Here is a 114433-nt window from a genome sequence, read left to right on the forward strand (position 1 = left end):
GGCCCGTTCGCTCAACTGCGTCGAGGGCCCGACCCCCGACCCGTGCGGCAAGTGCGACTCGTGCCGCGCCCTGGCGCCCGAGGGGCCAGGCAGCATCGACGTCACCGAGCTCGACGCGGCCAGCCACGGTGGCGTCGACGACGCCCGCGAGCTGCGTGACCGCGCCTTCTACGCCCCGGCCGAGTCGCGGTACCGGGTGTTCATCATCGACGAGGCCCACATGGTCACGACGCAGGGTTTCAACGCCCTGCTCAAGATCGTGGAGGAGCCGCCGGAACACCTGATCTTCATCTTCGCCACCACCGAACCGGACAAGGTGCTGCCCACCATCCGGTCCCGGACCCACCACTACCCCTTTCGGCTGATCCCGCCGAGCGCGATGCGCGACCTGCTGGAGCGCAACGTCGCCGGCGAGGGCATCCACGTCGACCCGGCCGTGTACCCGCTCGTGATCCGCGCGGGCGGCGGTTCCGCGCGCGACACGCAGTCGGTGCTGGACCAGCTGCTGGCCGGCGCGGGCCCGGACGGCGTGACCTACGACCGCGCGATCTCGCTGCTCGGCGTCACCGACTCGGCCCTGATCGACGACATGATCGACGGCCTGGCCGCGGACGATTCGGCCGCGGTGTTCGGCACGGTCGAGCGGCTGGTCGAGGCGGGACACGAACCGCGCCGGTTCGCGAGCGACCTGCTGGACCGGCTGCGTGACCTGGTGCTGCTGCGCTCGGTGCCGGACGCGGCCGCGCGCAACCTGGTGTCGGCACCCGCGGACGAGCTGGACCGCATGACGGCGCAGGCCGAGCGCGCGGGCCTGGCGACGCTGACCAGGTACGCCGAGATCGTGCACAACGGCCTGCTGGAGATGCGGGGCGCGACGGCGCCGCGGCTGCTGCTGGAGTTGTTGTGCGCGCGGATGCTGCTGCCGGCGGCGTCCGACAGCGAGGCCGCCGTGCTGCAGCGGCTCGAACGGCTGGAGCGCCGGGTCACCGTCAGCGGCGGCGGCAGCCTGTCCGCGGACGGCCAGGTGCCGTCGGCCGAACCCGCGCCCGCACGGTTCCAGCGGCCCTCCCAGCGCGCCGCCGCTCCGGAGGCCGGGCCGCCCGCCGCGGCCGACCAGGGCAGGTCGGCGCCGTCGCGACCGGCCGCCGAGGCCGCTTCGCGCCCCGCCCCGGAGGCGCCCGCACGCCGCGCCCCGGAACCGGCAGCCGCTCCCGAGCAGGCCCCGGCGGCTTCCGCCCCCGCGCGGCCCGCCGCGGATTCCGTCTCGCGTCCGGCTCCGGACGCGCCGGTGCACCGGCCGACAGAGCCGGCGCCCGCTCCCACGGCCCCCGCCGACGCGGCGCCGGGCGGCATCGACGCGGCCGCGATCCGCCGGGTGTGGCCGGACCTGCTGGCCGCGATCCGCAAGACGAGCCGCAGCACCGAGGCGATGATGATCAACGCGACGGTGCAGAGCGTCGAGGGTTCGCTGGTCGTGCTGGCGCACAGCGCGGAGCCCCTCGCGCGGCGCCTGTCGGAGCCGCGGAACGCGGACTTCATCGCGGGCGCGCTGCACGAGGTCCTCGGCGGCACGTGGCAGGTGCGCTGCGTGCACGGCGGGGGTGGCGGAGGGGGCTCCGCGCGCCGCGACGGTCCCCGCCCGAACCCGACGCCCACCCCGGCCCAGCGGGAGGCGCCGCCGCAGCCCCAGCGGACCTTCCAGCGCCCGGCACCCGCGCCCGCGACGGCCCCGGAGCCACCGCCGCGCGCCCAGGCGCCCGCCGAGCCGGCCGACGACATCCCCCTCCCGCCCGAGCCGGAGGACGACGAAGCGATGCTGGCCGAGGCCGGCGGCCCCATCCCGGAGGGCGCCCCGGCCTCCCCGAGCGCCGACGCGGAAGAACTGGCCCGCAAACTGCTGGCCGAACACCTGGGCGCCCAGCCGATCGATTAGCGCTCAGCCCAGGAAAGACAGGATCCCGGACGCGATGGCCGCCGCGTACCGCTGCCGTCCCCCGGCGCTGGACATCATCGAAGAGTCACCGGCGTTGCGCATGTTCCCGCACTCGACGAGCACCGCGGGCCGGTCCGAAAGGTTCAACCCCGCCAGGTCGTCCCGCGGCGCCAACCCGTCCGACCCCAGGTAGTTGGACACCGGAAAGCCCGCCGACGACAGTCCCGCGCGCACGGAACGAGCCAACGCCACCGACGGCGCCCCCTGCGCGGCGTTCAGCGCCGGGCTCGAATACGCGATGTGGAACCCGCGCGCACCCGAGGCGTTCGACCCGTCCGCGTGGATCGACACCACCGCCGCGGCCGCGGCGCGGTTCCCGATCGCCGCTCGCTCGTCCACACACGGTCCGACCCCAGAATCATCCGGACGCGTGTAGACCACCTGCACACCCGCAGCACGCAACAACGCGCCCACCCGCTGCGCGACGTCCCAGTTGAACGCGTGCTCCGGATACCCGCCGTTCGACGCCGTCCCCGTCGTGTTGCACGGCTTCGTCTGCCCGCGCCCGGCCGGGACCGGTTCGTCGATCACGCCCGGCGCCGCTGAATTGCCGCCGTTGTGCCCCGGATCCAGCACCACCGTCACCGGCTTCCGCGCGACCGACGGTTCCGGCGCAGCGGGCGCCGGCGACGGCACCGGCGCCAGGCTCGCCGCTCGCGACGGCGAGGGCGGAGACGGCGCGGGCGACGGCGGCGCGGGTGGCGACGAGCACCCCGCCACCAGCAGCACACCGGCCAGAACGACGACACCACGACTGCGCACGGCGAACACGGTGCCACACCCGCCCGAGCTACGCTGGGACCCACAGGACAGGACTACGAAACGGGGATCATGGTGCAACCCGGCGGTGGAATGCCCGACATGCAGGCCATCCTGCAGCAGGCGCAGCAGATGCAGCAGCAGCTCGTCGCCGCGCAGGAGGAGCTCGCCCGCACCGAGGTGACCGGCACGTCCGGCGGTGGTCTGGTCACCGCGACCGTCACCGGCGGCATGGAGCTCAAGGACCTCAAGATCGACCCGAAGGTGGTCGACCCCGATGACACCGAGACGCTGGCCGACCTGGTGGTGGCCGCGGTGCGGGACGCGATGAGCAGCGCCCAGAAGCTCACCGAGGAGAAGCTCGGCCCGGTGGCGGGCGCCCTCGGCGGTGGTGGCGGCGGCATGCCCGACCTCGGCGGACTCGGTCTGCCCGGCCTGAAGTAGCGGGCCCCGTTGTACGAAGGGGTAGTCCAGGACCTGATCGACGAGCTGGGGCACCTGCCCGGCATCGGCCCGAAGAGCGCGCAGCGGATCGCGTTCCACCTGCTCGCCGCCGACCCGGCCGACATCGCCCGGCTGCAGGACGTCCTCGGCAAGGTCCGGGAGGGCGTGCAGTTCTGCGAGATCTGCGGCAACGTCTCCGAACAGCAGCAGTGCCGCATCTGCCGGGACGCCCGGCGCGACACGTCGCTGATCTGCGTGGTCGAGGAACCGAAGGACGTGCTCGCGGTCGAGCGCACCCGGGAGTTCAAGGGCCGCTACCACGTGCTGGGCGGCGCGCTCGACCCGCTGTCCGGCATCGGTCCGGACCAGTTGCGCATCCGGGAGCTGCTGGCGCGGCTCGGCGCGGAACAGGTCACCGAGGTGATCATCGCGACCGACCCGAACACCGAGGGCGAGGCGACCGCCACCTACCTGGTGCGGATGCTGCGCGACTTCCCCGGCCTGACCGTGACGCGCCTGGCGTCCGGTCTGCCGATGGGCGGTGACCTCGAGTTCGCCGACGAGCTCACCCTCGGCCGCGCCCTGTCCGGCCGCCGCGCCCTGTGACACTGGCCGGCGACGTACTGGCCGGCCCGCCCCGGTGCGGGCGGGTCCGGCTGGTCGCCGTCGACGGCCCGTCCGGCGCGGGCAAGTCCACCTTCGCCGCGCGGCTCGTCGAAGCGTTCGTCCGGCTCGGCACCAGCACCGCGCTCGTCTCCACCGACCACTACGCCACCTGGGCCGACCCGGTCGCGTGGTGGCCGCGGCTCGTCGCGGAGGTGCTCGACCCCCTCGCCGCCGGACGCCCCGCCTCCTACCGCCCCCTGGACTGGACCACCGGCGAGCCGCGGCCTGGAGCCCTCCGGACCGTCGAGCCGGCCGACGTCCTCGTGCTGGAAGGGGTTTCCGCCGGCCGGTCGTCCGTCCGCCCGCGACTGTCCGCGTTGTGCTGGGTCGAGGGTCCTGGCCCCGCCGAGCGGCTCGAACGGGCAGTGTTGCGTGACGGTCCGGGCACTCGTCGCCACTTCGAAGCGTGGCAGGATTTCGAGCGCGGATGGTTCGAAGTTGACCGTACTCGCGAGTACGTGCACCCGAACGGCCTAATACTTTCGTCTGAACTCACGCAACGTGAGCGCGAAAAGTAACTTTGTCGACCGAATGCGTGGTCGCGTCCAGCTTTACGTAGCGCGATCGTAACCTCGCGCACTTAACGAAGCGCGCACATCCGGTTAGTGTCACCGATCACGTACCGGACTTCACAAGGAGTGCCACCATGCTCCCAACGCGGGCAGTTGGGTTGCGCCGCATCGCCCTGATCGGGCTTGCCGGCGCCCTCGCGGTCACGACGGCCGCTTGCGCTTCCGAGCGCGGCTCGGGCGGCAGCGCCAGCGACACCTTCATCTTCGGCGCCGCAGGCGCCCCCAAGAACTTCGATCCGATCTTTAACGACGACGGCGAGAGTTTCCGCCCCGCCCGCCAGATGTTCGACACGCTCGTCACCTACAAGCCGGGCACCACCGAGCTGCAAGGCGCGCTGGCCACCGCGTGGACGCCGAGCGACGGCAACAAGACCTGGACGTTCACGCTGCGGCAGGGCGTCAAGTTCCACGACGGCACCCCCTTCAACGCCGCGGCGGTCTGTTTCAACTTCGACCGCTGGTACAACATGAAGGGCGCCGCCGCCCAGAGCCAGATGATCTACTACGGCGACGTCTTCGAGGGCTTCGCGAAGAACGAGGGCGACATCAGCGGCGAGCCGGTCTACAAGTCGTGCGAGGCGAAGGACGACCACACCGCGGTCCTCAACCTGAACAAGGCCAAGGGCGCCTTCCCGGACGCGTTCGGCCTGACCTCGCTGTCCATGTCGAGCCCGGACGCGTTGAAGAAGTGGGACGCCGACACCGTGACGCAGAGCGGTGAGGCGTTCAGCTACCCGCCCTACGCCACGGACCACCCGACGGGCACCGGACCGTACAAGTTCGACAGCTTCGACAAGGCCAACAACACGATCACCCTGGTCCGCAACGAGGACTACTGGGGCGAGAAGGCCAAGACCGCCAAGCTGATCTTCAAGATCATCCCGGACGAGAACGCCCGCAAGCAGGAGCTCGCCGCCGGCACCATCGACGGCTACGACTTCCCGAGCCCGGCGGACTACAACTCGCTCAAGGACGCCGGCAACCAGGTCCTGATCCGGCCCGCGTTCAACATCCTGTACCTGGGCATCAACCAGAAGAACAACCCGAAGCTGCAGGACGTGCGGGTCCGCCAGGCGATCGAGTACGCGATCAACAAGGACCAGCTGGTCAAGAACCGGCTGCCGCAGGGCGCCTACGCGCAGGACCAGTTCCTGCCGAACAACGTGCCGGGCTACACCAACGCGGTGGCGAAGTACAGCTACAACCCGGACACCGCCAAGCAGCTGCTGGCCCAGGCGGGCGCGTCGGACCTGACGCTGAACTTCTACGTGCCGACCGAGGTCACCCGGCCCTACATGCCGAACCCGGTGGACATCGCCGCCGCGATCACCGACGACCTCAAGGCGGTCGGCATCAAGGTCAACGTGGTCCAGGAGCCGTGGAACGGCGGGTACAAGGACTCCGTGCAGAAGGCGGGCAAGCAGGACCTGCACCTGCTGGGCTGGACCGGTGACTACGCCGACGCGGGCAACTTCATCGGCACGTTCTTCGGGCGCCCGAAGGCCGAATTCGGCTTCGACAACCCGCAGATCTTCAACGCACTGTCCACTGCGGACGCGCAGACGACCCCGGACGCCAAGAAGGCGGCCTACGAGAACGCCAGTGTGCTGATCTCGCAGTACGTCCCGGCGGTTCCGTTGTCGTCGTCGCCCCCGGGGATCGTGGTGCGGTCGGACGTGCAGGGCCTGATCCCGACGCCGCTGACCGACGAGCGCTTCTACACGGTCACCAAGGGCAGCAAGGGCTGAGTTCCGCTCCGACGGCGGGAAAGCGCGCCTGAACAGCGCGCTTTCCCGCCGTGGTGCGACCTCGAGGCGATCACATGCTCCGATTCACAGTCCGTCGGCTGCTGCAAGCGGTTCCGACGCTCCTCGTACTCTCCATCCTGGTCTTCGCCTGGCTCCGCCTGCTGCCCGGTGGCCCCGCCACCGCGCTGCTCGGCGACAAGGCGACGCCGGAGAAGATCGCGTCCCTGAACGCGGTGCTGGGCCTGGATCGACCGATCTTCGTCCAGTACTTCAAGTTCCTCGGCCGCGTCCTCACCGGTGACTTCGGTGCCTCCCTGATCAGCGGTGACGCCGTGCTGTCCGAGATCGGCCGCGCCTTGCCCGCGACCATCGAGCTGTCCATCGCCGCACTGGTGCTCGCGGTCGGCTTCGGGATCCCGATGGGATACCTCGCCGCCCACTACCGCGGCCGGTTCCTGGACAACGCCACCGTGCTCACCACGCTGGTCGGTGTGGCGGTGCCGGTGTTCTTCTTCGGTGTGCTGCTCAAGTACGTGTTCGCGCAGAAGCTCGGCCTCCTGCCCCCGTCCGGGCGCCAGGACGTGACCATCGACGCCACGCACATCACCGGGTTCTTCACGCTGGACGGCCTGCTCACCGGCGAGCTGGACGCCACGTGGGACGCGATCAAGCACCTGATCCTGCCCGCGATCGCGCTGGCCAGCATCCCGTTCGCGGTGATCGTGCGGATCACCCGCGCGTCCGTGCTGGACGTGCAGCAGGAGGACTTCGTGCGCACCGCCGAGTCCAAGGGCCTGACCACGGCGACGATCCGGCAGCGGCACGTGCTGCGCAACGCGCTCTTGCCGGTGTCGACGACGATCGGCCTGCAGACCGGCCTGCTGCTCGCCGGGGCCGTGCTCACCGAGAAGGTGTTCAACTGGAACGGCCTGGGTTCCCTGCTGGCGCAGGGCATCGAGCGCCGCGACTACCCGCGGCTGCAGGCGCTGCTGTTGCTGGCCGCCGCGGTGTACGTGCTGGTGAACCTGCTGGTCGACATCTCGTACGCGATCATCGATCCGAGGGTGCGAGTGCGATGACCTCCATCTTGCGGCGCAAGGCCGAACGCATCGACGACCTGGCGGAAACCGGCGGCACCAGCCTCGCCGCCGACGCGGTCAGGCGGATGCTGCGCAACCCGGTGGCGATCACCGGCGCGGTCATCACCGTGCTGTTCGTGCTGCTGGCGATCCTGGCCCCGTTCCTGGCGCCGAAGGACCCCTACATCCCCTACGACGAGCTGCGGCGGAACCTGCGGCCGGACTTCATCCCCGGCCCGATGGACGGGTTCGTGCTCGGCAGCGACCACCGCGGGTACGACTTCTTCTCCCGTCTGCTGGTCGGCGCCCAGCAGACGCTGATCGTCGGTGTGGTCGCCACCCTGATCGGGCTGACGGTCGGCATGCTGATCGGCGGGCTGGCCGGCGCGCTCGGCGGCTGGGTGGACACGCTGCTGATGCGGTTCACCGACATCCTGCTGGCGATCCCTTCGCTGCTGCTGGCGATCTCGGTCGCGGCGCTGTTCTCGCAAGGGACGCAGTGGACGGTCATCATCGCGGTCGCGGTGGTGAGCGTGCCGGTCTTCGCCCGGTTGCTGCGGGGCGCGATGTTGTCGCAGAGAGCGAGCGACCACGTGCTCGCCGCCACCGCACTGGGTGTCCGGCGCAGCACGATCGTGTTCCGGCACATGCTGCCGAACTCACTCGGTCCGGTGGTGGTGCAGGCCACCCTGACCCTGGCGACGTCGATCATCGACGTGGCGGCCCTGTCGTTCCTCGGTCTGGGCGACAACGACCCCAGCCGCGCCGAGTGGGGGCTGATGCTGGCACAGGCCCAGAACCTGCTGGACGTCAAACCGAGCCTGGCGTTCTACCCGGCCATCGCGATCATCGTGGTGGCGCTGGGGTTCACGCTGCTCGGCGAGTCGCTGCGCGAGGCGCTCGACCCGAAGAACAGGCGGTAGCGCGTTGAGTCTTCTGCAAGTACACGACCTGTCGGTCGTCTTCCACCGCAAGGGGACCCGGCCGTTCACGGCGGTCGACGGGGTCAGCTTCGACGTCGAGCCGGGCCGCACGGTCGGCCTGGTCGGCGAGTCCGGCAGCGGCAAGTCGGTCACGGCGCTCGCGATCATGGGCCTGCTGCCCAAGCGCGGCGCGAAGGTGACCGGCGAGGTGATGTTCGAGGACACCGACCTGCTGCGGCTGTCCGACCGGCAGCTGCGCGACCGGCGCGGCCGCGACCTCGGCATGGTGTTCCAGGACCCGCTGTCGTCGCTGAACCCGGTGATCCCGATCGGGCTGCAGATCACCGAGGTGCTGGAACGGCACCGGAAGATGGAACGCAAACAGGCCCGGGTCGAGGCCGCGGACCTGCTCGACCGCGTGGGCATCCCGGACCCGAACCGGCGGCTCTCGGAGTACCCGCACCAGCTCTCCGGCGGCATGCGGCAGCGCGCGCTCATCGCGATCGCGCTGGCCTGCCGTCCGCGGCTGCTGATCGCGGACGAGCCGACCACCGCGCTGGACGTGACGATCCAGGCGCAGATCCTGGCGCTGCTGTCCGAGCTGGTGCGCGACACCGGCACCGCGCTGATCATGATCACGCACGACCTCGGCGTGGTCGCGGGCCTGTGCGACGAGGTCAACGTCATGTACGGCGGGCGGATCGTGGAGCGAGCGGAGCGGCATGCGCTGTTCGCGTCGGCGCGGCACCCGTACACGCACGGGCTGCTCGCCTCGATCCCGCGGCTGGACGCGCCGCGTGGTGAGAAGCTGGTGCCGATCAAGGGCTCGGTGACCGACAACATCCCCTGGTCGCAGGGGTGCGCGTTCGCGCCGCGCTGTCCGAACGCGCTGGACATCTGCCGCGAGGTCACGCCGGAACTCGAACCCGGCACCGAGGGGATGCTGCGGTGCCACAACCCGGTGAGCCGTCCGGTCGCCGCGGGCGAGGGGGTGCGCTGATGTCGGAACCGCTGGTGAGCGTGGAAGGCCTGCAGGTGCACTTCCCGATCAAGCGCGGCGTCGTGCTGGACCGCACGGTCGGGCACGTCTACGCCGTGGACGGGGTCGACCTGGAGATCCAGCGCGGCGAGACCTACGGCCTGGTCGGCGAGTCCGGCTGCGGCAAGACCACGCTGGGGCGGAGCATCCTGCGGCTGGTCGAGCCGACCGGCGGCCGCGCCGTCTTCGACGGCACCGACCTGTCGACGCTCAAGGGCGAGTCGCTGCGGAAGATGCGGCGCCGGATGCAGATGGTGTTCCAGGACCCGCTGTCCAGCCTCGACCCGCGGCAGTCCGTCGAGTCGATCCTGATCGAGGGCATGCGGGCGCACGGGCTGGACAAGGGCAGGGACAGCACGCGCAAGCGTTTGCGTGAGTTGCTGGCCGCGGTCGGCCTGGCCGAGAGCTCGCTGCGGAAGTACCCGCACGAGTTCTCCGGCGGGCAGCGGCAGCGCATCGGCATCGCCCGCGCGCTGGCCGTCGAGCCGGACCTGATCGTGGCCGACGAGCCGGTGTCCGCGCTGGACGTGTCCGTGCAGGCGCAGGTGATCAACCTGCTCGAGGAGCTGCAGGACTCGCTCGGCCTGACCTACCTGGTGATCGCCCACGACCTCGCGGTCGTCCGGCACATCTCCGACCGCATCGGCGTGATGTACCTGGGCTCGCTGGTCGAGGAGACCGACGCGCAGACGCTGTACGACGAGCCGCTGCACCCGTACACGAAGGCGCTGCTGTCGGCGATCCCGGTGCCGGACCCGGTGGTCGAAGACAGCCGGGAGCAGATCCTGCTCGCCGGTGACCTGCCCTCGCCGGCCAACCCGCCGTCGGGTTGCCGGTTCCACACCCGCTGCCCCTGGCGGCAGGAGACGAAGTGCGACACGGAGCGGCCCGCGCTGCGCGAACTGGGCGCGGGACACCGGGTGGCGTGCCACTGGGCGGAGGACATCCAGGCCGGCCGGATCACGCCCCACGAGGTGAAACCGGAACTGGTCACCGCACAGGCGTCGGACTCGGTTTTCCCGCAGGCGGCTTCGGTGGCCGAAATGCTCGAGCCCTGAAACGGGTACCCTGACGGCAATTCCGCCGGGGTATCCGACAGGGGGCTCGACAGTGCACATCGACCAGTGGCTGGAGGCCATTCCGCCGCTACTCGTGTACCTCGCGGTGGGACTGGTGATCGGGTGCGAGAGCCTCGGCATCCCGCTACCGGGTGAGATCGTGCTGGTCAGCGCGGCTCTCCTGGCGTCGCACCACGACGGGCTGAACCCGTGGCTGATCGGCATCGTCGGCAGCGCCGGTGCCATCGCCGGGGACAGCATCGGCTACCTGATCGGGCGAAAGGGCGGGCAGCGCCTGTTCGACTGGGCGGGGCGGAAGTTCCCCAAGCACTTCGGTCCCGACCACGTCCGCACGGCTGAGCGGTTGTTCCGGAAACGGGGGATGTGGGCGGTTTTCTTCGGGCGTTTTGTCGCAATTCTGCGGATTCTGTGCGGCCCGCTCGCCGGGTCCCTGCGCATGCACTACCCGCGGTTCCTGACCGCCAACGCGCTCGGCGGCATCGTCTGGGCGGGCGGCACGACGGCGCTGGTGTACTCGCTCGGCGTGGTCGCGGAGAAGTGGCTGTCCCGCTTCTCCTACATCGCGTTGGGAGTCGCGATCGTGGTGGGCGTGGTCGTCAGCCTGGTCGTCAAGAAGCGGATGGGCCGCCGTCACGGGGAGACGAGCTCGGTGGAGAGCGCCTCCGCCGAGCGCTGACGCTTCGGCAGGGAGCCGAACAGCACCCCGGCGACCACGACCACCCCGGCCAGCACCTCGACCAGCGCCGGGGTCTCGTCGAGCACCAGGAACGCCGCCGTCATGCCGACCACCGGCACGAGCAGCGAGAACGGCGCGACCACGTTGGCCGGGTTGCGGCGCATCAGGACGGTCCAGATGCTCGACCCGAGTACCGTACCGATGAGCACGACGTAGCCGAACCCGGCCAGCCCCGCCAGGCCCTCGGACGTGCCCAGGGTGGACAGCGACCGCCACTGCGCGGACGGCCCCTCGAAGATCGTGGAGAGCACGAACATCGGGATCGGCGGGACGACCGACATCCACAGCGTGAAGTGGACCGGGTTCGGCCGGCTCTCGTGCTGGAGCGCCTTGCGCGAGAAGATGTTCCCCAGGGCCCAGCACAGCGCGCCGAGCAGGGTGAGGACGACCGGCAGCAGCACCGCGTTCTCCGCGCGGTGCCAGGCGATCACACCCATCCCGGCCACCGCCGCGAGGATGCCGGCCAGCTGTCGCGGTGACAGCGGTTCGCGCAGGAAGATGCCGCACAGCACGACGGTGAACGGCGCGGACGACTGCAGCACCAGCGAAGCCAGGCCGGTCGGCATGCCGTGGGTGAGCGCGAGGAACAGGAACGCGAACTGGCCGGTGCCGAAGCCGAGACCGAAGCCGAGCAGCCAGCGCAGCGGCACCTTCGGCCGCGGGATGAACAGGATCGCCGGGATCGCGATCACCAGGAACCGCAGTGATCCGGCGAACAGCGGCGGGAAGTGGTCGAGCATCGGGTGCATCGCGATGAAGTTGAGGCCCCACAGGACGACGACGAACAGGGCGAGGAGACGGTCGCGAATCGGCACGCCTTCGAGCGTGCCTGCCGCAACTTTGAAGGACAATCGAGATTATTTGCACCTACTGTGTAGCGTTGCTACATGGATGTCGGACGTCTGCGGGTTCTGCGGGAGTTCGCCGACCGCGGCAGCGTGACGGCCGCGGCACGCGCCCTGCACCTGACGCCGTCGGCGGTGTCCCAGCAGCTCAGGGCGTTGCAGGCGGAGGTCGGGCTGGTGCTCACCGAACCCGCCGGGCGGGGTCTGCGGCTCACCGACGCGGGCCGGGCGCTGGTGGTGCGGGCGGACGAGGTGCTCGCGGCGCTGGACCGCGCCGAGTCCGAGCTGGACGCGTTCCGCAGCGCGCCGCGCGGCCGGGTGCGGGTCGCGATCTTCCCGTCGGCCGCGTTGATGCTGCTGCCCGGGCTGCTGCACCGGATCGCCGGGTGCGAGGGCCTGGAGGTCGAGATCCGCGACGTCGACATGACGCCGGCCGAGGTGCCGGAGCTGGTCGCGGACTTCGACATCGTGGTCACCCACCGGGACGAGCACGCCGAGCCGTTCCCGTCCGCCCGGCTGGACGTGGTGCACTTGCTGCGCGAGCCGCTGGACGTCGCGCTCCCGCCCGGGCACCGGCTCGCCCGGCGGCGGCGCGTGGACCTCACCGAGCTGGCCGGGGAGCAGTGGATCTCGGTGGACGTCGGCTTCCCGGTCGACGACGTGCTGCGGTCGCTGGCCGTGCGGACCGGGGTGCGGCCGCAGGTCAAGCAGCGCATCAACGACTTCCGCGTCATCGAGGCGCTGGTGGCCGCCGGGCACGGCATCGCGCTGCTGCCGCGTTACCTGGCCGGGTTGGGCCCGCGCCGGCTGGTGCGCCGGCCACTGGCCGGGATCCGCGCCGCCCGGCACATCGAGGCCGTCCTGCGCACGGGCGCCGGAACCCGCCTCGCCGTGGCGACGGTGCTGGACCTGCTGCACGCCGAGGCCGCGGCGGTGACGAAACAGCCCTGGACGAGCAAGGCCGAATTCGATCGGTAGCCGGAGCCGGCACGCAGCCGCTGGTCGTACCCGGACCGGCCAGGCGGCCCGAGCGGTGTGTCGGGCGTCACTGTCACAACCGGCGCTCCAGCGGTGCCTTGTGGTCGAGCAACCACCCGACCACGAGGGAGCAAGACATGGAAGCCCGCTTCAACCTGATGGCCAACGAGATCGGCGGCAAGCTCGCCCGGCGCTTCGCCGGCATCCACACGTTGCTGCACCACTCGTCGCTGCCCGCGTCCACGCAGGAACTGGTCGCGCTGCGCGCCAGCCAGATCAACGGGTGCGGCCCGTGCGTCGACATGCACACCAAGGAGGCCGCCGCCGCCGGGGAGACCGCGGTGCGGCTCAACCTGGTCGCGGTCTGGCGCGAGGCCACCGTGTTCACCGAGGCCGAACGGGCCGCGCTGGCACTGGCCGAGGAGGGCACCCGGCTGGCCGACGCCCACGAGGGCGTGTCCGACGAGACCTGGGCGCAGGTGCGCAAGCACTTCGACGACGAGCAGATCAGCGTGCTCGTCGCCCTGGTCGGCCTGATCAACGCGGCCAACCGGATGAACGTCATCACCAAGACCCCGGCCGGCGACTACCAGGCCGGGATGATCGCGAGCATGACGAACTGACCGGTGCGAGAAAGGCCGGCCGCCCCCGAAGGAGCGGCCGGCCTTTCCGCGTCAGCGGTGTGCCCGGTTCACCGCGGACACGACGGCCCGCAGCGAGGCCGTGACGATGGACGGGTCGATGCCGATGCCCCAGTACACCTTGTCGCCGACGGCGCATTCGATGTAGGAGGCGGCCTTCGCGTCATCACCCGGGGTGAGGGTGTGTTCGCTGTAGTCCAGCAGCCGCAGGTCGTAGCCGACGGTGGACAGGGCGTCGAAGAAGGCGGCGATCGGGCCGTTGCCCGAGCCGGTGATCTCCTGTTCCTCGCCGTCCACCCGCACGGTGGCGCGCAGCTGGTAGTCGCCGTTGGCGGTGACGTGCTGGCTGATCAGCTGCAGCGGGGTCTGCGGCTCCAGGTACTCGCGGGCGAAGGCGTCCCACATCGTGCGCGGGTCCACCTCGCCGCCCTCCGAGTCGGTGTAGCGCTGGATGACCTGCGAGAACTCGATCTGCAGCCGGCGCGGCAGGTCCAGCTGGTGCTCGGTCTTCATGATGTAGGCCACGCCGCCCTTGCCGGACTGGGAGTTGACCCGGATGACGGCCTCGTAGCTGCGGCCGACGTCCTTGGGGTCGATGGGCAGGTAGGGCACCTCCCACGGGAACTCCTCCACCGGCACCCCGGCCTTCTCCGCGGCCCGGTGCAGGGCGTCGAAGCCCTTGTTGATGGCGTCCTGGTGGCTGCCGGAGAACGCGGTGAACACCAGGTCACCGCCCCACGGGGTGCGCTCGTGCACCGGCAGCTGGTTGCAGTACTCGACGGTGCGCTTGATCTCGTCGATGTCGGAGAAGTCGATCTGCGGGTCGATGCCCTGGCTGAACATGTTCATGCCCAGCGCCACCAGGTCGACGTTGCCGGTGCGCTCCCCGTTGCCGAACAGGCACCCCTCGATCCGGTCCGCGCCGGCCTGGTAACCCAGCTCCGCGGCGGCGATGCCGGTGCCGCGGTCGTTGTGCGGGTGCAGCGACAGGATGACCGCGTCCCGGCGGTCCAGGTTGCGGCCCATCCACTCGATCGAGTCGGCGTAGACGTTGGGCGTGGCCATCTCCACCGTGGCCGGCAGGTTCAGGATCACCGGCCGCTCCGGCGTGGGCTGCCAGATGTCGGTGACCGCGTTGCACACCTCGGCCGCGTACGACAGCTCGGTGCCGGTGTAGGACTCCGGCGAGTACTGGAACCGGAAGTCGGTGTCGGAGTACTTCTGCGCGTACTCCACCACCAGGTCCGCGGCCTGCAGCGCGATCTTCTTGATGCCCTCCCGCTCCTCGCGGAACACCACCCGGCGCTGCAGGATCGACGTCGAGTTGTAGATGTGCACGATCGCCTGCGGCGCGCCCTCCAGCGACTGGAACGTGCGCTCGATCAACTCCGGGCGGCACTGCGTCAGTACCTGGATCCGCACGTCCTCCGGGATCGCGCCGTCCTCGATGATCTCCCGCACGAAGTCGAAATCGGTCTGGCTCGCCGCCGGGAACCCGACCTCGATCTCCTTGTAGCCCATGCGCACCAGCAGTTCGAAGAACTTCCGCTTGCGCGCGGGCGACATCGGGTCGATCAACGCCTGGTTGCCGTCCCGCAGGTCCACCGCGCACCACAACGGCGCGCGCTCGATGCGCTTGTCGGGCCAGGCGCGGTCCGGGAGCTGGATGTCCTCCACCAGCCGGTACCACGGCTGGTAGCGGTGGTACGGCATCGAACTACCGCGCTGCGGGTTCCACGCGGGCTGATCGGCGGGCGCCGGACGCGACGGCGTGCGTACGCGGCTCGAGGTGGGTTCGGGCGTGGTCATGCTGGGAAACTCTCCTGCCGGGTGGTCGGGCGACCGGCGGCGTGACGAAGCCCCGCGACGGGGGGCCGGTCGGAATCAGGCCCCGTCGCGGCAGCGAAGCAGGAGAGCACGCGCCACGGATTCACTCTAGCCCGGTCGCGATGATGTTGAAAAGTGACCCCGTCGACACCCGCCCGGTTACTGGCAGGTAGCCAAGCGTCGCCGCGCGTGGGAAACTCGGCGCATGGCCGAGCACGCCGAAGAGGGCAAGAGCGACGTCGTCGAGGGTGACGAGAAGCCGCGAGCCAAGCGCGAGGTGAACTGGGTCCGGGTCAAGGACCAGGTGGTCGGGTTGATCGCCGGCATCGTCCGCTGGGTCGGCCTGATCTTCGCGCTCATCCTGGTGCTGCACGTCATCTTCGTGGTCGGCGGAGCCAACCCGGACAACGGGATCGTCTCGTTCGTGAGCGACTGGTCCGACGGCCTGGCGCTCGGGTTCAAGGACCTGTTCGAGCCCGCCGACGAGAAGCTGCGGGTGCTGGTGAACTACGGCATCGCGGCGATCTTCTGGCTCGTCGTCTCCGCGATCGTCACGCGCATCATCAGGCGCATCGGCGGCGCCACCGGCTGACGGCGCCCAGCGCCCCGTGCTCACGAAGTGAACGCCGGCGCGCCCCACTCGCCCGTGTAGGCGATCTCCCCCAGCGGCAGACGACTGCGGGGCGCCTGTTCGCGCGCCACCAGCTTCTCCACGCCCAGCACGGCCGGGTCCGCGGCGTGTCCCACCGCGATCGCGACGCGGGGCACCGCCTCGTCCGGCACGGCGAACCGCTCCCGGACCGCGGCCGCGTCGAAGCCGGCCATCTGGTGCGCGACCAGACCTTCGGCCACCGCCTGCAGCACCAGGTTCTGCGCCGCCAGCCCGAGGCCGTACTCGGCGTACGGGATCTCGCCCTTCTCGTTGCGCGTCACCATGATCGCGACCATCAGCGCGCCCGCCCGGTGCGCCCACGCCTGGTTCCGCTCGGTGAGCGTGCCGAGGATCTGCCGGAACGTGACATCGCCCCGGCGCCCGACGAGGAACCGCGCCGGCTGGGTGTTGCCGAACGACGCCGCCCACCGGGCCGCCTCCAGCAGCGCCCGCAGCTGCTCCCAGCTCACGTCCCGCGTGTCGTCCAGCGCGCGGGGGCTCCACCGCTGCGCGATCGGCCCGGCTAGCGGCACGCTGGAATCGGCCATCTTGTCCATCAGATCGCATACTTCCAGACCGTCAGCGCGAAGGCACCGAACCACGCGCTCGCCACCGACACCCCGGCGCACACCCACCACACGGTGTGCGTCCGCCGCTTGGCCAGTGCGATCGCCACCGGGACCAGCAGCGTGAACGCCGGCAGCAACAACCGCGGCTTGGCGTGCATTAACGCGGTCGACCCCAGCGCCATCACCACGATCCCGGCCGCGTAGGCGGCCAGCACACCCTCGCGCCGTTGCCGGACCAGCACCGCCAGCCCGGCGAGCGCGCCGATGATCACCGCGACCGTCAGCACGCTCATCGCCGAGTCGTCGCTGGTCACCGTGCCGACCACGAACCGCAGCGTCGCCACCCCGCCGTCGAACCGGGTCCGCCACCCCTCCCACTCCAGATCGGACCACGTGCTCAGCTGCGCCTCGAACCCCGACGCGGGCCGCACCCGCGTGCCCGTCCACCACAGGTAGCCCAGCAACCCGCTCGGCGCCAGGGCCAGCGCCACCCACGGGCGGCCGCCGTCTTCGCGACGCACCAGCGCCGGCACCGCCGCCACCGCGACCGCCACGATCAGCGCCAGCGCCGACGACCGCGCCAGCCCCGCCAGCGCGCAGCAGACCCCGGCCAGCTCCCACCGCCGCTCCAGCACCCCGGCCAGCGCCCACGCGGCGAGGGCGCAGAACAGCGCCTCCGTGTAGGCCATCGACAGGACGACGCTCATCGGCGTCGCCGCGAACAGGGCCACCAGGATGTAGCCCGCCCGTCGCGACCCGCCGCGCACGATCCGCCCGAGCCGCGCCAGCCCGTACGCGGCGACCAGCCCCGCGGCCAGCGAGATGACCACGGCCGCCCCTTCGGGACCGAGCGCGGGCGACACCAGCCGCACCAGGAACGGGTACAAGGGGAAGAACGCCCGCGGCGTGAACGGGTTCGGGTGGCCGAACGCGTCGGTGATCGGGCCGAGTTCGTAACCCCGGTCGGCGATCTCGAGGTACCACTGGCCGTCCCAGGCGGTGATCCGCGCGGCGAGGCTCGTGTCGTGCAGCGCGGCGAAGACCGTGAGCACCACAACACCGAGAGCCCGGACACCCAGGTAGACCACCGCGGGCAGCACGAGTGCCCTTCGTCTCAGCAGCCGGTCCTCGAGGTTTAGCGGCAGGCCAGGGCCCGCTTGCGCCGGGTGCCGGGCGGTCTGGCTCGTCGCCTCCACAACCTCGCCTCTGGGTCAGTTTGAAAAGCCGGGCGGAAAAGGTTAGTCATTTTCCCACGAGCTTGCCCAGAGGCAGTGGCCGGAGCCACATAACGGGGTGGCCGGGGCCGCAACCCCCGGTAGGCTGCTCCGAAAGGTGCGAAATAGGAGGTCGGCAGACAAGTGGCGCTCGTAGTCCAGAAATACGGCGGTTCGTCGCTGGAGAGCGCTGATCGCATCAAGCGCGTGGCCGAACGGATCGCGGCCACCAAGAAGGCGGGCAACGACGTGGTCGTCGTCTGCTCCGCCATGGGTGACACCACCGACGAGTTGCTCGACCTGGCCCAGCAGGTCAACCCGGTGCCGCCCGAACGAGAGATGGACATGCTGCTCACCGCTGGCGAGCGCATTTCCAACGCGCTTGTCGCGATGGCGATTTCGGCACACGGTTTCGAAGCGTGGTCGTTCACCGGGTCCCAGGCGGGTGTCGTCACCACGGGCGTGCACGGCAACGCGCGCATCATCGACGTCACGCCCAGCCGGGTCACCGAGGCGCTCGACCAGGGTTACATCGCGCTGGTCGCCGGGTTCCAGGGCGTCTCGCAGGACACCAAGGACATCACGACACTCGGCCGCGGCGGTTCGGACACCACCGCGGTGGCGCTGGCCGCGGCGCTCAACGCGGACGCGTGCGAGATCTACTCCGATGTGGACGGCGTGTACACCGCCGACCCGCGGATCGTGCCCAACGCGCGCAAGCTCGACACCATCCCGTACGAGGAGATGCTCGAACTCGCCGCGAGCGGTTCGAAGATCCTCCACCTGCGCTCGGTCGAGTACGCCCGCCGCTACGGCGTGCCGATCCGGGTCCGTTCGTCCTACAGCGACAAGCCGGGCACCACCGTGGCCGGTTCGATTGAGGAGATCCCCGTGGAACAAGCGTTGATCACCGGTGTGGCGCACGACCGGTCGGAGGCCAAGGTCACCGTCACCGGGGTGCCGGACCACGCCGGCGCCGCGGGCCGGATCTTCCGGGTGATCGCCGACGCCGAGATCGACATCGACATGGTGCTGCAGAACGTCTCCAACACCGCGGGCCGCACCGACATCACCTTCACGCTGTCCAAGGCCAACGGCCCCAAGGCGGTCGCCGAGCTGGAGAAGCTGAAGGGCGAGCTGGAGTTCGACTCCGTGCTCTACGACGACCAGGTCGGCAAGGTGTCGCTGGTGGGCGCGGGCATGCGCTCGCACCCGGGCGTCACCGCGACGTTCTGCGAGGCGCTGGCCAAGGTCGGCGTCAACATCGAAATCATCAACACCTCGGAGATCCGGATCTCGGTCCTGATCCGGGACGCGCAGCTGGACGACGCGGTGCGCGCGATCCACGAGGCCTTCGAACTGGGCGGCGACGAGGAAGCCGTGGTCTACGCAGGGAGTGGTCGCTGACATGGCACCCACATTGGCTCTGGTTGGTGCGACCGGCGCCGTCGGCACGGTCATGATCGACATCATCAACGGGCGCGAGAGCGTGCCGTGGGGCGAGATCCGGCTGATCGCGTCGCCGCGGTCGGCGGGCAAGAAGATCACCGTGCGCGGCGAGGAGCTGACGGTGATCGCGTTGTCCCCGGAGGCCTTCGACGGCGTCGACGTCGCGATGTTCGACGTGCCGGACGAGGTGTCCGCCGAGTGGGCGCCCATCGCGGCCGAGCGCGGCGCGATCGCGGTCGACAACTCCGGCGCGTTCCGGATGAACGACGAGGTGCCGCTCGTGGTGCCCGAGGTCAACGCCGACAAGGTGCGCGAGCGGCCGCGCGGCATCATCGCGAACCCGAACTGCACGACGCTGTCGATGATGGCGGCCCTGGGCGCGCTGCACCGGGAGTTCGGCCTGACCGAGCTGGTGGTCGCCTCCTACCAGGCGGCCTCGGGTGCCGGCCAGCCCGGCATCGACCGGCTGCAGGCCGAGCTGGCCGCGGTGTCCGGCAAGGGCCTCGGCGCGAAGGCCGGTGACGTGCGGGCCGAGCTGGAGTCGTCCGGGCTGTCGCTTTCGGACACTCCGTTCGCCGGTACCCCGTTGGCGTTGAACGTCGTTCCGGCCGCCGGTTCCTACAAGGGCGACGGCTGGTTCTCCGAAGAGCTGAAGGTCCGCAACGAGTCGCGGAAGATCCTCGGCATCCCGGACCTCAAGGTGTCCGCGACGTGCGTCCGCGTCCCGGTCGTCACCACGCACTCGCTGGCGGTGCACGCGACGTTCGCGCGCGAGGTGACGGTCGAGGCCGCGCACAAGGTGTTCGAGGCCCAGCCCACGATCGTGCTGGTCGACGACCCGGAGAACGGACGGTTCCCGAGCCCCGCGGAGGTCGTCGGTGGCGACCCGACCTACGTCGGCCGGGTGCGGCAGGCGCTGGACTTCCCGAACACGCTCGACTTCTTCGTGTGCGGCGACAACCTGCGCAAGGGCGCGGCGCTGAACACCTACGAGATCGCCGAGCAGCTGGCTCCCGAGTTCGGCTGACGGCCACGCAGAGTTGCCCCGGCCTCCCGGAAATCACCCTATAGGGAGGCGGCTTCTCCCTGGCCTGACGTGAATGCGCTTCTAGGGTGGGCGCAGTCCAATGGCAGGGAGAAGTCGGGGAGCTCGCGTTGGCAAGGCATGTCCTGGCCGCGTTGGTGTGCGCGGCGGCGTTGCTCGGGATGAGCGCGTCGTTGCTCGTCGCGAGCGCGGACGACACCGACGGCCCGCTCACGGTGCGCGTCGTCCGGGGTGCGGCGGGGGTCGGCGGCATCCTCGTCGTGGCCACCGACCCGAGCGGTGCCAGCGTCAGCGGCGTCACCGGCCCGGACGGGTCCGTCCGGCTGGTCACGACCCCGCTGTCCGGCGGGAAGTACCGGGTGGACGCCTCGATCCCGGCGTCGATGCCCGACCTCAAGCCCGCCGCCGAGGAGGCGGAGCGCGCGAGCCTGACCGAGTTCGTCGACGTCGGCGGCGGCCAGGCGGTGACCCTGACGATGGGTGTCGGCGCCCTCGACGGGCCGGTCCAGCTGGGCGACCGGACCTGGTTCGACACCGACGGCGACGGCGTCCAGGACGGCGACGAGCCGCCCCTGCCCGGGGTCCGGGTGCAGCTCCTGGGCTGCGACGGCGGCGGCGCGCCGCTCGCCGAGAAGACCACCGACGGCGCCGGCCGCTACCTGTTCGGCCCGGCGGAGGGCCTGCAGCCCAACAGCTGCTACACGCTGCACTTCGACTTCAGCGGCGTCAACACCGCGCCGCTGCCCGGATCCCCGCCCGCGGATGGTCTGAAGTGGACCGTTCCGCACGCGGGCGACCAGTCGCTCGACTCCGATGTGGACCCCGACAAGGGGACCGTGCGGGTCGCGATCGGCCCGCCCGGTTCGGTGGACCACACCGTCGACGCGGGCGTGGTCGGCGGGCTCAACCGCGTGGGCGACCTGGTGTGGGCCGACGTCAACCGCAACGGCCTGCAGGACCCGGGCGAACCCGGAGTCGCAGATGTGGGCGTGCGGCTGCAGAAGGCCGACGGCACGCCGGTCGCGGGGACCAGCACCGGCCCGCACGGCCAGTACGCGTTCTCGCACCTGCCGGACGGGGGCTACCAGGTCTGCTTCGACACCGCGAAGCTCCCGCCCCAGTACGGCGACTACCAGCTGACCAGGCAGCGGGCCGGGAACCCGGGTCAGGACTCGGCGCCGGACCCGGCGACCGGCTGCACGGCGGTGGTCGACCTCGGGTTGAACCGCACCCAGGACCTGACGCTGGACGCGGGCCTCGCGCCGCCGGTGAACCGCATCGCGGCGCTGGTGTGGCAGGACGAGGACGGCGACGGACAGCTCGGCGCGGTCGAACCCGGGATCGCCGGGGTGCCGGTCAAGCTGCGCAGCGCGGACGGCACCCAGTTCGCGATGACCACCACCGGCCCGGACGGCCGGTACGCCTTCGAGGACCTGCCGTCCGGCTCGTTCGAGGTGTGCTTCGACCTGGCGAACCTACCGCCGTCGGCGGCGGACTTCACGCCCGTGCCGAAGGGTGCGGCGTCCGGTGCCGACCCGGCGACCGGCTGCACGTCCGCGGTCACGCTCGGCCTCGGCAAGCGCGAGGAGAATTCGCTCAACGCCGGGCTCGCCGCCCCGGTCAACCGCATCGGCGACCGGGTGTGGACGGACACCAACCGCAACGGGATCGCCGACGCCGGCGAGTCCGGGCCGGCCGGGGTGCCGGTCAAGCTGCTCCGGGCGGACGGCACCGAGGAGAGCACCACGACAACCGGTGCCGACGGGCGGTACTGGTTCAGCGGGATGCCGGACGGCGACTACCGGGTGTGCGTGGACCGTGCCGCACTCCCGGCGCCGGTGGCCGGCTACCAGTTCACCAGGCCGCGGGCCGGCGAGTCCACAAAGGACTCCGATGTGGACCTGGCGGGCGGCTGCGCTCCGCTGGTGCCGGTCGGAGTCGGGCACCGCGACGCGGGAGGTGTCGACATCGGACTCCTCCCGGCCCGCAACCGGGTCGGCGATCTGCTGTGGATCGACCGCAACGGCAACGGAACGCCCGACGCGGACGAGCCGCGCGCGGCGGGGATCGCCGTGACGATGACGGATTCGGCCGGCCGCGCCGTCGCGACGACGCGCACCGGCGCCGACGGCTCCTACCTGCTCGACGACCTGCCCGACGGCACTTACCGGGTCTGCTTCGACCTGGCCGGGCTGCCCGCGGAGTACCGGGACTTCCGCATCGCCGGAACGGACGGTGACCCCGGCTGCTCGGGCCCGGTGACCGTCGGGCCGAAGCCGCGCGAGGACCTCTCGGTGCGCATCGGACTGGTCAGCGCCAGTCCGGCGGTGGCCCCGGCCGCGCAGGAGACCTCCAGCGGTGGCGGGTTCCCGGTCGGCTGGGTGCTGTTCGGCGTGGTCGCCGCGATCGGGCTGGTCGTCGGCGTGCGGTGGTGGAAGGTCGCCGGGCAGGAGCAATGACCCGGTAGTTTGGGCGATGTGAGAATCGCGCGGGTGCTGGGCGTCGTCGGGATCGCGGTCGTGCTGGCCGGGTGTTCGGAGGCCGCCGAGACGGCGGACCGGGCCAGTGCCTGCGCGAAGGCGCTCGGGCTGGCGAACCTGAACCCGAACGCCACGGCCCAGGAGGTGGCGAGCCAGGCCGAGCAGAAGGCGGGCGAGCTGCGCGACCTCGGCAACCGGGTCGCGGACCAGACGCTCAAGGAGAACCTCTTCGCCATCGCCGACTCCTACGTGGCGCTCGAGCAACGCAAGGCGCAGGGACTCAGCGACGTCAACGACTGGATCCAGACCAACGCGGCGAACGTCGACCGCCTGCGTCAGGCGTGCACGTAGCCGGACGCGTCAGGAACCCGCTGAGGATGCCCGGTGCCGAGCGGTGCTCGGGTGTCCCCGCGACTCCTAGGATCGCCGGGGATCTGCCTGTTCCCCGCGGCGAAGCGCATCGTGGACGTCGTCAGGCAGTTCAGGAGGGAAATCGATGACAGCGAACACTCTGGCGGGCGGGACCTTCACGATGGCGGAGGGACTGACGGTCGGCCGCATGGGGTACGGCGCGATGCAGCTGGCCGGTCCCGGCGTGTTCGGCCCGCCCGCGGACCGGGACGCGGCCGTCGCCGTGCTGCGCGAGGCGGTCGAGCTCGGCGTCAACCACATCGACACCGCCGACTTCTACGGCCCGCACGTCACCAACGAGATCATCCGCGAGGCCCTGCACCCCTACGACGGGCTCGTGGTGGTGACCAAGGTCGGCGCGATCCGCGACGCCGAAGGGGCGTGGGTGCACGCCCGCGAGCCGGAGCAGCTGCGCGCCCAGGTGCACGACAACCTGCGCAACCTCGGCGTGGACGCGCTCGACGTGGTCAACCTGCGCGTCGGCGGCGGGGACGACGGGCATTCGGCGGTGCCCGGCTCGATCGCCGAGCCGTTCACCGCACTGGTGGAGCTGCAGCAGCAGGGGCTGATCAAACACCTCGGGATCAGCACGGTGAACGCCGAGCAGGTCGCCGAGGCGCAGTCGATCGCGCCGATCGTGTGCGTGCAGAACGCCTACAACGTGGCGCACCGCGAGGACGACGAGCTGGTCGACTCGCTGGCCGCGCAGGGCATCGCGTACGTGCCGTACTTCCCGCTCGGCGGGTTCTCGCCGCTGCAGTCGGAGGCGCTCGACGCGGTGGCCGCGCGACTCGGCTCGACCCCGATGGCCGTCGCGCTGGCGTGGCTGCTGCACCGCTCGCCGAACATCCTGCTGATCCCCGGCACATCGTCGATCGAGCACCTGAGGGACAACGTGGCCGCCGCGACGCTCGACCTGCCGGCCGACGCGCTCGCCGAGCTGGACGCGATCGGCTAGCCCGCGACGAGTGCCGCCGTGCTCGACTTGCCTGCCGGGGGTGGGGACGCGTTCGGTTAGTCCGGGGCGAGGGGGTTGCCCGGTGGGGCGTTGCCGGGGCAGGCGGCGCGGTGTGGGCGAGCGCCGCCGTGCTCGACTTGCCCGCCGGGGCCTGGACGCGTCCGGCTAATCCCGTGGTGAGGAGTTGCCGGGCGCTGCGGCGGCAGGCGGCCCGCAGCAGGCGGCTGGACGCGATCGGCTAGTCCACCACCAGGCGCAACCCCCGGCGGGCGCGGTCGCGGTCGATGACCGTGATCTCGTGCCAGCCGCGGGGCCGCCCGTCGACCAGCAGGGCGCGCACCCGGGGCAGGCGGCGCAGGTGACGGCAGAACGCCCTCGCCCGCAGCACGCGCCCCCGCGCTCGCTGCCCCGCCAGGGCCTCCTCCGGCGTGCAGTCCACCCACAGCAGGTGCCGCCGCCGTCCGGTGAGCAGCCCGGTCAGCACCAGCCACGCCCGCGTCGCCGCGCCGGTCGCCGGGTCGTGCACCACCACCGGGCCCGGCGTGCGGACCGCGGCCAGCACCACCCGCAACCGGTGCAGGACGTGCACCGCCGGCCGGTACCGGCGGTACGGCGTCCCCGGCGGCAGCGCGGCGGCCAGCCGGTCGCGCATCCGGTCCGAGTCGAGCACCTCGACCGGCCGGCTCGCGCGCGTGCCGCGCAACAGCGTGCTCTTGCCCGAGCCGGGCAGCCCGGCGATCACCAGCAGCGCGCGCGGTTCGATCGTCATCTCCAGGGTGGTGCCGGCGGTCCTCATACCGGGCCAACGCGCGATCAGGCCGCCCGCGTTCCACACTTACCGGTCAAACCGGGCGTTCACGGCGACGCCACGGCAGGCACCGCGGCCCCGCGCCGTCGCAGGCCGAACGCCACCGCCGCGAACCCGAGCCCGAACAGGCCCGCCGCCGCGAAGCCCCAACCGGCGCTGCCGTGGTCGATCACGAACCCGACCACCGGGCTGCCCGCCGCCATCCCGAGCCGGGTGGCCGCGTCGAGCAGGCCCATCGCCTCGCCGCGCACGCGCGGCGGCGCGAGACCCGTGACCTCCTCCGCGGTCGACGCGAGCGTCGGCGCGCACGCCAGGTTCGTCGGCACCAGCGCGAGCGCCAGCAGCCACCACGGCAGCCCGCTCGCGAACGCGACGGGGATCACCAGCGCGGTCAGCAACACCATGAGCCGGGCCTGCGACAGCGACTTCCGCACCGCACCGTGCACGACCCCGCCGGCCACCGACGCCACGCACATCACCGCGATCACCAGGCCCGTCCAGCCCACCTCGCCGGTGGACCGCAGCGCGGCCAGCGTCGCCAGCTCCGTCCCCATCAGGCAGAACAGCGCGCCCGCGGCCACCAGCAGGGCACCGGCGAGCCGCGGCGTGAGCCACTCCCGCAGCGGCGGACGCGCCGCCGTGACCGTCTCGGTGTCGTGCCGGATCGGCGGGTTGAACCAGCACAGCGCGATCGTGCCGAGGGCGAACCAGGCGCCGATCCCGCTCAGCGCCAGCGTCGAGGACACCTGGGTGGACAGCGCGATCCCGGCGCTCGGCCCGACCATGAACGAGGTCTCGAGCAGGATCGAGTCGAGCGAGTAGGCCGACCGGCGGGACTCCGGCGGCACCAGCGCGGTGAGCACCTGCCGGGCGATCGAGCTCGCCGGGAGCACGAGCATCCCCGCCGGCAGGGCCGCCGCCAGCAGCGCCGCGTACGGCAGGTGCGGGGTGGCCAGCCAGAACACCGCCGAGGTGGTGCCGCACACCGCGGTGACCGGGCGCAGGCCGTAACGGTCGATCATCCGGCCGACCAGCGGGGCGCCGAGCGCGCTGCCCAGCATCGTCGCCGTGCCGACCAGCCCGGCCTGGCCGTAGCCGCGGCCGAGGTCGCTGACCACGTGCAGCGTCAGCGTGATCCCGGTGGCGGTCATCGGCAGCCGCGTGAAGAAGAACAGCAGCATCGCCGTCCGCACCCCGGGCAGGGCGAGGACGCGCAGATACGGCTGGAAGGACATGCGCCCACTTTGGCACGCCCGTGCAACTCCTTTTCCGCCGCGGGCGTGGTGTGCGTGTGGGGGACGCCATGTGGGTGCCCGGGTTGACGAACGGTGCGGCTTGGCCGGCGGAATTACTCCGATGAGGCGGGCGTCGCGGCGCGAGCGGGTGACGCGGCCACGCACGGCGATGCGCGACCGCGCCGGATTGTGGGCTTCCGCCGATGAAACATCCAGCGGATTGACCGATTGTGGGGTTTGGGCCGGAACCCGATCCGGCACGTAAGGGTGGGACACCGTCCCGATGGGGTGGTCGAGTGGTGGGTGATCGACACCGTTGGTACTCCTGGGCTTCGAGAGGTCGCCAAGGCCAGGAGGTAGGGAATGAGAGGCAAGTTCGCCCGGATCATCGCCGGCGTCGTGGCCGGCAGTGTTCTGGCGTTCGCCGGGGCCGCCGTCGCCGCCGCCGACGGGAAGGGCACGTCCAGCACGGAGGCCGCCGGTGAGCAGCTGGTGCAACTGCGGCAGGACCTGGTCGACTCGGCCTATTCGGCCGACGTCCCCGGCACCCAGCGGGCGCTCGGACAGATGAGCCCGTTGCTCGGGGACCTCGCCGTGGGCGAGAAGTACACGGTCCAGTCGGACACGCGCGAAACGGCCGCGTCGGCCAAGAACGACGCCGAGACGGCCAGCCGCATCATCGCCGACCCGTCCCAGGCGCCGGCGGTGAAGCAGGCGCCCGCGGCGTCACCGCTGCAGAACCCGCCGCCGCCGCTGGACATCGTGGCCGACCTGCTGAAGACCCTGATCCAGAAGCTCACCGATCTGCTCAACGCCCTGGTCGGGAATCCGCCCGCGCTGACGGTGCCCGCTTCCTGAGGCTGTCCCCCAGCCGGGATCCGATGTGGACTGTTCCACCTCGGGTCCCGGCTGTTTTGCGCCCGGTCTCGGGCTCCACCAGGCGCCCGCAGCGGAAGATGCTCCACACGGATGAGTTTGGCGTCCCCGGCGAGTGAACCGGACACCCTCCGCAACCTCAGATCGGCACAATCTTGATCAACCGAGGGATGCACAACCGAGAACCGTTCACCAATTGCGGTCCATCGTCCCGCCGCCGACGCCGGCACGTGAAACCACCCGGAGCCGACCGACTGGTGGGAGATCAACACGGCAGGTACGCATGAGCCTGACAGGTCCACCGAGGCCAGGAGGTAGGGAATGTTAGGCAAATTCGCCCGGGGCATCGCGGTTGTGGTGGTGGGCGGCGTGCTGGCGTTGGCCGGCACGGGGGTGGCGTCCGCGGACGGGAAGGGGACGTCCAGCACGGAGGCCGCGGGGGAGCAGGTCCTCCAGCTGCGCGACCAGCTGGCCAGGGCCGCCTACGCCGGTGACGTGGCGGCCACCCAGCGTTCGCTCGGCGGGATGAGCCCGTTGCTCGCCGACCTCGCCGCCGGTCAGAAGTACTCCATCCAGTCCGACGCCCAGCAGGCCGCGGCCACCGGCAACGACTACGCCACCGAGGCGAGCCGCATCCTGGCCGATCCGTCCAAGGCCGGCGAGGTCCGCCAGCTGCCGCCGGTGCCGGAGATCCCGGACCTGCCGCCGCCGCTGAACCTCGTCAGCAACCTGCTCAAGAACCTGCTGAAGACGGTGACGAGCCTGCTGGCCTCGTTGCTCGGCGCGGCCCCGCCGCTCCCGGTTCCGGTGCCGGTTCCGGTGCACTGACAAACGATCCGGCAGGGGGAGACCGGGGTCCGGTGTGGACGTCCACACCGGACCCCGGTCCTTTTCACGCCCGCAGGCCCAGCCGGAGCGCGCCGGCCGCCTCCGAGGTCGCTTCCCGGAACCGCTTGCCGACGCCCAGGAAGTTCACGTAGCCGTGGATCAGGTCGCGCTGGCGGCTCAACGTCACCGGTACCCCGGCGGCGCGCAGCTTCGCCGCGTACTCTTCGCCCTCGTCGCGCAGCGGGTCGAACCCGGCGGTGGCCACGTACGCCGGTGGCAGCCCGGTGAAGTCCTCGGTGAGCAACGGCGACAGCCGCGGGTCCGTCCGGTCCACCCCGGCGGGCGCGTAGTGGTCGATGAACCACGTCATGTCGGCGTCGGTGAGGAAGAAGCCGCTCGCGAAGATCTCCCGCGACCGCCTCCGCTTGCTGGCGTCGACACCCGGGTACAGCAGCAGCTGGAACGCCGGGGCGGCGCCACCACGCGCGGTCGTGACCTGCGCGGTCACCGCGGCGAGGTTGCCGCCCGCGCTGTCCCCGCCCACCGCGATCCGCTCGGGGTCCACGCCCAGGTCGGCGGCCTTGGTGTGCGCGTAGTCGAACGCCGCGACGGCGTCCTCGGTGGCCGCCGGGAACGGGTGCTCGGGCGCGAGCCGGTATTCGACCGACAGCACTCGCACACCGGCCTGCTTGGCGAAGTAGCGCGCGGCGTTGTCGTGGCTCGCGCGGCTGCCGACGACCCACCCACCGCCGTGGAAGAACACCAGCAGCGGCGACGGCGAGGGCAGCCCGTCGGGCACGTACAGCGTGGCCGGCACCGGACCGTGCTCGGCCGGGATGACGACCTCCTGCGTGCGTACCGGCTCGATCGGCTTGCCGCTCACCAGGTGGCCGGACTCGAGGATCCGCTGCCGCGCCAGCTCGGGCGTGCCCGCGGTCATGCTCACCCGCGAAATCTGCTGCAACCGCAGCAGCAGCTGCGCGTCCAGCGCCAGCTCCTGCCCGTCGAGCCGGATCGGACGCCCGGCGATGAGCCGTCGCGCCCGCTCGGGGAGACCGAAGATCAGTTGAGCCGCGACCGCTTCCACGCGGCTCTGCAGTGAGGTCGCCATGACCGGTGAGGCTACTCACTGGTAGCCACCCTGACCAGATGTGATGCGGGCCTCCGTCCCACAGCGTGGTCCTCCACTTAGGTGGAGGGGTTAGCCTCGGAAGTGTGACTAGTGCGGCGATCAACGTGGTCGGTATCGGCGGTTCCCTGCGTCCGGGCTCCCAGTCCGAGCGTGCCCTCCGCATCGCGCTCGACAGTGCGGCCGCGGCGGGCGCCGAGACGCTCGCCCTGACCGGCGAGGACCTCGTGCTGCCGTTCTACGACTCGGCGCTGGAGGAGCGCACGCCCCAGGCGGTGCGCCTGGTCGAGGCGCTGCGCGGGGCCGACGGCGTGATCATCGTCTCCCCGGGCTACCACGGCGCGCTGTCCGGGCTGATCAAGAACGCCCTGGACTACGTCGAGGACCTGCGGCCCGACGAACGCCCCTACCTGGACGGACGGGCCGTCGGGCTGGCCGCCGTCGCGTACGGCTGGCAGGCCGCGGTCACCACGCTCGACCAGCTCCGCACCATCACCCACGCCCTGCGCGGCTGGCCGACCCCGCTGGGCGGGTCGATCAACTCCGCCGAGGTCAAGTTCGACGAGGTCGGCGGCGCTTCCGACGAGAAGGCCCTCACCACCCTGAAACTGATCGGCCGCCAGGTCGCGGAGTTCGCCCGCGCCCGGCGCTGAGGGTTGGTTCCAGCGGCCCCTGGGTAACCAGCCGGTGACACCTGCCGCCAGGGGAGGAATCACGTGGAACCGCTGTACACGGCAGTCGCGACGGCGCGCGGTGACGGACGCAACGGCGAGGTGACCTCGTCCGACGGTGTCATCGACGAGCAGCTGGCCGTGCCCAAGGAGATGGGCGGCCCGGGCGGCGAGAAGACCAACCCGGAGCAGCTCTTCGCGGCCGGCTACGCGGCCTGCTTCCACAGCGCGCTGCAGGCCGTGGCGCGCAAGGGCGACGTCGCGCTCGGCGAATCGACCGTCACCGCCGAGGTCGGCATCGGCCGCAACGGGGACGGCCTGGAACTGGCCGTGAAACTCGTCGCCCACCTGCCCGGTCTGGAGCAGGACAAGGCCGGTGAGCTTGCGGCCCAGGCGCATCAGGTGTGTCCTTATTCTCGCGCCACCAGGGGAAACATCCAGGTCGAGATCACCGCGACGACCTGACGAAGCGTTGAGGAGGATTTTTCGATGGCGAACGCACCCATCCAGAGCCCGCTCACCCCGGCCGACAAGGAGATCACCGGTAACGCGCTGCAGGCCGCGCTGGTCGACCTCGTGGACCTGTCCCTGATCGCCAAGCAGGCCCACTGGAACGTGGTCGGCTCGAACTTCCGCAGTGTGCACCTGCAGCTCGACGAGCTGGTGGACACCGCCCGCAACTACGTCGACGAGGTCGCCGAGCGCGCCAACGCGATCGGCATCTCGCCGAACGGCAAGGCCAAGACCGTCGTCGAGAGTTCCGGCCTGCCGGAGTACCCGGACAACTGGCAGAACGTCGAGGCCACGATCGAGAACATCGTGAAGATCCTCGCCGGCCTGATCCAGCGCATGCGCAAGCGCATCGACGAGACGGACAAGAGCGACCTGGTCACCCAGGACCTGTTCATCGAAATCACCCAGGAGCTGGAGAAGGCCCACTGGATGTGGCAGGCGCAGACCGCCTGACCCCACCCGCGTCACGGCCCCTCGTCCGGACCCGGACGGGGGGCCGTTCGCTGTGATCCGGGCTACTGTCGAGTCATGGTGCTGCACGCGGGTGACCAGGGGGCCGACGACCGTCCGGGCGGGAGCAACCCGCTGTACGCCGTGACGAACCCGGCGCTGGCCGCCACCTACACCCCGCCCCGGAACCGGCTGCACGACCAGACGCTGCCCGCCGACACGGCGCTGCAGCTGGTGCGCGACGAGCTGATGCTCGACGGCAACGCGCGGCTGAACCTGGCCACGTTCGTCACGACGTGGATGGAGCCGCAGGCCCGCGAGCTGATCGCCGACTGCGCCGACAAGAACATGATCGACAAGGACGAGTACCCGCAGACCGCGGAGCTCGAGCGCCGCTGCGTCAACATCCTCGCCGATCTGTGGCACGCGCCCGTCCCGGATGCCGTCATGGGCTGTTCGACCACCGGCTCGTCGGAGGCCTGCATGCTCGCCGGAATGGCGCTCAAGCGGCGCTGGAGCAAGCTCGGCCGGTCCGGCAGACCGAATCTGGTGATGGGCGCGAACGTCCAGGTGTGCTGGGAGAAGTTCTGCGAGTACTGGGAGGTCGAGCCGCGCCTGGTGCCGATGGCAGGCGAGGTGTTCCACCTCACCGCGGCCGAGGCGGTTGCGCGGTGCGACGAGAACACGATCGGCGTGGTCGCGATCCTCGGCTCCACCTTCGACGGCAGCTACGAGCCGGTCGCGGACATCGTCGCGGCCCTCGACCAGCTGCAGGCCGAGCGCGGCTGGGACATCCCGGTGCACGTCGACGGCGCGTCAGGGGCGATGATCGCGCCGTTCCTCGACCCGGACCTGCAGTGGGACTTCCGCCTGCCGCGGGTGGCGTCGATCAACACGTCGGGCCACAAGTACGGGCTGGTCTACCCCGGTGTCGGCTGGGTGCTGTGGCGCGACCGCGACGCCCTGCCGTCCGAGCTGGTGTTCAACGTCAACTACCTCGGTGGCGACATGCCGACGTTCGCGCTGAACTTCTCGCGGCCGGGCGCCCAGGTCGCGGCGCAGTACTACACGTTCGTCCGGCTCGGCCGCGAGGGGTACCGGGTGGTGCAGCAGGCCTGCCGCGACGTGGCGATGCGGCTGGCGGACCGGATCGCCGGACTCGGCCCGTTCCGGCTGCTCACCCGCGGCGACCAGCTACCGGTGTTCGCGTTCACCACCCGCGACGAGGTCACCGCGTTCGACGTCTTCGACGTGTCGCGGCGGCTCCGGGAACGCGGGTGGCTCGTGCCCGCCTACACGTTCCCGGAGAACCGCACCGACCTGGCGGTGCTGCGGATCGTGTGCCGCAACGGGTTCACCCACGACCTGGCCGACCTGCTGGTCGACGACCTCACGCGGGTGCTCCCCGAACTGCACGCGCAGGACCGGCCCCAGCACAAACCCGAGACCAGCACCGCCTTCCATCACTGAGCCAGGCCGACCGCCTTCATCGCGAAGTGCACCTCGGCCGCGGTCTGCTTGATCGTCTCGGCGATCACCAGCGAACCGTGCCCGGCGTCGTAGCGGTAGAACTCGTACGGCACGTCCCGCCCGGCCAGCCGATCGAGGTAGTTCTCGATCTGGCGGATCGGGCAGCGCGGGTCGTTGTCGCCGGCCAGCACCAGCAGCGGCGCCTTGACCGCGTCGACGTAGGTGATCGGCGAGCACTCCCGGTACACGGCGGGCACCTCTTCGGGCGACCCGCCGAACAGCGCGCGGTCGAACTGCCGCAGCTGCTCCATCTCGTCCTCGTAGGCGGCGACGTAGTCCGCGACCGGCACGCTGGCCACCCCGGCGGCCCAGCGGTCGGGCTGGGTGCCCACGGCGAGCAGGGTCAGGTAGCCGCCCCACGAGGCGCCGGAGACGACCATGCGCGCCGGGTCGCTCAGGCCGCTCTCGACGGCCCAGTCGTACACCGCGGCGACGTCCTCCAGCTCGGTCAGGCCGGGGCGGCCCTCGATCGCGTCCCGCCAGGCCGAGCCGTAGCCGGTGGAGCCGCGGTAGTTGACCTCGACCACGGCGAACCCGGCGTCCAGCCACACCGCGCGGTAGGCGGAGAAGCGGTCCTCGTCGGCCGCGTGCGGACCGCCGTGCAGGGCGAACACCGTCGGCAGCGGGCCGTCCGGCGCGGTCAGCGGGCGCGCGACGAGGGCGTGGATGCGGCCGCCGGGACCCTCGACGAACGCGTCGGTGACCGGCGCCGAGCCGGGCGCGGGGTCGCCGGGCGGGGTGAGCAGGACCGTGTCGGCGCCGTCCGCGGCACGGGCGCGGATGACGGCCGGCTCGGCCGCGCTGGACCACGAGTACTCGACGGTGCCGTCCGGGCGCACCCCGGCGCCGCCGATCCGGCCCGGCGGGGTGTCCACAGCGGACAGTTCACCGGTGGTCAGGTCGTAGCGGTGCAGCGAGCTGCGGGCCTCGTGGAAGTGCACCACCAGCAGCGCGTCGGCCTTCGGGTACCAGGTGGCGACGACCTCGCCGGGCAGGCCGAGGTCCAGTTCGGTCTCGGTGCCGGCCGCGACGTCCCACACCAGCAGCTCCTCGCGGCCGCGGCGCTCGTGCAGGACGAGGAGCCGCTGATCACCGGCGACCGGCGAGAACTCCAGCGGGGTCAGGCCCTTGCCCTCGCCGTCCCACTTGTCCGCCACGGTCTCGAAGCGCTCGGTGTCCAGGACGCGGATCGCGGGGTGGCGGGAGTCACCGTGCTCGGCGTGCGAGATCGCCAGCAGCGACTCGTCTCGGGACAGCGCGCCGATGCCGGCGTCCTGCTCGCTGGTGTAGAAGCGCGTGGTCCGCCCGTCGCGGGTGGCGAACAGCTCGCTGCCGTCGTCGGTGGACACGCCGCTGGCGATCACGCGGTGCCCGATCTCGAGCCCGGCCGGGTAGCCGGGGTGGACGTCGGGCAGGGCGGGTTCGGCGGGACCGCCGTCGAACGGCTGGCGCATCCAGGTGCCGAACTCGTCGCCGTCGGTGTCGTTGAACCACCAGATGGCGCTGCCGTCGGGCGAGGTGGTGGCGTGCAGGGTGCCGTTGGGCCGGTCGGTGACCTGCCGGTGCTCGCCCGAGTCGCGGTTCCAGGCGTACACCTCCCACACGCCGCTGGCGTTGGAGACGTAGACGTTGTGCTGTGGCGAGTCGAGCGCCCAGTCCGGCACCGACACGCGCGGCGCGTGGAACCGGGCGCGCCACCGTGCCTCGGCCTCGGCGTCGTCGAAGAGGCGGTCGGGGATGTTCGCGGGCGGGTGCTGGGTAGTCACCCCTCGATCCTGCCAGCTTCTGCCCGTACCGTGTGCGTGTGCTGGAGGGATACGCGCCCGGGTTCGCGCAGGACGCGCTGGCGATGATGACGTCACGTACCGCGGCCGATCGTGCGGAGTTCGTGTTGCGCCTGCTGCGGCCGGGCATGCGGGTGCTCGACGTCGGGTGCGGTCCGGGCACGATCACCGCGGGGTTCGCCACGATCGCCGGGCGGGGCTGTGTCGTCGGCGTCGACCGCGAACCGCGCCAGTTCCCGGAAGAGTCCAAAGTGGAGTTCGTGGCCGGGGACGCGTACGCGTTGCCGGTGGCGGACGAGAGCGTCGACGTGGTGTTCGCGCACGCGTTGTTCGAGCACCTGTCCCGGCCCGGCGACGCGCTGGCGGAGTGCCGGCGGGTGCTGCGGCCGGGCGGGACGCTGGCATTGTCCACTTCGGACTGGTCGCGGGCTCGGCTGAGACCGGGGACGGCGAACGTCAGGGCGGCCCTGCGGGGCCACTACCTGCTGCGGCGGCGGGCCGGCGGGGATCCGTTCGCTGGCAAGCACGTGGCTTCGTGGGTTTCCGCTGCCGGGTTCCGCGAGGTGCGCACGCACGGGCGGTTCCGGTCGGACATGTCGTACCGGGCGCTGGCGCGGTACGTGGAGTCGCGGTTGGACGCCGCCTTGAGTGCTTCGCCGGTGGATCGGGACCAGCTGGCCTCGGCCGCGCGGTCCGCTTGGGCCTGGTCGCACAGCGGGGACGGCGAGTTCGCCCAGTACTGGGTGGAGCTGGTCGCGCTCAAGTAGGCACTCCACGCGCGGTTCCCTCCGCGCCCGACTCCGCTCCGCTCCGCCCGCGCGGATGTCGCCCCGCTCCACGCGCACCCGCGGCTCCGCTCCGCCCGCGCGGATGTCGCCCCGCGACACGCGCACCCGCGGCACCCATCCAGCCAGGCGCGGAAGTCGCGGGGGGTCCAGGGGGCTTGCCCCCTGGCGGGGGTCTGGGGGTTCGACCCCCAGAAGACACAAAGGGAAGGGGCCCCCGGTCCGCGAACTCGCGGACAGAGAGCCCCTGCCCCAACCGTCGGGGTGGCGGGATTTGAACCCACGACCTCCTCGACCCGAACGAGGCACGCTACCAAGCTGCGCCACACCCCGATGTACTGCTCAGCGGGTCGAGGAAGAGTTTAGCGGATGGCGCGGGGGGCTTTGCGGGGGGTTGCCTTGGTGGGTTCGGTCGTGGTCTTTCCCCGTGCGACCAGCGTCAACAGCGTCGCTTCGGGTGGGCACGCGAAGCGGGCCGGGGCGTAGGGGGAGGTGCCCAGTCCGGCGGAGACGTGGAGCCACATGTGGGCGCCCCAGCGGGAGGCTCCCCGGGCGCGGCTGCGGTCGAGGTCGCAGTTGGTGACCAGTGCGCCGATGCCGGGGATGCGGAGCTGGCCGCCGTGGGTGTGGCCGGCGAGGACGAGGTCGTAGCCGTCGGCGGCGAAGGGGTCGAGGATGCGCGGCTCGGGCGAGTGGGTGACGCCGAGGCGGAGGGTGGCGGCTTCGGCGGGGCCGGCGATTTCGCCGTAGCGGTCGCGGCGCAGGTGGGGGTCGTCGAGGCCGGCGGCGAACACCGTCTGCCCGGCGACGGTGAGGGTGCGGCGGACGTGGGTGAGGTCCTGCCAGCCGTGTTCGATGAACGCGGCCCGGAGGTCGCGCCACGGGAGTTTCCTGCCGTGGATGCGCTTCTTCTTGCCGCGGGGCATGAGGTAGCGGGCGGGGTTCTTGGGTTTGGGGGCGTAGTAGTCGTTGCTGCCGAAGACGAACAGCCCCGGCCGGTCGAGGAGCGGTCCGAGTGCGCGCAGGACGGCGGGCACGGCCTTGGGGTGGGCGAGGTTGTCGCCGGTGTTGACGACGAGGTCCGGTTCGAGCCGGTCGAGGGCGGCGACCCAGCGCTGTTTGGCGTGCTGGCCGGGCAGCATGTGCAGGTCGGACACGTGCAGGACGCGCATCGGCTGGGCGCCCGGCTCGAGGACGGGCAGGTCGGCGGTCCGGAGGACGAAGTGCCGCCGCTCGATGCCGGACGCGTACCCGACGGTCGCGGCCCCGAGCGCGACCGTCCCCGCGGCGAGGCGTTTTGCTGTCACCCTGTGGCTGTCACGCACCGTGCTCACCTGCCCCAGGATACGGGTCGGTAGCTCACCCCGGGCACCGGTCGAAGCGGGACCGGTGCCCGGGGCGGCTCAGTGAACGCGTTCGTACCGCGGGTCCGACGGGGGCAGCGGCAGGACCGGGTCGTTGGGCGTGAGGATCCTGCTCATCGCGCCGAACCAGGTCCGCGCGGGTGTCTTGCCACCGAACATGTTGCCCTCGCCGCAGGTCGACACGTTGCCGGGGCCACCGTCGCAGAGGCCGCCGCTCCCGCCTTCGGGCCGGAAGACCATCGCGGCGCCCGCGAGCTGCGGGGTGCCGCCGACGAACGCGGCCGAGCCGTTGGCCTGGGTCGTCCCGGTCTTGCCGATCATCGGGCGGTTCCAGCCGACCTGGGCGGCCGCCGCGGCGGAGGTGCCGCCGGGCTGGTCGTCCTTGCTCATGCCGACCGCCAGGGTGTTCGCGGCGGCCTCGTCCATCACCTGCTCGCACGGCTGCTCGTTGATCGGGATCGGCTTGCCGGTGCGGTCCTGGATCTGGCCGATCGGGGTGGGCGGGCACCACTTGCCGCCGCTGAGGATGGTCGCCGCGACGTTGGCCATTTCCAGGTTGCTCGTCGCGGACACGCCCAGGGTGAACGAACCCTGGCCGGGCGACTTGTCGGTCGGGCCGAAGTAGGCGGTCTGCGTCTTGTTCTCGCCCGGGTTCTTCGAGTCCGCCTTCACCTCGCCGCCACCGATGTTGCGCGACATCGTCTCGCGCAGGCCCAGCTTGCTCGCCATGTCGACGACCGGCCCCATGCCGACCTTCTCCTCGAGCATGACGAACGCGGTGTTGGGCGAGGTCTGCAGCCCGCCCTGCAGGGTCATCGTCCGCGTGCCGCCTTCGTAGTCGGTGGCGTTGCCCAGGCAATAGGCCCGTGTCGCTTGTGCCACCAGCGGACAGCGGGGCGACCCACCGATGAAGACGTTCGACACGTAGAAGTTCGGCACTTCGAACGTGTCGTAGATGCCCATCACCCGGTTCTGGAGCGCCGCCGCCGAGGTGAAGATCTTGTAGCTCGACCCGGCACCACCGGTGTTGTAGACGCCCGAGGGCAACGCGTACGTCGTTTGCCCGGCCCCGGCGTCCGTGCCGTAGTCGCGGTTCGCCGCGAGGGCGACCACCTCGTGCCGGTCCTTGCCGGGCCGCACCAGGGACAGCACGTTGGCGACGTTCTTCTGCGTCTTGCTCACCTGGGTCTGGGCGGACATCTTCGCCTCGTGGTTGGCGCGCTGGTCCATCGTGGTGCGGATGGTGTAGCCGCCGGTGTAGAGGTCGTCCTTGTTCATGCCGTGCGTGAGCAGGTAGTCCTCGACGTACTGGCAGAAGAACCCGTTCTCCGGCCCGGCGCCGACGCAGTTGGACGCCGGCTTCGACGGACCGCCGGGCACCACGCCCAGCGGTTCGGTCTTCATCCGCTCGGCGTCGGCCCTCGACAGCTTCAGGTTGTCGACCATGCGGTCCAGCACCAGGTTGCGGCGCTCGGTGGCGCGGTCCGGGTGGGTCCACGGGTCGTAGAACGGCGGGTTGTTGACCATGCCGGCAAGCAGCGCGGCCTGCGTGACGGACAGCTTGTCGGCGGTGGTGTTGAAGTAGGCCTGGGCGGCCGCGCCGACGCCGTAGATCTTGCGCGAGAACTCGACGACGTTGAGGTAGCTGGTGAGGATCTGGTCCTTGCTCATGGTGTTCTCGAGCTGGATCGCGATCCGGGCTTCCTTCAGCTTCCGGGCGACCGACTGCTCCTGGGCCTTCTTCTGGCCCACCTCGTCGTCCCGGTAGATGACGTTGATCAGGTAGTTCTTGACGTACTGCTGCGTGAGCGTCGAGGCGCCCTGGGTGTCACCCCCCGCGCTGTTGCTCAGCGCGGCGCGCAGCGTGCCCTTCCAGTCCACGCCGTGGTGCTCGTAGAACCGCCTGTCCTCGGTCGAGACCAGCGCCCACTTCATCGCCTCGTTGATCTGGTCGCCCGAGGTGGGGATGCGGTACTGGTCGTACAGCGTGGCGATCTGGTTGCCCGCCGAGTCGGTGATCGTGGTGACCAGCGGCGGCGGCACGTTCGCGAGTTCGGCGGACATGCTGTCGACCGTCTCGCTCGCCCTGTTCGACGCGACCCCGGCCGCGCCGACGACCGGGAACAGCACCCCCGCGACGAGAATTCCCGCGAGCAAACACAGGCCGAGCAGTTTGAACAGACCATCCGTCTTGCGCACGCCATCAGGGTAGTGGGAACGGGCATTCCCCCGCCGCGCCGCGTCGTGCGCGTACCACGGGATCGCGGTGTGCGCAGCGTGTTCGGGTAACGAATTTCCCCCGGACTCTTGGCGGCGGGAACCGCGGGCCTCTACAGTCCGTCAACGTCTCACGTATGGCGGAGCCGGGGAGGCTCCGGGTGAGCCGTCACATCACGAGGGGAGCTTGGGGGATGGAATCCACACCACAGAGCTGGCGCGTTCGCGCCCTCTGCCGGGACGCGGATCCGGATGAGCTGTTCGTGCGCGGCGCCGACCAGAACCGCGCCAAACTGGTCTGCATGGGATGCCCGGTGCGCACCGAATGCCTGGCCGAGGCGCTGGACAACCGCATCAGTTTCGGCATCTGGGGCGGAATGACGGAACGGGAACGCCGCGCATTGCTGCGCCGCCGCCCGGATGTCGTTTCCTGGACCGAACTGCTCGATTCCGCGCGCAAGGACTTCGCGGAAGCGGCTTCTTAAGAAGCCAGGCGGTCGCCGATTTCCCGGAGTCCGCCGAGGTCGTGCACGTCGCTGGGGAGCGCGGGCACCTCGACCAGGGGGACTCCGGGGTGGGCGCGCGTGAAGCGCGCCAGCAGGCGCTTCTCCCGCTCGGCGAGCGCCACCCGGTCCGCGTGCAGCTGCAGCACTGCGGTGGCCAGCGGCGCGCTCGCCTCGAGCTTTTCGGCCGCGGACAGCGCCGCGGTGGACGACAGGTCGGCCAGCACCGGGTGCGTGCGGTTGGCGACGAGCCCGGCCAGCGGCATGTTCTCGCCGCCGAGCCGCTCCACGAAGTAGCTGGCCTCGCGCAGCGCGTCCGGCTCCGGCGAGGCCACCACCAGGAACGACGTGCCCTCCGACCGGAGCAGCTCGGCCGTTTTGCGGGCCCGTTCCCGGAACCCGCCGAACATGCTGTCGAAGGCCTGCATGAACGCGGACGCGTCGGCGAGCAGCTGGCCGCCGATGATCGTCGACACGGCCTTCGCGAAGATCGAGAACCCGGTGCTGACCACCTTGCGGATGCCCCAGCCGCCGGCTTTCGCCGGGCCGGTGAGCAGCCGGATCATGCGCCCGTCGAGCGCGCTGGACAGGCGGTTCGGCGCGTCCAGGAAGTCCAGCGCGGACCGGCTCGGCGGGGTGTCCACGACGATGAGGTCCCACTCGTCGGTGGCCGCGAGCTGGCCCAGCTTCTCCATCGCCATGTACTCCTGGGTGCCGGAGAACGACGTGGAAATGGTCTGGTAGAAGGGGTTCGCGAGGAGCGCCTCGGCGCGTTCCGGCCCGGCGTGGGTGCGCACCATGTCGTCGAAGGTGCGCCGCATGTCGAGCATCATCGCCCACAGCTCGCCCTTGGGCTCGAAGCCGGCGACCGACACCTGCCGCGGGTGGTTGCCCAGCTCGCGCAGCCCGAGCGCCTGCGCGAGCCGCCGCGCCGGGTCGATCGTGAGCACCACCGTCTGACGGCCGCGCTCGGCCGCCCGCAGCGCCAGCGCGGCCGCGGTGGTGGTCTTGCCCACCCCGCCCGAGCCGCAGCACACCACGATCCGGCTCTTCGGGTCGTCGATCAACGCGTCGATGTCGAGCCGCTCGGTCATCAGCGCACTCCCTGGTCGGTCAGCGACTCGGCGAGGTCGTAGAGCGCGGCGAGGTCGATGCCGCCGGACTCCTCCGGCAGCTCCAGCGTCGGCAGGTCCGCCTCGGCGAGCTGTTCCCGTGCCCGCTGCTCGGCCGCGACGCGGATGGCGTGCTCGACCGTCTCCGCGACGAGCGCGTCGAGCGTCGCGTCCGGCAGTTCGAGCCCGGCCGTGGCCAGGCCGCTGCGCACGCGCGAGGCGTCCACCCGCCCGTCCGCGGCGGGCGTGATCGAGCGGGCGGGCAGCCGCGGCGGCCGCACCCGGTTGACCAGCACCGCGCCCGGCCGCAGGTCCGCGCCGTCCAGTTCGGCGACCGCCTCGACGGTTTCCCGCACCGGCATCTCCTCCAGGAGGGTGACCAGGTGGATCACGGTCTCCTCGGAGTGCAGCAGCCGCACCACGCCCTCGGCCTGGCCGCGGATCGGGCCGGCCTTCGCCAGGTCGGTCAGCGCCTTGGTGACGTCGAGGAACTTGACCACGCGGCCGGTCGGCGGCGCGTCGACCACGACGGCGTCGTAGACGTGCCTGCCGTCCGGGCCGGTCCGGCCGACGCACTCCTTGATCTTGCCGGTGAGCAGGACGTCCCGCAGGCCCGGCGCGAGCGTGGTGGCGAACTCGATCGCGCCCATCCGCCGCAGCGTCCGGCCCGCGAAGCCCAGGTTGTAGAACATCTCGAAGTACTCGAGCAGCGCCGCTTCGACGTCGATGTGCAGCGCCCGCAGCTCGCCGCCGCCGGGCACGCCCGCGATCCGTTGCTCGGCGTAGGGCAGCGGCTCGGTGTCGAACAGCTGCGCGAACCCCTGCCTGCCTTCGACCTCGACGAGCAGCACGCGCCGTCCGTGGCTGGCCAGCGCGATGCCGAGGGCCGCGGCCATGGTCGTCTTGCCGGTGCCGCCCTTGCCGGTGACGAAGTGCAACCGGGCGCGGGCGAGCTCGTCGGTCCATCCGGCCAGGGGTGTGCTCACACGATCCAGCGTAAATGAGCGATCACGCCGCCGCCGCGAGGAGAGCTTCACACCACCACTAGATTGGCCCCATGAGCGCCACGAAGTGGGAGTACGCCACCGTTCCGCTGCTGATCCACGCGACCAAGCAGATCCTCGACCAGTGGGGTGAGGACGGCTGGGAGCTGGTCACGGTGCTGCCGAACCCGAGCGGGGAGCAGCACGTCGCCTACCTCAAGCGGGTCAAGGCATGAGCGAGCTCGCGAGCGAATCACCGAGTGCCGTGCCCGCCGGCGTGGTGACACTGCCGCGGCTTGCCGCGTCCGGAGAGGAGGCGGCATGAGCTGGGGCGACCGCCTGGCCGAACTCGGGATCGAGCTGCCGGGCGTCGCCGCTCCGGTGGCCGCGTACGTGCCGGCCGTGCGCAGTGGCTCGCAGGTGTACACCTCGGGCCAGCTGCCGTTCGTCGAGGGCAAGCTCGCCGCGACCGGCAAGGTCGGCGCCGAGGTAAGCCCCGAGGAGGCCAAGCGCTACGCCCGGACGGCGGCGCTGAACGCCCTCGCGGCCGTCGACTCGCTCGTCGGTCTCGAGTCGATCGTCCGGATCGTGAAGGTCGTCGGGTTCGTCGCGTCCGCCGAAGGGTTCACCGGCCAGCCGGCCGTGATCAACGGCGCGTCGGAGCTGTTCGGCGAGATCTTCGGCGACGCGGGCGCGCACGCCCGCTCGGCGGTGGGTGTGGCCGAGCTGCCGCTGGGGGCACCGGTCGAGGTCGAACTGATTGTCGAGGTGAGCTGAATGGACGCCCACAAGGACCCCGATATCGAATCCTCGTGTCACGAGCTGCTGCTGCGGCTGGCCGGGCGCATGCCCGACCGGCTGCTGTGGCGCTACCGCGACTGGCTGGGTGAGGGCGCGATGTCGACCCTGGCTCGAACGTTGCCGCGCACGCTGCTCAAGCACGACATCGATCTCGACCAGCCGGAGTATCGCCTGCTCGTGGCCGGGCTCGTGCCGCACGGCGCGGACTGGCACCAGGTGAGTTCCACCCTGGGGGTGGACGAGGTCGGCGAGAACCGGTACACATTCACCCCGAGTGCACCCGATCAGGTGAACTCGGTTGACTCGGTGTCCGCGCTGGTCCACGCCACCCTGCGGGGGCGGCCGGATGTCGGTGAGGTGCGGCAGAGCTGGCGTCAGCGCACGGGGGAGGAATCCAAGCGCGTGCTGCTGATCACAGCCCTGTCGGGACTGCCGAGGCTGACCGGGGAGCTGCAGCGGGTCCTGCGGGTGCTGGGGGACGAGGAACCCAGCGTCGAGGTGCTGCCGCCGCGGTTCGAGCTGCCGGAGTACCACCGCGCGGCACTGGCGAGCTCGGAGCTCGTCTGCGTCGGAGCGGTGGACACCGGGCACCGGCTCGTCGCCGCGTAACGGCACTCCTGCCGAGCTGGAGGGAGAGAGCGAGATGGTGGACGTCCACGACGGGATCGCGGGCGACGGGTTCGCGGTGCCGTTGCGGCTGCACAACCTGTTGCTCGGGCTGGCCGGCCGGCTGGACGACAGCCTGCTGTCGGAGGCGCGCGAGCTGATCGCGCGAGCGCGCCTCGACGAGGCCGCCGAACTGACGACCGGCGCGCTGATCGCGGGCCGGCTGCCGGTCCGCGAGGCGGAACGGCACGAGCTGGCCCTGGTGCTGGAGCTGACCAGGTCCGACGCGACGCTCGCCGACCAGCTGACGGTGAACGACCCGGAGGCCGAAACCGGCGTCCTGCACCGCTTCACCGGCGACAACCAGCCCGAACACGGCATCGCCGACGCGCTCGACCGCACCCTCCAGGTGCTGCCGGACCTGCGCTCGGTGCACGCGGTGTGGCGCAACACACCGGCCGGCAGCGTGCCTGGGCCGCTGCCGCAGCGCGTGGTGCTCGTGGAGATCGGACCGGAGGGCAACCCGCCGGCCGCGGCGTACCGCATCGACGCCGCGCTGCGCCGGTCCGGGATCCGGTCGGTCGTCGAGGTCACCGGTCCGACCACCGAGCGGTCCCGCTACCACGAGCAGGCGCTCAACGCGGCCACCGCGGTCTGGCTCTCCGGCGGTGCCGTGCCCTCGTCCGCCCCCTCGGCGCCGGCGCAGCGCCAGGGCTCCGGCCGTCATGTGGCGAACGCCTCGATCGCGGCCGGGGACGAGCCCGAGGAGCCCGAACCCCCGGCGGAGGACACGACTGCCGCGGTGACCGAAGACACACCCGCAGAGCCCGAGGTCCAGAGCGGGCCCGGTCACCTGTTCAAACCGGACGCACCCCAGCCGTCCCGGGCGGAGGCCACCATGGACATGACGTCCGAGGAGGTCGCGCAGCTGCGGGCGCAGCTGGCCAAGGAGGACGGCGAAAAGCCCAGGGCAGTGGCGTCCGCGACGATCGGGCCGGGCGAGGTGATCGAGATCCCGGAGCTCGACCTGAACGACCCGCAGCTGTCCGAACGCGACCGCCAGCTGCTGCGCGAGCTGCACGCCGAGCTCGCCGAGCGGGAGCGCGCCGAGGCCGCCAAGGTCCGCGCCAACGGGGTCAGCCGGTCCGAGGACGACCCGCGCTGGGTCGACGGCTTCTCCGGTTCCTGATTAACACGTAAGTTGCCGTGTGTGGTGCAACTTGATTTTCGAATCCCGGGAAGCATGAACTTCTCCGTCGCGGAGCCGGCCGAACCGGCCGTGCCCCGCGACGCGGCCACGGTGCTGTTGCTGCGGGACGGCGTGGACGGTCTGGAAGTCTTCCTGCAGCGGCGCGTGGCCGCCATGGCGTTCGCCGCGGGCATGACGGTCTTCCCCGGTGGCGGGGTGGACCAGCGCGACGCCGACGCGACGATCGCCTGGGCCGGCCCGCCGGCCGCCGACTGGGCGGGCTGGTTCAACGGGACCGAGCAGATCGCCCGCGCACTGGTGTGTGCGGCCGTGCGGGAGACGTTCGAGGAGTCCGGCGTGCTGCTCGCCGGCACCGCCGAGGACGTCGTCACCGACACCGCGAAGTACTCCGATGCCCGGGACGCGCTGGTGTCCCGTGAACTGTCGCTCGCCGACTTCCTGTCCCGCGAAGGGCTCACGCTGCGTTCGGACCTGCTGCGCCCGTGGGCGCACTGGATCACCCCGGTGCAGGAGAAGCGCCGCTACGACACCCGGTTCTTCGCCGCGATCCTGCCCGAGGGGCAGGACGCCGACGGCAAGACCACCGAGGCGGAGTCCTCCGGGTGGCAGCGCCCGGCCGACGCGCTGGCCGACGCCGAGGCGGGCCGCAGCACCCTGATGCCGCCGACCTGGTACACCCTCTCCGAGCTGGCCGCCTTCGACACGGCCGCCGAGGCGCTGGCCGCCGAGCGCACGGTCGAGGCGATCATCCCCAAGCTCATCCGCGACGGCGACGAGATCCGGGTGGTCGTGGAATGACGCACCCCGCCTACGGCGTCCGCCGGGAGGTCTCGCCGACCGCGTCGGTGATCCTGGAGAACAACCCGTCCACCATGACCCTGGACGGCACGAACACGTGGATCCTGCGAGCGCCCGGTGCGCCCGGGTGCGTGATCGTCGACCCGGGCTACGAGGACCTCGACCACCTGCGGCTGCTCACCGAGCAGGGCCCGGTCGCCCTGATCCTGCTGACGCACCACCACCCCGACCACACCGAGGGCGCGCCGTGGCTGGCCGAGCGGGTGCAGGCGCCGGTGCGGGCCTTCGACGCGGCGCTGTGCCGGGATGCCGAGCCGTTCGCCGACGGTGACGTGATCTCCGCGGCGGGCCTGGACATCGAGGTCGTGCACACCCCCGGTCACACCGCCGACTCGGTGTGCCTGCGGATCGGCGACCAGGTGCTGACCGGCGACACGATCCTGGGCCGCGGCACGACGGTGCTGACCGACCTCGGTTCGTACCTGGGCTCGCTGCGGAAGCTGATCGAGCTGCCGGCCGGCCTGCTCGCGCTGCCCGGTCACGGCCCGGAGATGGCCGACCTCCGGGCGGTCGCCCAGCAGTACCTGGACCACCGCGAGCAGCGGCTCGACCAGGTCCGCCGGGCTCTCGAGCAGCTCGGCCCGGACGCCACCGCGCGGCAGGTGGTCGAGATCGTCTACGCCGACGTCGACCGTGCACTGTGGACACCCGCGGAGCACAGCGTCAACGCGCAGATGCAGTACCTGCGGTCCATCCGGACTCGGTGAGGCCGGCCCGGCTCGATGGCCACTCCGGCGTGCCATCGGCGCGCTAGGAGACCAGGACCTGCTCCCGCGGTGCCTTCACGGTGCCGCGCAGCAGGTACACGACCGCGGCGATCACCAGCGCCGCGGCGGTCGCGGTCAGGAAGGCCGCCGACGGACCGGCGTGCTCGACCAGGTAGCCGCTGACGGACTGGCCGAACGCCAGGCCCAGCGTCACCGCGGTCAGCACCCATCCGAAGGCCTCGGCGGCGGTGCCCTTCGGCGCGACGAGCTCGATCGCCGCCGAGTGCGTCGCCGACTGCGGTGTGATCAGGGCACCGGCCGCGAGCATCGCCAGCGCGAGCCCCCACAGCGTGGACGGCCAGGCCAGCAACGCCACGAGCACGCCGAACCCGGCCAGCAGCGCGGGCAGGCGCAACGGCATCTCCCGCGGCCACGGCCGAAGGCTGTACGCCACCCCGAACGCGACCGAGCTGACCGACCACACCGACAGCAGCACGCCACCGAGCGCCGGTTCCCCGGCCTCGGTGGCCGCGGCGGGCACGGCGACCTCGACGAACCCGATCACCACGCCGAACCCGAGCGCGGCCAGCGCGAGCGTGCGCATGCCCGGGCTGCTCAGCGCGCCCAGCAGCGAGCGGTGCGTCTCGCCCGCCGGTCCCCACGCCCGCACGGCCGGGCTCAGCGCGAACAGGACCGCACCGGTGACCATGCACGCGCCGCCCGCGACCATCCCGGTGCCCGGCCACGGCGCCGCGACCAGCAGGCCGGCCACGCCGGGGCCGAGGATGAAGAAGACCTCCATGCTGATGGCCTCGTAGGCGTAGGCGGCGTTGCGCGCGTTCACGTCCGGCACCAGCCGTCCCCACAGGGCCCGCGACGCCGACCCGACCATCGGTTCGGTGATGCCGATGCCGAAGGACAGCAGCACGAGCAGCCCGGTCGCGGCGTGGGCCTCGATCGCCAGCGCGAGGGTCACCAGGATCACCGCGAACAACGCCGCCGAGGTCAGCAGCGGGCGGGTCGGCCCGAAGCGGTCGATGAGCCTGCCCTGCACCACCGACCCCACCGCGACGCCGACGAGCGAGCTCGCCGACACCAGCCCCGCGACCGCGAACGACCCCATCTCCTGCTGCACGAACAGGAGCGCGGAGAGCCCGATCATCGCGATCGGCAGGCGGGCCAGGATGGACGCGACCATCGGGCGGGTCGCGCCCGGCGTGGTCAGGGCAGCGCGGTAGTCGGCGAGAGACGTCTGGGACACGCGTACCAGTATGCCTCATTGTGGTACGGCGGTACCAGATATTTACCGCTGAGGTCACGGTCCGGTAACGACCGGAAATTTCTCCCCGAACCGACGCAACGAACCCGCAACGGGCGCGTCTGTGAGGGTGAACGGCCTTGAAGTTCGGGGTACGGGCCGTGGCAAGGTTGAAAGTGACATACAGCTCCCTCCGGCGAAGGGTCGGGGCCGGAACCGGAGGGCGGGGAGCGCGGTCTGTCGGGGGATGGCCCGCGCAAAGCAAAAGAACCGGTGCGCCACGTCGGGGGTGGCGCCCGGTTCTTTTGTCTGTGCTGTGCCTGTTTGTGCGGTGCCTGTTTGTTCAGGGGTCCTGCGCGGCGAAGTCCCAGACGCCCCCTTGACCGGGGCGCCTGGGAGCGGCTTCGCAGCTCAGCGAGCCCGTCGCGCGAGGCGCTCCGGGTCCAGGATCAGCACGCTCTTGCCTTCCAGGCGCAGCCAGCCGCGGTGCGCGAAGTCGGCCAGTGCCTTGTTCACGGTCTCCCGCGAGGCGCCGACGTACTGCGCGATCTCCTCCTGCGTCAGGTCGTGCGTGACCCGCAGGATGCCCGCCTCCTGGCTGCCGAACCGCTGCGCCAGCTGCAGCAGCGCGCGCGCCACGCGACCGGGAACGTCGGTGAAGATCAGCTCCGCGACCATGTTGTTCGTCCGGCGCAGCCTGCGGGCGATGACCCGCAGCAGCTGCTCGGCGATCTCCGGCCGGTTCGCGATCCACTTGCGCAGCGACGGCCGGTCCATCGACACCGCCCGCACCTCGGTGACCGTCGTCGCGGTCGAGGTGCGCGGGCCCGGGTCGAAGATCGACAGCTCCCCGAACATGTCCGAGGGGCCGGCGATCCACAGCAGGTTCTCCCGGCCGTCGGCCGACTTGCGGCCGATCTTCACCTTGCCGGACAGGATGATGTACAGCTTGTCGCCGGGCTCGCCCTCGGAGAAGATCACATGACCCCGCGGGAACTCCACGGTCTCCAGGGTCTGGGCGAGCGCCTCAGCCGCGGCCGGCTCCACCCCCTGGAAGATGCCCGCCCGGGCCAGGGTCTCGTCCACCTCGTGCCTCCTCGTCGGTGGCGACCGTTGTCCCGCGAGCCGGGGCGTGTCGCCGATCACTTGCGTGCAGTCTAGGCCGTTCGGACCAGATCGCCTCAGGGCACGCCGACGGCACGCCGATCACCGCCCGGCCGGGCGAGGGCGATCTCGCTCCGAGGGAACAGCCTAACCGCCGCTCGCAGCGCGTCCGCCGAGGGTGGCGGTGGGGCGACCGGCGGGACTGATCCTCGCTGAATCGGTCGAGGTGAGTAGGCCTGCGGACGGCGTCAGCGGCGGGCCTTGCGGGGGCGCAGCTTGGCCGCCCGGCCGCCCAGCCTGCGCAGCCGGAACAGCTCCAGCGCGCGGCCGATGCCGTGGCCGTAGAGCGCCCTCACCTCGTTGGGCCGGGCCTGCTCCAGGAACTCCTCGACCTCTTCCTCCTGGACCGCGACGTGGCGCAGGCGGTTCTCCACTCGTTCCATCGCCAGGGCGAAGAACATCATCACGAGTGGCACCGCTACTACGAACCAGACAGTCATCGGTTCTGATCCTCGCTCATCACGGGTTCGGGGGTGGTGTCAGGGGTCCGGCGTGTCGGCTTCCGTAGGCTAGCGGCGTGCCGAATGCGTCTCAGGTCAGCCCCCGGAAGGGTGAGGAGAGCCGCCTCGCACTCGTGAGACGCGCGCGCCGGATGCTGCGTTGCCTCACCGACGTGTATCCGGACGCGCATTGTGAGCTGGACTTCACCACGCCGCTGGAGTTGCTCGTCGCCGTGGTGCTGTCCGCGCAGACCACGGACGTGCGGGTCAACGAGGTGACGCCCGCGCTGTTCGCCCGCTACCGCACGGCCGCCGACTACGCGGGAGCGGACCGGACCGAGCTGGAGGAGCTGATCCGGCCCACCGGCTTCTACCGCGCGAAGACGAACTCGCTCATGGGTCTGGGCGCCGCCCTGGTCGAGCGCTTCGGCAGCGAGGTGCCCAAGAAGCTGGACGACCTGGTGACGCTGCCCGGCGTCGGCCGCAAGACCGCCAACGTCGTGCTCGGCAACGCCTTCGACGTGCCCGGGATCACGGTGGACACCCACTTCGGCCGCCTGGTGCGCCGCTGGGGCTGGACCGCGGAGGAGGACCCGGTCAAGGTCGAGCACGCGGTCGGTGAGCTCATCCCCCGCAAGGAGTGGACGATGCTCTCGCACCGGGTGATCTTCCACGGCCGCCGCGTCTGCCACGCGCGCAAACCGGCGTGCGGCGCGTGCCCGCTCGCGCGGGACTGCCCCTCCTACGGCACCGGCCCGACCGGGTTCGAGGAGGCGGCCAAGCTGGTCAAGGGCCCGGAGCGGGACCACATCCTCGGGATGGCGGCTCAGCGGTGACGACAGCGACCCGGTGGGCGCTCGTCGTGGGGGTGCTCGTGCTCGCGGCGATCGTCGCGGTGCTGCCGCGGGTCCGCTCCGCGAACGAGACGCCGGTCACGTCCCCCGACCTCGGTGCCGCCCGCGCCACGGCGGCGCTGGCGCCGTGCCCGGCGGGCACCGGCCGGGTCGCGCAGCTCGCGGACGTGACGGTCCAGTGCCTCGGCGATGGGTCCACCGTGGACCTGGGCAGCGCGCTGGCCGGGCGGGCCACGCTGGTCAACGTGTGGGCCACCTGGTGCGAGCCGTGCCGCACCGAGCTGCCCGTGCTGCAGCGGTACGCGAGCGAGCCGGGCGCCGCGCGGGTGCTGACCGTGCAGGTGCAGAGCAAACCGGACGACGGCCTGCGGCTGCTCACCGACCTCGGCGTGCGGCTGCCGACGGTGTTCGACGGCGACGGCACGACCGGCCCGGTGCGGGCCGCGCTCAGGGTGCCGCCCGCGCTGCCCGCGTCGTACCTGGTGACGGCGGACGGGCAGGTGCGCTTCATCGACAGCCCACGCACCTTCACCGATCCTGCTCAGGTGCGTGATGTCGTGGCGAGGCTGTCGTGAAGGGGCCGCTCGTCGATCCGGCGTCGGTCCCGGACTGGTTGCGCCCGCTGGTGGAGATCAGCGGCGACCTCGACGCGACCGCGTTCACCCGGTTCTCCGCGCCCGAAGACGGGTACGCGCGCGCCGCGTCGGTACTGATCCTGTTCGGCGAGACCGAGCGCGGGCCGGACGTCCTGCTGCTGCGCCGCGCCGACACGCTCGGTTCGCACGCCGGGCAGGTGGCCTTCCCCGGCGGCGGGGCGGACCCCGGGGACGCCGACGAGGTCGCCACCGCCCTGCGCGAGGCCGAGGAGGAGACCGGTGTCGACCCGGTCGGCGTGCGGCCGGTCGCGGTCCTGCCCGAGCTGTTCATCCCGGTGTCCCGGTTCGCCGTGACACCGGTGCTGGCCCACTGGCACCGGCCCTCGCCGGTGCACGCCGTCGACCCCGGGGAGACCGCCGCGGTGGCCCGGGTCCCGATCGCGGATCTGGTCGATCCGGCCAACCGGTTCCAGGTGCGCCGGCCGGGCACCGGATACCTGGGACCCGCCTTCACCGTGAACGGGATGTTCGTGTGGGGGTTCACCGCCGGACTGCTCACCGTGCTGCTCGACCTGGGCGGGTGGGCGCGTGAGTGGGATCGCGGCGACGTCCGGGACCTTGACGTAGCGTTGCGCGATCATCTGCTCGCTACGAATGAGGAGACGCGGTGAACTGGGTCGACGTCCTGGTGATTCTGCTGGCGCTGGTGGCGGCGATCTCCGGTGCGCGCCAGGGCGTCGTGATCGCGTTGCCCGCACTGGTCGGCGTGATCGCGGGTGCGGTGATCGGGATCCGGATCGCGCCGTGGATCGTCGAGCTGTTCGAGAACCCGGCGGCGAAGGTCGCGTTCGCGGTCGCGACGGTGGTGTTCCTGGTCGCACTCGGCGAGACGCTGGGCGTGTGGCTCGGTCGGCGGTTCAAGTACGCGGTCAAGCGGCGGTTCAACACCGACAAGCTCACCGGCGTCGACCAGACCCTCGGCGCGGTCGTGCAGGCGGTCGTGGTGTTCGTGGTGGCGTGGCTGATCGCGGTGCCGCTGACGGGTGTCGCGGCCCTGCCGGGGCTGGCGCGGGCCATCAACAACTCGACGGTGCTCGGGACGGTCGACAAGGCGATGCCGCCCGCGGCCGAGAGCCTGCCCGGCGACCTGCGCAAACTGCTGGACGTCTCCGGCTTCCCGTCCATCGTGGACCCCTTCCAGAAGACGCAGATCAACGACACCGCGCCGCCGGACACGTCGCTGCAGGACAGCGCGGTGGTGCGGCAGCTGCAGGACAGCGTGCTCAAGATCCGCGGCACGGCCGAATCGTGCTCGCGCACCCTGGAGGGCAGCGGGTTCGTCGTCGCCCCGCAGCGGGTCATCACGAACGCGCACGTGGTGGCCGGCACGGAGACGACGGCGGTGGAGACCTCGTCCGGGCGCCTGCCCGCACGGGTCGTGTACTTCGACCCGGAGGTCGACCTCGCGGTGCTCGCGGTGCCCCGCCTGGAGGCCACGCCACTGAGGCTGGCCCCCGACCCGGCACGGGCCGGGGACAGCGCGATCGTGCTGGGATATCCGCTGGACGGGCCCTACCGCGCGACCCCGGCGCGGATCCGGAACGAGATCACCCTGCAGGGGCCGGACATCTACGACTCGCGGACGGTGCGGCGCGACGTGTACACCGTCCGCGCGCAGGTGCGGAGCGGGAACTCGGGCGGGCCGCTGGTCGATCCGACCGGGCAGGTCATCGGGGTGGTGTTCGGGGCGTCCGTCGAGGATGCCGACACCGGGTTCACGCTGACCGGGAAGCAGGTGCGGCCGGTGATCGAGGAGGCCGCTTCGCTGAGCGCGCGCGTGTCGACCGGCAACTGCGCCGCCTGACCGCGCGTCCCGCGTTCGCCGGACGGCTCAGGCCCTGGCCAGGAAGTCCAGTAGCGCCTTGGTGGTCTCGTCGGGCGCTTCGAGCTGGGGGAAGTGGCCGATCTCGGGCAGCTCGGCCAGCCGCGAGTGCGGACCGCGCCACGGTGCGCTCGCCCGGGCGGTCTCCAGCAGCACGCACGGGTCCGCGATGCCGTGGATCTGCAGCACCGGTGCCTCGACGCGGGTGCCGACGGCGTTGACGAAGCGGCGTCCCTCACCGCGGAACTGCGCCCGGAACGCCCACCGGTAGTACTCCAGGGCGCTGTGCGCGACACCGGGGATGAGCATGGCCTCCCGGAACATCGCCGCACTCGTGTCGAAGTCCGTCGTCGCCGCCCAGTACGGGCCGGACCACGCGCGCAGCAGGGCCTCCACGTTGGCGGCGTCGTTCTCGGTCAGCCACTTCTCCGGCGCCATCGGCACCTGGAACCGGAACAGGTGCCCGAGCGCGCGCGTCTGGTTCGACCGCCGGCGCCGGAACCCGGTCCGGGCGATCGCCGTGCGCAGGGCCAGCGGGTGCGCCCCGCCGAGCACGCTCACGGACGCGACCACGCGGGGGTGCAGCGCAGCCGCCGTCCACGCCAGCAGCCCGCCCCACGCGTGCCCGACCAGGTGCGCCTGCCGCTCGCCCAGGGCACGCACCAGGCCGGCGACGTCACCGGCCAGCGTCCAGGCGTCGTAACCGCGTGGCGGTTTGTCCGAATCGCCGTACCCCCGCAGGTCGGCCGCGACGACGTGGTACCCCGCGTCGGCGAGTGCGGTCAGCTGGTGCCGCCAGGTCCACCAGAACTGCCCGAAGCCGTGCAGCAACAGCACCATCGGCCCGCTCCCGGCCTCGGCGATGTGCAGCCGGATGCCGTTCGCGGACACGTCGCGATGCGCCCAGGGCCCGTCGATCCGGACGAGGGACGGGTCGGGCGTGGTCACGGTCGTGCGGTTCAGCTGTGTTCGGGGACGCTGTCCCGGCGCGGCTTCAGCGCCGCGGCGGTGTCCTTGAAGCTGGTGATCGTGCGCTCCGGTGCGCGGATCTTCTTCACCTTGCGGTAGCCGAGCAGGCCGAACAGGCCGGCGACCAGCAGCATCAGCAGGAACACGATGCCGAACGCCGCCCAGCGCTTGAGCCACTCGGACAGCAGCTCGCCGAGGAAGAAAAAGAAGAAGAACGAGCTGTAGAGCCCGATCACGCCGGCGATGATGAAGTAGACGCTGCCCTTGGCGCCCTTCTTGACCTCGCCCACGACCTCCGACTTCGCCAGCTCGACCTCGGCCCTGACCAGCGTGGACAGGTGCTGGGTCGCCTGGCTGACGAGGCTTCCGATGGACTGGCCGTTCGCCGTGGACTCGTCCTCCGCGCTCAGCGGGATGTAGGGCACGGCCCCGAGGCCTTCCCGACCGTTGCGTTCGTGCTCCTGGCTGCTCACGGGGGTCATCGTGCCAGAAGACCCCACGGGCGGCTCGGTTAGTCCTCCAGCGCGCCGTGTACCTTGTTGCGCCGCAGCAGCGCGGCGGCACCGCCGAGCGAGCACACGGTCGAGGCCAGCAGCACCGCCGCGCGGGCCAGTTCGCTCGTCTCGCCGGCCAGGCCCAGGTCGGCGATCAGCAGCGCCACCGTGAACCCCACACCCCCGAGCAGCGACAACGCCGCGATGTCCCGCCACCCGACCCCGCGCGGCTTCTCCGCCAGCCGCAGCTTCACCGCCACCAGGCACGCGGTGAAGATGCCGATCGCCTTGCCGACGACCAGCCCGAGGAACACCGCCCGCGGCACGGACTCGGTGAAGACCTTGGCGAGCGAGTCACCACCGACGGCGATCCCGGCCGCGAACAGCGCGAACACCGGCACCGCGACCGCCGCCGACCACGGTTGCAGCCGGTGCTCCAGCCGGATCGCCGGCGCCTCCTCCTCGCCCGTGTCCGGGCGCACCCGCGTGAGCAGGCCCAACGCGACGCCCGCGATGGTGGCGTGCACGCCGGCCGAGTGCACCGCGACCCACACCACCACGGCCAGCGGCACGTACAGCCAGGGCGTGCGCACGCGCCGGTGCTGGAGGAACGCGTAGAGCGCCAGCCCGGCCACCGCGACCAGCGCCGCCACCAGGTTGAACGAGCCGGTGAACAGCACCGCGATCAGGACGATCGCGCCCAGGTCGTCGACCACGGCCAGGGACAGCAGGAACACCCGCGCGCTGCTCGGCAGGTTCGACGCGGTGAGAGCGAGCACACCGAGCGCGAACGCGATGTCGGTCGCGGTCGGGACGGCCCAGGCCCGGTCCATGCCGGGCGCGCCCCCGCCGACGACGAGGGCGACGATCGCGGGCGCGATCATGCCGCCCAGGGCGGCGATGATGGGCAGGACCGCCTTCTTCGGCCGGGACAGCTCGCCGACCACCAGTTCCCGTTTCAGCTCCAGCCCGGCGACGAAGAAGAACAACGCCAGCAGCCCGTCCTTGGCCCAGTCGCCGACGGAGAGGTTCAGGTGCAGCAGGTGCGGGCCGATCTCGAAGTCGCGCACCACGCGGTACGACTCGCCGATCGGTGAGTTCGCCCAGATCAGGGCGACGGCGGTGGCGGCGAGCAGGATGATGCCGCCGGTGGTCTCGGTGCGCAGGTAACGCACGAACTCGGCGGCGGGACGGCGCGGCTGGCCCACTGGCGGCTCCTCCGGGGTCGGATGATCGTTGCCGACCAGACTTCCCGGCGCACCACCACCATCATACCTTACGGGCCGGTAACATGCTCCCCAACCAGCGTCCTATCATGTCACCGGCCAACGTTGTCTAGACCAGAAGGACGTGGCGAGGTGACGACCTCCACCGAGGCGAAGCGGGACACGCGGTTCTTCGGGCACCCGATCGGGCTCGCGAACCTGTTCGGCGTTGAGATGTGGGAACGCTTCTCGTACTACGGGATGCTCGGCATCCTGCCGATCTACCTCTACTACTCGGTCGCCGAGGGCGGCCTCGCGATGCCGGAGGCCACCGCCACCAGCATCGTCGGGGCCTACGGCGGCCTGGTGTACCTGTCGACGATCGTGGGCGCCTGGGTCTCCGACCGCCTGCTCGGTTCCGAGCGGACGCTGTTCTTCAGCGCCGTGCTCATCATGATCGGGCACGTCAGCCTCGCGCTGCTGCCCGGTTTCGCCGGGATCGGCGTCGGTCTCGCGTGCGTCGCGGTCGGCAGCGGCGGGCTCAAGGGCAACGCGACCGCGGTCGTCGGCACGCTGTACGGGGAGAAGGACGAGCGGCGCGACGCCGGGTTCACGATCTTCTACATGGGCGTCAACCTCGGCGGGTTCGTCGGCCCGCTGCTCACCGGGCTCGCGCAGAGCGAGGTCGGGTTCCACCTCGGGTTCGGTCTGGCCGCGATCGGCATGGCGATCGGCCTGACCCAGTACACGATCTTCCGGCGCAACCTGCCGGCCACCGCGCGCGAGGTGCCCAACCCGCTGCCCGCGCGTCAGCGGCCGGCCGCCGGCGGCGTCATCCTGGTGCTGGCGATCGTGATCGTGCTCGCCGTGCTCACCGGGATCGTCACCGCCGCCAACCTGTCCGACGTCGTGGTCTGGATCGTCGGCATCGCGGCGGTCGTCTACTTCGGGATCATCCTGAGCAGCCGCAAGATCACCGCGGTCGAGCGGCGCCGGGTGCTGTCGTTCATCCCGATGTTCATCGCCAGCGCCGCGTTCTTCGCGCTCTACCAGCAGCAGTTCACCGTCGTCGCCATCTACTCCGACCAGCGGCTGGACCGGAACCTGTTCGGCTGGGAGATGCCGGTCAGCTGGGTGCAGTCGATCAACCCGGTGTTCATCCTCGTGCTGGCGCCGATCATCGCCGGGATCTGGATCAAGCTGGGCGACCGCCAGCCGTCGACGCCGATCAAGTTCGCGCTCGGCACGTCGGTCATGGGCGTGGCGTTCCTGCTGTTCCTGTTCTTCGCCGGTGGCACCGGGAACAGCACGCCGCTGCTCGCGCTGATCGGGATCCTGCTGGTGTTCACCGTGGCGGAGCTGATGCTGTCGCCGGTGGGCCTGTCGCTGTCGACGAAGCTGGCGCCGGAGAAGTTCCGCACGCAGATGGTCGCGCTGAACTTCCTGTCGGTGTCGCTGGGCACCGCGCTGTCCGGGTCGCTGGCCGAGTACTACGGCACCGACCACGAGGGCTCGTACTTCGCCGTCGTCGGCGCGGTCGCCGTGGTGATCGGTGCGGTGCTGGCGCTGATCAGCCCCTTCGTGCGGAAGCTGATGTCCGGCGTGCGCTAGCCCGTGGTGATGCCGCGGGCGCGCGGATGTCCCCGGATCGGTCGATGATCCGCCCTAGGCCTGTCCTCAAAGCCAGATGAGCAGTGTGGCCAGGTCGATCGTGCTCCGGTAGGAGGTGGCGGCCTTGTCGGCCAGAACCCTGCTCGGTCGGGTCGGCGGACGGCGAGGGCCTGGCCAGCGGACCTCGATGCCTGCCATGACCTGCGTGAACATGGCGCAGTCGTTGACGTTGCCGCCGGTCAACAGGAGCGACAAGGGCCGTCCGTGGCCGTCGCAGGCGAGGTGGATTTCGCCTCGGCGATCACACGAACCTGTGCCACCAGGGCGGGCAGAGTGCCGCAACGGCTCAATCGCCTGCCACTGCTCATGCCGACGCACCACAACCAAGATCAAAGCAGCACAACCGAACCCACTTCGAGGACAGGTCCTAGCCCGTGGTGATGCCGAAGAGCGTGCCGACGTAGTAGGTGACCAGCATGGTCAGGGCACCGACCCCGACGTTGCGGATCACCGCGCGGCGCGCTCCGGCGTTGCCCAGCCGCGCGCTGCTGTAGCCGGTCAGCCCCAGCCCGACGACGACGGCGATGACGCACGTCCACACGCGCCACGACGTCGGCGGCAGCGCGATCGCGAGCAGCGGGATCAGCGCGCCGACGGAGAACGACACGAACGACGCCCACGCGGCCTGCCACGGGCTGGTCAGGTCGTCGGGGTCGATGCCGAGCTCGGCATCGGCGTGGGCGGCGAGGGCGTCCTTCTGCGACAGTTCGCGGGCGACCTGTTCGGCGAGTTCGCGGGACAGGCCCTTGCCCTCGTAGATGTCGGCGAGTTCGCGTTCCTCGGCCTCGGGCATGGTCTTCAGCTCGTACTTCTCGAGCCTGAGCGCCGCCCGTTCGGTATCGCGCTGCGTGCTCACCGAAACGTATTCCCCGCCGGCCATGGAAAGCGCACCGGCGACCAGACCGGCGATTCCGGCCATGAGGATCGCGCCGTGGTCCGTGGTCGCCCCGGCGACACCGACGACGAGCCCGGCGACCGACACGATCCCGTCGTTGGCCCCGAGAACGCCCGCGCGCAACCAGTTCAGCCGGCTGCCCAGGCTCTCGCGGTGGGGTTCGTGCGGATGCGCCTCGGTGGCGTCCTTCATGTCGGTCACACCGGCTATTAGAGCATTCCGGGACGCACTGCCCGTAATAGCTGAGTCTTACCTAAACCTCCGCGGAACCCTCGCGGTAGATCTTCGCCGAGGAGATGAGCTCGCCGCGAAAACGGTAGAAACCGGCGATTGCGTAGGTGTGGTCGGTGCCGTTCGCGGTCAGGGTCTCGGTGAGCTGGGCCGCGGCCTGGTCTCCGTGGCCGATCACGTTGTCGATCGTCAGGGTGGGCAGCAGCGCGCCCATCGCCTCGCCGAACAGGCTCGCGAGCTCCGCACGGCCGCGCGCGGTCGTGGTGCCGGTGATCCAGGTGGCGTCGTCGGTGAACCCGGCGAGGAGCGCGTCGAGGTCGCGGTCGTTGAACGCCGCGACGTGGGCTTCCAGTGCGGTCACGGGATCGGTCACCCGCGAATCGTGGCACGAGAGCCCGTGACCGCCACCCGTTTTCGCTCAGCCGATCGCTTCCGGCAGCCGCCGCACCCGGTACGCGGCCGCGATGGTGTCGCCGGTCTTCGGGTCGCCCAGCTCGACGCGCCACTCGTCGGCGAACTGGTTCACGCCCGGCACCATCGGGATCGTCCCCGAGATCAGCACGACGCCCGGCTGGTACAGCCCGCGCTCGCGCAGCACGTCCAGCCAGTGCTGGGGCGTCAGCAGCTCGGCGAGGGTGCCGTCCTGGATGAGGACGCCGTCGGCCCACGCGCGCAGGGTCAGCGAGTCGAGCCGGTCCGCCACGTCGTCCAGCCGCCACGCCTTGCGCCCGAGCACGTCCGGCGCCGCGTTCTTGCTCCACGCCACGCCGTGCACCTCGAGCTCGCGGTCGGTGTGGTCGCAGGCGACGGTGAGGAGGACGCCCTCCGCGGTGATGACCAGCGCCCACTCCGCCTCGCCGGACGTGCGGTTGTGTTGCGCGGGCACCTCGCCGGTCTGGGCGGCCAGGTACGGAGCCACCGGGTAGAGCGCAGGCGTGACGGTCGGGGCCGGCACGCCCAGCTCGGCCAGCTCGGCGACGTGCGCGGCGACGTCGGCCTGGTTCCGCCCGGCGTACCCGGCGTTGAGCAGCGTGGTCACCTCAGTGGTCACCGTCGTGCCGTCGGGCAGGTCGAAACTCAGCGTCGGCATGTCGTCCTCCGTTGTTCGGGTAACCCAGTTCTTACCTGCCAGGGCTTGCGCATGCAGGTTGTATACAACGAGTATTACCGCATCAGCACACCTAAGAGATCAGGATGTGAGCAATGACCTCGGTATCGCCGACCGTCGACCGGGCATCGCTGCGCCGTGCCTTCCTCGCGAGCCTGTCGGGCACGTCGCTGGAGTGGTACGACTTCGCCGCGTACTCCGTGGCCGCGGCCACCGTGTTCGGCCACCAGTTCTTCCCGGCCGGCGACCCGCTGGTCAGCACGATGGCCGCGTTCTCGACGTACGCCGTCGGCTATCTGTCCCGCCCGCTCGGCGGGTTCGTCTTCGGCCGGCTCGGTGACGTGCTGGGCCGCAAGCGCGTCCTCGTCACCACGCTGCTGCTCACCGGTATCGCGACGTTCCTCATCGGTGTCCTGCCGACCCACGCGGCCATCGGCGGGGTGGCCGCGGTGCTGCTGGTGCTGCTGCGGTTCGCGCAGGGTGTGGGCATCGGCGGGGAGTGGGGCGGCGCGGTGCTGCTGTCCAGCGAGTTCGGTGATCCCGGCAAGCGCGGGTTCTGGGCGTCCGCCGCTCAGGTGGGGCCGCCCGCGGGCAACCTGCTCGCCAACGGCGTGCTGGCCGTGCTGTCGCTGCTGCTCACCGAGGACCAGTTCGTCTCGTGGGGCTGGCGCGTGGCGTTCCTGCTGTCCGCCGTGCTCGTCGCGTTCGGCCTGTGGATCCGGCTCAAGCTCGAGGAGACCCCGGTCTTCAAGCGCATCGCGGAGAGCGGTGAGCGGCCGAAGGCGCCGATTTCGGAGGTCTTCAAGTACGAGCGCCGTGCACTGCTGGCCGCGATCTTCGTGCGGGTCTGCCCCGACGTGCTGTACGCGCTGTTCACCGTCTTCGTGCTGACCTACATGACCCAGGAGCTGGGCATGTCCCGTGGTCAGGGCCTCGCCGCGGTGATGATCGGCTCCGGCTGCCAGCTCGTGCTGATGCCCGCGTTCGGCGCGCTGTCGGACCGGATGAACCGCCGGCGGCTCTACCTGATCGCCACCATCGCCGCCGCGATCTGGCCGTTCGTGTTCTTCCCGATGGTCGCCGGCCGCTCGTTCGGCCTGCTGCTGGTGGGGATCGTGATCGCGCTGGTCATCCACGCCGCGCTGTACGGTCCGCAGGCCGCGCTGATCACCGAGCAGTTCTCCGAGCGCCTGCGCTACACCGGCAGCTCCCTGGCGTACACGCTCGCCGGTGTGATCGGTGGCGCCGTCGCGCCGCTGCTGTTCACCTCGCTGCTGGCCGGCTTCGACACCTGGGTGGCCCTCGCCCTGTACGTGGTGGTGACCGCGGTGGTCAGCGTTCTCGGCGTGGCCCTGGCGCGTGAGGCGCGGGAGGAGACTCAGGTGGTCGTCAGCTGATGCTTGAGGGTCTGGGCGTGGTGGTCGTCGATGGCGGCCAGCGCCGCCTCGACCTCGCCGTTGGCCAGTGCGGCCACGATGGCCTCGTGCTCGCGGATCACCTCCGCGTGCCGGGTGCCCGACCGCCGCAGCGCGACGAGCCCGGCCCGCACCTGCCGGGCTCGCAGCGCGGTGTAGGTGCGGCTCAGCATGGCGTTGCCGGCGGCCTCGACGAGCAGGGTGTGGAAGTGGGCGTCGAGCTCGATGAACTCCTTGGCCGACGCCGGGTCGTCGCAGCGCTCCTGCTGCTGGAGGACATCCAGCATGGCCCGCCACGGCGCGGTCCCGGTCGCCATCACCCGCTCGGCGGCGAACCGCTCGAGCAGACCGCGCAGCTCGACCAGGTCCCGCAGATCGCGCCCGGTCAGTGGCGCGATGTAGGCGCCCCGGTTGGGCACCAGCTGGACCAGTTCCTCGGCGGCGAGCTGCAGCAGTGCCTCCCGGACCGGCGTGCGGGAGACGCCGACGCGCTCGGCGATCTCCTGCTCGCTGATGAACCCGCCCTCGGCGTCGGGATCGGCCAGGACGGTGTTCTTCAGGTAGTCGTAGGCCTTCGCCCTCCCGGACAGGGCGGGCTTGCTCGTCGCCGGCATCCGGGCTCCTTCCATACACGTTGTATACAGATGGTACGCGGAATGTGTCCGGCGCAGAAGAAACGCCGGGGCGGATGCCTGATCGAGGGACATCCGCCCCGGCGCGTCCGGGGTGAGCGGGTCAGGCGTCGAGTTCGGCGAGCGCCTGCTTTGCCTGCTCCAGTTCGGCCTCAAGTGCGGCGACCTTGGCCTTCTGCTGCTCGACGGCGGCGTTGATCACCTCGTCGATCGGCACGGACAGGTCCTCGTGCAGTTCCTTGGCGGCACGGGACACGGCCGACGCCGGGATCTTCAGCCCCTGCGCGACCCACTTCGAGCCGTGCTTGAGCTCGGCCTGCCACTCGCCGTCGGCGGTGCCGGTGACGGTGAGCGTGAGCTCGACGGTGCGGGTCTTCTTGGCCGCGGACGCCTTCGGGCGACCGCGCTTGGGCTTGGCCTCGTCGGTCTCGGCCGGAGCGGGAGCGGCTGCGGAGTCGTCCGCGACCGGCGCCGGCGCGGCGGGGGTCTCCTGCTCCTGCGGGATGGTCGTCGTGTCCAAGCTCATCGGTGCTGCGGTCTCCCTCTTCGTGGGGTCCAGCTACGTCGGGCCCGAATTGTAGAACAGGCGTTCGATTGACCGCGCGCCGGGGTCCCGGTGGTGTTCAGCGCTCGTTGCCCGCGCGCAGCCAGGCGATGTAGTCGGCGACCGCACGTTCGGTGTCGAAGGCGGGCTGGTAACCGGTGTCCTGCCGGAGGCGGGTGATGTCGAGACACGTCCCGCCGCTCGTCCCGCCGGTGGGCAGCTCGACCCGCGCGCCGGGGACGACCGTCTTGATCGCGGCGACGACCTCGGCGTTCGTCGTCGCGCGGCCGGAGGCGACGTTGTAGGTGCGGTGGTTGAGCCGGTCCGCGAGCTGGAGGAGCGCGATGGCACGGCCGCAGTCCTTCGCGTAGCAGAGGTCGATCGCGTCCTCGGCGTACGCGGGGGAGCGCAGGGCCGACAGGTCCGGCGCGGTGCCGCGGGCGGCGGCGTGCACGAGCTGGGGTGCGGGGAAGAACGGATCCGCGGCATGGCCGCGCGGGCCCCAGATGGCGGAGATGCGGTAGTTGACGATCTCGAGGCCGGTGACGTCGGCCAGGTGCCCGCCGAGGAGTTCGCCGATCTTCTTGAACGCCGGGATGACGTGCGGCGAGGCCATCGGCAGGGGCAGGTCTTCGCGGAGCGGGCCCGCTCCCGGAACTCCGGCGTACACGCCGATCGTGCTCGCGAGCCCGATGCGCCCCACGCCCCAGTCCTGCGCGGCCCGGATGAGGTTGAACAGGCTGCCGATCGCTCTGCGGGCCGCTTCGACCGGCTGATCCGGATCGGGTGGCCAGGGCATGGAGCCGGCGAGGTGCACGATGCCGGTGATCTTGTGCCGGGAGCCGAGTTCGAGCAGCGCCCCCAGGTCGGTGATGTCCGCCCGCTCCACCACCACGTCCGGACCGGCGAGCTCGGGCGGCGGCTCGGCGTCGCGGCGCTGGACCAGAACGCAGCTCTCACCCAGGTCGAGCAGGGCGCGCGCGGTGTGAGACCCGATGAAGCCCAGTCCTCCGGTGATCGCGATCATCGTCCGTCTCCTTCTGCAGTTCGACTGATCGTCAGTTGAGCTGATAATCAGGGTAGCCATAGGATGGTCACGTGTCGACCACCGAACGGCCGGGGGCGGAGCTGAGCGGCCGCCTGGGGTACCTGCTCAAGCACGCGCAGCTCCGGATGGCCGAGCTGAACGCGGAGGCGTTGCGGCCGCACGGCATCGACGGGCGTGAGCTGGGGGTGCTGGTCGTCCTCGCCGGCGGCGAGCCGGCTTCGCAGCAGCAGGCGGCGCAGCGGCTGGGGATCGACCGCACGACGATGGTCGCGATGCTGGACACGCTGGAGGGCAAAGGCCTGGTGTCCCGCCACCCGCACGCCGAGGACCGGCGCCGCAACGTGGTCGAGCTGACCGAACGGGGACGAGTGGTCCTCGGGCGGGCCCTCGAGGCCAGCGACGAGGCCGAGCGCCGGTTCCTCGCCTCGCTGAGCACGCGCGCCGCGCAGCAGTTCCGCGATTCGTTGCGGGCGATCGTGGCTCAGCGGCAGGCCGGCATCTGAGCGGCAGTCCGAAGAGGACCGGACCGGAATTCCCGTTGTCCCTTCCCGGGCAACCCGGAGTGCGGGTGGAAAGTCGGCGCCAGTAGGCTGCCGCCATCACCCGACAGGGTGAGCAAGTGATGTCGCTCGATGGGGGCGTTCGAAGGGGACGTTACTGATCTGTACCCGATCGGGTGTATCTCGCGTTTTCCGGTGACCTCGGCAAATGCAGCATTTGCGCAGCTCTCCCTAATCGATCCCCGTCACCCGGTGGTTTGATCACCTAGGGGGGTCCTGATAGCAATAAGGCCCAAGGCAGCACCTGCGGTGCCGCATGTCTTCGGGGGAGACCGCCTTGGCTTTTTCGTGTCCGACGTAGGTCCTCAAGGATTGTGGTAATGCGCATGACGTGCAGCTCGCGCGCGCAGAACGCTTCTGCGCGCCGCGGCCGGCTCCCGGTCCGGCTCCTCGCCGTGGCCGGGGTCTCGACCCTGGCCCTGCTCACCGGAGCGTGCTCCGGGGGTGACGACGACGGTGTGAAGCCGGCGGCGGTGAGCCAGGAAGACCTGACCCAGCTGCCCGAGGCGACGACGTTCGCCACGGTCGCGAACGCCCCGCTCGACCCCCAGGCGTCCGGCGGCACGACGAACGGCCGGGTGATCCACCCCAAGGCCGACATCGTCGTGTACGACTCCGTTGGCGGCAAAGCGATCGCGAAGCTGCCGTCCATCCAAATGGGATCGCCGACGTGGGTGCCGGTGATCGCCGAGCAGGGCGAGTGGGCGCAGATCCTGTTGCCCACGCGACCCAACGCCGCGTCCGGCTGGGTCCACCTCAGCGACGGCGCCGCCGAGTCCGCGCAGAACGACTACGTGGTCAATGTGAACCGCGCGGCGTTCTCCCTGGAGATCCTGGAGAGCGGCAAGCCGGTCGGCAAGTGGACCATCGGCACCGGCAAGGCCGAACACCCCACGCCGGCGGGCCGCGCGTACATCATCGCCTCGATCGAGGAAACGAAGAACACCTACAGCCCGATCGTGCTGCCGCTGAGCTACCACTCCGATTCGCTGGAGACCTTCGGCGGCGGCCCGGGCACGGTGGGCCTGCACACCTGGCCGAACAACAGCTTCGTCGGACAGGCCAACAGCGACGGCTGCATCCGCGTGCCGTCCGAAGCGCTCGACGAGCTGGTCAAACTTCCGCTCGGCACGATCGTGAACATCGCGTGACGGTCTGAGCCTTCCCACCACTTCGCCGGCGGGCTGGAATGCACCAACGGGGGGTTCACCGGCGAATTCGTTCCGCATTTCCATTTCACGAAAGGGAATTCCTTGTCTCGAAAGAAGGCTGTGGCCGGCGGCATCGGCGTGCTCGCGACCGCCCTGGCCACCTCGGTGCTGCTCGCGCCGTCGGCCGGTGCGACCGCGACCTCCGGTGAGGGCGTGAACTCCGCCTACGCGATCGCCGCGAAGGGCCTGCTGGGCATCGACCCGAGCCCCTACGTCACCGACGAAGACGGCTTCGCGCAGGAGTCGCTGGCCAAGCTGGACGTGGGGCCGCTGGCGCAGGTGCACGTGCTCAACGCTTCCGCCGGTGCCGGCCAGGCGCGCGCCAGCGTCGCCGACGTCAAGGTCGGCCTCGGCGCGGGCAAGCCGCTGCTGACCGCTTCGGCCATCGAGTCGGAGTGCGAGGGCGGCAAGGGCACCTCGTCGCTGGCCAAGGCGAAGCTCGGTGACGTCACCCTCGACGTCAAGGCCCCGACCAACACCACGGTCGCCGTGCCGGGCCTGGCCTCGGTCGTGCTGAACAAGCAGGTCAAGCACGACGACGGCTCGATCACCGTCACCGCGATCTCGATCAAGGTCGACAACATCCAGACGCTGGACATCGCCTCGGTCACCTGCGCGCCGGGCGACGACGACAACGGCGGTGGCGGCGAGACCCCGACCACCAAGCCGACCACGCCGAGCACCTCCAAGTCGAGCACCCCGACCTCGACCAAGACCAGCTCGGGCGGCGGCGCCGGCTCGGGCGCGGGCGACAAGCCCGACGCCAACGGCAAGGCCCCGCGGCCGACCCCGGTGAAGGCCCACCTGGACGTCACCGGCTGATCCGCTTCTCTCCGGGTTCCCACGACAAGGGGCCTGCACCTTCGCGGTGCAGGCCCCTTGTTCGTCGCGTCAGTCCTCGGACTTGCCGGACTGCAGACCGCTGGAGATCAGCTCCATGACGCTGGAGTCGGCCAGCGTGGTGACGTCGCCGATCTGGCGGTTCTCGGCCACGTCGCGCAGCAGGCGCCGCATGATCTTGCCGGAGCGGGTCTTCGGCAGCTCGGGCACGACCATGATCTGCCGCGGCTTGGCGATCGGGCCGATCTCCTTGGCGACGTGGTTGCGCAGCTCCTGCACCGCCTCGTCGCCGCCCTCGGCCGCGGAGCCGCGCAGGATCACGAACGCCACGATGCCCTGCCCGGTGGTCGGGTCGGACGCGCCCACCACCGCCGCCTCGGCGACGGTCGGGTGCGAGACCAGGGCGGATTCGACCTCGGTGGTGGAGATCCGGTGGCCGGAGACGTTCATGACGTCGTCGACCCGGCCGAGCAGCCAGATGTCACCGTCGTTGTCGTACTTCGCGCCGTCACCCGCGAAGTAGTAGCCCTGGTCGGCGAAGCGCGACCAGTAGGTGTCGCGGAAGCGCTCGTCGTCGCCCCAGATGCCGCGCAGCATCGACGGCCACGGCTTGTCGAGCACGAGGTACCCGCCGCCGCCCTTGCCGACCTCGGTGGCGGTGTCGTCGACGACCTTCGCCGAGATGCCGGGCAGCGGGCGCTGCGCGGAACCGGGCTTGGTCGAGGTGACGCCCGGCAGCGGGGAGATCATGATCGAGCCGGTCTCGGTCTGCCACCAGGTGTCGACCACCGGGGTCCGGCCCGCGCCGATGTGCTCGCGGTACCAGATCCAGGCCTCGGGGTTGATCGGCTCACCCACGCTGCCCAGCACGCGCAGGCTGGACAGGTCGTACTTGGCCGGGATGTCCTCGCCCCACTTCATGAACGTGCGGATCAGCGTGGGCGCGGTGTAGTAGATGGAGACCTTGTGGTTCTGGATGATCTCCCAGTGCCGGCCCTCGTGCGGGGTGTTCGGGGTGCCCTCGTAGACGACCTGGGTGGCGCGGTTGGCCAGCGGGCCGTAGACGATGTAGGAGTGGCCGGTGACCCAGCCGATGTCGGCGGTGCACCAGTAGACGTCCTCGCCCGGCTTGTGGTCGAACACGACGTGGTGGGTGTAGGCGGTCTGGGTCAGGTAGCCGCCGGAGGTGTGCAGGATGCCCTTGGGCTTCCCGGTGGTGCCCGAGGTGTAGAGGATGAACAGCGGGTGCTCGGAGTCGAACGCCTCCGGGGTGTGCTCGGCCGGCTGGCTGTCGACGAGTTCGTGCCACCACACGTCCCGGCCGTCCTGCATGGGCACCTCTTCGCCGGTGCGGCGCACGACGATGACCTTCTCGACCGACGGGGCGCCGTCGAGGGCCTCGTCGACGTTGGTCTTCATCGGGGCGGCCTTGCCGCGGCGGTACTGGCCGTCCGAGGTGATCACGACCTTGGCCTCGGCGTCGTCCACCCGCGACCGCAGCGCCGTGGGGGAGAACCCGCCGAAGACGACGGAGTGCAACGCGCCCAGGCGCGCGCAGGCCAGCATCGCCACGATCGCCTCGGGGATCATCGGCAGCTGGATCGCGACCCGGTCACCGGAGCCGACGCCCAGGGAGATCAGGGCGTTGGCGGCCCTGGACACCTCGTCCTTGAGCTGGGCGTAGGTGATGTCCCGGGAATCGCCGGGCTCGCCGATCCAGTGGATCGCGACCTGGTCACCGTGCCCGGACTCGACGTGCCGGTCCACGCAGTTGTAGGCGACGTTGAGCTTGCCGCCGACGAACCACTTCGCGTACGGCGCGTCGGACCAGTCCAGGACCTTTGTCCACTTGGTGTCCCAGTGCAGCCGCTCCGCCTGTTCTGCCCAGAACGCTTCGCGGTCGGCGTCCGCCTTGTCGTACCAATCGGCCTTCGCATTGGCCTGCGCCGCGAACTCGTCGCTCGGCGGGAACGTCCGGTTCTCGGTGAGCAGGTTGTCCAGCGCGGGGGACTGCTCTGTCATGGTGCACGGCCTCCTGAAGTCACTCATCTCTGGCTGACGCCGGATGCACGGTAGCGACGTTAGCGCCCGTGACGAAAGAGCGCAGCCCCTCACGGGCCGTCCGGCCCCGGTGACCACACGCGATGGGATGTGGCGCGGGCCACCCGGCCTGGTTCCGGGGCGGTGGACCGCCTCCTCATATGCTCGCGGAGACGCGTCGAAGGAGGTCCGAGTGGCTGAGCGGGAAGAGCTCACCTGGGAGTTGTTCGGTTCGGCCGGCCGGGAGCTCGCGCAGCAGGTCGCGGACAGCGGGTACGAGCCGGACGTGATCCTGTCCATCGCCCGTGGCGGGTTGTTCGTGGCCGGTGCCCTCGGTTACGCCTTGGACGTGAAGAACCTGCACGTCATGAACGTCGAGTTCTACACCGGGGTGGGCGAGCGGCTCGAGCTGCCGGTGATGCTGCCGCCGGTGCCGAACGCGGTCGACCTGACCGGCGCGAAGGTCCTGATCGCCGACGACGTCGCCGACACGGGCGCCACGTTGAAGCTGGTGCGCGACTTCTGCGCCGACCACGTGGCCGACGTGCGTTGCGCGGTGGTCTACGAGAAGCCGTGGTCCGAGGTCAAGTGCGAATACGTGTGGCGGCGCACGGACCGGTGGATCAACTTCGCGTGGTCGAAGCAGCCACCGGTCATCCGCCGTGAGGGACAGGTGCTGGACGCATGAGTGACCCGTTGGCGCCGTTGCTGGAGCTGGACGGCGTGGCCGAGGCGGCGAAGAAGGCCCAGGACGCGGTCTTCGCCGTGCACCGGTTGCCGGTGAACCTGCGCGGCGGCTCGGCGACGGCGGCGGAGGCGTCGGTGCGCGCGGCCCGTGCCTCGGCGGCTCTGGATGGCGCGGACCCGGAGATCCCCGCTGACGCCGCGGTGAAGGACCCGGTGCTGGCCGGTGCCCTGCGGGTCGCCGAGGCGGGCGAGTCGCTGCTGCCGACGTGGCGTCGTGCGCCGCGGCAGGCGCTGGCGCGGATGCACGTCCTGGCCGCCGCGGACCTGGTCGAGGACCGGGAGCGCCTGGGCCGCCCCGACCCGTCCGCCGGTGCCCGGCTGGATCTGCTGGCGCAGCTGGTGACGGGCGCGACGTCCGCGCCGGGCCCGGTGCTGACGGCGATCGTGCACGGCGAGTTGCTGACGTTGAAGCCGTTCGGCTCCGCCGACGGTGTCCTGGCTCGCGCAGCGGCGCGGCTGACCATGACGGCGACCGGCGTCGACCCGAAGGGCCTCAGCGTGCCCGAGGTGGCCTTCTTCCGCCGGCCGGCGCGCTACGAGGAAGCGGCGACCGCCTTCGCGACCGGCAGCCCCGACGGCGTGCGTTCGTGGCTGCTCTACTGCTGCGAAGCGATGGAGGCAGGCGCCCGCGAGGCCCGCAGCATCGCCGAAGCCGCCGGCTGAGGCGCGCCGGCGAAGTGGGCGGCGTCGCCGAGGCCGCCGGCCGAGGCGCGCCTGCGAGGTGGGCGGCGTTGCCGAGGCTGCCGGCTGAGGCGCGTGCGCGCCAGGAGCGCCGCCCCGGCAGCCGCCGGCACCGACCGTGGCGCCAGGAGCGCCGCCATGGCAGCCGCCAGCACCTCGCCCCGGTCAATCGCCAATCCGGGCCAGGCGCCAGCCCGGCCCCTGGTTTCGCGGACGCGCGGTCAAGCGGCCCACGGCCCTGCGGTCGCCGGCCCGGTGGCTCCGGGTTCGGTTGGTTCCCGTTGTGCGAGTGCGCACCAGCCACCAGCCACCGTTCCCCGGTTGCAGGGCTTGTGGCTCCTGGTTTCGCGGACCTGCGGTCGATCGGCCCACGGTTCCCCGGTCACCGGCTCACGGTCCGGCTGGTTCCTGTTGTGCGAGTGCGCCGCCAACCGGTCCCACCGGGCACCGGTTCTGCGCCTTCCATCCGGCGGGATCCCATTGGCCGAGTGTGCCGTCGCCCGGCCCGCCATTCGTGGTCACCGGCCCTCCGGCTCCCGGTCCGGCTCGCCAGCGCGGCCTGCTCCCGCCACTGTCGAACGCCGCGCGGGGCCGGGAAAGTGCGTCATGCCCGGCGCACCTTCCCGGCACCGCGCGATCAGCTCGTCGCACAGGCGAGCAGTGCCTCCCGCACGTGGCCACCGTTCGCGGCGAGCATGTCGGCCGCCGTGGCCGCGTCCACGCCGCACAGCAGGTGCACCAGCGCCACCTTCAGGTCGCCGTTGGCCTCGGCCAGGGCCTCCGTCGCCTCCTGCTCGCCGGCGCCTGTCGCCTCGGTGAGGATGCGCAGCGTGCGTCCCCGGAGTTTCGCGTTGGTCGCCCGGAGGCTGACCATCAGGTTCGAGTAGGTCCGGCCGAGCTTGACCATCGTCGCCGTGGAGAACGCGGTCAGCAGCATCTTCTGCGCCGAGCCCGCCTTCATCCGCGTCGATCCCGCGATGACCTCGGGGCCCGTGTCGACCGCGATGAACACGTCGACACCCGCCGGCCGCACCGACCGCGCGTTGCCCGACACCAGAGCGGTCGACGCCCCGAGCCGGCTCGCCGCCTGCAGGGCACCGAGGACGTACGGGGTGCGCCCGGACGCGGTCAGCCCGAGCACGAAGTCCCCGGGCCGCACCGACGCCGTCATTTCCGCGGCACCGGCTGCCGGGTCATCCTCGGCGTTCTCGACCGCTTCGCGCAGGGCGCGGGCGCCGCCTGCGTGGTGCGCGACGAACCAGTCGGCCGGCACGTTGAAGGTCGGTACGAGCTCGGCGGCGTCCAGCGTGGCCAGCCGTCCGGAGGTGCCCGCGCCGACGTAGTGCACGCGATGGCCGGTGCGCAGGGCCTCCACCGCGTGATCCACCGCGTCCGCCAGCTGGGGCAGGACCTCGGCGACCGCGTCGGGAACCCGGCGGTCCTCGTCGTTGATCGTGGTCAGGATGCCGAGGGTCGACATCCGGTCGATCTCGGTGGTGCGGGGGTTGCGCTGCTCCGTCGGGGAATCGACGTGGACCACCTGACTCGGCACCGTCATCATGCGTCTCACCGTTTCCTTCGTCCTCACTTTCCGGTCTCTCGCGGACGCCTCCGGCCGTCCGGGCGCACCCCGAGGCGATGTCCGCCGACGGCGTCGCGGGTGGCCTCGAGCGCCGCGGAAGCGCTCTCCATGTGCCGCTGCGCGACCCCGATGAACAGGCAGTCGATGACGGTGAGCTGGGCGATCCGGCTCGCGGTCGCACCCGAGCGGAACGTCGTCTCGCGGGCTGCCGTGGTCAGGACGTAGTCGGCGACCTCGGTGATCGGGGAACGCGGGAAGTTGGTCAGGGCGACCGTGGTGGCTCCGTGCTCACGGGCCACCCGCAGGGCTTCGACGGTGTCGGTGGTCGCGCCGGTATGCGAGACGCCGATCGCGACGTCGCCGGTGCCGAGCACCGCGGCCGAGGTCAACATGATGTGGGTGTCCGACCAGGAAAAGCACACCCGGCCGATCCGGTGCATCTTCTGCTGCAGGTCGGCGGCCACGAAGGCGCTGGCGCCGACGCCGTAGACGTCGGTCCGGCCCGCCTCGGCCAGGAGGTCGATGACGCGCTGCAGGGTCGCGATGTCGAGCTGGTCGGCGGTTTCTTCGACCGCGCGCGCGTCGGCGAAGCTGACCTTGCCGACTACGGCGGCCAGATCGTCGTCGACGGCGATCTCGCCACCGAGATTGCGCGCCGACCGCGCCTCGGATCGGGCGGTGTCGGCCGCCAGGGCGATCCGCAGCTGCGGGTAGCCGCCGACACCCACCGCCTTGCAGAAGCGGGTGACGGTCGTCTCGCTGGTGTTCGCGGCGAGGGCGACCTCGGTGATGCTCCGCCGCGCTACTTCAGACGGGTCATCCAGCACGACCTTGGCTACGCGCTGTTCTGCCCGGGCGAGACCGGGCAGAAGCGAGCGAATCCGGACCAGCGGGCTGGTTTCGGACTCGCGCACGTTCGAACCGAATTCGTTCGGTGCCTGCGTCGTCACGGAATCGGTATCGGCTTCCGTGGGAAAGTTACCAACTGTAGGCATTTGAGACAAGATTACCCACATCCTTTGGGATGATCGCAACTCGTACGCCCTGCACGTCCGAGCCGCGCGACTCAGTTGCCCGGAAAGTCGCCAACCACGTCGAAGTTGTTAACGTCATCAAGTTAACGACTTGGCAACTTACTGTGGTTCCCGAAACAGCCGACGATCGTGAGTAGTTCGCAAGTCGCGTCTCGCTGGTAGAGACGTGCCCGGCACGATGCTACGTCGGTTCCGCAGCCGCTTTCACTACTAATGGAGCAGTCAACTTGTTGCGGAGAGTGACCACCCCGCGGTGACGAACCTGGGCGAGATGCCGTTCGTGCTGGTTACTCGCCCACCGCAGGGAAATGGTCGCCGTCCCTTGTTGTGCGTTCCTCGCGCTCCCGCGGATGAAACATCACCTGGGTGGCCGCGGGTAATTTCGCCGACAACGCGCGCTCACATCGCGTCGGCGAGTGCGCTCGCCCACTTCTCCCGCGCCGGGTTGATCGAACCCCAGTCACGCGTGGGGTGCACGCGGTTGGTGAGCAGGATCGCGAACGACCGGGACACCGGGTCGATGACCAGCGACGTCCCGGTGAAACCGGTGTGGCCGGCCGTGGTCGGCGCCGAGAGGCCACCCATGTAGAACCGTTGGTCCAGTTCGAAGCCGAGGCCGTGCGCGTGCCCGGGGAAGGCCCGGTTGTAGTCGGTGAGCATGGTCCGGACGGTCTCCGGCCGAAGGATCCGGGCACCGCGGTAGGTGCCGCCGTTGAGGAGAGCCTGAGCCAGCACGGCCATGTCCGGTGCCGTCGAGAAGATCCCCGCGTGCCCGGACACGCCCCCGAGCGACCACGCGTTCTCGTCGTGGACCTGGCCGCGCACCATGCCGCGCGGCGGGTCCGCCTCGTATTCGGTGGCCGCGACGCGGGCGATCTTGTCCGCGGACGGGTTGAACCCGGTGTCGGCCATCCCGAGCGGCTGCGTGATGCGGTCGCGTACCACGACGTCGAGCGGATCGCCGGTGATCTCCTCGACGAGGAAGCCGAGGGTCATCAGGTTGATGTCGGAGTAGAGGTACGCCGATCCGGGCGGGTTCTTCAGCGGGCTGTCCAGGACGGCCTTGCGGCGGGACGGGATGTCCGGATAGCCCTGCCAGAGGGACGGGCTCGGGTCGGCGTCCAGGCCCGACGTGTGGGTGAGGAGCTGCTGCACAGTGACCGCCTGCTTGCCGTTCGCGGCGAACTCCGGCAGGTACGCGGCCACGGGCCGGTCGAGCCCGATCCGGCCCTCCTCGACCAGCTGCATCACCGCGAGTGAGGTGAACAGCTTGGTGATCGAGGCCATGTCGAAGAGGGTGTCGGCGCGCATCGGGACCTGCTGGCCGGGGGGCAGCTCGGTGCCCGCGGCGTCGGCGTACCGCAGCGCTCCGCCGGTCGCGAGTTCGTCCACGAGCACGCCGTCGTGCGCGAGGACGCCGACCGCGCCGGAGAAATGCGGGTGGCCGGTCGCCGGATCCGGCTTGGCCCAGTCGGTGAGGAACTGGTCGGCGGCCCGCAACGGGGCCGGGTCGAGCCCGACGTCGGCCGGCGTGCCCGGGCGCAGCACCGTGTCGGCTGGGGCGAACTCGTACTGCGGACGGTCGAAGCGTCCGGAGGTCTGGGAGGTCGTCGTGGCACTCGCTCCGGGAACGGTCAGGGCCGCGGCGGTCAGGACCGCGACCAGGAGTTTGCCCATCCGCATACCGGCCTCACCGGTACCGCAGATAGGGGCGGCGGCGGGCGGTGAACTCGTCGAGCTCGGCTCGCCAGGACCCGACGACGTCGTCGACCCCGGCGCCGGAGTCGATCATCGTGCGCAGCCGATCCGAGCCGGTCAGCTTGTCGATCCCGTTGTCGGCGCGCCAGCCGAAGAGGTCCGGGTGCAGCTTCTTGGCCGTCACGAGCATCGCCACCGCGGTCCGGATGGCGTCGAACGCCGCCGGATCGGTGACCGTCAACTGCACGCCACCACAGGTCTGGTTGACGAACTTGCCGAACGTGGGCACGAAGTACGTCTCGCGGAACTGCACACCGGCCAGGCCGACCTTCGTCAGCTCGTCCCGCCAGCGCCAGTCGACCCCGGGTGAACCGACGATCTCGAACGGCCTCGTGGTGCCGCGGCCCTCGGAGAACACGGTGCCCTCGAACATCCCGGTGCCAGGGTAGACGAGCGCGGTGTCCGCGGTCGGCATGTTCGGGCTCGGCGGGGTCCAGTGCAGGCCGGTCGCGGCGAAGAAGGTGTCCCGGCGCCAGCCCTCGACCGGCACGACCTGGAGATCCGCGACGCGGACGTCCTCGGCGGGCAGCAACTCCGCCGCGAAGTACCCGGCCAGCTCGCCCACGGTCATGCCGTGCTGCTGCACGATCGGCTTCAACCCGACGCCGGACGCGAACTCCGGCCGCAGCATCGGGCCGTACGCCTTGCCGCCGATCGGGTTGGGCCGGTCCAGGACGACGAAGGCGGCGCCGGTCCGGCCGGCGGCGGCCATCGCCGTGTACATCGACCAGATGTAGGTGTAGAACCGCGCGCCGACGTCGGCGATGTCGAACACCACTGTGTCCACGCCCGCCTTGGTGAACATGCCGGCCAGCTTGGCGGCGTCGGCGCCGTAGGCGTCGTAGACCGGGATGCCGGTGCGTGGGTCCGTGTAGTCGCCTTCGGACCCGCCGGCCTGGGCGCTGCCGCGGAAGCCGTGCTCCGGGCCGAACGCGGCCACCGGCCGGACACCGGCGGCGATCATCGAGTCGACGATGTGGTCACCGTTGGCCAGCACGCCGGTCGGGTTGGACAGTACGCCGACCTTGCGCCCGGCCAGCGTTCGCCAGCCCTGAGCGGCGAGGACGTCCGCACCGGTCACGACCGGCGCCCGCGGCGACGGTGTCCGGCCCGTCACCGGCTCCGCCATCGCGGACCCGCCGGCCACCAGGGGTGTCGCGAGGGCTCCCGCGACCAGGAACCCGCGCCGGTTGAGGCTCACCATGTCAGTCCCGTGCCGAAGGGATAGCGGATCTGGCCGGCGTCGTCGCCCGCCGGGATGTCGACCGGCAGCTTGCCCTGCGGGGAGATCTCACCCCGGAGCACCTTGGCCAGCGAAGTCATGGTCACGTCCCGCCAGTCGTAGGTCGCCATCCAGGTCGGCGCGTCGACGACACCCGCGTCGTACGGCTCCTGGATGCTCACGGCGACGACCGGTTTCCCTGTCGCGAGCAGTTCACGCACGAGATCACCCTGACCGGTGTTCGCCCGCAGCCCGTTGGTGAGCACCACGACCGTGTCCGCCTGCCCGGCCGCCGTCACGGCGTTCTCGATGGTCGCCGCGGCCGGGTTGGCGCCCGTCGGCATCGCTGTTCCGCCGAGGCGGTCGGCCAGGGTCCGGACCGGCTCGGCCGGGTAGCCGGGGTAGTTCGGGTTGTTCCAGCCAGTCACCAGAACCTTCCCGGGCTGCCGCAGTGGAAGCAGCCCGGCGTCGTTGCGCAGCACCGTGGTCGTCCGGTCGGTGATGGACTGGATCTTCTCCCGGTTGCCGGGGCTCCCGACCTGCCTGACCGCGCGAGTGTTGACCAGCGGCTTCGCCACGATTCCGCGCTTTTCCTTGAGCTTGAGGATGCGCAGCACGCTTTGGTCGATGCGCTCTTCGGTGAGGCGGCCGCTCTTCACCGCGTCGAGCACACTGTCGACGGCCAGTCCGAGGTCCGGCGGCATCAGCATCTGGTCTACGCCGGCTTCCAGCGCCAGTACTGGAATCTCGGCGTCGGTGTGCAGTTGCCGGACACCGGCCATCTGCAGGGAGTCCGTGACAACCACGCCGTCGTAGTGCAACTCGTCCCGCAGGATTCCGGTCATGATCGGCTTCGACAGCGTCGCGGGCTCGCCGGACGGGTCCAGGCTGGGGACGGTGATGTGCGCGGACATGATCACGTCCGTGCCCGCCTCGATCGCGGACCGGAACGGTGGCAGGTCGATCTGCCGCCACTGGTCCGCGGTCCGGTTGATGACCGGCAGTCCGGTGTGGCTGTCGGTCGCGGCGTCACCGTGGCCGGGGAAGTGCTTGGCGGCCGCGGACACGGTTTCCGTCGGTGGCCCTGAGTTCTGGTACCCCGCGACCTCCGCGGCGACCAGCTGCCCGGCCAGTGCCGGATCCGCCGAGAACGAGCGCGAGCCGATCACCGGGTTGAGCGGGTTGGAGTTGACGTCGGCGTCCGGGGCGAAATCTTGGTTGATGCCCATCGCCCGCAACTCGCGACCGTTGACCGTGGCCAGCTGGCGCGCGTCCTCGGCGCTGCGGCCCGCACCGATCGCCATACTCGACGGGTACTCGGTCGCGGGAGCCGCGATGCGGGTGACCCGGCCGCCCTCCTGGTCGGTCGAGACGATCAGCGGCACCCTGGCACCGCTGGCGAGCGCGGCGCGCTGCAGCCCGTTCGAGAGGGCCGCGACCTGCGCCGGGTCGTCGACGTTGTCGGTGCCGGAGTTGTTGAAGTAGATGACTCCGCCCGGGTGGTAGCGCTCGATCACCTCGGCCGGTGTGTCCACGCCGTACTTCGTGCGGTTGCCCTGGTCGGGCTGGTCGGCCGCCTTGCCCCACACGTCCGCGACGAAGAGCTGCCCCACCTTGTCCTCGAGCGACATGGCCCGCAGCGTCTGCTCGGCCCAGCCCTCCTGGCGCCCGGATGCGGCCGACGCCGCGCTCAGCGTGCTCACGCCGAGCACACCCACGACGATCGCGGCAAGGGCATGACTCCTCCGGCGCATCGCGAACCTCCCCTGATGATGAACGGCCGGCTGGATCGAGCCGACATTGGGGGAAGCTACTCAGTGGCTCCAGAGCAGGTCAACGACCGCCTTACTTTCGGACGAGCCCGAAAGTGCTTTTCAGCGCATGCCACTCCAACGGTCTAATCCGATGGGCATAAAAATGCGCGGGCGCCGCCAGCGATAACGCTGGCGGCGCCCGCCCGCGCGGACCACTCGGGTGACCAAGCTGCAACTCATGTCGTGCCTTGTGGGGACTCGGCGTCCGGCGTCCCGGTACGCAGTCCCTCGACGACAAGCCTCCCGCGGCGTGCTGCGCGTGGGTGCCCGGAGTCCGCGCACGGAGACCTTGCGGGGAGGAACGAGACTTATCTTCGTCTCGTCCTTGGCCGACAAGATGTCCGCACTCACTTTGTAACCCAGTGACGGCGGTCACTTCAAGGGGTCGGACGGGTGCACCGGTACAGACGCCCGATCCGGTGATGGGACCACCGTGCGCGACTAGAATTCATGCTCCCCCACGACGTTTGCGGGTCAGGCCGTACCAGGTCACCCCGGCCGCGGCGACCGCGCCGAGCCCCAGCCCGACGGCCAGGGTGGCCGGTGTCGGCGCCGGGATGCGGCTGCGCAGCGACACCGGTTTGGTGAACTCGAGGACCGTCCACCCGCGCTCGGTGGCGGTGCGGCGCAGCAGGCGATCGGGGTTCACGGCGCGCGGCATGCCGACCGTCTCCAGCAGCGGGATGTCGGTGCTCGAATCCGAATAGGCGAAACAGTTGGCGAGGTCGTACCCGTTTTCCGCGGCCAATTGTTTCGCGGCCACCGCTTTTTGTTCGCCGTAGCAGTAGAATGCGATTTCGCCGGAATAGCGGCCGTCGACGACGCCCATTCGGGTCGCGACGCTGCCGGTCGCGCCCAGCATCGCCGCGATCGGCGTGACGACCTCGTCGCCTGCCGCCGACAGCACGATCACGTCGTGCCCCTGCTCCTGGTGCCAGGCGATCAGCTCGGCCGCCTCGGAATAGACGAGCGGGTCGACGATGTCGTGCAACGTCTCGTTGACGATCGCGCGCACCTGGGCGACGTCCCAGCCGGCGCACAACGCCGAGATCTCGGCCCGCATCCGCTCCGTCCGGTCGGCGTCGGCGCCGGAGAGCGAGAAGACGAACTGCGCGTAGGCGCTCTTCAGGGCCGCGCGCTTGCTGATCAGCCCCTCGCGCAGCAGCGGCTTGCTGAACGCGAGCGCGCTGGACGACGCGATGATCGTCTTGTCCAGGTCGAAGAAGGCCGCGATACCGGTTCCGGTCGCGGCGGGGAGATCGCCCGGCGGCGAGCTGGGAAGTTCTGCCACAGCTTCAGGATAGGAGGAGATCGCTCGCGCGCTCGTCAGGTGACCACCAACGGTGTCGCCCGGTCGGAAATTCGTTCGCCGCCGGGGAATCGATTGCTGGTGCTGTTACCGAATTGTGGGTGTGGGAAGACCCGTTCGGCGACCGTGACCGGAGTTACAGTGGAGCGCATCCGGTGTTCCCACCGGCGGTTCAGTCCAACCCCCCGGGGCTGAACCCACGGCGACCCCCGTCCCTCCCCCCTGGCGGGGGTCGCCCCTTTTCTCGCGCGCGGGCGCGAATCCTGCCACAGGACGCGGACAGTTCCGGCTCGCTCGGGCCGCCCGGTTCGTGAGTTGTCCACATGACCCCGGTTGTCCACAGGCGGGACCGGAACTCCTTGTCGCGCAGGGACGCGGGAACGACGGTGGAGTCAGGTCAACCACCGAACCTTCCTGGGGGCAGTCGTGAACCACACCCGTCCGCTCGTCGTCGCCCACGACGAGGCCCTGCTCGACGAAATCCTGCGCGTCGCCGCGGCCGTCGGCTGCGAGACCCAGCGCGCGCCGGATCTGCTCGCCGCGCGTCCGCGCTGGCCGGACGCGCCGCTGGTGCTCGTCGACGAGCAGGCGGTGGACGCCGAGGTCGAGCTGCCGCGTCGCCCCGGCGTCCTGCTGGTCACCAAGGGCGCGCCAGACTCCCGCACCTGGCAGCGGGCCTTCCGCGCCGGTGTCGAGGACGTCGTCGCGCTGCCGGAGGACGAAACCACCCTCGCCGCGGCGCTGGCCGACGTCGTCGACGGCCCCGGAGTCCCGGGTGGACGGATCATCGGTGTCGTCGGCGGGCGGGGCGGCGCCGGTGCGTCCTTCCTGGCGGCGGCCACGGCCCTCGTCGCCTGCCGCCACGATCCCGGCGGGTTCCTGGTCGACTGCGATCCGCTCGCCGGTGGGGTGGACGCCCTGCTCGGCGCCGAGCACGCGGAGGGCCTGCGCTGGCCCGAACTCCGTCCCGGTGCCGGACGGTTGTCGATGCCGGCCCTGCTGAAGTCATTGCCCGAGTTCCGGTACCGGGGCCTGCGGCTGCCGTTCCTGTCCTGCCACCGCAACGGGGACGGGCCGACCGGGCAGGGGGTGGCGGCCGTGATCGAGGCGGGACGGCGTTCCGGGCGCACGGTCGTGTGCGATCTGCCGCGGCACCTCGACGGCGCGGGTCTCGCGGTCATCGCGCGAGCCGATCTCGTGGTCGTGGTGATCCCGGCCGAAATGCGGGCCTGTCTCGCGGCTCGGCGGGTTCTCAAGCAGCTGGGCGATCCGGCCGACCGGGTGCGGCTCGTCGTGCGTGGTCCGGCGCCCGGCGACCTGCAGCCCAGCGTCGCCGCGGGTGCGGTCGGGGTGCCGTTGCTGACGTCGATGCCGTTGGAACGGCAGCTGGACCGGGAGATCGAGCACGGCCAGTTCGCGCCGCGACCGCGTGGGGCGTTGCTCGAGGCGGCGCGGCTGGTCCTCGCCGAGGCCCGGTCGAGGCAGGTGCTGGCGGCATGAACTTCGAGCTGGTCGAACGCGTCCGCCTGCGGCTGGCCGGCGCCGGCGCCGGTACCGACGCCGCGACCGTGGCGGACGCCGTGCGCGCCGAGGCGGGGCGGCCCGTCGGCCATGCGGAGGTCCTGGACGCGCTGCGTGTGGTGCGCCAGGAGCTGGCGGGCGCCGGGCCGCTGGAGCCGTTGCTCGCCCTGCCCGGTGTCACCGACGTGCTGGTCACCGGACCGTCGGACGTCTGGGTCGACGGCGCGGACGGGCTTCGCCGGACGGAGGTGTCCTTCCCCAACGAGGAGGCGGTGCGCCGCCTCGCGCAGCGCCTGGCCCTCGCGGCGGGACGACGGCTCGACGACGCGCAGCCCCACGTCGACGGCTGGTTGCCGGGCCTCGGCCCGCACGGCCGGGTGCGGTTGCACGCGGTCCTGCCGCCGATCGCGGCGGATGGCACGTGCGTCTCCCTGCGCGTACTCCGCCCCGCGGTGCACGACCTGACCGCGCTGCGGGAACTGGGCACGTTCGGAGCGGACGGTGCCGAGCTGGTCGAGTCCGTGGTCGCCGCGCGACTGGCGTTCCTCGTCACTGGCGGCACCGGCGCGGGGAAGAGCACGCTGCTCGCGGCCATGCTCGGTGCGGTGTCGCCGTCCGAGCGGATCGTGTGCGTCGAAGACGCGGCCGAGCTCCAGCCCGCGCATCCGCAGTTCGTCCGGTTGATCGCCCGGCCGCCCAACATCGAGGGCGCGGGCGAGGTCAGCTTGCGCGACCTGGTGCGCCAGGCACTGCGGATGCGCCCGGACCGGCTTGTGGTCGGCGAGGTTCGTGGCCGGGAGGTCTGTGAACTTCTCAATGCCTTGAACACTGGTCACGACGGCAGCGCCGGCACGCTGCACGCGAACTCCACGGCGGAAGTCCCGGCCCGGCTGGAAGCACTCGCCTCCCTCGGCGGCCTGTCCCGATCGGCCCTGCACAGCCAGCTCGCCGCCGCGGTCCAGGTGGTCCTCCACATGCGCCGGGCCGCGTCGGGTCAACGAGAGCTGGCCGAGGTCGGAGTTCTCAGCCGCGCGGACAACGGAGACGTCCGGGTTCTGCCGGTCTGGCAGGACGGAGAGTGGACCAAGCGGCGTGTGCTGTTCGCCGCCGTGGTCGCCCGGGCAGGGAGGGCCGCATGCTGACGCCCGCACGCGCCAATCCCTCCGTGGCGACTGCCTGCTGGCGGCCGGTGCGTGGCTCAGCTGCCCGGCTGTGCTCGCCCAGCTGCGCACTCCGTGTCCTTCCCATCGAGCACGGCCAGTGGGGAACCAGCAGGCGGGGCCAGAGAGGCAGGGTCGCATGCTGACGCACGTCCTGACCTGTGCCGCCGCAGCGGTCGCCTCCTGGCCGCCGGTGCGGAGCTCCGTCGCTCGGCTGCAAGCGCTCACGGAGTCCGCGAAGCCACGCAGCCTCCGGGTGCCACGAAAGGTCTACGCGCTCGGGCTGGTGCCTCTCGTGTTCCTCGTGCCACCGACTGTCTGTGCCGCGGGCGGATTGCTCGGCTGGGCCGGCTGGCGGCATTGGCGGGGCCGTCGCGTCGTGGCGGAGAGCCGATCGGCCAGACGCTCCATGGTCGAGGCCCTGCACGCCATGGTGGTCGACCTGCGAGCGGGCGCGCCGCCCGCGCTCGCCGCTGAGTCCGCGGCAGTCGACGCGCCTCGCCCGGTCGCCGAACTCCTGCAGGCGATGGCCGGGGCGGCCCGGCTGGGCGGCGATCCCGCCGGTGCGCTGGCGACCATCCCCACCAGCCGGCCGCTGGCGGAGATACGGGGACGGCTGGCGCGGGCTTGGTCCTTGAGCCAGCGGCACGGGCTGCCCCTGGCCGAACTGCTCGACGCCGTCCGCCGCGACATTGCGGAGCACCTCAGGTTCACCACGCAGGCCGAGGCGGCGATGTCCGGCCCGCGAGCCAGCGCGATGGTCCTCGCCGCGCTGCCCGGTTTCGGGCTGTTGCTCGGCGAGGGGATGGGCGCTCACCCGGTGCACGTTCTCTTCGCCACCGCCGGTGGCAACACACTCCTGCTGGCCGGCACCGTTCTGATCGTCGCGGGTGCTGCCTGGAGTGCTCGCATCACGAGAAGGGGTGCGCTGTGGTGAGCGGCGGGACCCTCGCCGTCGCGCTGATTGGCGCTGCGTTGCTGACACTGCCCGGCAGACCGGTTCCCGGCCTGAGACTGGCTGCCCTGCTGCCCGCACCCAGAGCTCCGGCTCGGCCACGGCGCCGCCCACCGAAGGCCGACCCGCTCGAGCTGGCCGCGACGTGGGACCTGCTCGCCGCGTGCCTCCGAGCCGGGCAACCGGTGCCCGCCGCGCTGAGGGCGGTGACCGAGGGTGCGGCGGGCCCGGAAGCGGACGCGTTGCGTGCCGCGGCGGGTCTGCTGGAGCTCGGCGCGGACGCGGATGAGGGCTGGGCGCCGGCCCTGGGTTGCCCCGGAACGGCGGAGTTCGCTCGCGCGGCGAAACGAACCGCCCGCAGCGGAACAACGCTCGCCGACGCGGCCCGTGACCTCGCACAGGACATACGGGCCGGGCTCTCCGATCGAGCCGAGGCGCGAGCGCAACGGGCGGGGGTCCTGATCGCCGGACCACTGGGGCTGTGTTTCCTCCCGGCCTTCGTCTGCCTCGGAGTCGTACCCGTCGTGCTCGGTCTGGCGGGACGTCTCACCGTGTTCTGATCGTCCATCCACAGTAGACAGAGGGGATCCATCATGCTGTTCCGCACCAAACCCGCGGGGCGTCACGCCGCACCGCCACGCCCGCGGTGGTGGCGCCGCTGGCTCCGCCCGGTGATCACCGCCGACGACGGGATGAGCACCGCCGAATACGCGATCGGCACGATCGCCGCGGCGGCCTTCGCGGCACTGCTGTACTCGGTCGTCACGGGCGACTCGGTCCTGGCCGCGCTGACCGGCCTGATCCAACAGGCCCTGACAGCGAGCTTCTGATGACAGGCCCCAGCCCGCGCGCAGGCCCACCCCTGCCCGCGAAGCGTGCCCATCCCAGCCCGATGCCGACGACGGCGGGCGCCTGGGCATTGCCGATGGCGGCGGCGGCCCGAGCCACCAGGGGGCTGATCGGCCGGCGACCGCCGGGCGAGGTGCCAGCGGCTCGTTCGTCCCGGGTCAGTCCGGTGCGGCAGGGGAAGCGATCGGACCGCGGAGCGGTGACCGTCGAGGCGGCGATCGCGCTGTGTGCGCTCACCGTGTTCGTCGGGATGGTGCTGGCGGGCTTCACGGCGATCACCGGGCAGCTCCGGTGCGTCGACGCCGCTCGTGAGGCCGCCCGGCTCGTCGCGCGGGGCCAGCCGCAACTGGCCACACAGGCCGTCGAGCAGATCGCACCGCCCGGGGCGCGGCTCTCGGTGAGCACCGCGGGGGACAGCATCAGCGTCGAGGTCCGCGCGGATCCGGCCGGTGGGCTCCTCCCTGGCCTCCACCTGACGGGGACCGCCTTCGCGGTGCTCGAACCAGGAGTGACCGGTGCGGATCCCTGACCGGCGGCGGACGGGTGCCCATCCGACGCCATCGCCGCTCGCCGACTGGGCACCCCGGTTGGCGCTCAGGTCAGGGTGTCTTCCGGGGCGACCTGCAGCGGGTGCTCGGAGTGCAGTGGTGCTCGCGGCGGCTGCTCGGGCGTGGGGCGGGGTCCGGGGCGGGCATATGGGCGAAGGGCGCACGGTCAAGGCGGCGCATCGGACGTGGGATGGGGGGCGCATGGGACGTGGGATGGGAGCCGGCGGCCAAGGGGCACACGGTCAAGGCGGCCCGTCGAGCGTGGGACGGGGTTCGCGTCGGGCATGGGGGCGAAGGCCACACGGCCAAGGCCGCCCATCGGGCGTGGGTCCGGGCCGGGCCAGGGGGCGAAGGGCACACGGCCACGGCGGCCGACTGGAGGTCGGGCGAGGTCCGGGCGGCGCCTGGGGACGAAGGGCGAACCACCGATGCGGTCGCGGGGATCGAGACGGGGCCGGGCCGGTGAGTAACGCCCGCATTGTCACCCCGACTGGTCGAAGCGGTGGCGGGGCCGGGGCTGGCGGGGGCACAGGACCCTCGGCGTCCAACGGCACACCGCCGCCCGATCGGGAACGGGGCGCCGCCACCGTCTGGGCTGCGGGAGCCATCGCGGCGTTGGCGGCGATCGCGGTCTTGATGTGGGGCCTCGGGGCCGCGGCGGTCGCCCGGCATCGGGCTTCCGCGGCTGCCGACCTGGCCGCACTCGCCGCCGCGGGACAGGCCGCCGCCGGGACGGACGCCGCTTGCGGGCGGGCCCAGTGGGTCGTCGACCGGATGGGTGCGCGGATGGTGAGTTGCCGGTTCGACGGGTGGGACGCGCTCGTCGAGGTGACGGTGAGCGGTCCGGTCGGCGCCGCCTCCGGGCGGGCCCGCGCGGGGCCGTGATGCGACGAACGGTCACCCCCGCGGTGAACGGTCGGGGCGCTCGCCGCGGGTGGGCGGTCGCCCTCGCGCGGCGAACGGTCACCGCCCGTGGCCGGGCGAACCGTCCCGGCAACGATGAAACCGTTGGCGCACAGCCAAAAGCTGTGCTGGAGATCACGATCGAAGGTCATGGCCGGGCGCCGCTCGTCGCCGGGCGGTGATCGGCGAACGGCGTTCGGCCGGGCCGAGCACGGGCGGTTCGCTCGTCGCCTCGGATCGGCCGGTTGTCGCGCGGCGGGTTCCGGCCATCTGCAACTTGCCGTTTATTGGAAACCAGACAGCCACCCCGAGCGGTGGAACAAGCAAGGAGTTGTGGACGGATGTTGGACACGGATTGGTCGGACAGCTGGCGGGGCGCCTTCCGCATCGAACTACGTGCGGAGGCCATCGGCCTCGCCTGGCACGGGTGGCCGGTGCTGCCCGGCACCTTTCCGGCGCAGACGGACGCCGAAGGGTCGTGGACCGGCCCGGTGCCCGTTCACCAGGACTGGGCCGACCGCCTCGGCGCCCACCCCAACGAGGTCGCCGGCTGGTGGACCGGCCAGCCCTACAGCCTCCTCGTCGCGACCGGCACCGTGCTGGACGCCGTCGAGGTCCCCGACGAACTGGGCAAGCGCGCCGCGCGACTGCTCCGCGCGACCGGCCACCCCGCGCCGATCGTCGCGACGCCCGACGGCCGCTGGCTGTTCCTGACCACGGTCGCCGACCGCATCCCCGAGGAACTCGCCACCTCCGGCGCGGTCCGCTGGCACGGCCAGGGCAGCTGGATCCCGCTCCCGCCCACCCCGTTCCAGCACGGCGTCGTGCACTGGCGGGTCAAGCCGGACGTGTGGGGCTGGCGGCTGCCGTCCGCCGAGGCCGTGCACACCGTGCTCGCCCGCGCGCTCGACCAGCAGGGAACCGACCGGCCGCTCGTCGGCGCCGGTCAGTTCGCCGCAGCCTGAGCCACCCCGTGGTCGTGCCGGTCACTGTGAGAACTCACCGCCCCGAGCACGGTATCCAGCACGGCCACCGCCCCCGCCTTGTCCAGTGGGTCGTTACCGTTCCCGCACTTCGGTGACTGCACACAGGACGGGCAACCCGCCGGGCACTCGCAGGAGATGATGGCCTCCCGCGTAGCGGCCAGCCACGGGACAACAGCAGCGAAACCGCGATCGGCGAATCCCGCGCCTCCGGGATGGCCGTCGTGCACGAACACCGTCGCCTCCCCGGTGTCAGCGTGCAAAGCGGTCGACACGCCGCCGATGTCCCAGCGGTCGCACGTAGCGAACAGCGGTAGCAGGCCGATCGCCGCGTGCTCGGCGGCGTGCAGGGCGCCGGGGATGCGCGCCGGATCCAGACCGGCGCCCCCCGGCGCCCCGCCACCTTCGAGCGCCCCGCCACCTTCGAGCACCCGGCCGGCCTCCAGCAACTCGGGCGTGATCGTGTACCACACCGCGCGCGTCTCCAACGTCTGCGCAGGCAGGTCCAACGCCACCTGGTCCAGCACCTCACCCGACGGGCGCCGGCGCAGATACCCCACCACCTGCGACGTCACCGCCACCTCGCCCAGGCACACGCTCACCCCGCCGTAATCCACCCGCTCCTGGGTGCTCAACACGGTGATGTCCGCGACCTCACGCGCCGACGTGGTCCACTCCGGGTCCTCGGCGTGCACCAAGGCGATCCCCGACTCCAGATCCAGCTCGTCCACCACGTACGACGAACCCTGGTGCAGGTAGACCGCGCCCGGATGCACCGTCGTGCACGCCGACCCCGGATCGACCGTGCCCAGCAGCCGCGACGTGTCCGCCTCCACCACCGCGATCTGCTCACCACCCGATCCCCGGATGTCCACCTGGTAGTGCGGCCTGTCCCGCGAAGTCCAGTACCAGCCACTCGGCCGCCGCCGCAGCAACCGGTCCGCCACCAGCCGGTCCAGCACCTCCCGCGCCGCGGCACCGCCGAACGTCTCCAGCTCACCGGTCGTCAACGGCAACTCCGCCGCGGCGCACGCCAGCTGCGGCGCCAGCACGTACGGGTTCGACGGGTCCAGCACCGCCGACTCCACCGGCCGCTCCAGCACCGCAGCCGGATGGTGCACCAGGAACGTGTCCAGCGGATCGTCCCGCGCCACGAACACCACCAGCGCGTCGTCGCCCGACCGGCCCGCCCGGCCCGCCTGCTGCCAGAACGACGCGAGCGTGCCCGGGTACCCGGCCAGCACCACCGCGTCCAGCCCCGCGATGTCCACGCCCAGCTCGAGCGCGTTCGTCGTCGCCACGCCCTTCAGCTCGCCGGACAGGAGCGCCCGCTCCAGCGCCCGCCGCTCCTCCGGCAGGAACCCCGCCCGATATGCCGCGACCTGCGACGGCAATTCGCTGTCCACTTCGGACAACAACCGCCGCGCTCCCAGCGCCGTCAGCTCCGCGCCCCGCCGCGACCGGACGAACGCCAGCGTCCGCGCGCCCTCGATGACCAGCTCGGCCAGGATCCGGCTCGCCTCCGCCCCGGCCGAACGGCGCACCGGTGCCCCGTTCTCGCCGCGGTGGTCCTCCATCAGCGGCGGCTCCCACAGCGCCACGGTCCGCGCCCCGCGCGGTGAGGCGTCCTCGACCACCGGCTCGCAGTCCGCGCCCAGCAGCCGGCAGGCGAACTCGTGCGGCTCGGCCGTCGTCGCCGACGCCAGGATGAACACCGGCGACGACCCGTAGTGCCGCGCCACCCGCTGCAACCGCCGCAGCAACAGCGCGACGTGCGACCCGAACACGCCCCGGTAGCTGTGGCACTCGTCGATCACGACGTAGGACAGCTTGCGGAACAGCCGCGCCCACCGCGAGTGCGCGGCCAGGATGCCGCGGTGCAGCATGTCCGGGTTCGTGAACACCCACCGCGCGTGCGCCCGCACCCAGTCGCGCTCCGCCATCGGGGTGTCCCCGTCGTACGACGCGGCCCGCACCCCGGGCACGTCCAATGCGGACACCGACCGCAGCTGGTCGGCGCCCAGCGCCTTCGTCGGCGCCAGGTACAGCGCGCACGCCTTGTCGTCCCGCGCCAGCGTCGACAGCACCGGCAGCTGGTAGCACAGCGACTTGCCCGACGCGGTGCCCGTGGACACGACGACGTGCCGCCCGCCGAAAGCCAGCGACGCCGCCTCCGCCTGGTGCGCCCACGGCTCGTCGACCCCGGACGACCGCAGCGCCGCCACCACCCGCTCGTCCGCCCAGGACGGCCACTCGACGTGCCGCGCCTCGCGCGCCGGCAGCTCGGCCACGTGGGTCACCGGGTTCTCCGGAATCCCGGCGGTGACCCGCTGCAGCAACCGCCGCGCCCGCTCGGTCCCCACCCTGGCTTCCACGGCATCCAGCTTCGCACACCAGTACGACAGAACCGCCCGGACGTGAAAAGATCATGAACCGTGAGCAGACTCACATGTACTGAGCGTGATCGTTGTGGGACGCCCTGACCGTGCCGAACGCAATACCAATACACTCCGGGCAACCGGCACCACTTGTGGTGTAGATCCCATGCCAGCGTCGGCACGGCTTCCCCTAGGCGGGCTGTCACTGGCGACAGGAACGTTTCCAGGAGGACGGATGTCCCGGCAGACCCTCGCGGAGGGCCTCGAGTTTTCCGGAGGTGACTACGGCATAGCTGCCGTCGTCGCCGTCATCGCCCTGGCCGCACTGGTCATCGGCTGGTTCCTGCTCAAGGAGGTGCTGGCCGCCGGCCAGGGCACCGCCAAGATGCAGGACATCGCCAAGGCGGTGCAGGAAGGGGCCGCCGCCTATCTCAAGAGGCAGCGCAACACCCTCTCGATCTTCGGGGTCGTGGTGTTCCTGCTGCTGCTCGCGCTCCCGGCGGACGACTGGAACGAGCGCATCGGCCGTTCGGTGTTCTTCCTCGTCGGCGCGGTGTTCTCCTTCCTCATCGGCTACACCGGCATGTGGCTGGCGACGCGGGCGAACCTGCGGGTCGCCGCCGCCTCCCGTGAGCCGGGTGGCCGCGAGAAGGCGATGCGCGCCGCGTTCCGCACCGGTGGCGCGGTCGGCATGTTCACGGTCGGCCTCGGCCTCTTCGGCGCCGCGGTCGTCGTGCTCGCCTACACCGGTCAGGCCCCGAAGGTGCTCGAGGGCTTCGGTTTCGGCGCCGCGCTGATCGCGATGTTCATGCGTGTCGGCGGCGGCATCTTCACCAAGGCCGCCGACGTGGGCGCGGACCTGGTCGGCAAGGTCGAGCAGAACATCCCGGAGGACGACCCGCGCAACGCCGCCACCATCGCCGACAACGTCGGTGACAACGTGGGTGACTGCGCGGGCATGGCCGCCGACCTGTTCGAGTCCTACGCGGTGACGCTGGTCGCCGCGCTGATCCTGGGCAGCACCGCCTTCGGCGTGCACGGCCTGCTGTTCCCGCTGATCGTGCCCGCCATCGGCGTCATCACGGCGGTCATCGGCGTCTACATCACGCGCGCCCGCTCCGGTGAGAACGGCCTGGTGACGATCAACCGCTCGTTCTACATCTCCGCCGTCATCTCGGCGGTGCTGTGCGCGGTCGCCGCGTTCGTCTACCTGCCCGGTTCGTTCGCCGACTTCGGCCAGGACCAGGCCGGCACCGCGGGCAACCCGGCGCTCATCGCGTTCATCGCGGTGGTCATCGGCATCGTGCTGGCCGGCGTCATCCTGAAGCTCACCGGCTACTACACCGGCACCGAGCACGGCCCGGTGAAGAACGTCGGGGAGACCTCGCGCACCGGTGCCGCGACCGTGATCCTGTCCGGTATCTCGGTCGGGTTCGAGTCGGCCGTCTACACCGCGCTGGTGATCGGTGCGGCGGTGTTCGGCGCCTACCTGCTGGGCGGCACGGTCGCCCTGTTCGCGGTCGCACTGGCCGGCACCGGCCTGCTGACCACGGTCGGCGTCATCGTCGCGATGGACACCTTCGGCCCGGTCTCGGACAACGCGCAGGGCATCGCGGAGATGTCCGGCGAGGTCGACGAGGACGCCGCGCAGATCCTGACCGAGCTGGACGCGGTGGGCAACACCACCAAGGCCATCACCAAGGGCATCGCGATCGCGACCGCCGTGCTCGCGGCGACCGCGCTGTTCGGCTCCTACCAGGACTCGATCTCCAAGGCGCTGGCCGACATCGGCGAGTCCGCCGCGGGCGTGAAGTCGTTCGTGGACACCATCGTCAGCCCGAACACGCTGGTCGGCGTGATCGTCGGTGCCGCCGTGGTCTTCCTGTTCTCGGGCCTGGCGGTCAACGCCGTGTCGCGCGCCGCCGGTGCGGTCGTCTACGAGGTGCGCCGCCAGTTCCGCGACATCCCGGGGATCATGGAGGGCACCACGCGGCCCGAGTACGGCAAGGTCGTGGACATCGTGACCCGCGACTCGCTGCGTGAGCTGGCCACCCCGGGTCTGCTCGCGGTGTTCGCCCCGATCGCCGTCGGCTTCGGCCTCGGCACCGGTGCGCTGGCCGGGTACCTGGCCGGTGCGATCGCGACCGGCACCCTGATGGCGATCTTCCTCGCCAACTCCGGTGGTGCCTGGGACAACGCGAAGAAGCTGGTCGAGGACGGCTACCACGGTGGCAAGGGCTCCGAGGCGCACGCCGCGACGGTCATCGGTGACACCGTCGGTGACCCGTTCAAGGACACCGCGGGCCCGGCGATCAACCCGCTGATCAAGGTGATGAACCTGGTCTCGGTGCTGATCGCGCCGGCCGTCGTGCAGTTCTCGATCGGGCCGGACGCCTCGGCCGGCGTCCGGATCGCGATCTCGCTGGTCGCGGTGGCCATCATCATCGCCGCGATCGTGGTGTCGAAGCGGCGCGCGAGCGTCATGACGGAGACGCCGAGCGAGGACACCACCCCGGCGAAGACCGCCTGATCTCCACCCCCGGCCGGGCCCGTCACGCACGCAGCGTGACGGGCCCGGCCTTTTTCCGGCCCGGCGGTTGCGATCCGCAATCGTCTCGGTACCGTCGGGAAAGAGCTTCGCGTCGGCAGGAGGTGTCTGGGTGCGGCCCGGCAAGTCCGTGTTCTTGGTGGTGCTCACCGGGCTCTGCGTGAGCCTGTCGGGGTGCGGCCGGCAACCGGCGAGAACCGTCGAGCCGGGCGGCCCCGGGATGTCCCGGGAAGAGGTGCAGCGGCAGGACGCCGCCGCCGTGTGGGCCGACGAGTACTGCACCGCGGTCGGCTCGCTGGTGCAGGGCCTGGCGACGATGCCGAGCGTCGACCCGAGCAGCCCGGACCGTGCGTTGCGGACCTCCAGCGAGCTGCTCGGATCGGTCATCGGCGGCTTGGACCGGGCGCTGGACGGCCTCACCACGCTGCCGCCGTCCCCGGTGCCGGGCGGCGACCAGGTGCGGGCCCAGGCGGTCACCGACTTCCAGGGCGTGCGCGACCGCGCCCAGGCCGCGCGTCAGCGGCTGGACGCGGCCGACGCCGATCGCCTCGACGAAGCGACGCTCGGGCAGGCGCACGGCCCGCTGGACGAGGTCGCCCACCTCGACCTGCTCGACCGGTTCAACACCGTGCCCGAGCTGGCGACCGCTGTCGCCCACGCCCCGGTCTGCCAGCAGCTCACCGTCGAGGCCTCACCCCGCTAACCCATGCGGGCCCGCGCGTAGGCGGCGATGGCATCCCGCAGGTACTCGGCGAAGCCCGGGTTGAGCTTGTCGTACCGGCTGCGGAACCGCTCGTCGTCGGCGTAGAGCCGGCCCAGTCCGGTGTAGGACTCCGCGTCCGGCGTCCAGTGGTGCTCCAGCCAGGCGCGGTGCGCGGCGACCGCGTCGAGCACGCGCTCGTCGTCGGCCGGCACGCCCGCGCGTGCCAGTTCGATCAGCCGGTCGGTCGCCTCGCCGCCCTGCCGGTTGACCGCGGCCCACTTCTCCGTGGACCAGTTCCTGCTCCGTTCGTGTGACTGCGTGGCTTGCGAGCCCCACCGGTCGGCGGCCTCCCGTGCGAGCTGCTTCGCCGTTTCCGAGTCCGGTGAGAACCCGTCGAACAGCTCTTTCGCGGACATCCGTTCCCCTCCTTCCAGTTCGTTGATCGTGCGGGCGACGGTGCCGGCGAGCCGGTCCAGCCGATCGCGCTCCGCCAGCAGCCATTTCCGGTGCAGGCGCAGTGCCTCGGCCCGGTCCGCGGTTCCGTCCAGGATCTCCGCGATCGTGTCCAGGCCGAGGCCCAGTTCCCGCAGCAGCAGGATCTGCTGCAGCCGGATGAGCTGGTCACGCCGGTAGAAGCGCCTCCCACTGGCGTCGGCGAAGGCCGGTGGCAGCAGGCCGATGCCGTCGTAGTGCCGGAGGGTCCGGGAGGTCACCCCGGAGGCCTTCGACACCTGGGCGATCGACATCGGCTCGTCCATCTCGTCTCCATTCGTGCCCGTGAAAATCACCGTAGAGGTTGACGCTGCGTCAACTTCAAGAACTTTTTTGGCGCGACGGCTCGCGGGAAATCGAACGGGTGTTCTACCCTGTCGGCTGTGGATCAGATGTCGCTCTTCTCGGCGGAGGCGAGCGGCCCGGACATCGCCGACCTGTGCGGCGTCCTGTGCGGGCAGGGCCAGATCACCGGGTTCGCGCGCACCGCCGCCCGCCTCACCGTGGAGGTGGACGAGGTGTGGCGCGCGCGGGTGCTGGCCGCCGAGTTCGGACGGCGCGGGGTGTCGGCCGAGCTGGGCCGCACCGAGGAGGGCAGGCCACTGATCCGCACGGCGTTCCGGCGGGACCTGATCGGGCTGGCGAGGGCGTGGCTCGACGACGACGGCAAGGCGCTGCCGGGCCGGTTCCGGCTCACCGGTGCGGCACTGCGGCTGTGGGCGCTGGCATCCGGCCGCCCGGGCGTCCAGGGCTATCTGCTGGCCGTCGACGAGCGGGCGCCGGAGACGCACGAGCCGCTGGCCGGGGCGTTCCGGCAACTGGGGCTGCCGGCCCAGCTGGTGGGGCCGAAGGGCGGCGGGCCCGCGGTGCGGGTCACCGGCCGCCGCAGGCTGGCGACGCTGGCCGAGCTGATCGGCATGCCGCCGCCCGGCGCCGAACCGGTGTGGCCACAAGCACCGGCCCGGCAGGCGGTCTGATCAGGCGGGGATGGGGATGGGCACCGGCAGCGCGGCAGGCCGCGGCAGCATGCACCCGTCGCGCACCAGGCTCAGCTGCCCGCCGCGGGAGAAGCAGGCCGGGATGCGGTAGGTCTGCTGGCCGTAGGTGAGGCCGCGCTGGGCGAACACGACGCCGTTCTCGTCCACCTCGCACGGGTTGTTGAACGTGCACACCTCGCCGTCGTCGTTGCCCGTGTTGTTGACTCCGACGATCTGGTGGGTCGCGTCGTCGACGATCGGCGATCCGGACGTGCCGTGGATCGTGTCGCAGCCCGGGGCGTAGCGGATGGAGTCCTTCCAGGTCCAGCCGCCTTCGCGGACCGAGTACACGACGCGGTCGATCGAGCAGTGCCAGGTGCGCGTGAAGTACCCGGAGACGACGCTGACCGGGGTGCCGACGTTCGCCGGCGCCGCGGCGATCGTCAGCGGCCGTCCGCCGGTCTCGCGGGCGATTTCGCGGTAGGACGAGTCGAGCGCGTAGACGGCGATGTCGGTGTCCGTCATCGTCGCGTACACGACCTTCGTCGCGTGCAGCTCGCCCAGCACGCGGCCGTCCGCGCCGAGCAGCCCCATGGCGCGGTGGGCCGGCTGGTTGACGATCACCTCGCCGGGCTCCGGCATGCCCGACTCCAGGCAGTGACCGTTCGTCAGGACGAGTGCCCGGTCGGTTTCGTCCGACTGGGGCAGCCGGACGAGCGAGCCCGAGCAGTTGCTGAGCTTGACGATCCCGGTGTAGTCCGGGGCGGGCGCGGCGAACGCCGGAACGGACCCGGCCAGCGCGGGGCCGAGGAGGACGACGGTCAGAACCGTGAGCAGGCGGCGGAACATGACGCGGAGCGTAGCGGAACGGTCACCCAGAAGCCCCGAGCGGCGTGTGTCCGGTATCACGTGCTAGGTGTGGAAAGGGACGGACGGCGCACGTCGTCGGACTTCCGGATCGCGGAGCGGCGCGGCGTGTTGCGTCACCTCGGGGGACATGAGCGACCGGCAACGTGCACACTTGCTGGTTGAACAGGCGCCGCTGTCACAGCGGCGGGATGAAGCAGGAGAGCGGACAGCGTGGCTGGATCGACGAAGACGAAGAAGAACGACGCCGGGGCGAACGGCGCCGGTCGTCGACGGCTGGTGATCGTCGAGTCGCCCGCCAAGGCCCGCAAGATCGCGTCCTACCTCGGCCCGGGCTACGTGGTGGAGTCCTCGGTCGGGCACATCCGCGACCTGCCGTCGAAGGCCGACGACGTCCCGGCCAAGTACAAGGGCGAGTCCTGGGCGAAGCTCGGCGTGAACGTCGACCACGACTTCGAACCGCTCTACGTCGTGTCCGCGGACAAGAAGGCCAAGGTCACCGAGCTCAAGGGCCTGCTCAAGGACGTCGACGAGCTCTTCCTCGCCACCGACCCCGACCGTGAGGGCGAGGCCATCGCCTGGCACCTGCTGGAGACCCTCAAGCCGAAGGTCCCGGTGCGCCGGATGGTCTTCCACGAGGTCACCGAGCAGGCCGTCCGCGCGGCCGCCGAGGACACCCGCGAGCTGGACGGGGACCTCGTCGACGCGCAGGAGACCCGTCGCATCCTGGACCGGCTCTACGGCTACGAGGTCTCGCCGGTGCTGTGGAAGAAGGTCATGCCGAGGCTGTCGGCGGGCCGCGTGCAGTCGGTGGCGACCCGCCTGGTCGTCGAGCGCGAGCGGGAGCGCATCAAGTTCACCTCGGCCTCCTACTGGGACATCTCGGCGACGATGGACGCGGGCGAGGACGCGACACCCCGTCAGTTCCCGGCGCGCCTGGTGTCGGTCGACGGCGCGCGCCTGGCCACCGGCAAGGACTTCGACGCCTCGGGGCAGCTGAAGGCGAACGCGCAGGACGTCCGGGTGCTCGACGAGGCCGGCGCGCGGGCGCTGGCCCAGGGCCTGCACCAGCGGGACTTCAAGGTCACCAGCGTCGAGGAGAAGCCGTACACCCGGCGGCCGTACGCGCCGTTCATGACGTCGACGCTGCAGCAGGAGGCCGGCCGCAAGCTGCGCTTCAACGCCGAGACGACCATGCAGATCGCGCAGCGGCTGTACCAGAACGGGTACATCACCTACATGCGTACCGACTCCACGACGCTGTCGGAGTCGGCGCTCGCGGCGGCCCGCAGCCAGGCGACCGAGCTGTACGGCAAGGACCACGTCTCGCCGACGCCGCGGCAGTACACCCGCAAGGTCAAGAACGCGCAGGAGGCCCACGAGGCGATCCGGCCCGCGGGTGAGGTGTTCCGGACGCCCGGCCAGGTCGCGGGCGAGCTGCAGGCCGACGAGTTCCGGCTGTACGAGCTGATCTGGCAGCGCACGATCGCCTCGCAGATGGCCGACGCGAAGGGCACCACGATCTCGGTGCGCATCACCGGCACCTCGAGCACGGGCGAGGAGTGCACCTTCGCCTCGTCCGGCCGCACCATCACCTTCGCCGGCTTCCTCAAGGCCTACGTCGAGGCCGTGGACGCCGACTCGGGCGCCGAGGCGGACGACAAGCAGAGCCGTCTGCCGCAGCTGGTCAAGGACCAGCCGGTGACGGCGACCGAGCTGTCCCCGGACGGCCACGCGACCACGCCGCCGGCCCGGTACAACGAGCCCAGCCTGGTCAGCAAGCTGGAGGAGCTGGGCATCGGCCGCCCGTCGACGTACGCGTCGATCATCAAGACCATCCAGGACCGCGGTTACGTGTGGAAGAAGGGTTCCGCCCTGGTCCCGTCGTGGGTGGCCTTCGCCGTGGTCGGGCTGCTCGAGCGGCACTTCGAGCGGCTGGTCGACTACGACTTCACCGCCGCGATGGAGGACGAGCTCGACCGCATCGCGGCCGGGAACGAGCAGCGCACCCGGTGGCTGTCGCGGTTCTACTTCGGCGGCGAGCAGGGCGTGGATGGCTCGGTCGGCCGCCTGGGCGGGCTGAAGAAGCTGGTCAGCGGTGGTGTCGAGGACATCGACCCGCGCGAGATCAACTCCATCCCGATGTTCGAGGACCACGACGGCCGCACGGTGTACGTGCGGGTGGGCCGCTACGGCCCGTACATCGAGCGCGAGGTCGACGGGAAGCCGCAGCGCGCGAACCTGCCCGAGGACCTGCCGCCGGACGAGCTGACCGCGGAGATCGCGGAGAAGCTGTTCGCGACGCCGCAGGAGGGCCGCTCGCTGGGCGTGGACCCGGTCAGCGGGCACGAGATCGTCGCCAAGGAGGGCCGCTTCGGCCCGTACGTGACCGAGGTGCTGCCCGAGCCCGAGGAGGCCGAGGGCGGCAAGAAGACCAGCAAGGCGAAGAAGCCGAAGCCGCGCACGGGCTCGCTGTTCCAGTCGATGGACATCCAGACGGTGACGCTGGAGGACGCTCTCAAGCTGCTGTCGCTGCCGCGCGTGGTGGGCAAGGACCCGGAGTCGGGCGAGGAGATCACCGCGCAGAACGGGCGCTACGGGCCGTACCTGAAGAAGGGCACCGACTCGCGGTCGCTGTCGAGCGAGGACCAGATCTTCTCGATCACGCTCGACGAGGCGCTGAAGATCTACGCCGAGCCGAAGCAGCGCGGCCGTCGTGGCCCGGCCAAGCCGCCGCTGAAGGAGCTGGGCGAGGACCCGGTGTCCAAGAAGCCGATGGTGGTCAAGGACGGCCGGTTCGGGCCGTACGTGACCGACGGGGAGTACAACGCGACCCTGCGCAAGGGCGACAGCATCGAGGGGCTGACACCGGAGCGCGCGTCCGAGCTGCTCGCCGAGAAGCGGGCGAAGGGGCCGGCGCCGAAGAAGAAGGCGCCGGCGCGCAAGGCACCGGCCAAGAAGGCCGCCGCCAAGAAGTAGGCCTCGAACAGCAGTTCGACGAAACTGTCGTACCCCGGGGGCACACTGCCCCCGTGACGACGATCGACGAACTGCTGACCGAGGCCGCGCGGCCGGTGCTGGACGCCGTGCCGCAGCGCGCCAGCACCTGGGACCTGTACGCGCCGTACGCGACGGACGACGACGTCGAGCGGATCCGGTACCCGCTGAGCCGCACCCAGGACACCGCCGACCCGGCTGCTCTCATCGCCGAGGTGGAGGCGCACAACGCGTGGATGGCGCAGCTGCGGGACTCGCCGTTCGTCGAGGGCGGTGACCTGACCGACGACGCCGTGCGGGCGTTCGGGCTGATGCTGCGGGGCCCGATCCGGATGGTGCTGACGGGTGTGCACCGGGATCTGGCCGGGCCGCTGGACGTGCGGGTGTACGCGGACACGGCGGCCGGTGTGCTGTGGAGCTGGCGGCCGGACACCACGCAGGTCGGCGGGTGGGGTTTCCGCGAGCTGCGCTTCTTCTTCGACAAGGTGGTCGGGTTCGTGCCCGAGCAGCCGTACGGCCGGTTCGGGTCGCTCATGCTGCGGGCCGGCGAGCGCGGCGAGCTGACCGGGCGGGACGCCGAGCGGGCGGCGCGGGTGCGCGAGTTCCTGCGCCGGCCGCGGACGGGCACGACGGTGGTGGACCTGATGGCGTTCGACCGGCGCTGTGCCCAGTTCCCCCGGCTCGGGTACGTGGTGGTCGACAACGACCTGGGACGGCACGTCCTGGCCACGGTCACCGAACCGGGTGAGGGCGCGCAGCTGTTCCTGGTGCCCTCGGACCGCGACGGGCTGGCGCGGTGGATGACCGACGCGGTCGAGGCGGCGATGACCTGTGCCTGAACCGGTGGTTGCGCACAGTGATCGCATGGTTGCCCGGATGGGCGCGTCCACGCCGCGAAAAGCCCACTACGCTGGGTCGAGGTGTTTCGGACAGCACGGGAGTGGTCAGCATGAGTCCGGCGAAGGACGACGCTCGCTTCGACGGCGACGGCACGCAGTCCGGTCTGCAGCCTCTGACGTTCGGCGACGCCGTCTCGGGGTCGGTGAGCGACGACGAGGGCTACCAGCCGTTGAAGGTGGCCAAGCCGGTCGAGCCGGACCCGGAGAAGGTCCGCCAGATGATCGAGGCGATGGCCGCCGAACCGGGTGCGCCGGCCGAGGTCCCCGCGGACGACACCCCACCAGCCGCGCCGGCCCCGGCGGTGCCGCCCGCGCCACCCCTGGGCATCCTGCCGCGGCAGCGCACCTGGCGGGGGCGCCAGAAGATCGGCTCCTGGACGCGCCCGTCGTTCAAGCTGCCGCGCCCCGGTCAGAACGGCTCGGTGCGCCGGGCGAAGCCGTCCAGCGGGTCGGCGGCGTTCCTCGTCGCGGCCGTGCTGATGATCGTGTTCGGCGTACTGGCGATCGAGTTCCTGGCGAGCCTGATCGACACCCTCCGCGGGCTGTTCGACTAGGACCCAGCCGGACGATCTTCACGTTCCGGGCGCGTGGGGCCGACCACGACGGGCACTCTCAGACAGGCAGAGCTACCCTGGCCGCACGGTTGGGGGACACCGGTTTGTCGCGCGAGGGGTTCCCCAGCGTCACGGGAGTAAGTGGGGTGGGTCCGATCAGCGAGGTCGTGCACGTGCAACCCGGCGCGGAAAGCGAGGCGCCGGGAGGGCGTGGTGCCTCGACGATCTACCGGGCCCGGCGGGTCCTGGCGATCCGGCCCTTCCGGCGGCTGTGGGGCGTCACGTACCTGTGCAGCGTCGCCGACTGGCTGACCATCCTCGGCCTGACCAGCCTCGCCACCCAGCTGACCAACAACTACACCGCGCAGAACTTCGCGTTCACCGGTGTCCTGCTCTCCGCACTGCTGCCCGGCCTGATCTTCGCGCCGCTGGGCGGGCTGCTCGCCGACCGTTTCGACCGGCGCAAGGTCATGTTCGTCGCGGACCTCTTCCGCTGCGGGTTCCTGTTGTCGGTGGCGTTCGTGGGCACCTGGTGGTGGCTCTACATCGCGAACTTCCTGACCAGCGCGAGCGCGATGATGTGGATCCCGTCCAAGGAGGCGGCGGTCCCGAACCTGCTCAAGCGACCGGACCAGGTGGAGACGGCCAACCAGCTCGGCCTGGTGATGACCTACGGCCTGGCCACCGTCACCGCAGGCGGGCTCTACGCGATCGTGACGCGGATCGCGGCGTCGGTCGGCCTGCCCTCCGGGTTCTTCGGCGAGCTGGGCGTCGCCAAGGTCATCGTCGTGCTGATCGCGCTGCTGTACCTGGCCAGCGCCGTCCTGGTGCTGACCCGCGTCAAGGAACTGTCGATCCGCAAGCCCAAGATGGCCGCGGTCGCGCACGAGCAGGCCGAGAAGGTCGCGAAACCGGTCACCGAGGAAGCGCCGGGGCTGGGCGCGCTGATCAAGGACGCGGGCAAGTACATCAAGAGCACCCCCCTGGTCCGCGGACTGCTGATCGGCGCGGCGGGTGCGTTCGCCGCGGGCGGCGCGGTGGTCGGTTCGGCCAAGACGTACTCGGCCAGCCTGAACGCGGGCGACTCGACGTGGGGCCTGCTGGTGGTGGCCGTGTTCATCGGGCTCGCCACCGGGATGGGCGGGGCGCCGAAGCTGGCCCGGCGGCTGCCGCACGACCGGTTGTTCGGCATCTCGATCGTGCTCGCCGGGCTGGCGCTGATCCTGGTGGCGCTGTCGCCGCACCTGACCGTGTCGCTGGTCGCGGTGGCGATCGTCGGCGCGTGTGCGGGCGCCGCGTTCCTGACCGGCGTGACGATCATCGGTTCGCAGGTCGAGGACGCGATCCGCGGCCGGATCAACGCGATCTACCAGTCGATGATGAAGATCATCGTGTTCGGGTCGGTCTCGGTGGTGCCGCTGCTGATCGGCCTCACCCAGGCGCGGCGGGTCACGGTCTGGGGCAACGAGATCATCATCGACGGCACCCGGCCGGTGATGCTCGGTGGCGGTGCGCTGGCCGCGATCGTGGGCGTCGTCGCCTACCGGCAGATGGACTCGCGCCGGTCCGAGCCGATCATGGCGGACCTGCGCAACGCGATCCGCCGCCGCCCGCGCCGGGTGAACGGCCTGCTCATCGCCCTTGAGGGCACCACCGCCGCGGACACCGCCGAGCAGGCGACGAAGCTCGCCGAGTGGCTGCGGTCGGTCAGCCCGCGCCCGGTCGTGCTGGCCGCGGACCCGGCCCTGGACGACGCGCGGTTGGCCACGATCATCGGCAACGCCTCGCTGTCCGGCGCGCGGGCGCAGGCGCTCGCGGCCGCCGCGGTGCGCGCCGACCTGGTGGAACGCAACGTCCAGCCCGCCCTGGACGGCGGCGCGATCGTGGTGATGGAGCGCTTCGTCGACTCGCCGCTGGCGCACCTGTCCGCCGTGGCCGGGCTCGACGCCAAGGAACTCGAAGGCTTGGCGGACTGGGCCACCGGACGGCTGCGCCCCGACGTGACGGTGCTGCTGGACGCCGACCCGGGCGCCAACGCGCCCGGCCCGCTGTCGGTCGAGGAGCAGTGGCGCGTGCAGACCCTGCTCAGCGAGATGGCCGCCGCCGACCCCGACCACTACGTCGTGGTGGACGCCGACGGGCCCGAGGACGAGGTCACCGGCCGGGTGCGCACCGCGGTGCGGGCCGTGCTCGCGCAGCGCAAGCTCGGCCTGGCGCCCCTGGCCGAGGTGGAGGCCCGGTGACGGCTGTCGTCGCGCCGACGGGGGTGTGGGCCCAGCTGGTCGGCCAGGACCACGCCGTCGAGGTGCTGTCCGCGGCCGCGGACGCGGCGGCGAAGATCGTGGCCGGCGAGCCGGCACCGGCCGGTGCGATGACCCACGCCTGGCTGCTCACCGGCCCACCCGGTTCGGGTCGGTCGGTGGCGGCCCGGGCGTTCGCGGCGGCGCTGCAGTGCATCACCGGCACCGGGTGCGGGCAGTGCCCGGGCTGCCGCACCGCGATGCACGGCACCCACGCCGACGTGCGGCTCGTCATCCCGGAGGGGCTGTCGATCTCGGTGGCCGAGATGCGGTCGCTGGTGCAGGCCGGGGCCCGCCGCCCGACGACGGGCCAGTGGCAGGTCGTGATCATCGAGGACGCCGACCGGCTCACCGAGGGTGCGTCGAACGCGCTGCTCAAGGCGGTCGAGGAGCCGCCGGACCGGACGGTGTTCCTGTTGTGCGCGCCGTCGGACCACCCGGAGGACATCTCGGTGACCATCCGTTCGCGGTGCCGCCTGGTCACGCTGCGCACGCCGGTAGCCGAGGCGATCGCCCGGGTGCTCGCCGAGCGGGACGGCGTCGACCCGGAGCTGGCCGAGTGGGCGGCGTCGGTGTGCGGTGGGCACGTGGGCCGCGCCCGGCGGCTGGCCACCGACGAGAACGCCCGCAAGCGCCGCGAGGCGGTGCTGCGCATCCCGCTGGGCCTGAGCCGCCCCGGCGACGTGTTCCGGTGCGCGGACGAGCTGATCGCCGCGTCGGAGGCGGACGCGACGGAGGAGAGCAAGGTCCGCGACGAGGCCGAGAAGGCCGAGTTGCGCAACGCGATGGGCGGCGACGCGACGGGCAAGGGTGTCGCCGGGGCGAAGCGAGCGGCCGAAGCGGCGGTCAAGCAACTGGAGAAGCGGCAGAAGTCCCGGGCGACGCGCACTCAGCGGGACACCCTCGACCTGGCGCTGGTCGACCTGGCCGGTTTCTACCGGGACGTGCTGGTGGCCATCAGCGGCGCCGACGCGCGCTTCAACCACCCGGACCACGCGCACGACATCGCGACCGCCGCGCGGCAGTGGACAGCGGACTCCACCCTGAAGCGCTTGGAAGCAGTGCTGTCCTGCCGCGAGGCGATCCTGTGGAACGTGAAACCGAGGATCGCGGTGGAAGCCATGCTGACCGCTCTGCGTCACGGCTGACGCCCGGCGCCGGATCCTCCGGCCGGAGAACGGCGCCGCCCCCCCGGATCGAGGGCCGGCGCCGTTGGCGTCACCGTCAGTCGCGTGGCCTCGGCGAGGGCTTCACGACCGCCGCCTTGATCCGCTTCCGCGCGGGGAACGCCGCCACCAGCACGACGCCGAGCAGCAGCATCGCCGTCCCGGTCCAGAACAGCGGCACCGCGGAGTAGGCGCCGGCCGTGTAGGCCAGCTTCTGCGGCGCCTGCGGCGCGGCGTTGCCCGCGGGCGCCGCCGGCGTGGTGCTGCCGCACACGACGCCACCCTCGGGCGCGTAGGCCCGCCCGATCTGCTCGCCCAGCGAGATCTGCGCCAGCGACGACGGCAGCGAGTCGCTGCCCGCCGGGAGCAGGTTCTTCAGCCCGGCCGTGGGCAGGATCTGCAGGTTCAGCATCCGCGCGGAGGCGCCCAGCTGGAAGCCCTTGAACGGGTCGGTGAGGTTCTGGCCCTTCTGGGTCAGCTCGGCGATGCTCAGCCGCAGCACACCGAGGTCGAGCACCTTGCCCGCGGTGTCGGGCACCTGCTGCAGTCCCTCGTTCGCCGTGGCGACCAGGCCACCGACCACGGGCAGGTCCTTGAGCGCGCCGAACTGGTCCGACAGCCCGGACAGCGGCAGGCCGATCGGGATGTCCTTGGTCGGGTTGGTCGCGTCGAGCGTGTACAGCACCTTGCCCTGCCGCTCGATCGTGATGACCGGCGCCGTGTACTCGACCTTCGACGTCTTCTCGTCGCCGGTGGACAGGACCTTCAGCGTCGGCTGGCTGGCGACCTTGAGCGTCAGCTCGAGCGGGGTGCCCTTGAGGATCTCGATGTCCGCGGCCTGCAGGGTCGAGGTCGACTGGACCGCCTTGTTCGGCGAGCCGGGGATGTCGACCAGCTCCACCACCGACCGCGAGGACAGCGTGTTCGGCAGGCTGAGCACCGAGTTCGTCCCGTCGGCCGTGGTCTGCGCGCCGCCGCTGAGCAGGCCGCCGAGCGTCTGCAGGCCCTTGGCCGGGTCGAAGCCCTTCGCCAGGTCGACGCCCTGCAGGTTGAGGCTGCTGATCGGCAGGTTCGGCAGCGACGGGATGACGTTGAGCAGCGACAGGCTCGCCACCGACGTGCTGGCGTCGGCGATGGTGCCGACGCACGGGCCGAGCGTCGGGCTGTAGCGCGCGTGCACCTTGCCGTTGAGCACGCCCAGGTTGAGCAGCGGGTTGTCCGGTGCGTTCAGGCCGCCGGTCAGGGGCTGTTCGTTGTCGGGCAGCGCGGTCTGCACGAGGCTGCCGGGCGCCGGCGGCGAGTTGCCCGCCACGGCGAGCCCGAACGGCGACGACTGCGCGATCGACTTCTCGTAGCTGAGCAGGGCCTCGGAGTTGGCCTGGGCGCTGGACAGGCCCATGCCGGCCTCGAGCGCGGACTGCTTCGGCAGCTGGTCGCCGAAGCCCGGCAGGATCGTGCTGGTCGGGACCGAGTTGGGGAGCAGGCGCAGCACCCCGAGCGCGGCGGCCGCGTCGGCGACGGCGTGACCGAGCGGCTGCGGCCCCTCCTGGCCCACGAACGGCGGTTGCCCCGGGTTCGCCGGCTCCGGCGTGGGGGTGGTCGGGATGGTCTGTGCCATCGCCGGAGTGCCCGAAAGCACCAGGACGGCCGCGGCGACCGGCAGCGCCAGCGCGCGTGGCATGCGTCGACGCATGTGGTGGGTCCCTCCAGGAACGACTGGGGCCGGCCGTTGTGACCGGCGTCGCAGAGCCTAACGACCAAGGGGGTCGCAAGTGACGCGAGAGGGGTCGCTACACTAGTTCGTGTTGCCGCCTTAGCTCAGTCGGCCAGAGCGGCTCACTCGTAATGAGCAGGTCAGGGGTTCGATTCCCCTAGGCGGCTCCGGCAACGGTCGGGGGCTCTCCAGCCGGAGGGCCCCCGACGTCGTTCCCGGCCTAGGCTGTCCCGCCATGGCCCGCCGCTCCGAGACGATCAGCCCCACCGCGCACTACACCGGCTACGTGTGGGTGCGCAGCGGCCTGTCCGATCCCGCGTTCGCCACCGGCGAGGGGCGGCTGCTGCACCGCCTCCTGGCGCCGGCGATGGCGGTGAGCGGCGCGGTGGGCGGGCCGACGCTGGAGGGGTTCCTGCTCGCCCGGCACCGCCTGATCGACGAGTTGCTGACCGAGGCGATCGAGCGGCACGGCATCACGCAGGTCGTCGAGATCGCGGCCGGGCTGGCCGCCCGCGGCTGGCGGTTCACCCGGCGCCACCCCGACCTCACCTACCTCGAGGCCGACCTGCCGGGCATGGCCGGGCGGAAACGGCGGATCCTCCGGCGCGCGAGCCCGGCCGGGCCCGGTCACCGCGTCGTCGAGCTGGACGTCCTCGAAGACGGAGGTCTGGACCGCGTGGTCGCCGGCCTCGATCCCGCGCGCGGACTGGTGATCGTCACCGAGGGGCTGGTCAACTACTTCGACGAGCGGACCGTGCGGGCCATGTGGTCGCGCTTCGCCCGCGCGCTCGGCCGGTTCGAGCGCGGGCGCTACCTGTCGGACCTGCATCTGGCCACTTCGGACTTCGCGGTGCGGGCGTTCACGCGGGCGCTGTCGGTTTTCGTGCGCGGCAAGGTGCACCTGCACTTCGACGGCGAGGCCGCCGCCGAGCGGGCCCTGAAAACGGCGGGTTTCGCCCGCGCCGTCCTCCACGTGCCGCCGGACAACCGCCTGGTGCGGGTGATCGAGGCGGACACAGTGGACGGTCGGGTTCAGGACGCCGGTCCTGAAAGGTAGGCTGGGTGTCCTTGTCGCGTCAGGAGGACATCGCTGTGGTCGTCACCCCGCCGGGGCAGCGCGAGCGGCTCTCGCCGAACCAGCTCGCCAAGCAGGAGCAGATCGTGGAAGCCGCGCGCGCGGTGCTGGCCCGTGACGGGCTCGCCGGGTGCACCGCCCGCGCCATCGCGGACGCGAGCCCGCTCACCAAGAGCGCGATCCACTACTACTTCTCCGACACCGACGTCCTCGTCGACCGCGCGATGGCCGCCCACGTCACGGCCTTCCTCGACGACCTGCGCGCGGTGGCCGCGCGCCACGACGACCCGCGCGAGCGCCTGTGGGCCGTGCTCGAGGCCTACCTCGGCACCTTCACCGCCCAGCCCAACTCGGCGTTCCTGTGGTTCGAGTACTGGATCGCGGTCGGCCGGGCCGACCACCCGGAGGCCATCGAGGCGATGCTCCGGTCGGTCACCGAACTGCTCACCGAGCTGCTGGCCGGCGTCGGCGTCGACGATCCCCGGGCGCGGGCCCGTGCGCTGCTGTCCTACCTGCTGGGCGCCGTCGTGCAGCAGCGCGTCCGGCGCCGCCCCTTCGCGACCCTCCGCGAGGAGATCGAGTCCCTCTGCCTGCCCTAAGGTTCCCGGTATGCCACTGTTCTCGTTCGAGGGCGTCAGCCCCACCGTGCACCCCGACGCCTGGATCGCGCCCACCGCGACCCTCATCGGTGACGTCGTCATCGAGAAGGACGCCTCGATCTGGTACGGGGCGGTCGTCCGCGCCGACTTCGGGAAGATCATCGTGCGCGAAGGGGCCAACATCCAGGACAACACGGTCGTGCACGTGAACACCGGCGTGTGCGAGATCGGCCGCAACGTGACCGTCGGCCACATGTGCCTGGTGCACGACTGCACGGTCGGCGAGCAGGCCCTGATCGGCAACGGGGCGACGGTCCTGGACCAGGCCGTCATCGGCGAGCGCGCGCTGATCGCCGCCGGCTCCACGGTCACGCCGGGCACGCAGGTGCCCCCGGAGGTCATCGCGATGGGCAGCCCGGCGAAGAAGTTCGTGCCGCTGACCGACTCCGCGCGCGGCTGGGTGGACCACAACGCGGCCATCTACCAGCAGCTGGCCAAGCGGCACGCGGACGGTGTCGCACCCGTCGACTAAGCTGGGCTGACAGCAACTTTGCGACTGGCGCCGTAGAGGTGGAGCACCACCGGGAAGCGACCGACGAGGCCGGCACCGCGCGCCTGGGTGTGGCCAGTGTCAGGAGTAGGAAGATGACGCACCAGCCAGCCATCCCCGAGCTCACCGCGGCCGACCCGGAGATCGCCGGCCTCGTCGAGGACGAGGCGCGCCGCCAGGCCGAGAAGATCCGGCTCATCGCCTCGGAGAACTACGTCTCCGAGGCGGTGCTGGAGGCCACCGGGTCCGTGCTGACCAACAAGTACTCCGAGGGCTACGCCGGCAAGCGGTACTACGAGGGCCAGCAGTTCATCGACCAGGTCGAGCAGGTCGCGATCGCGCGGGCCAAGGCGCTGTTCGGCGTCGACCACGCCAACGTGCAGCCCTACTCCGGCTCGCCCGCGAACCTGGCCGTCTACCTGGCCTTCGCCCAGCCCGGCGACACCATCATGGGCATGGCGCTGCCCGACGGCGGGCACCTCACCCACGGCTGGTCGGTGTCGGCGACCGGCAAGTGGTTCAACCCGGTGCGCTACGGCGTGCGCAAGGAGACCGGCCGCGTCGACCTCGACCAGGTCCGCGACCTGGCGCTGGAGCACCGGCCGAAGCTGATCTTCGCGGGCGGCACCGCGATCCCCCGCACGATCGACTTCCCGGCGTTCGCCGAGATCGCCAGGGAGATCGACGCCGTGCTGGTCGCCGACATCGCCCACATCGCCGGCCTGGTCGCCGGCGGGGCGCACCCGTCGCCGGTGGGCCACGCGCAGGTCATCACCACGACCACGCACAAGACCCTCCGCGGCCCGCGGGGCGCGATGATCATGACCGACGCCGACCACGCGAAGGCCATCGACAAGGCCGTGTTCCCCGGCCTGCAGGGCGGCCCGCACAACCACACCACGGCCGCCATCGCGGTCGCGCTGGGCGAGGCGTCGAAGCCGGAGTTCCGCGACTACGCCCACGCCATCGTCGCCAACGCCAAGGCGCTGGCCGAGGCGCTCATCGAGCGCGGGTTCGACCTCGTCTCCGGCGGCACCGACAACCACCTGCTCCTGGTGGACCTGACCAGCAAGCAGATCGGCGGCAAGCCCGCCGCGCAGGCGCTGGACCGCGCCGGCATCGAGCTGAACTACAACACGGTGCCGTTCGACCCGCGCAAGCCGTTCGACCCGTCGGGCATCCGGCTGGGCACCGCGGCCATCACCACCCGGGGCCTCACGCCGGAGCACCAGCCGCAGATCGCCGAGTGGATCGACCGCTCGGTGGCCGCGGCCGCCGCGAACGACGAGGCCGCCATCAGCACGATCGCCGGTGAGGTGCGCGACCTGCTCGCCGCCTACCCGATCCCGGGTTACCGGGCCTGATCAACGAGAAACGCCCCCTTCCCCGCGCGGGGAAGGGGGCGTTTCCGCGTCCGCACTCAGTGGTGCTCGCCGCCCTCGGCGGCCTCCTTCGCGATCCGGTCGATCTCACGCTGGTAGGAGCGCTTGATCTCGGCCTCCGCCTCGGCGCGGCCCACCCAGGCCGAGCCCTCGACGCTCTTGGCCGGCTCCAGGTCCTTGTAGACCTGGAAGAAGTGCTCGATCTCCAGCTTGTGGAACTCGTTCAGGTGGTGGATGTCGCGCAGGTGCTCCAGGCGCGGGTCGTCCGACGGCACGGCCAGGACCTTGTCGTCCGGGCCCTTCTCGTCGGTCATCCGGAACATGCCGATCGCCCGGCAGCGGATCAGGCAGCCCGGGAACGTCGGCTCCTGCACCAGCACCAGCACGTCGAGCGGGTCGCCGTCCTGCCCCAGGGTGTCGTCGATGAACCCGTAGTCGGCCGGGTACTGGGTGGCCGTGAACAGGGTCCGGTCCAGTCGGATCCGGCCCGTCTTGTGGTCCACCTCGTACTTGTTGCGCTCCCCCTTGGGGATTTCGATCGTGGCGTCGAACTCCACGGCGTCCTCGCTGACCTCGTCTTTTCCCGCCGAGTCCGGCGGCTTACGGTTTCGCTAACTTGTCGTCACTAGTGTGGACCACGCGCCGTTGGGAAGTCGCACCGATGTCGTCTTGACAACAGTGAGTTTGCCCGCGGCGTGTCGCCGGCGAGGAGGAGGGGTGCGTGCCGAGCAACGACCAGCCCGAGTGGCCGTCCGAGGATTCCGACGTCACGGACGTCTCCGCCGAGGAGAAGCCGGCCGACGGCGGTGCGACGGCGCAGCTGCCGGTGCCCGGCGAGGTGTCCCTGCCCGAGTCGGCGACGGTGTTCGTGCCCGGTCCGTCGCCGGACGGTGAGCGGACCCGGTTCCTCGCGACGCCGGAACCGCGGGACGAGCGGGGCGCCGAGAGCACCCAGGTGATCGACCTGCGGCAGGCGCGCACCCCGGCCTCCGAGCGGACGGCCGGGGAGCAGGCGTCCCCGTCTGAGCAGGAGACCGCGCCCCAGCAGGTCCCGCGGCCCGAACGCCCTCAGCAGCAACCACAACCGCAGCAACGGCCTCCGCAGCAGCCGCCGCGCCCGCAGCCGGTGCCGCCGGCCGCCGCCCCGCTCGTGCAGCCGATGCGGATCGAGCCCAGCGGCGAGATCCACCCCGCCGAGGTGACCACGGGCGAGGAGCCGCCGCCCGCCGAGCCACCGGCCGCGCCGCCGGAGAAGCCGAAGCGCCGCCGCAGGGGCGTGCTGATCACGAGCATCGTCGCGCTGGTCCTGGTCATCGCGATCGGCGCCGCGCTGGCCACGCCGTACGTGTCGAACCGCCTCGGCCTGCCGTGGGCGCCGAACCTGCCCAAGGCCGACGCGCCCGAGCCGGTCGCGGTGGCGCTGTCGTTGAAGGCGCCCAGCGCCTCGGCGCCCGAGCCGACGCCGTCCGGGCTGTCCGCGGCGCTCGCCGGCCCGATCTCGAGCCCGGCGCTGGGCACGCTCACCGGCACGGTGGTCGACCCGGCCAGCGGGACGACCCTGTGGGACCGCAACTCCGGTCAGCTGCTGACCCCGGCCTCGACGACCAAGCTGCTGACCTTCGCGGCGGCGCTGCTCGCGGTCGACGACGGGACCCAGCTGAGCACGAAGGTCGTCGAGGGTTCCTCGCCGGACACCGCGGTGATCGTCGCGGGCGGGGACATCACGCTGTCGTCGCTGCCCGCCGGACGGCAGTCGGTCTACTCCGGCGCCGCGCACCTCGACGACCTCGTCGCGCAGGTCAAGCAGGCCAGCGGCGGCACGATCAAGAAGGTGCAGATCGACACCTCGGCCTGGACCGGCCCGCAGACCGCGCCCGGGTGGGCCCCCGACGACGCGCCCGTCTACACGGCGGCGATGACGCCGGTGATGCTGGACGGCGGCCTCACCGACCCGGCCAACGACCACTCGGTCCGCGTCGCGCAGCCGGCGACCACCGTCCTGCAGACCTTCGCCGGCCGCCTCGGCGCGACCGCGGCGGGCACCGGCAAGGCGCCGCCGGACGCGAAGGTGCTCGGGGAGGTCAAGTCCGCGCCGCTGAGCGAGCTGACCGCGCACGCGCTGGAGGCCTCGGACAACACGCTCGCCGACGCGATCGGCCGGCTGACCGCGACCGCGACCGGCGCCCCGGCGTCGTTCGCCGGTGCGGCTCAGGCGACGCTGTCCGTGTTGTCCCAGAACGGTTTCGACGTCTCACAGGTCAGCCTGAGCGACAACAGCGGGCTGTCCCCGCAGAACAAGGTCCCGGCGAAGCTGCTCGCGCAGATCCTGGCGGTCGCTTCCGCGCCGGACGGCTCGGACCCGCGGACGGTGAAGCTGCGCCCCCTGCTGGCCGGGCTCCCGGTCGCGGGCGGCAGCGGCACGCTCGACAACCGCTACGAGAAGCCCGGCTCGACCGCGGGCAAGGGGTGGGTCCGGGCGAAAACGGGCACTCTCTCCGGCGTCAACACGTTGGCAGGGGTAGTGCTGGACGAGGACGGGCGCGTGCTGGTGTTCGCGTTGATGTCCAACCAGGGCAATCCGGACAACAACGTGGTGCGCGACGCGCTCGACGTCGTCGCGGCCTCGTTGAGGGGCTGCGGCTGCCGATAGCTTCGGGAAGGTGGACACGATGAGCGAGGTCGCGACCCGGCCGGTCGTGGACTGGTCACTGGCCGCGTCGACGGGTGCCTTCCTCGCCCGTGGCGGGCCGGTGGTCTCCCGCGAGGAGGCCGGCCTGGCCGTCAGCGAGCTGCGTGATCTGACCGTCGACGCCGAGGCCCACGTCCGCGAGCTGACCGGGCTGGGCGCCGGGCTGCCGCTGCTCCCCGGTGACGTCGTGGACCGGCCCGGCTGGGTCCGCTCGGCCGCCGCCGGGCTCGACGCGCTCACCGCGAAGGCGTTGCCGCCCAACCCGGCCGGCCCGCTGGGGCCCGTCCTGGCCGGCGGCGCGGGCGTGCAGACCGGCGTGGTGCTGGCCTTCCTCGCCTCGCGCGTGCTCGGGCAGTACGACCCGTTCGGTGGCCCGGACGGCACCGGCAGGCTGCTGCTGGTGGCGCCGAACGTCGTCACCGCCCAGCAGGCGCTGCAGGTGCCGGGCCGCGACTTCCGGCTGTGGGTCTGCCTGCACGAGAGCACGCACCGCCTGCAGTTCACCGCGGTGGGCTGGCTGCGCGACTACTTCGCCGGCGAGGTCGAGCGGCTGGTCAGCGGGCTGACCGGCGACGACGACCGCGTGACCGACCTGCTCGGGCGGCTGCCGGACGCGCTGCGCGAGGCCAGGCGCGCGAAGGCCGACGGGCTGGTCGCGGTCGGCCAGCTGTTGCGGTCGCCGGAGCAGCGCGCGGTGTTCGACCGGCTGCTTGCGCTGTCCACGCTGCTCGAGGGGCACGCCGACTACGTGATGGACGCCGTCGGGCCGAGCGTGGTGCCCACGGTCGAGACGATCCGCGCCCGGTTCACCGACCGGCGCAAGGGCGGTGGCGTGCTGGACCGGCTGCTGCGGGCGCTGCTCGGGGTGGACGCCAAGATCCGCCAGTACGCGCAGGGGGCGGCCTTCACCCGGCACGTCGTCGACCGGGTCGGGATGACCGGGTTCAACGCCGTGTGGACCTCGCCGTACACCCTGCCGACCCGCGCCGAGATCGCCGATCCGGAGGCCTGGGTGCGGCGCGTCCGCCCGTGACCGGCCCGCACCCCGCGGTGGCGGCGGTCCGCCGCGCGGTGCGGCAGCTGCTCTCCGACTGCGCGGAGCAGCCCGCGATCGACGTCGCGTTGTCCGGCGGCGCCGATTCGCTCGCGCTCACCGAGGCGGCGGTGTTCACCGGACGGCGGCTCGGGTTGCCGGTGCGCGCACTGGTCGTCGACCACGGCTTGCAGGCGGACTCCGCGCGCGTGGCCGCCGAGGCGGCCGAGGTGGCGCGCAAGCTCGGCGTGGACTCCGCCGAGGTGCTGACCGTCGAGGTGACCGGGCCGGGTGGGGTCGAAGCCGCCGCCCGGAACGCCCGGTACGCCGCGCTCCGCGAACACCGCCGCGGGATCGTCCTGCTCGGCCACACGCGCGACGACCAGGCGGAGACCGTCCTCCTCGGACTCGGCCGTGGTTCCGGCCCGCGCTCGATCGCCGGCATGCGTGCTGTGGATCTCCCGTGGGGTAGGCCACTCCTCGACGTCCCGCGCGCGACCACGCGCGAAGCCTGCCGGGCGCTCGGCCTGACCCCGTGGGAGGACCCGCACAACAGCGACCCCCGGTACACGCGGGTGCGCCTGCGCACCGAAGTGCTGCCGCTGCTGGAAGACGTGCTCCACGGTGGGGTAGCGGCCGCTCTCGCCCGCACCGCCGCCCAGCTCAGGGAGGATTCCGAGGCGCTCGACGCCCTCGCCGCGGACTTCCTGGCGCGTCACGGGGAACCGGACATCCCGGCGCTGACCCCGCTCCCGGCCTCCCTCCGGCGGAGGATCCTGCGCGAGTGGCTGGCCGGCCGCGGCGCCCGCGAACTCACCGACTCCCACCTGCGGTCGGTCGACGCGTTGATCGGCGATTGGCGTGGTCAGGGCGGAGTTTGGCTACCCGGCGGCTTGGTGGTGACCCGGACACATGGCAGGCTTGCCGTGAATCCACCGGAAACAAGAGGGGACTGACCCGTGTACGAAGGCGAGATCGCCTCCGTCCTCATCACCGAGCAGCAGATCAACGACAAGATCACCGAGCTCGCCAAGCAGATCGCCGCCGACTACGAGCGCGAGACGACTGCCGGCGACCTGCTGCTGGTGGGTGTGCTCAAGGGCGCCGTCATGTTCATGACCGACTTCGCCCGCGTGCTGCCGATGCCGGCGCAGCTGGAGTTCATGGCCGTCTCCTCCTACGGCTCGTCCACGTCGTCCTCCGGCGTGGTGCGGATCCTCAAGGACCTCGACCGCGACATCACCGGGCGGCACGTGCTGATCGTCGAGGACATCGTCGACTCCGGGCTCACGCTGTCCTGGCTGCTGAAGAACCTGGCCAGCCGCAACCCGGCGTCGCTCGAGGTCGTCACGCTGCTGCGCAAGCCCGACGCGGTCAAGGTGGACGTGCCGGTGCGCTACGTCGGGTTCGACATCCCGAACGAGTTCGTCGTCGGCTACGGCCTGGACTACGCGGAGCGCTACCGGGACCTGCCCTACATCGGCACCCTTGATCCGAAGGTGTACGGCGCCTGAACACGCTGCGTAAGCAGCGAAAAATCCCGAACCCGATCGAACCGGAACGCGTCATGACCGTCGGTGCGGTGCGTTAGCCTGACGAACGAGGGTGACGGGCCGCGACGTGGCACGGACATGGGGTAGGGAGAACTGATGGGGAGCTACGCGGACGCCGCGGCGTTCCGGAACGCCGCTGTGAACGGTCAGCTGGGGGTCGACCCGGACGCCGCGCAGACAGTGCTGAAGAAGATCCGCCTCGGCAAGGACCAGGTGGAGAACCTGCTGCGCAACGCCGGGTCCCTGGCCGAGGCGCCCAAGCTCGGGAACAACCCGGTCGGCAACGCCATCGCCGCGAAGTTCGTGCAGCGCGCCGACGGGGGCGGCGAGTCGTACGTGACCGCGTTGCGCAACCTCTACAGCCAGTACCAGCAGGCCGAGGAGGCCGTCGTGGCCGCCATGGGCCACTACGACAAGATCGAGCAGGCCGCCGAGGACGCGCTGGCGTCCGGCCGTCAGGTCTGAACCGGGGGGACCGATCACGATGACTTCTCCGAGCAGCGAGCCCAGAAGCGACGCCGTCCAGCTGGGCGACAACGGCGAGTCCGCCGCGCTGGTGCAGCAGGCGCGCAGCAGCGCGGGCGGGTTCACCTACGGCGGTGACCGCGCCATCGGCAGCCCGCCGAACTGGGCCTCGCAGGAGAGCACCCAGCTCTACCTCGGCGCCACCCAGAACAACGACCCGGCCACGGCCGAGTCCACCGGCAGGCAGTGGAAGTCCCACGGGGACGACCTGCACCAGGCCGCCGACGACCTGTACAACGCGATCAGCGAGCTGGGCAACGCGTGGATCGGGCAGGGCGCCGGGTCCGCGCAGGGCGCGCTGGTCGCCATCGCGAACTCCAGCAAGCAGGCCGGCGACGCGGCGCACACCATGGCCAGCCGCATGGCGCAGCAGGCCGCCGCGGCCGCCGAGGTCAAGAAGATGCCGGCGCCGAAGGAGTTCGACCCGGCCAAGCAGACCGCGGCGATGCTCGCCGGCGGCCCGGCCGCGATGGTCGCGGACATGAAGCAGCAGGCCGACGAGGCCCGCGCCGTGCACGCGCAGCAGGTCCAGTACTTCAACGCCTACACCCAGGCGATGTCCGAGGTGGACAGCGCGACCCCGAGCTTCGGCCCGGAGTCGCTCGGCCTGCCCGCGGACGGCCGTCTCGGCGGCACCTCGGCGCAGTCGGTCGGTGCCTCCGCGGGCGCGGTGCCGGGTGGTCTCGGCGCCACCGGGGTCGGCCCGATCGGCGCCGTCGCCGCCGGTATCCCCGGTGCTGGCGGGGCCGCCTTCGCCGGTGGCGGCCTGCCCGGCGGCGCGCCTGCTCCGCACGGTTCCCCGGCTGCTCCCGCGCCGGGTGCGGTCTCGGGTGCCGCTCAGCCGGCTGCGGCGGCGTCCTCCGGTGGCGGTGGTTCGGCCGCGCTGGGTGCGGCGGTCGGTCTCGGTGCCGCGGGCCTGGGCGCGGTGGGCGGCAAGGCGGTGCTCGGCCGGGGCAGCAAGTCCGGGGCCAAGGAGAAGCAGGCCGACGGCACGGCGGCCAGCTCGGACCAGTCCCAGCAGGCTCAGGGCGGGGCTCAGCAGCAGCAGGCCCAGCAGAGCCTGATGAACACCGGTGGCACCATCGGGGGCACCAGCGCCCCGCCGGCTTCCGGCATGGGCGGTGGCATGGGCGCCGGCGGCGCGCACGGCGCGGAGGACGAGGAGCACACTCGTGCGTCCTTCCTCGTCGAGGCCGACCCGGACGAGGCGTTCGGCGCCAACGTGGCGACGGCTCCGCCGGTCATCGGCGCCTGGAACGACGAGGACGACCGCTGATCCGGCGCGTGGGCGCCGGATCCGAACAGAGGGTGAGACTCGATGGTGCGAGCGGAGCTGCTCACTCCGCTGGAGCTCGACTTCCTCTGGGAGTCGTTCGGAGCAGGTGAACTGCCGTACCCCCTGGAGGTGCGCTCGCACGGCGCGACGATGGACGAGCGCGCCTCCCTGCGCCGGCAAACCCTCGACCGCCTGGTCGCGCGCGGCGCGGCCGACGGGCGGGGCCGCCCGGCGCCGCACATCGAGGAGTTCTTCGAGGTGCTGGCGGGCGCGGAGACCAGCCTGGACAGCGTGCACATCACCGCGCCCGAAGCGCGCCCGCTGCTGGCCGTGGCGTCCGCGCTGAACGGCCGCGGGGTGCTCGCGGTGCACGACGACCGGGGTTTCCACCTGCAGCCGATGCCCGCCGACGGGCTGGCGAGCGCCATCGTGTCGCTGCTGCCCGCGGCGCCGCGCGGCACCGAGAAGTCGATCACCGTCCCGCTCGAGCAGCTGCTCACCGCGACGGGCGCGGACTTCCTGCAGCGCCGGTCGGCGAGCGGCGAGCGCACGAGCGCGGACGACGACCGCAAGGCGCTGGCCCGGCTCCAGGCCCAGCCGCGCCTGCGCGGCGGCCAGATCGGCGCCAACGCCCGCAGCCGCAGCGGCGCGAAGTCCCGTCCGCCGGTGCTGAGCTGGTTCGACACCGAGGGCGGCCGCTACTTCACGCAGGCCAGCCGCGGGCACGACGGCCGCGACTGGATCACCATCGCGCCCGCCGACGCCGCCAGCCTGCGGCACCGCCTCGGCGAGATGCTGGTCAGCGCGGCCGGCATGAACCTGGCGCCCGGTGGTGCGTGGTGAACCGTCCGGAGTTCTTCACGCCGGTCACGTTCGACTTCCTGTGGGAGGCCGCGGGCATCGGCGAGCTGCCGTACCCGCTGCAGGTCCGGTCGCACGGCGCGACCATGGACGAGCGGTCGGTGCTGCGCCAGCGCGCGCACGAGGAGCTGAAGGCCCGCGGCCTGCGCGACCACTACGGCCGGCTGGAACCGCACGTCGAGGACTGGTTCCGGGTGCTGTCGCAGGGCACCGCCAGCATCGACGCGGTGCACATCCCGGACTTCCGCGTCCCGCCGGTGTCGATCCTGGCGGCCACCGACGGCACGCTCGGCGTGGTGGCGATCCAGGACGCCGACGGCATCTGGATCCGGCCGGCGTTCCCCGAGGGCCTGGTCTCGACGGTGGTCGACCTGCTGCCGCCGGGCACCCGCGGCACCGAGGCTTCCATCACACTGCCGGTCGACGAGGCACTGCGGATCCCGCCGTCGCGCACCGCCGTGCCGGTCGGCGCCGGGGCCAAGCCGCGGCGCCGGTCGCTGAGCGAGGCGCCGTCCGACCCCCGAGAGGCGTACGCGCGCCTGTCCGGCCAGCCGCGGTTGCGCGGCGGCCAGCTCGCCGCCAACAGCCGCTCCGACGTGGGCGGACGTCGCAGGTCACCGGTGCTGGGCTGGTTCGACACGGCCAGCGGCCGCTACCTGAGCCTGTCCCGGCCGGGTGCCGACGGGCGGGAGTGGGTCACGGTGTCCTCGGCGGACGCGAAGACGCTGCGCACCAGGCTCGGTGAGATGGTGGCGAGCGTCACAACCGAGCCGGGCTACTGACGTGCACCGGTCCGGGGAACCAGACCACGGCACCGCCCGTTGACCTGCTTGAGACTCGTGCAGGTGCCCATGTCGGCCGGACTGTACCCTGGATGGACGGGGTGTTCCTCGCACACCGCAAGTTGTTGTCTACACCGTGACGGCGGATGTGACATCTACCGCCTAACCAGGGAGGGTCGAGGCCGAACGGCCGAGGCATATGGACCGGAAGCGCCTGCTCAGGAACCCGCTGCTGTGGATCGTCGCGGTTGTGTTGATCTTCCTCGCGGTCAACACCCTCACCGACAGCGACCGTGGTTATACCCAGGTCCCCACTTCACAGGCGATCGCGCAGATCGACACGAACAACGTGAAGGAAGCCAACCTGGAGGACAAGGAGCAGCAGCTCAAGCTGTCGCTCAACAACAAGATCGACGTCGACGGCCAGCAGGTCGACCAGATCATCGCGCCGTTCCCCTCGGACGCGACGAGCCTGATCTACAGCAGGCTGATCGAAAAGCCGAACATCAAGTTCTCCACCACGGTGACGCAACAGGGCTTCTTCACGCAGATCCTGTACTACATCATCCCGCTGGGCCTGCTGCTCCTGCTGCTGATGTGGATGATGAACAACGCGCAGGGCGGCGGCAACCGCGTCCTCAACTTCGGCAAGTCCAAGGCCAAGCAGCTGAACAAGGACATGCCGAAGACGACCTTCGGCGACGTCGCGGGTGCCGACGAGGCGGTCGAAGAGCTCTACGAGATCAAGGACTTCCTGCAGAACCCGGCCCGCTACCAGGCACTGGGCGCGAAGATCCCGAAGGGCGTGCTGCTCTACGGCCCGCCCGGTACCGGTAAGACCCTGCTCGCGCGGGCCGTCGCCGGTGAGGCCGGCGTGCCGTTCTACACGATCTCGGGGTCCGACTTCGTCGAGATGTTCGTCGGTGTCGGTGCCTCCCGCGTCCGCGACCTGTTCGAGCAGGCCAAGCAGAACGCCCCGTGCATCATCTTCGTCGACGAGATCGACGCGGTCGGCCGCCAGCGCGGCGCCGGCCTCGGCGGCGGTCACGACGAGCGCGAGCAGACGCTGAACCAGCTGCTCGTCGAGATGGACGGCTTCGACTCGCGCGGCGGCATCATCCTGATCGCCGCCACCAACCGGCCGGACATCCTCGACCCGGCGCTGCTGCGACCGGGCCGCTTCGACCGGCAGATCCCGGTGTCCGCGCCGGACCTCGCCGGCCGTCGCGCCATCCTCGAGGTCCACTCGAAGGGCAAGCCGCTCGCGCAGGGCGTCGACCTGAACGCGCTGGCCAAGCGGACCGTCGGCATGT

108 protein-coding genes, 2 tRNA genes, 2 pseudogenes and 1 riboswitch (2 of these 113 cut by a window edge) are annotated in these 114433 nt (G+C 71.4%); of the genes and pseudogenes, 73 read left to right on the top strand and 39 right to left on the bottom strand.

Going from position 1 to position 114433, the window contains the following annotated elements:
* Positions 1-1933, top strand: partial view of a DNA polymerase III subunit gamma and tau gene (locus FB470_RS13205; protein ID WP_306991491.1) — the 3' portion only. It extends 170 nt beyond the left edge of the window; 1933 of the gene's 2103 nt are visible here — the last part of the coding sequence; its start codon lies off the left edge, out of view; the stop codon is at positions 1931-1933.
* A gap of 3 nt (positions 1934-1936) precedes the next feature.
* Here the strand turns inward: FB470_RS13205 and FB470_RS13210 are convergent, their stop codons facing one another.
* Complete coding sequence (locus FB470_RS13210) at positions 1937-2764, bottom strand: N-acetylmuramoyl-L-alanine amidase (RefSeq protein ID WP_306991493.1); 828 nt, start codon at positions 2762-2764, stop codon at positions 1937-1939.
* A gap of 60 nt (positions 2765-2824) precedes the next feature.
* Between FB470_RS13210 and FB470_RS13215 the strand changes: the two genes are divergently transcribed.
* From FB470_RS13215 to FB470_RS13255, 9 genes are all read left to right on the top strand, one after another.
* Positions 2825-3196: a YbaB/EbfC family nucleoid-associated protein gene (locus FB470_RS13215; RefSeq protein ID WP_306991495.1), complete on the top strand. Its 372-nt coding sequence runs from the start codon at positions 2825-2827 to the stop codon at positions 3194-3196.
* Positions 3197-3205: 9 nt separating this feature from the next.
* Positions 3206-3802, top strand: coding sequence for a recombination mediator RecR (recR, locus tag FB470_RS13220; RefSeq protein ID WP_017985548.1), 597 nt, complete (start codon positions 3206-3208; stop codon positions 3800-3802).
* 2 nt (positions 3803-3804) lie between these two features.
* Entirely contained in the window at positions 3805-4380 is a 576-nt protein-coding gene (locus tag FB470_RS13225; RefSeq protein WP_306999233.1) for a uridine kinase family protein, read from the top strand.
* A gap of 128 nt (positions 4381-4508) precedes the next feature.
* A complete protein-coding gene (locus tag FB470_RS13230) occupies positions 4509-6182 on the top strand; it encodes an ABC transporter substrate-binding protein (protein WP_306991499.1) in 1674 nt (557 codons plus the stop codon).
* A gap of 74 nt (positions 6183-6256) precedes the next feature.
* Entirely contained in the window at positions 6257-7261 is a 1005-nt protein-coding gene (locus FB470_RS13235) for an ABC transporter permease (RefSeq protein ID WP_306991501.1), read from the top strand.
* Positions 7258-8184, top strand: a complete 927-nt coding sequence (locus tag FB470_RS13240) for an ABC transporter permease (RefSeq protein ID WP_306991503.1) — start codon at positions 7258-7260, stop codon at positions 8182-8184. The genes FB470_RS13235 and FB470_RS13240 overlap by 4 nt, the downstream gene beginning before the upstream one ends.
* Before the next feature lie 4 nt (positions 8185-8188).
* Positions 8189-9184 carry an ABC transporter ATP-binding protein gene (locus FB470_RS13245; RefSeq protein ID WP_306991505.1) on the top strand — a complete coding sequence of 332 codons (996 nt, stop codon included), beginning with the start codon at positions 8189-8191 and terminating at the stop codon, positions 9182-9184.
* The gene (locus tag FB470_RS13250) at positions 9184-10281 is read left to right on the top strand and encodes an ABC transporter ATP-binding protein (protein ID WP_306991506.1); all 1098 of its coding nucleotides are present in this window, start codon (positions 9184-9186) and stop codon (positions 10279-10281) included. Before FB470_RS13245 ends, FB470_RS13250 begins: the two co-directional genes overlap by 1 nt.
* 52 nt (positions 10282-10333) lie before the next feature.
* Positions 10334-10978, top strand: coding sequence for a DedA family protein (locus tag FB470_RS13255; RefSeq protein ID WP_306991508.1), 645 nt, complete (start codon positions 10334-10336; stop codon positions 10976-10978).
* Here FB470_RS13255 and FB470_RS13260 read toward each other — a convergent pair.
* Positions 10933-11853 carry an EamA family transporter gene (locus tag FB470_RS13260; protein WP_306991509.1) on the bottom strand — a complete coding sequence of 307 codons (921 nt, stop codon included), beginning with the start codon at positions 11851-11853 and terminating at the stop codon, positions 10933-10935. The two genes, FB470_RS13255 and FB470_RS13260, sit on opposite strands and share 46 nt — an antisense overlap.
* A gap of 72 nt (positions 11854-11925) precedes the next feature.
* On the opposite strand from FB470_RS13260, the gene FB470_RS13265 reads away from it, so the two are divergent.
* Together FB470_RS13265 and FB470_RS13270 are read left to right on the top strand one after the other, a co-directional pair.
* On the top strand, positions 11926-12861 hold the full coding sequence (locus tag FB470_RS13265) for a LysR family transcriptional regulator (protein WP_306991511.1): 936 nt from the start codon (positions 11926-11928) through the stop codon (positions 12859-12861).
* Positions 12862-12998: 137 nt separating this feature from the next.
* Positions 12999-13484 (top strand): carboxymuconolactone decarboxylase family protein, encoded by a 486-nt coding sequence (locus FB470_RS13270; RefSeq protein ID WP_306991513.1) that lies wholly within the window; start codon positions 12999-13001, stop codon positions 13482-13484.
* A 51-nt stretch (positions 13485-13535) separates the two neighbouring features.
* Here the strand turns inward: FB470_RS13270 and leuA are convergent, their stop codons facing one another.
* The gene (gene leuA, locus FB470_RS13275; RefSeq protein ID WP_306991514.1) at positions 13536-15311 is read right to left on the bottom strand and encodes a 2-isopropylmalate synthase; all 1776 of its coding nucleotides are present in this window, start codon (positions 15309-15311) and stop codon (positions 13536-13538) included.
* Between the two features lie 223 nt (positions 15312-15534).
* Here leuA and FB470_RS13280 point away from each other — a divergent pair, with 223 nt between their 5' ends.
* The gene (locus tag FB470_RS13280; RefSeq protein ID WP_306991516.1) at positions 15535-15921 is read left to right on the top strand and encodes a hypothetical protein; all 387 of its coding nucleotides are present in this window, start codon (positions 15535-15537) and stop codon (positions 15919-15921) included.
* A 20-nt stretch (positions 15922-15941) separates the two neighbouring features.
* Here FB470_RS13280 and FB470_RS13285 read toward each other — a convergent pair whose 3' ends face one another.
* Together FB470_RS13285 and FB470_RS13290 are read right to left on the bottom strand one after the other, a co-directional pair.
* On the bottom strand, positions 15942-16538 hold the full coding sequence (locus tag FB470_RS13285; RefSeq protein ID WP_306991517.1) for a nitroreductase family protein: 597 nt from the start codon (positions 16536-16538) through the stop codon (positions 15942-15944).
* Positions 16538-17746 carry a mannosyltransferase family protein gene (locus FB470_RS13290; protein WP_306991520.1) on the bottom strand — a complete coding sequence of 403 codons (1209 nt, stop codon included), beginning with the start codon at positions 17744-17746 and terminating at the stop codon, positions 16538-16540. The genes FB470_RS13285 and FB470_RS13290 overlap by 1 nt, the downstream gene beginning before the upstream one ends.
* A 162-nt stretch (positions 17747-17908) precedes the next feature.
* Between FB470_RS13290 and FB470_RS13295 the strand changes: the two genes are divergently transcribed.
* The 5 genes from FB470_RS13295 (at position 17909) to FB470_RS13315 (ending at position 24107) form a co-directional block, all read left to right on the top strand.
* Positions 17909-19171: an aspartate kinase gene (locus FB470_RS13295; RefSeq protein ID WP_306991521.1), complete on the top strand. Its 1263-nt coding sequence runs from the start codon at positions 17909-17911 to the stop codon at positions 19169-19171.
* A 1-nt stretch (position 19172) separates the two neighbouring features.
* On the top strand, positions 19173-20240 hold the full coding sequence (locus tag FB470_RS13300) for an aspartate-semialdehyde dehydrogenase (RefSeq protein ID WP_306991523.1): 1068 nt from the start codon (positions 19173-19175) through the stop codon (positions 20238-20240).
* Between the two features lie 128 nt (positions 20241-20368).
* The gene (locus tag FB470_RS13305) at positions 20369-22717 is read left to right on the top strand and encodes an SdrD B-like domain-containing protein (RefSeq protein WP_306991525.1); all 2349 of its coding nucleotides are present in this window, start codon (positions 20369-20371) and stop codon (positions 22715-22717) included.
* Positions 22718-22735: 18 nt separating this feature from the next.
* Positions 22736-23089 (top strand): hypothetical protein, encoded by a 354-nt coding sequence (locus FB470_RS13310; protein ID WP_306991527.1) that lies wholly within the window; start codon positions 22736-22738, stop codon positions 23087-23089.
* A gap of 145 nt (positions 23090-23234) precedes the next feature.
* Positions 23235-24107 (top strand): aldo/keto reductase family oxidoreductase, encoded by an 873-nt coding sequence (locus FB470_RS13315; protein ID WP_306991530.1) that lies wholly within the window; start codon positions 23235-23237, stop codon positions 24105-24107.
* Positions 24108-24345: 238 nt separating this feature from the next.
* Here FB470_RS13315 and FB470_RS13320 read toward each other — a convergent pair whose 3' ends face one another.
* Together FB470_RS13320 and FB470_RS13325 are read right to left on the bottom strand one after the other, a co-directional pair.
* On the bottom strand, positions 24346-24876 hold the full coding sequence (locus FB470_RS13320; protein WP_306991533.1) for an AAA family ATPase: 531 nt from the start codon (positions 24874-24876) through the stop codon (positions 24346-24348).
* Positions 24877-24962: 86 nt separating this feature from the next.
* Positions 24963-26150, bottom strand: a complete 1188-nt coding sequence (locus FB470_RS13325; RefSeq protein WP_306991535.1) for an MFS transporter — start codon at positions 26148-26150, stop codon at positions 24963-24965.
* 363 nt (positions 26151-26513) lie between these two features.
* On the opposite strand from FB470_RS13325, the gene FB470_RS13330 reads away from it, so the two are divergent.
* Both FB470_RS13330 and FB470_RS13335 read left to right on the top strand, forming a co-directional pair.
* Entirely contained in the window at positions 26514-27008 is a 495-nt protein-coding gene (locus FB470_RS13330; protein WP_306991537.1) for a hypothetical protein, read from the top strand.
* A 339-nt stretch (positions 27009-27347) separates the two neighbouring features.
* Positions 27348-27854 carry a hypothetical protein gene (locus FB470_RS13335; RefSeq protein WP_306991539.1) on the top strand — a complete coding sequence of 169 codons (507 nt, stop codon included), beginning with the start codon at positions 27348-27350 and terminating at the stop codon, positions 27852-27854.
* 64 nt (positions 27855-27918) lie between these two features.
* On the opposite strand, the gene FB470_RS13340 is transcribed toward FB470_RS13335, so the two are convergent.
* Positions 27919-28965 carry an alpha/beta hydrolase gene (locus FB470_RS13340; protein WP_306991540.1) on the bottom strand — a complete coding sequence of 349 codons (1047 nt, stop codon included), beginning with the start codon at positions 28963-28965 and terminating at the stop codon, positions 27919-27921.
* Between the two features lie 125 nt (positions 28966-29090).
* Here FB470_RS13340 and FB470_RS13345 point away from each other — a divergent pair, with 125 nt between their 5' ends.
* From FB470_RS13345 to FB470_RS13360, 4 genes are all read left to right on the top strand, one after another.
* Positions 29091-29636, top strand: coding sequence for an NADPH-dependent FMN reductase (locus FB470_RS13345; protein WP_306999235.1), 546 nt, complete (start codon positions 29091-29093; stop codon positions 29634-29636).
* A 63-nt stretch (positions 29637-29699) separates the two neighbouring features.
* Positions 29700-30119, top strand: a complete 420-nt coding sequence (locus FB470_RS13350) for an organic hydroperoxide resistance protein (protein ID WP_306991542.1) — start codon at positions 29700-29702, stop codon at positions 30117-30119.
* 24 nt (positions 30120-30143) lie between these two features.
* Positions 30144-30620, top strand: a complete 477-nt coding sequence (locus tag FB470_RS13355) for a Dps family protein (RefSeq protein WP_306991543.1) — start codon at positions 30144-30146, stop codon at positions 30618-30620.
* Positions 30621-30695: 75 nt separating this feature from the next.
* Positions 30696-32087 carry a glutamate decarboxylase gene (locus FB470_RS13360; RefSeq protein WP_306991544.1) on the top strand — a complete coding sequence of 464 codons (1392 nt, stop codon included), beginning with the start codon at positions 30696-30698 and terminating at the stop codon, positions 32085-32087.
* Here the strand turns inward: FB470_RS13360 and FB470_RS13365 are convergent.
* A complete protein-coding gene (locus tag FB470_RS13365; RefSeq protein ID WP_306991545.1) occupies positions 32081-33913 on the bottom strand; it encodes a S9 family peptidase in 1833 nt (610 codons plus the stop codon). The genes FB470_RS13360 and FB470_RS13365 overlap by 7 nt on opposite strands.
* A 38-nt stretch (positions 33914-33951) precedes the next feature.
* On the opposite strand from FB470_RS13365, the gene FB470_RS13370 reads away from it, so the two are divergent.
* Entirely contained in the window at positions 33952-34698 is a 747-nt protein-coding gene (locus FB470_RS13370) for a class I SAM-dependent methyltransferase (RefSeq protein ID WP_306991546.1), read from the top strand.
* Between the two features lie 277 nt (positions 34699-34975).
* Here FB470_RS13370 and FB470_RS13375 read toward each other — a convergent pair.
* From FB470_RS13375 to FB470_RS13385, 3 genes are all read right to left on the bottom strand, one after another.
* Positions 34976-35049: transfer RNA gene (locus tag FB470_RS13375), tRNA-Pro, on the bottom strand.
* Positions 35050-35078: 29 nt separating this feature from the next.
* The gene (locus FB470_RS13380) at positions 35079-36050 is read right to left on the bottom strand and encodes a metallophosphoesterase (RefSeq protein ID WP_306991547.1); all 972 of its coding nucleotides are present in this window, start codon (positions 36048-36050) and stop codon (positions 35079-35081) included.
* A 69-nt stretch (positions 36051-36119) separates the two neighbouring features.
* The gene (locus tag FB470_RS13385) at positions 36120-38279 is read right to left on the bottom strand and encodes a transglycosylase domain-containing protein (protein ID WP_306991548.1); all 2160 of its coding nucleotides are present in this window, start codon (positions 38277-38279) and stop codon (positions 36120-36122) included.
* 212 nt (positions 38280-38491) lie between these two features.
* Between FB470_RS13385 and FB470_RS13390 the strand changes: the two genes are divergently transcribed.
* Positions 38492-38782 (top strand): WhiB family transcriptional regulator, encoded by a 291-nt coding sequence (locus tag FB470_RS13390; RefSeq protein ID WP_306991550.1) that lies wholly within the window; start codon positions 38492-38494, stop codon positions 38780-38782.
* Here FB470_RS13390 and FB470_RS13395 read toward each other — a convergent pair.
* Positions 38779-39894, bottom strand: coding sequence for an ArsA family ATPase (locus tag FB470_RS13395; RefSeq protein WP_306991551.1), 1116 nt, complete (start codon positions 39892-39894; stop codon positions 38779-38781). The two genes, FB470_RS13390 and FB470_RS13395, sit on opposite strands and share 4 nt — an antisense overlap.
* Entirely contained in the window at positions 39894-40898 is a 1005-nt protein-coding gene (locus FB470_RS13400; protein WP_306991553.1) for an ArsA-related P-loop ATPase, read from the bottom strand. The genes FB470_RS13395 and FB470_RS13400 overlap by 1 nt, the downstream gene beginning before the upstream one ends.
* Before the next feature lie 71 nt (positions 40899-40969).
* Between FB470_RS13400 and FB470_RS13405 the strand changes: the two genes are divergently transcribed.
* The 6 genes from FB470_RS13405 (at position 40970) to FB470_RS13430 (ending at position 45077) form a co-directional block, all read left to right on the top strand.
* Positions 40970-41131: a DUF4177 domain-containing protein gene (locus FB470_RS13405; protein ID WP_167110427.1), complete on the top strand. Its 162-nt coding sequence runs from the start codon at positions 40970-40972 to the stop codon at positions 41129-41131.
* An 85-nt stretch (positions 41132-41216) separates the two neighbouring features.
* Positions 41217-41672, top strand: a complete 456-nt coding sequence (locus tag FB470_RS13410; protein WP_306991557.1) for a RidA family protein — start codon at positions 41217-41219, stop codon at positions 41670-41672.
* Positions 41673-42305 (top strand): hypothetical protein, encoded by a 633-nt coding sequence (locus FB470_RS13415; RefSeq protein WP_306991558.1) that lies wholly within the window; start codon positions 41673-41675, stop codon positions 42303-42305. It begins immediately after the preceding gene.
* A gap of 34 nt (positions 42306-42339) precedes the next feature.
* Positions 42340-43491, top strand: coding sequence for a hypothetical protein (locus tag FB470_RS13420; RefSeq protein ID WP_306991560.1), 1152 nt, complete (start codon positions 42340-42342; stop codon positions 43489-43491).
* 54 nt (positions 43492-43545) lie between these two features.
* The gene (locus FB470_RS13425; protein ID WP_306991562.1) at positions 43546-44310 is read left to right on the top strand and encodes an NUDIX hydrolase; all 765 of its coding nucleotides are present in this window, start codon (positions 43546-43548) and stop codon (positions 44308-44310) included.
* The gene (locus FB470_RS13430) at positions 44307-45077 is read left to right on the top strand and encodes an MBL fold metallo-hydrolase (RefSeq protein WP_306991564.1); all 771 of its coding nucleotides are present in this window, start codon (positions 44307-44309) and stop codon (positions 45075-45077) included. The genes FB470_RS13425 and FB470_RS13430 overlap by 4 nt, the downstream gene beginning before the upstream one ends.
* Positions 45078-45120: 43 nt before the next feature.
* Here the strand turns inward: FB470_RS13430 and FB470_RS13435 are convergent, their stop codons facing one another.
* The 3 genes from FB470_RS13435 to FB470_RS13445 form a co-directional block, all read right to left on the bottom strand.
* A complete protein-coding gene (locus FB470_RS13435) occupies positions 45121-46338 on the bottom strand; it encodes an MFS transporter (RefSeq protein ID WP_306991566.1) in 1218 nt (405 codons plus the stop codon).
* A gap of 408 nt (positions 46339-46746) precedes the next feature.
* Positions 46747-47421 carry a Crp/Fnr family transcriptional regulator gene (locus FB470_RS13440; protein WP_017985500.1) on the bottom strand — a complete coding sequence of 225 codons (675 nt, stop codon included), beginning with the start codon at positions 47419-47421 and terminating at the stop codon, positions 46747-46749.
* A gap of 266 nt (positions 47422-47687) precedes the next feature.
* The gene (locus tag FB470_RS13445) at positions 47688-47939 is read right to left on the bottom strand and encodes a hypothetical protein (RefSeq protein WP_306991570.1); all 252 of its coding nucleotides are present in this window, start codon (positions 47937-47939) and stop codon (positions 47688-47690) included.
* Between the two features lie 152 nt (positions 47940-48091).
* On the opposite strand from FB470_RS13445, the gene nth reads away from it, so the two are divergent.
* The 4 genes from nth to FB470_RS13465 are packed head-to-tail and all read left to right on the top strand — an operon-like array spanning position 48092 to position 51253.
* Complete coding sequence (nth, locus tag FB470_RS13450) at positions 48092-48775, top strand: endonuclease III (RefSeq protein ID WP_306999237.1); 684 nt, start codon at positions 48092-48094, stop codon at positions 48773-48775.
* Positions 48772-49368: a TlpA family protein disulfide reductase gene (locus tag FB470_RS13455; RefSeq protein ID WP_306991572.1), complete on the top strand. Its 597-nt coding sequence runs from the start codon at positions 48772-48774 to the stop codon at positions 49366-49368. Before nth ends, FB470_RS13455 begins: the two co-directional genes overlap by 4 nt.
* Positions 49365-50060 (top strand): NUDIX hydrolase, encoded by a 696-nt coding sequence (locus tag FB470_RS13460; protein ID WP_306991574.1) that lies wholly within the window; start codon positions 49365-49367, stop codon positions 50058-50060. The genes FB470_RS13455 and FB470_RS13460 overlap by 4 nt, the downstream gene beginning before the upstream one ends.
* On the top strand, positions 50057-51253 hold the full coding sequence (locus FB470_RS13465; protein WP_306991576.1) for a MarP family serine protease: 1197 nt from the start codon (positions 50057-50059) through the stop codon (positions 51251-51253). The genes FB470_RS13460 and FB470_RS13465 overlap by 4 nt, the downstream gene beginning before the upstream one ends.
* Positions 51254-51280: 27 nt before the next feature.
* On the opposite strand, the gene FB470_RS13470 is transcribed toward FB470_RS13465, so the two are convergent.
* From FB470_RS13470 to nhaA, 3 genes are read right to left on the bottom strand one after another with little or no spacing between them, the layout of a single operon-like run.
* Positions 51281-52219 (bottom strand): alpha/beta fold hydrolase, encoded by a 939-nt coding sequence (locus tag FB470_RS13470; RefSeq protein WP_306991578.1) that lies wholly within the window; start codon positions 52217-52219, stop codon positions 51281-51283.
* An 11-nt stretch (positions 52220-52230) separates the two neighbouring features.
* Positions 52231-52713: a phage holin family protein gene (locus FB470_RS13475; protein ID WP_370876465.1), complete on the bottom strand. Its 483-nt coding sequence runs from the start codon at positions 52711-52713 to the stop codon at positions 52231-52233.
* Positions 52714-52751: 38 nt separating this feature from the next.
* A complete protein-coding gene (nhaA, locus tag FB470_RS13480) occupies positions 52752-53942 on the bottom strand; it encodes a Na+/H+ antiporter NhaA (RefSeq protein ID WP_306991581.1) in 1191 nt (396 codons plus the stop codon).
* 150 nt (positions 53943-54092) lie between these two features.
* Here nhaA and FB470_RS13485 point away from each other — a divergent pair, with 150 nt between their 5' ends.
* On the top strand, positions 54093-55550 hold the full coding sequence (locus FB470_RS13485; RefSeq protein WP_306991583.1) for a peptide MFS transporter: 1458 nt from the start codon (positions 54093-54095) through the stop codon (positions 55548-55550).
* A gap of 111 nt (positions 55551-55661) precedes the next feature.
* Here FB470_RS13485 and FB470_RS13490 read toward each other — a convergent pair.
* The 4 genes and pseudogenes from FB470_RS13490 to FB470_RS13505 form a co-directional block, all read right to left on the bottom strand.
* Positions 55662-55841 (bottom strand): annotated as a pseudogene (locus FB470_RS13490) (transposase); the annotation flags it as partial.
* Between the two features lie 136 nt (positions 55842-55977).
* Entirely contained in the window at positions 55978-56697 is a 720-nt protein-coding gene (locus tag FB470_RS13495; protein WP_306999240.1) for a VIT1/CCC1 transporter family protein, read from the bottom strand.
* A gap of 61 nt (positions 56698-56758) precedes the next feature.
* Positions 56759-57109 (bottom strand): nuclear transport factor 2 family protein, encoded by a 351-nt coding sequence (locus FB470_RS13500; RefSeq protein ID WP_306991584.1) that lies wholly within the window; start codon positions 57107-57109, stop codon positions 56759-56761.
* Between the two features lie 45 nt (positions 57110-57154).
* Positions 57155-57826, bottom strand: coding sequence for a DUF2848 domain-containing protein (locus tag FB470_RS13505; protein ID WP_306991585.1), 672 nt, complete (start codon positions 57824-57826; stop codon positions 57155-57157).
* Positions 57827-57939: 113 nt separating this feature from the next.
* Between FB470_RS13505 and FB470_RS13510 the strand changes: the two genes are divergently transcribed.
* The gene (locus FB470_RS13510; protein ID WP_306991587.1) at positions 57940-59241 is read left to right on the top strand and encodes an MFS transporter; all 1302 of its coding nucleotides are present in this window, start codon (positions 57940-57942) and stop codon (positions 59239-59241) included.
* Here FB470_RS13510 and FB470_RS13515 read toward each other — a convergent pair.
* The 3 genes from FB470_RS13515 to FB470_RS13525 all read right to left on the bottom strand — a co-directional run bounded on the left by FB470_RS13515 (position 59223) and on the right by FB470_RS13525 (position 61462).
* On the bottom strand, positions 59223-59873 hold the full coding sequence (locus FB470_RS13515) for a GntR family transcriptional regulator (protein WP_306991589.1): 651 nt from the start codon (positions 59871-59873) through the stop codon (positions 59223-59225). The two genes, FB470_RS13510 and FB470_RS13515, sit on opposite strands and share 19 nt — an antisense overlap.
* 121 nt (positions 59874-59994) lie before the next feature.
* A complete protein-coding gene (locus FB470_RS13520) occupies positions 59995-60417 on the bottom strand; it encodes a DUF6319 family protein (RefSeq protein ID WP_306991591.1) in 423 nt (140 codons plus the stop codon).
* Between the two features lie 97 nt (positions 60418-60514).
* Complete coding sequence (locus FB470_RS13525; protein ID WP_306991593.1) at positions 60515-61462, bottom strand: NAD-dependent epimerase/dehydratase family protein; 948 nt, start codon at positions 61460-61462, stop codon at positions 60515-60517.
* 71 nt (positions 61463-61533) lie between these two features.
* Between FB470_RS13525 and FB470_RS13530 the strand changes: the two genes are divergently transcribed.
* From FB470_RS13530 to FB470_RS13540, 3 genes are all read left to right on the top strand, one after another.
* Positions 61534-61986: a MarR family winged helix-turn-helix transcriptional regulator gene (locus FB470_RS13530; RefSeq protein ID WP_306991594.1), complete on the top strand. Its 453-nt coding sequence runs from the start codon at positions 61534-61536 to the stop codon at positions 61984-61986.
* A gap of 377 nt (positions 61987-62363) precedes the next feature.
* Positions 62364-63194: a L,D-transpeptidase gene (locus FB470_RS13535; RefSeq protein WP_306991596.1), complete on the top strand. Its 831-nt coding sequence runs from the start codon at positions 62364-62366 to the stop codon at positions 63192-63194.
* Between the two features lie 102 nt (positions 63195-63296).
* Positions 63297-64076 carry a choice-of-anchor P family protein gene (locus FB470_RS13540; RefSeq protein WP_306991598.1) on the top strand — a complete coding sequence of 260 codons (780 nt, stop codon included), beginning with the start codon at positions 63297-63299 and terminating at the stop codon, positions 64074-64076.
* Positions 64077-64145: 69 nt separating this feature from the next.
* On the opposite strand, the gene acs is transcribed toward FB470_RS13540, so the two are convergent.
* Positions 64146-66116: an acetate--CoA ligase gene (acs, locus tag FB470_RS13545; RefSeq protein WP_306991600.1), complete on the bottom strand. Its 1971-nt coding sequence runs from the start codon at positions 66114-66116 to the stop codon at positions 64146-64148.
* Between the two features lie 211 nt (positions 66117-66327).
* Between acs and FB470_RS13550 the strand changes: the two genes are divergently transcribed.
* Together FB470_RS13550 and FB470_RS13555 are read left to right on the top strand one after the other, a co-directional pair.
* Complete coding sequence (locus FB470_RS13550) at positions 66328-66822, top strand: phosphoribosyltransferase (protein ID WP_306991603.1); 495 nt, start codon at positions 66328-66330, stop codon at positions 66820-66822.
* Positions 66819-67544, top strand: a complete 726-nt coding sequence (locus FB470_RS13555) for a Fic family protein (RefSeq protein WP_306991605.1) — start codon at positions 66819-66821, stop codon at positions 67542-67544. Before FB470_RS13550 ends, FB470_RS13555 begins: the two co-directional genes overlap by 4 nt.
* A 655-nt stretch (positions 67545-68199) precedes the next feature.
* On the opposite strand, the gene FB470_RS13560 is transcribed toward FB470_RS13555, so the two are convergent.
* The 6 genes and pseudogenes from FB470_RS13560 to FB470_RS13585 form a co-directional block, all read right to left on the bottom strand.
* Entirely contained in the window at positions 68200-69123 is a 924-nt protein-coding gene (locus FB470_RS13560; RefSeq protein WP_306991607.1) for an N-acetylmuramic acid 6-phosphate etherase, read from the bottom strand.
* Between the two features lie 23 nt (positions 69124-69146).
* The gene (locus tag FB470_RS13565; protein ID WP_306999243.1) at positions 69147-70139 is read right to left on the bottom strand and encodes a MurR/RpiR family transcriptional regulator; all 993 of its coding nucleotides are present in this window, start codon (positions 70137-70139) and stop codon (positions 69147-69149) included.
* Positions 70140-70580: 441 nt separating this feature from the next.
* Positions 70581-71861: pseudogene (locus FB470_RS13570) on the bottom strand (serine hydrolase domain-containing protein); the annotation flags it as partial.
* A 7-nt stretch (positions 71862-71868) separates the two neighbouring features.
* Complete coding sequence (locus FB470_RS13575; protein ID WP_370876466.1) at positions 71869-73140, bottom strand: exo-beta-N-acetylmuramidase NamZ family protein; 1272 nt, start codon at positions 73138-73140, stop codon at positions 71869-71871.
* Positions 73134-74912, bottom strand: coding sequence for a glycoside hydrolase family 3 protein (locus FB470_RS13580; RefSeq protein ID WP_306991609.1), 1779 nt, complete (start codon positions 74910-74912; stop codon positions 73134-73136). The genes FB470_RS13575 and FB470_RS13580 overlap by 7 nt, the downstream gene beginning before the upstream one ends.
* A gap of 508 nt (positions 74913-75420) precedes the next feature.
* Positions 75421-76263, bottom strand: coding sequence for an HAD family hydrolase (locus FB470_RS13585; protein WP_306991612.1), 843 nt, complete (start codon positions 76261-76263; stop codon positions 75421-75423).
* Between the two features lie 444 nt (positions 76264-76707).
* Between FB470_RS13585 and ssd the strand changes: the two genes are divergently transcribed.
* The 8 genes from ssd to FB470_RS13625 all read left to right on the top strand — a co-directional run bounded on the left by ssd (position 76708) and on the right by FB470_RS13625 (position 83182).
* On the top strand, positions 76708-77781 hold the full coding sequence (gene ssd, locus FB470_RS13590; RefSeq protein ID WP_306991614.1) for a septum site-determining protein Ssd: 1074 nt from the start codon (positions 76708-76710) through the stop codon (positions 77779-77781).
* Positions 77778-78944 (top strand): TadA family conjugal transfer-associated ATPase, encoded by a 1167-nt coding sequence (locus tag FB470_RS13595; protein ID WP_306991616.1) that lies wholly within the window; start codon positions 77778-77780, stop codon positions 78942-78944. Before ssd ends, FB470_RS13595 begins: the two co-directional genes overlap by 4 nt.
* 427 nt (positions 78945-79371) lie before the next feature.
* A complete protein-coding gene (locus FB470_RS13600) occupies positions 79372-79899 on the top strand; it encodes a type II secretion system F family protein (protein WP_306991618.1) in 528 nt (175 codons plus the stop codon).
* On the top strand, positions 79896-80477 hold the full coding sequence (locus FB470_RS13605; protein WP_306991620.1) for a type II secretion system F family protein: 582 nt from the start codon (positions 79896-79898) through the stop codon (positions 80475-80477). The genes FB470_RS13600 and FB470_RS13605 overlap by 4 nt, the downstream gene beginning before the upstream one ends.
* 33 nt (positions 80478-80510) lie before the next feature.
* On the top strand, positions 80511-80747 hold the full coding sequence (locus FB470_RS13610; RefSeq protein WP_306991622.1) for a DUF4244 domain-containing protein: 237 nt from the start codon (positions 80511-80513) through the stop codon (positions 80745-80747).
* A 218-nt stretch (positions 80748-80965) separates the two neighbouring features.
* Positions 80966-81295 (top strand): TadE family type IV pilus minor pilin, encoded by a 330-nt coding sequence (locus FB470_RS13615; protein WP_306991623.1) that lies wholly within the window; start codon positions 80966-80968, stop codon positions 81293-81295.
* Between the two features lie 232 nt (positions 81296-81527).
* On the top strand, positions 81528-82199 hold the full coding sequence (locus tag FB470_RS13620; protein ID WP_306999247.1) for an Rv3654c family TadE-like protein: 672 nt from the start codon (positions 81528-81530) through the stop codon (positions 82197-82199).
* 359 nt (positions 82200-82558) lie between these two features.
* The gene (locus FB470_RS13625) at positions 82559-83182 is read left to right on the top strand and encodes a bifunctional DNA primase/polymerase (RefSeq protein ID WP_306991625.1); all 624 of its coding nucleotides are present in this window, start codon (positions 82559-82561) and stop codon (positions 83180-83182) included.
* On the opposite strand, the gene FB470_RS13630 is transcribed toward FB470_RS13625, so the two are convergent.
* A complete protein-coding gene (locus tag FB470_RS13630; protein ID WP_306991627.1) occupies positions 83164-85575 on the bottom strand; it encodes a DEAD/DEAH box helicase in 2412 nt (803 codons plus the stop codon). The two genes, FB470_RS13625 and FB470_RS13630, sit on opposite strands and share 19 nt — an antisense overlap.
* 238 nt (positions 85576-85813) lie before the next feature.
* Here FB470_RS13630 and FB470_RS13635 point away from each other — a divergent pair, with 238 nt between their 5' ends.
* Positions 85814-88108, top strand: coding sequence for a sodium-translocating pyrophosphatase (locus FB470_RS13635; RefSeq protein ID WP_306991629.1), 2295 nt, complete (start codon positions 85814-85816; stop codon positions 88106-88108).
* A 130-nt stretch (positions 88109-88238) separates the two neighbouring features.
* Positions 88239-88829, top strand: a complete 591-nt coding sequence (locus FB470_RS13640; protein ID WP_306991631.1) for a hypothetical protein — start codon at positions 88239-88241, stop codon at positions 88827-88829.
* Here the strand turns inward: FB470_RS13640 and FB470_RS13645 are convergent.
* Entirely contained in the window at positions 88826-89587 is a 762-nt protein-coding gene (locus tag FB470_RS13645) for a MerR family transcriptional regulator (protein WP_306991633.1), read from the bottom strand. The genes FB470_RS13640 and FB470_RS13645 overlap by 4 nt on opposite strands.
* 126 nt (positions 89588-89713) lie before the next feature.
* Here FB470_RS13645 and FB470_RS13650 point away from each other — a divergent pair, with 126 nt between their 5' ends.
* A complete protein-coding gene (locus tag FB470_RS13650; RefSeq protein ID WP_370876664.1) occupies positions 89714-90298 on the top strand; it encodes a hypothetical protein in 585 nt (194 codons plus the stop codon).
* Here FB470_RS13650 and FB470_RS13655 read toward each other — a convergent pair whose 3' ends face one another.
* Complete coding sequence (locus FB470_RS13655; protein WP_306991637.1) at positions 90299-91147, bottom strand: trypsin-like serine peptidase; 849 nt, start codon at positions 91145-91147, stop codon at positions 90299-90301. It lies immediately after the preceding gene.
* A gap of 231 nt (positions 91148-91378) precedes the next feature.
* Here FB470_RS13655 and topA point away from each other — a divergent pair, with 231 nt between their 5' ends.
* The 5 genes from topA (at position 91379) to FB470_RS13680 (ending at position 99063) form a co-directional block, all read left to right on the top strand.
* Positions 91379-94144 (top strand): type I DNA topoisomerase, encoded by a 2766-nt coding sequence (topA, locus tag FB470_RS13660; RefSeq protein ID WP_306991638.1) that lies wholly within the window; start codon positions 91379-91381, stop codon positions 94142-94144.
* 53 nt (positions 94145-94197) lie between these two features.
* The gene (locus FB470_RS13665) at positions 94198-95001 is read left to right on the top strand and encodes a hypothetical protein (RefSeq protein WP_306991640.1); all 804 of its coding nucleotides are present in this window, start codon (positions 94198-94200) and stop codon (positions 94999-95001) included.
* A gap of 110 nt (positions 95002-95111) precedes the next feature.
* Positions 95112-95615: a hypothetical protein gene (locus FB470_RS13670; RefSeq protein ID WP_306991642.1), complete on the top strand. Its 504-nt coding sequence runs from the start codon at positions 95112-95114 to the stop codon at positions 95613-95615.
* Positions 95616-95761: 146 nt separating this feature from the next.
* Positions 95762-97858 carry a bifunctional MFS transporter/dTMP kinase gene (locus tag FB470_RS13675; protein ID WP_370876467.1) on the top strand — a complete coding sequence of 699 codons (2097 nt, stop codon included), beginning with the start codon at positions 95762-95764 and terminating at the stop codon, positions 97856-97858.
* Positions 97855-99063 carry a DNA polymerase III subunit delta' gene (locus FB470_RS13680; RefSeq protein WP_306991643.1) on the top strand — a complete coding sequence of 403 codons (1209 nt, stop codon included), beginning with the start codon at positions 97855-97857 and terminating at the stop codon, positions 99061-99063. Before FB470_RS13675 ends, FB470_RS13680 begins: the two co-directional genes overlap by 4 nt.
* Positions 99064-99139: 76 nt before the next feature.
* Here the strand turns inward: FB470_RS13680 and FB470_RS13685 are convergent, their stop codons facing one another.
* Entirely contained in the window at positions 99140-100762 is a 1623-nt protein-coding gene (locus FB470_RS13685; RefSeq protein WP_306991645.1) for a hypothetical protein, read from the bottom strand.
* A 126-nt stretch (positions 100763-100888) separates the two neighbouring features.
* Between FB470_RS13685 and FB470_RS13690 the strand changes: the two genes are divergently transcribed.
* From FB470_RS13690 to FB470_RS13710, 5 genes are all read left to right on the top strand, one after another.
* Positions 100889-100962: transfer RNA gene (locus FB470_RS13690), tRNA-Thr, on the top strand.
* A gap of 68 nt (positions 100963-101030) precedes the next feature.
* A complete protein-coding gene (locus FB470_RS13695) occupies positions 101031-101852 on the top strand; it encodes a class I SAM-dependent methyltransferase (RefSeq protein WP_306991647.1) in 822 nt (273 codons plus the stop codon).
* Positions 101853-101887: 35 nt separating this feature from the next.
* Entirely contained in the window at positions 101888-102469 is a 582-nt protein-coding gene (locus FB470_RS13700; RefSeq protein WP_306999250.1) for a TetR/AcrR family transcriptional regulator, read from the top strand.
* Between the two features lie 10 nt (positions 102470-102479).
* Positions 102480-103001 (top strand): gamma carbonic anhydrase family protein, encoded by a 522-nt coding sequence (locus tag FB470_RS13705; RefSeq protein WP_306991649.1) that lies wholly within the window; start codon positions 102480-102482, stop codon positions 102999-103001.
* A gap of 10 nt (positions 103002-103011) precedes the next feature.
* Positions 103012-103097: riboswitch (ZMP/ZTP riboswitch) on the top strand.
* Between the two features lie 17 nt (positions 103098-103114).
* Positions 103115-104383 (top strand): serine hydroxymethyltransferase, encoded by a 1269-nt coding sequence (locus FB470_RS13710; protein ID WP_306991651.1) that lies wholly within the window; start codon positions 103115-103117, stop codon positions 104381-104383.
* A 56-nt stretch (positions 104384-104439) separates the two neighbouring features.
* Here FB470_RS13710 and FB470_RS13715 read toward each other — a convergent pair whose 3' ends face one another.
* A complete protein-coding gene (locus FB470_RS13715) occupies positions 104440-104958 on the bottom strand; it encodes an inorganic diphosphatase (protein ID WP_306991653.1) in 519 nt (172 codons plus the stop codon).
* 164 nt (positions 104959-105122) lie between these two features.
* Here FB470_RS13715 and dacB point away from each other — a divergent pair, with 164 nt between their 5' ends.
* The 9 genes from dacB to ftsH form a co-directional block, all read left to right on the top strand.
* Complete coding sequence (gene dacB, locus FB470_RS13720) at positions 105123-107051, top strand: D-alanyl-D-alanine carboxypeptidase/D-alanyl-D-alanine endopeptidase (RefSeq protein WP_306991656.1); 1929 nt, start codon at positions 105123-105125, stop codon at positions 107049-107051.
* A 19-nt stretch (positions 107052-107070) separates the two neighbouring features.
* A complete protein-coding gene (locus FB470_RS13725) occupies positions 107071-108123 on the top strand; it encodes a zinc-dependent metalloprotease (RefSeq protein ID WP_306991658.1) in 1053 nt (350 codons plus the stop codon).
* On the top strand, positions 108120-109079 hold the full coding sequence (gene tilS, locus FB470_RS13730; protein ID WP_306991660.1) for a tRNA lysidine(34) synthetase TilS: 960 nt from the start codon (positions 108120-108122) through the stop codon (positions 109077-109079). Before FB470_RS13725 ends, tilS begins: the two co-directional genes overlap by 4 nt.
* A gap of 3 nt (positions 109080-109082) precedes the next feature.
* Complete coding sequence (hpt, locus tag FB470_RS13735; RefSeq protein ID WP_306991662.1) at positions 109083-109637, top strand: hypoxanthine phosphoribosyltransferase; 555 nt, start codon at positions 109083-109085, stop codon at positions 109635-109637.
* Positions 109638-109772: 135 nt separating this feature from the next.
* Entirely contained in the window at positions 109773-110141 is a 369-nt protein-coding gene (locus tag FB470_RS13740) for a hypothetical protein (RefSeq protein WP_306991665.1), read from the top strand.
* A 19-nt stretch (positions 110142-110160) separates the two neighbouring features.
* Positions 110161-111477, top strand: a complete 1317-nt coding sequence (locus tag FB470_RS13745; RefSeq protein ID WP_306991667.1) for a hypothetical protein — start codon at positions 110161-110163, stop codon at positions 111475-111477.
* 42 nt (positions 111478-111519) lie between these two features.
* Complete coding sequence (locus FB470_RS13750) at positions 111520-112320, top strand: ESX secretion-associated protein EspG (protein ID WP_306991668.1); 801 nt, start codon at positions 111520-111522, stop codon at positions 112318-112320.
* Entirely contained in the window at positions 112317-113120 is an 804-nt protein-coding gene (locus tag FB470_RS13755) for an ESX secretion-associated protein EspG (protein WP_306991670.1), read from the top strand. Before FB470_RS13750 ends, FB470_RS13755 begins: the two co-directional genes overlap by 4 nt.
* A gap of 199 nt (positions 113121-113319) precedes the next feature.
* Positions 113320-114433: the start of an ATP-dependent zinc metalloprotease FtsH gene (ftsH, locus tag FB470_RS13760; RefSeq protein ID WP_306991672.1), read on the top strand. Its footprint extends 1217 nt past the window's final position; 1114 of the gene's 2331 nt are visible here — the first part of the coding sequence; it begins with the start codon at positions 113320-113322; the stop codon falls past the right edge of the window.

The sequence above is a fragment of the Amycolatopsis thermophila genome (assembly GCF_030814215.1).
Classification (GTDB): Bacteria; Actinomycetota; Actinomycetes; order Mycobacteriales; family Pseudonocardiaceae; genus Amycolatopsis_E; species Amycolatopsis_E thermophila.

Excerpts from the sequence above, each read along its gene's own strand:
- FB470_RS13535 (WP_306991596.1), top strand. The coding sequence starts at position 62,364 with ATGCGCATGACGTGCAGCTCGCGCGCGCAGAACGCTTCTGCGCGCCGC.
- FB470_RS13390 (WP_306991550.1), top strand. The coding sequence starts at position 38,492 with ATGGAATCCACACCACAGAGCTGGCGCGTTCGCGCCCTCTGCCGGGAC.
- FB470_RS13265 (WP_306991511.1), top strand. The coding sequence starts at position 11,926 with ATGGATGTCGGACGTCTGCGGGTTCTGCGGGAGTTCGCCGACCGCGGC.
- FB470_RS13270 (WP_306991513.1), top strand. The coding sequence starts at position 12,999 with ATGGAAGCCCGCTTCAACCTGATGGCCAACGAGATCGGCGGCAAGCTC.
- FB470_RS13300 (WP_306991523.1), top strand. The coding sequence starts at position 19,173 with ATGGCACCCACATTGGCTCTGGTTGGTGCGACCGGCGCCGTCGGCACG.
- FB470_RS13710 (WP_306991651.1), top strand. The coding sequence starts at position 103,115 with ATGACGCACCAGCCAGCCATCCCCGAGCTCACCGCGGCCGACCCGGAG.
- FB470_RS13595 (WP_306991616.1), top strand. The coding sequence starts at position 77,778 with ATGAACTTCGAGCTGGTCGAACGCGTCCGCCTGCGGCTGGCCGGCGCC.
- FB470_RS13240 (WP_306991503.1), top strand. The coding sequence starts at position 7,258 with ATGACCTCCATCTTGCGGCGCAAGGCCGAACGCATCGACGACCTGGCG.
- FB470_RS13600 (WP_306991618.1), top strand. The coding sequence starts at position 79,372 with ATGGTCGAGGCCCTGCACGCCATGGTGGTCGACCTGCGAGCGGGCGCG.
- FB470_RS13725 (WP_306991658.1), top strand. The coding sequence starts at position 107,071 with ATGAGCGAGGTCGCGACCCGGCCGGTCGTGGACTGGTCACTGGCCGCG.
- FB470_RS13560 (WP_306991607.1), bottom strand. The coding sequence starts at position 69,123 with ATGATGACGGTGCCGAGTCAGGTGGTCCACGTCGATTCCCCGACGGAG.
- FB470_RS13330 (WP_306991537.1), top strand. The coding sequence starts at position 26,514 with ATGAGAGGCAAGTTCGCCCGGATCATCGCCGGCGTCGTGGCCGGCAGT.
- FB470_RS13645 (WP_306991633.1), bottom strand. The coding sequence starts at position 89,587 with ATGGACGAGCCGATGTCGATCGCCCAGGTGTCGAAGGCCTCCGGGGTG.
- FB470_RS13565 (WP_306999243.1), bottom strand. The coding sequence starts at position 70,139 with ATGCCTACAGTTGGTAACTTTCCCACGGAAGCCGATACCGATTCCGTG.
- FB470_RS13745 (WP_306991667.1), top strand. The coding sequence starts at position 110,161 with ATGACTTCTCCGAGCAGCGAGCCCAGAAGCGACGCCGTCCAGCTGGGC.
- FB470_RS13320 (WP_306991533.1), bottom strand. The coding sequence starts at position 24,876 with ATGACGATCGAACCGCGCGCGCTGCTGGTGATCGCCGGGCTGCCCGGC.
- FB470_RS13230 (WP_306991499.1), top strand. The coding sequence starts at position 4,509 with ATGCTCCCAACGCGGGCAGTTGGGTTGCGCCGCATCGCCCTGATCGGG.
- FB470_RS13325 (WP_306991535.1), bottom strand. The coding sequence starts at position 26,150 with ATGTCCTTCCAGCCGTATCTGCGCGTCCTCGCCCTGCCCGGGGTGCGG.
- FB470_RS13285 (WP_306991517.1), bottom strand. The coding sequence starts at position 16,538 with ATGGACAAGATGGCCGATTCCAGCGTGCCGCTAGCCGGGCCGATCGCG.
- FB470_RS13650 (WP_370876664.1), top strand. The coding sequence starts at position 89,714 with ATGTCGCTCTTCTCGGCGGAGGCGAGCGGCCCGGACATCGCCGACCTG.
- FB470_RS13340 (WP_306991540.1), bottom strand. The coding sequence starts at position 28,965 with ATGGCGACCTCACTGCAGAGCCGCGTGGAAGCGGTCGCGGCTCAACTG.
- FB470_RS13415 (WP_306991558.1), top strand. The coding sequence starts at position 41,673 with ATGGACGCCCACAAGGACCCCGATATCGAATCCTCGTGTCACGAGCTG.
- FB470_RS13685 (WP_306991645.1), bottom strand. The coding sequence starts at position 100,762 with ATGCCACGCGCGCTGGCGCTGCCGGTCGCCGCGGCCGTCCTGGTGCTT.
- FB470_RS13425 (WP_306991562.1), top strand. The coding sequence starts at position 43,546 with ATGAACTTCTCCGTCGCGGAGCCGGCCGAACCGGCCGTGCCCCGCGAC.
- FB470_RS13445 (WP_306991570.1), bottom strand. The coding sequence starts at position 47,939 with ATGACTGTCTGGTTCGTAGTAGCGGTGCCACTCGTGATGATGTTCTTC.
- FB470_RS13280 (WP_306991516.1), top strand. The coding sequence starts at position 15,535 with ATGGCCGAGCACGCCGAAGAGGGCAAGAGCGACGTCGTCGAGGGTGAC.
- leuA (WP_306991514.1), bottom strand. The coding sequence starts at position 15,311 with ATGACCACGCCCGAACCCACCTCGAGCCGCGTACGCACGCCGTCGCGT.
- FB470_RS13420 (WP_306991560.1), top strand. The coding sequence starts at position 42,340 with ATGGTGGACGTCCACGACGGGATCGCGGGCGACGGGTTCGCGGTGCCG.
- FB470_RS13620 (WP_306999247.1), top strand. The coding sequence starts at position 81,528 with ATGGGAGCCGGCGGCCAAGGGGCACACGGTCAAGGCGGCCCGTCGAGC.
- FB470_RS13235 (WP_306991501.1), top strand. The coding sequence starts at position 6,257 with ATGCTCCGATTCACAGTCCGTCGGCTGCTGCAAGCGGTTCCGACGCTC.
- FB470_RS13395 (WP_306991551.1), bottom strand. The coding sequence starts at position 39,894 with ATGACCGAGCGGCTCGACATCGACGCGTTGATCGACGACCCGAAGAGC.
- FB470_RS13355 (WP_306991543.1), top strand. The coding sequence starts at position 30,144 with ATGGCGAACGCACCCATCCAGAGCCCGCTCACCCCGGCCGACAAGGAG.
- FB470_RS13215 (WP_306991495.1), top strand. The coding sequence starts at position 2,825 with ATGGTGCAACCCGGCGGTGGAATGCCCGACATGCAGGCCATCCTGCAG.
- FB470_RS13250 (WP_306991506.1), top strand. The coding sequence starts at position 9,184 with ATGTCGGAACCGCTGGTGAGCGTGGAAGGCCTGCAGGTGCACTTCCCG.
- FB470_RS13610 (WP_306991622.1), top strand. The coding sequence starts at position 80,511 with ATGCTGTTCCGCACCAAACCCGCGGGGCGTCACGCCGCACCGCCACGC.
- FB470_RS13655 (WP_306991637.1), bottom strand. The coding sequence starts at position 91,147 with ATGTTCCGCCGCCTGCTCACGGTTCTGACCGTCGTCCTCCTCGGCCCC.
- FB470_RS13495 (WP_306999240.1), bottom strand. The coding sequence starts at position 56,697 with ATGAAGGACGCCACCGAGGCGCATCCGCACGAACCCCACCGCGAGAGC.
- acs (WP_306991600.1), bottom strand. The coding sequence starts at position 66,116 with ATGACAGAGCAGTCCCCCGCGCTGGACAACCTGCTCACCGAGAACCGG.
- FB470_RS13430 (WP_306991564.1), top strand. The coding sequence starts at position 44,307 with ATGACGCACCCCGCCTACGGCGTCCGCCGGGAGGTCTCGCCGACCGCG.
- FB470_RS13740 (WP_306991665.1), top strand. The coding sequence starts at position 109,773 with ATGGGGAGCTACGCGGACGCCGCGGCGTTCCGGAACGCCGCTGTGAAC.
- nth (WP_306999237.1), top strand. The coding sequence starts at position 48,092 with ATGCTGCGTTGCCTCACCGACGTGTATCCGGACGCGCATTGTGAGCTG.
- FB470_RS13525 (WP_306991593.1), bottom strand. The coding sequence starts at position 61,462 with ATGATCGCGATCACCGGAGGACTGGGCTTCATCGGGTCTCACACCGCG.
- FB470_RS13520 (WP_306991591.1), bottom strand. The coding sequence starts at position 60,417 with ATGAGCTTGGACACGACGACCATCCCGCAGGAGCAGGAGACCCCCGCC.
- FB470_RS13335 (WP_306991539.1), top strand. The coding sequence starts at position 27,348 with ATGTTAGGCAAATTCGCCCGGGGCATCGCGGTTGTGGTGGTGGGCGGC.
- FB470_RS13695 (WP_306991647.1), top strand. The coding sequence starts at position 101,031 with ATGGCCCGCCGCTCCGAGACGATCAGCCCCACCGCGCACTACACCGGC.
- FB470_RS13505 (WP_306991585.1), bottom strand. The coding sequence starts at position 57,826 with ATGCCGACGCTGAGTTTCGACCTGCCCGACGGCACGACGGTGACCACT.
- FB470_RS13580 (WP_306991609.1), bottom strand. The coding sequence starts at position 74,912 with ATGCGCCGGAGGAGTCATGCCCTTGCCGCGATCGTCGTGGGTGTGCTC.
- FB470_RS13625 (WP_306991625.1), top strand. The coding sequence starts at position 82,559 with ATGTTGGACACGGATTGGTCGGACAGCTGGCGGGGCGCCTTCCGCATC.
- FB470_RS13670 (WP_306991642.1), top strand. The coding sequence starts at position 95,112 with ATGAGTCCGGCGAAGGACGACGCTCGCTTCGACGGCGACGGCACGCAG.
- FB470_RS13405 (WP_167110427.1), top strand. The coding sequence starts at position 40,970 with ATGAGCGCCACGAAGTGGGAGTACGCCACCGTTCCGCTGCTGATCCAC.
- FB470_RS13635 (WP_306991629.1), top strand. The coding sequence starts at position 85,814 with ATGTCCCGGCAGACCCTCGCGGAGGGCCTCGAGTTTTCCGGAGGTGAC.
- FB470_RS13555 (WP_306991605.1), top strand. The coding sequence starts at position 66,819 with ATGAGTGACCCGTTGGCGCCGTTGCTGGAGCTGGACGGCGTGGCCGAG.
- FB470_RS13410 (WP_306991557.1), top strand. The coding sequence starts at position 41,217 with ATGAGCTGGGGCGACCGCCTGGCCGAACTCGGGATCGAGCTGCCGGGC.
- FB470_RS13360 (WP_306991544.1), top strand. The coding sequence starts at position 30,696 with ATGGTGCTGCACGCGGGTGACCAGGGGGCCGACGACCGTCCGGGCGGG.
- FB470_RS13705 (WP_306991649.1), top strand. The coding sequence starts at position 102,480 with ATGCCACTGTTCTCGTTCGAGGGCGTCAGCCCCACCGTGCACCCCGAC.
- FB470_RS13575 (WP_370876466.1), bottom strand. The coding sequence starts at position 73,140 with ATGGTGAGCCTCAACCGGCGCGGGTTCCTGGTCGCGGGAGCCCTCGCG.
- FB470_RS13515 (WP_306991589.1), bottom strand. The coding sequence starts at position 59,873 with ATGCCGGCGACGAGCAAGCCCGCCCTGTCCGGGAGGGCGAAGGCCTAC.
- FB470_RS13315 (WP_306991530.1), top strand. The coding sequence starts at position 23,235 with ATGACAGCGAACACTCTGGCGGGCGGGACCTTCACGATGGCGGAGGGA.
- FB470_RS13510 (WP_306991587.1), top strand. The coding sequence starts at position 57,940 with ATGACCTCGGTATCGCCGACCGTCGACCGGGCATCGCTGCGCCGTGCC.
- FB470_RS13750 (WP_306991668.1), top strand. The coding sequence starts at position 111,520 with ATGGTGCGAGCGGAGCTGCTCACTCCGCTGGAGCTCGACTTCCTCTGG.